Raw genomic sequence first — 115,343 nt, 5'->3', positions numbered from 1 at the left:
GGCATGGATGCCGGATTTGTCACTGCCCAGCGTGAGACCTTATCCACCACTTACGCGGTACCGCGCATCGGTGTGCGCTATCAATTGACCGATGACACGCAGACTTACGCGAGCGTTAGCCGGGGCTTCAAGTCCGGCGGGTTCAACATCGGGTTCGTGCAAAAAGGCGATGAGCGCCCGTACAAAAACGAGAGCCTGGTGAGCTATCAAATCGGCCTCAAAAGCGAGCTGATCAAAAATGTCCTGAGCCTGGACACCGCGCTGTTCTACATCGACCGCAAAAACCAGCAGGTGCAAACCTACAACGCCCTGACCCAGACCACCCCGGTGGCCAACGCCCCGAAAAGCCGTTCTTTGGGCGGGGAAGTGACCCTCAAGGCGCAGCTCGACGAACACTGTAGCGGCTACGCAGGCCTGGGCTACACCGACGCGACCTACGTCAAATTCGAAAACGCTCCGGCCACCGGCACCACAGGCGTGGTAGATGCCAGCGGCAAGCAGCAGCAATTTGTGTCCAGGTACACCGGCAAACTGGGGGCTGCATACGCCTGGGACATAGGCGCGTACAACCTCAAGGGCCGCGGCGACTTGGGTTACCAATACCGTTCGAGCTTCTACTTCGACCAGTCCAATACCCAGAAACAGGGTGGTTATGGCTTGGTCAACGCGCGTTTAAGCGTGGGCAACAACGAGTATGAAGGCTACGTGTGGGGTGAAAACCTTAGCAACGAACGGTATCGCACCTCGGCCGCTGACTTTGGCTACGGGCGACTGGTAACTGTGGGCAACCCACGTACGTTCGGGGTGGGCGTCAGTAAAACGTTCTGAGTTGAACCGGTAAACGCCCTGCCCGCGCCGCTTAAGGCTTTGATGCCATGACATCGCATGTGGGGCGTTGCTCGTTCAGGGCCGGTGTTCCGGTTCCTTGCACTAAGAGAAGCCGGCCCAACGATAGCTCGCCATGCAATCAGAGGGCCCGGTTACCCCGCACCGACTTCGGCGTGTGCCCGAAGTACCGGGTATACGCCGCCGTCAGGTTGTTCGGGTGCTGGTAACCGATCTTGTATGCCACCTCGGAAACCCTGTAACCGGCGGCCAGCATCTCCCGTGCACGGGTCATCCGCAGCTCCAGCAGATAACGCCCCGGACTGACACCGTGGACCTGGCGGAAGTACTCCTTGAGCCGGTACTCACTGACGCCCATCGCCGTACACAGGAAGCCGTTGTTCAACGGCTGGTCGAGATTGGACTTCATGAACAGGTCTATTCGGTCCAGGGTGTCCAGGTCCCGGGCCGTCAACCTGGCCTGGCGCGCCGGTGCGACTTCGAGGGCCTGGAGTTGTTCAGAGAGCAGGCTCAACACGTGAATGCGCTGGGTCAGGCCGTCCTGCCGTTGGATGCCCGGGCTTTTCAGACGACGCAGGTGCTCGCTGGGGTTGATGTCATAACACGCAAGTCGGCGAAAACTTTCATGCTGGCCCAAGGCACTGCCGAGCAACCCCTGGCAGCGCTCAGGGCCAATGAAACGCGCCAGGGCCGACTCCGTGACCACCAGGCGTAATTGCTGGATCGGCGCGTCGGCGGCATACACCCGCTGGCCCTTGCCCTCGCGAAAAACAGAAACCGTCGCCTGGTTCGGCTGGAACTTCAATTCCCGGCCCTTAGGGCAATGAAACGCCGACTGACCGGACAAGGCGAAGGCAATCACCAGCATGCGCTCTGTCCCCTCGTGCTGGCACAGTTCGGCGCAAACTTTATGGGCGGTCATCTGCGACTTGATCACCGCGACCCCCGCTTCACAGTCCAGCCGCTCGACCTGATGGTTGCCCGCCCCGGCAACCCCCTCGAGCCGGGTCCAGGCAGAAGACACCGACAAATCCTGGCTTACCCGGCCCGGGCTCAATAACTCTCGCATATCCATCCCCCTCAAAGCGTGTCTTGTGGTGCCGTGGCAAAGCCGGCACCGCTCTCGTTGCAGCGGATCAGACTACGGCGCCAGGCAGACGGCCAGTCGTATACCGTATCCCATAGATTATTCACCGCCACTCATATTCAATGCTAATCATTCTCATCCGCGATTGCACTAACATCCATTGCTGGCCGGTCATACCCGCCGGCACCACTGCGCCCTGGGTGACCAGGGCGCCCCCCCTGTCAACGCCTGTCGCCCGCTCCGGGAGGCGGGCCTGCGCCTGATCGGGCGCCATAAGGAACTTCTCATGCTGACCCCTGCTCCACGCACCGCATGGTGGCCCCAACAGCTGCTGCTGGGCTGGCTCAACCTGGCGCTCACCGCGCCGCTGATTTATCTGTATATCGGCCTGCCTCTGGTCATGCGCCAGAACGGCTGGAGTGGCACCCAGATCGGCCTGATGCAACTGGCCGGCTTGCCCGCCATGCTCAAGTTCCTTCTGGCTACCCCCGTGGAGCGCTATCGGCTGGGACAGGCCAGCTACCGCAACTGGACACTGCTGCTGATACTTTGCTACGCCGGCACCCTGGGCCTGCTCGCGGCTCATGACCTGAGCACCACAGAGCCAAGCCTGATGTTTCTCCTGGCGATGCTGGTCAGCGTGCTCGGCACATGGGCCGATGTACCGCTGAACGCCTTGGCGATCCAGATCCTCCCGGAGTCGGAACGGGTACGCGCCGGTGCCATCCGCTCGGCAGCCATGTCCCTGGGCGCAATTGTCGGCGGTGGCGTGATGTTGCTGCTGTACACCCGCGCTGGCTGGGCCTGGCCCTTCTACGTACTGGGTCTGGGCTTGCTGTCGGGGGCATTGCTGCTGCCCTGGCTCAAGCCCAAGGCCGGGCAATCGCAGACGCCCTCCCTGAACCGCTCCGCGCCGCTTCCCGTACAGGCTGGCTGGCGTCAATGGCCGGGGTACTTTGCCATTGCCGAACAGCGCATCTGGGCCCTGCTGGTGCTGCTGTATTACCCGTTCCTCGGCGCGGTGTGGCTTTACCTCAAGCCACTGATGCTCGACCAAGGCTTTGCGGCGGATCGTATTGCCCTTATCGTCGGGATAGCCGGCGGCCTGACCGGCGCCATCGCCAGCATGCTGGCCGGGCGCCTGACCCGCCTGATCGGTAGCAGCATCTGCCTGCCGCTATTGGCCCTGGGCAATCTGTTGGCCATTGGTTGCCTGACGCTGGTGGTGACGGTCGGCCTGGGCGACAACGCCATGATCGCAGCCGCCATGCTTGTGGCCCTGGCGATGGGCGCCTCGGCCGGCCTGATGTTTGGCTTGATGATGTACCACACCCGCCCCGGGCTCACGGCCATGGACTATGGCCTGCAATCGAGTCTGTTTGTCGCATCGCGCACCCTGGTACCGATACTCGCCGGAGTACTGCTCGATCGCCTCGGCTACAGCGGCATGCTCGCCTGCCTGCTGGCGGGCCAGATGCTGGTGCTCCTGCTTGCGTGGTATAGCCGCAAGCGGATCTTCAGCCTCAATCACTGCACTCGCCAGCCAGCGCCTGAGCCCGCGTGAACCCGGATGACTGCGCCGCGGCCTGATTGCGCCGCGGCTTGCTCCAGGCGTGTATTGATCCGCTGACTCACGGGCACTTCATAGGGTATGCCTGTTCCTTTGTGTTCAATCGGCCAGGGTGCCGGGTTTGCCGGCACGCAACGAAACACAAAGCTCGAACACCAGGATGGCGATCAAGGCTTGCACCGGCAGGTCCCAGCCGCCGAAGTACTGATGCAGCAGGCCCATGCCCAGCGGGCCGAGCACTGCAATCATGAAACCAAAGCCCTGGGCCATGCCCGACAACTGAGTGGTGACCTGTTGGTCGGGGCTGCGCAGCACAAACAGCAAGGCACTCAGGGCCGGGCCCGCGCCCTGGCCGACTCCCAGTATGAGCATCGCCACCCAGGCCATGGGCAAAGGGGCATACAAAAGGCCCAGGCAACCTGCCAGGCAACAGCCCACAGTGGCTGCAATGTAGCCCCTCTGGTCCTTGACCCGGGCCGCCAGCACCGGCGCGAAGTAGCCGCCCAGTATCAGACCCGCCTGGGACACCGCAAGGTACAGTGCCGCCTGGCCGACGGTGGCACCCCGCTCGATGTAAATGCCCGGCAACCACACCAGCAAGCCGTAGAGGTTCAAGGCCTGCAAGCCGAAGAACAGGGTAATCGACCAGGCCGTACGGTTTTTCAGCACCCGGGGCCGGACTGCGCTCAACGTTGGGGCCGTAGCGGCAACCGGCTGGCCATGGATCAGTTGGGGTGCCCAGAACACCAGAGCGATCAACGCCGGAATCGCCCAGGCACCCAAGGTCAGGTAGGCGGCGTCGACATTGCCCCCCAGGCCCTGATAAATCGGCACGGTCAAGCCGGCGGTCAAGACTGCGCCACCCCCGAGCATCAATGAAAACAGGCCCATGATGTGGCCGATCCGGGTCGGCTGGAACCGCTTGCGCACCAGGGCCGGCACCACCACATTCATTACCGCAATACCGACGCCGGCGAGCAGGGTTCCGGCAAACAGACCACTCACACCAAGGGCTCGCATCCCACAGCCCACGGCCAGCACTGACAAAGCCGCAAATAAGGTGCGCTCTTCACCAAAACGCTGGCGCAGGCGAACCCCCACCAGGGCGAACAGGCTCAGGCAAATGGGCGGCAGAGAAGCGATCAGGGTCGCTTGGGTCGTGCTCAGGCGCAGCTCGCCGAGGATCGGCCCGAGCCCGGCAAAAGCGATCCGCAAGTTCAGTGTCACCACAATAAAGCCTGCCAACAGCCACAGTTCGCCGCGCGCCAAAGCGCCCTGCCCGGGCCCGGTGGCGGCGGATTGTTCAATGCTCATAAGAAACTCCAGACAATAGAAAACCCGGCGCATGGCAGAGCCATACGCGGGTGGACAGCAAGAAATGAAGATCAGGCCACAGGACTGGCCATCGGACACAAGAGCGGCAGGCCGGGGATCATTGCTCGCCTTTGCGTGCCAGCCACACGGTCAACGGGGCCATGGGGAAATCGCATTCACCGCCAAGCTCTACGCTGGCGAACCCCGCCTGCACCAGCAGCCCGGCCAATTCCCCGGCACGCGGGACAAAACGTCCGGCCATCAGCATTGACAGGTAATACGGCATGACCCGCACATTCATTCCAGGTTGCCCGGAGCGTTCGGCGTGGGCGCTGATAAACAGCCCGCCCGGGCGCAATGCGTCATGCACGCGGCGCAGCAGGTCGAGGCAATCAGGCACGAAATGCAACACCGAGGAACACCAGATCACGTCATAGCCTTCGCCAAATGTGTCCTGGCTCAGGTCGCCGCCAAGAATCGCGATGCGCTCCTGCAAGCCGGCATCGGCCGCCAGTTGCCCGGCCACCGCAGCAGTGGGTGGCCAGTCGAAGACTGTCGCGTGCAGGCCGGGGTATTGCCGCACGAGGGCCTGGGCCACCAGACCCGGCCCGCCACCGAGGTCGAGCACCCGCTCGGCGCGCTGCACCCCGGGCAGTATCTGCAGCAATGCAAGCACGGCCGGCACACTGATGGCCCGTTGCTCCTGAGCAATGTGGCTGGCCGCTGCCGCGGCCCAGTCCTGCCCACTGCCCGCAGGTTTTGCTGGCGCCATAGCAGGTTCGCCAACCACCCGCTGACGCAGGCTGGCACCTGACTGACGCAAGGCCTTGACCCGGAAATGCCAGGCGTCGACACAACCGTTTGGCCCGGGCAACCAGTAGCGCCGTGAGATTTCGCTCAAGCCATAGCGGCTGCCGTGCGGCCCGTCTATGCGCTGCAACAGCGCCATGCTCCAGAGTAATTCGAGCCAGTGGCCTGTGTTGTCCGGCGCCAGTTGCAGGCGTGCGGCCAGGGTTGGCACGTCGAGCGGCTGCTTCAGGGCACTGAACAGATCCAGTTCCAGCGCCAGGGTCAGGGCTTCGGCCTGAACCGCTGCGCCGGCCAGTTGCCAATAGGCTTGCAGCGGGTGGCTGTGATTGAAATCAATGATATTCACGCTCTGTACTCCCTTATTTACAAGTCGAACGTCAGACGCAATCCCAACTCCCGAGGGGGGCTGTAGACGTCCACGAAACCATTCTGGTAGCCCACTGCGTCGTAGCGTTTGTTGGCCAGGTTGTTGACGTAAGCACTGATTTCGAAGCGCTCGAAACTGCGCCCGACATCCAGGTCCACCAGGCCGTAACCAGCCCGGCTGTTGCTGTTGGCCGCGTCCAGGTAGGTGCGGCTGACGGCGCTCAGATTGAGCTGGGTGTACCAGCGGTTTTCGGCGTCGTAGCGCAGCCCCAGGTTGCCGGTCAGGTCCGGGGCGAACGGGTTGTGATTGCCGGAGTAGTCATTGGCACCGTCGGCGAAACTGTCGAAACGGGTACGGTTGGCCGCCAGTGCGCCCTGGATCTTCCAGCCGTCACCCAGCAGGTAGTCCGTCTGCAATTCCAGGCCACTGGAACGCGCAGACGCAGCATTGGCGATGTACACCACTCCCGGGGTGAGCATCTGCTGCACCTGCATGTCGTCGATACTCATGGTGTACAGGGCCACCGAGTACAGCAGGCGGCGGTCGAGGGCGCCGCCCTTGAGCCCGATCTCCCAGGAGCGGACTTTTTCCGGGGCATAGGCCGGATAGTTGGCGGCCGGGCTGAAGGTATTGAAGCTGCCGGCGCGGAAGCCGTCAGCGACGCTGGCATAGAGGAAGGCGTCATCCATCCATTCGTATTGCAGCGCAACCTTGGGCGAGAAACGCTTCCATGAGGCATCGCGCGAATCGCCGCCTTGCGGGGTGAAGCGTACAAAGTCGCGTTCGGCGCGTCCGCCCAGGGTCAGGGTCCAGCGTTCGGCCAGCGGGATCATCCAGTGGCTGAACAGTGCCGCGCTGTGCCCTTGCAGTTTGGCGCTGTAGGGCAACAGGTGCATCGGGGTCTTTTGCTCGCCGCCCAGGTCGTGGCGGTCGCGGTCAAAATACATCCCGGTGACCCATTGACTGTCGCCCAGCGTGCCCTCCAGGGTGAACTGTTGGGACAGGGTATTGAAGTGGTTGTCGCGGCCGATATGCAGCGCGTCGGCAGGCCGGAAATCAGTGTCCTGCAAGACCCGGTCATAAAAGTCGCTGTTGCCGGTTACCGAGCGAAACTTTAAACCCGAAGCCAGTTCGGTGCTCAGGTCCAGGGACACGCTGCGTGCACTCGAATGATCCCAGCCCCGCACGCCGGAACTGACCCGCGTGCGACGGGTGCCGGATGCGCCCCACTGGGCTGCACCATCGTCATAGTCCTGACGCGAGTAGCGCAGGATGGCCTCGCTCGTGTCGTCCGGCGTCCAGCGCAATGCCATGCGCTCGCCGTGTTTTTTGCGGTCGTCGGCCTGGCCGCCATGGTAGAGGTCGTCAATGAAGCCATCCTGTTCGCTCCAGTTGCCGGTGACCCCGAGGAACAACCGGTCCTCTACCAGCGGCCCGCTGAGGTCGGCGCGGGCCACGCGCCTGTCACGGCTGCCCAGTTCGGTGGACAGGCGCGCGCGCGGGGTATTGTCCGGGGCGCGGGTATAGATATTCACTACCCCGGCTTCAGCGTTGCGCCCATACAGGGCCGACTGCGGCCCGCGCAGCACCTCGACCCGCTCGATGCCCAGCATATCGTGATCAAAACCCTGGGCCATAAAGGTCGGGACCCCGTCGACCATCATCAGTGCCGAGGAGGAATAAGAGGCAAAGTTGGAACTGATACCGCGCACCACCGGCGGCTGGATCGCCGACTGGCCGAAGGGCTGGAAGCCGAAGCCCGGAACCCGCCGCAACAAGGCCGGCAGGTCCTGTACATGCTCGCGCTCCAGGGTCTGGCCGTCGAACACACTCATCGCCGCCGGTACCGATTCTGCACTCTGGGACAAGGTATTGGCGGTCACCGTGATCGCTGGCAGCTCTTCCAGCGCTTCGGCCGGCGAAGCAGCGGCAACCAGCAAGGCGGCCCATAGCGATGTGCTTTTTCCCCAGGCGCAACGACTGGCCCCAGGCAGATTGACATTCATTTGATGCGCTCCCAGACATGCTCATTGGTTCAATGGCAGAAAGGTTATCAGCGACAAAGAATGATAATCATTGTTGTTTGTATGCCATCCAACGAATTACATCTGGATTCCGGCGCGCACTATTTTGTATGACGCAATCACCTGGGGGTGCACCCGTAATACTTTTCAAAAGCGCTACTGCAGCTCGAAAAGTGTTGAAACCGCCACCGTAGACACATAGATGCCTGACTCCAGAAGCTCACGGGCCTTTGCCATGCAGATATCCGTATTGCTTGATTGTCCCGACAGCGCAATTGCTACCGTCAGGGCACGCCCGTGCGGGCTACCTCAAGAGCCTGGTGCTGGTGGAACTGCAAGCGTGATGGACATCTCGCCCGGGCGTAACCTCAAGGTGTGAACCTGCAGCGCCGCATCTGGCACAGATCTCGCTCCGACCGGGTGTTACTGGACATCATCCGTTCCCCAGAAGCCCTCTGCACTTTCAGCAAACATACATTGCGGCTGACACGCTTCAGATGCTCCCCAATGTTATAAAACTTCAACTATAAATATTGACTGACCGCCGGTCAGTGAAATTATAGTACCCGTTCTTTCTTCATCAGGACTGTCCAATGTCATCTTCCAAACGCTATGCCCTGCTGCTCGCTGCAAGCCTGGGTACCTTTCTGGCATCGCTGGATATCAGCATCGTCAACGTGGCATTACCTTCTATTCAACAGGCTCTGGGTACCGACATGGCAGGCTTGCAGTGGGTGGTCAGTGCCTACGCCATCTGCCTGTCGGCGTTTATATTATGTGCCGGCCCTCTTGGCGACCGATTCGGACACAAACGCACCTGGTTGAGCAGTATCGTGCTGTTCAGCGCCGCCTCGCTGATATGCGCCCTGGCCACCAGCCTGACATTTTTACTGATCGGCAGAGCCATTCAGGGTATTGCCGGCGCGGTGCTGATCCCGGGCGCTTTACCACTCATAACCCATGCATTCAGTGTCCCTAAAGAGCGTGCGCACGCCATCGGCTGCTGGTCAGCTTGCAGTGCGCTGGCACTGGTACTCGGCCCCCTGCTGGGTGGACTGATGATTCATGCATTCGGCTGGCCAAGTATTTTCTTGATCAACCTGCCCATCGGGCTGCTGGCACTGGCACTCGGTAGCTGGGGGATCAGTGAGCGCAAACATCCCGAACAGGCCGCTTTGGACCCGTGGGGCCAACTGCTCAGTGTTTGCGGACTTGGCAGCCTGGGTTACGGCCTGATACGAGCGGGCGAGCACGGTTTTAGCGAACTCGCGGTGCAGTTTGCTTGTGCCATCGGCCTGGGATTACTGGCGGTTTTCATCTGGGTTGAGCATCGAACCGCCCGACCATTACTGCCACTGGGACTGTTTAAAAACCGACACTTTGCAGCGGCCAACCTGGCTTCGTTCGTGCTCGGATTTTCGTGTTACAGCAGCCTGTTTTTCTTCTCGCTCTATTTGCAACAAGTACAAGGCTGGTCGGCATCGCAGACCGGATTACGCATGATGCCAACCTTCGTCTGCATGGCCCTTGTATCTCTGGTCTGCGCAAGGATGCAACGCTTGCTGGGGCCTTCACGCATGCTGCTCGGCAGTTACGTGCTGATCGCGATAGCCATGGCCAGCATGGCGTTATTCACCCAAAACACGCCCTACCCGATCATCTTTCTGCTGTTTTCCCTGCTCGGTATTGGCATGGGCGCAGCAATACCCGCGACCGGGCTGGCGGTAATGACCAGCGTAACCACGCCTCAGGCAGCCGTAGCCTCAGCGACGATGAACGCCCTGCGCCAAACCGGCATGAGCCTGGGCATTGCACTACTGGGTTCGTTGATGAGCTTGCAGGCAACCCGGCACTTACACAGCGCCTTGCTTGCGCAAGGCATACCGGATGCAGCCAGGTTGGCGCATGCCGCGATTCAACAACACAGCCTGCCCGCGCAGGCGACTTGGACCTTGGACTATGCCCGCGCTCTGGCTTCAGGTTTCAACCTGGCCATGCTCAGTGCCGGGTGTTGCAGCCTGTTGGCTGCGCTGGTGCTGGCCATGCAGAAAAGTCGAAACCAGCTCGCTCCAACGCATGCAGTGTGATGTGTAGCGAACCTCACAGGCCAATCGATAATTATTCTCATATCGATTGACCGACGGTCAGTCGAATATTACTATGCGCTCACTTTCAGTCTCCCTCCTACCGCTACAAGGGCATACGTCATGGAAAACGTTGTGAGCTTCCGCGCCACCCCAAGCCCCGCTGCTGCACCGTTGAATGTCCGGCTAAATACGGGTGTGCTGGTACTTGCACTGTGCACTCACGGCTTCAATAGCAGCGCAAATGCTCAAGAGCCGCTGCAACTGGACGCCGTGAATGTCACCGGCGAGGCGCTTGAAGAGACCGATGGCCCGGTCACCGGCTACATCGCCACTCACAGCACTGCGGGAACCAAAACCCTGAGTGCGATACACGAAACGCCTCAGTCGATTTCTGTGGTGACCCGCGACCTGATAGATGCCCAGCAACCCGCCAGCGTTAGCCAGGCATTGCGCTACACAGCCGGGGCCAATAGCGAAAAATACGGAGGCTTCGGTGATCAACTCGACCTCACCCGTATCCGTGGCGTGGATGCCGACTATTACCTCGATGGCTTGCGCATGATCAGCAACGTCTCTACCTGGAGCCCGCAGATCGACCCTTATGCGCTGGAGCGCATTGAAGTGCTGCGCGGGCCAGCCGCTGCCGTTTACGGCCAAGGCACGGGGGGTGGCGTGATCAACCAGGTTAGTCGGCGCCCACAGCCGCAGGAAGCGCACGAGATCAACCTGCAATATGGCTCGTTTGCCCACAAGGAAGTCAGCTTCGACAGCACCGGGCCGTTGAATGACAGTGGCACCCTGCTCTATCGGCTCACCGGTGTAGGCCTGGCCAGCCACGGGCAGGTCGAGGACGTGCGCCATGAACGCTACATGATCGCGCCTGCCATCACCTGGCAGCCCACCGGGCAAACGCGCTGGACGGTACTCGCACAACATCAGCAAGAGCCTGAAATACCCGATTACAACAGCCTGCCAGCCGTGGCGCTGGGTTTAAACCACAGCCCGTTCGCCCGGCTCAATGTGCGGCGCAATTACACCGACATGCACTTTCAGGATTCAAGCCGCAAGCAGGACTCGGTCAGTTCCCTGTTTGAACACAGCCTTGACGCAAACTGGAGCCTGCACAGCAATGCGCGTTATCAGTATGTGAATTCGGATATCACCCGGACCTCGATCTACGGCTACAAAACCATCGATGGCCGGCTCTGGCTGGAGGGCACTTACGGTCTCGCCCCGTCCAGTTCCAATACCTTTTCCATGGACAATTACTTCACCGGCACCCAGGAAATCGGCAATACCCGGCACCTGCTGCTGGCCGGTGTTGACTATCAGAGCGGTACCTTGCGCAGCCAGTCTTACCGCATGACACCGGTGCTGTTCGATCCCAATGCAGCCACTCATTATCGTCCCAGTGCCCGTCCGGATTTTACCGACAGCAAGACACACAACCCGTATTCGGTGGATCAGCAATTCGACCGCTTGGGCTATTACCTGCAAGACCAGATAAGTTATGAACAATGGCGCCTGATGGTGAGCCTGCGCCACGACAAATCCCAGCTCCATGACCGCTCGCAGGCCTATACACCGGCCATGACCAAAAGCAGCCAGACCGATCAAAAGTGGAGCTACCGCATCGGCTTCAGTTACCTGTTTGATAACGGTCTGGCGCCTTACATCAGCTACGCCACTTCGTTCGATCCGGTCCTGGGTGCAGATTACGCGGGGGCAGCCTTTGTCCCGGTCACGGCCAAACAGTACGAGGCGGGGCTCAAATTCCAGTCTGAGGATGCACGCACAACGCTGACCGCCTCGGTCTATGAACTGACCCAGGACAACGTCAAAACAGCTGACAGCGAACACCTGGGGTTCTACACCCAGGCCGGGAGCGTGCGCTCACGAGGCTTTGAAATAGAAGCCAATAGCGCATTCACCGAACGTCTCAATGGCCTGTTCAGCTACGCCTACCTTGACAATCGGATCACTCAAGACACCCGCTACGAAGGTCGCTCGCTGACCCAAACACCCCGGCACACGGCGGCCACATGGCTGGACTATGACTTGCCGCTACCAGCACTCGCCGGGCTGAACCTGGGCGGCGGCCTGCGGTACGTTGGCTCGACCTACGGCAACCCCACCAACAGTTTCAAGGTTCCGGCTGTGACTCTCGTTGACCTCGCGCTGCGTTATGACCTGGGGCAGATGCAGAGCACGTTCAAAGGGGCGCAATTAGCCTTGAATGTATCGAATCTGGCCAACAAGCATTACGTGGCCAGCTGCTCATCCGAGCTGTATTGCTTTATCGGTCTGGATCGAACCATCACCAGCACTTTGTCATACCGGTGGTAAGTCGATGCCTCCTTTAATGTCTTTAACTCGTCGGACTCTGCTGCGCTCGCTCGCAGCAGGGGCCGTGGCCGCCAGTCTCAGCCCCCTGATCAGCGCAGGGGCAATGCGCTCGCGACTCAGAGATATTGCCGGGCGCACTCTGCACATGACACTACCGGCAAAACGCATTGTGCTCGGCGACGGGCCGCTGGCGTATGTCATGGCCTTGCTTGAACCCGATGATCCATTCGCGAATGTGGTGGGCTGGGCCGACAACTTTCGTGCGGCAGACCTGGAGGGTTATCGCGCCTACCAGCGACGCTTTGCCTATATCGATGCAATCCCGACCTTTAAGGGCTCAAGTGTCGGCGCGCTGGACGCCGAACTGGCCATTTCACTGCGCCCGGATGTGATAGTGCTCAACCTCAGCTCGCGCTCCGGCGCCGAGTCTTCAGGCTTCGCCAGGCATATGGAGCAAGCTGGCATTGCGATTATGTATGTTGATTTTCGCAGTCACATCCTGGAAAACACCGAGCCTTCACTGAGGCTGATGGGTCAACTGTTAGGCCAGCAGCAGCGCGCCGCCGACTTCATCGATTTTCGTCGCGAGCACCTGCAGCACATCGCCAACCATCTCACTCCGGCGCCTGAGCGCCCCAGTGTGATGATCGAGCGCGCTGCCGGGCTCTACGATGATTGCTGCCTGTCGTATGGCGACGGCAACTTTGGTGAGTTGATAACGGCCGCAGCCGGCGACAACCTTGGGCAGCACTGGTTGCACGGCCCCTTCGGCACCTTGCACCCGGAGCAGGTGATTGCCGCCCAGCCCGATGTAATCCTGGTCACGGGAGCCAACTGGACGCTGTATTCACCCGCCGGCAGCTGGGTCAACCTGGGGCCCGGGGCCGACCTTGAACACGGTCGTGAACAACTCAGACACCTGATGCAACGCCCGGCCTATCGAACACTCAATGCCGTTCACGCCGGGCGCGTCCACGCCATTTGGCATCCGTTCTACGACAACCCTTGCCACTTTATTGCCGTGCTGCAAATCGCCAAATGGCTGCACCCGCAGCATTTCACGGACCTTGACCCCGACGCCGTGTTTGCCGAGCTGCACCGACGCTTTCTGCCCGTGCCTTATCAGCAAGGGTACTGGCTCAGCCTTGAGGAACATTCATGACCTGCGATTCCCGCTTGCCTTCACCACTGCAAAACGGTCGGCAGTTGTACGCCTCGCTTAGTCGCCGCCGGTTGCTCTGGATCAGTGCCATGGCCTTGTTGTTATTGTTCTCGCTGCTGATGGACCTGGCCACAGGGCAATCGCTGTACCCGCCGCTGGCGGTTCTCACGGCGCTCTGGGATTGGCAAGCGCCGTTGGCCGTCCAAGTGATCTTCTGGGAGATCCGCCTGCCGGTTGCCCTCACCGCGCTCGTTGTCGGCGCCAGCCTGTCGATGGCCGGTGCACAGATGCAAACGGTGCTGAATAACCCGCTGGCCAGCCCGTTCACGCTGGGCCTGTCGGCAGCCGCCAGCTTTGGTGCGGCACTTGGCATGATTCTCGGCGTAAACGTGCTCCCCGCTGCCGCCGTTGCCTTTGCGATCCCGATAAATGCCTTTGCCATGGCCATGGCTGCGGCCTGGTTTATTTACTACCTGAGCAAGCAGCGCGGTATCACCACGCAGATGATTGTGCTGCTCGGCACCACGCTGGTTTTCACCTTTAACGCCTTGCTTGAGGCGCTGCAGTACATCGCCCCGGACCAGGCCCTGTCGGCCGTGGTGTTCTGGACGATGGGCAGCCTGGCCCGCGCCGACTGGATGAAGCTGGGCATCATGAGCACGGTCCTGCTGGCGGTCTGGCCGATCTTCGCGCGTCATGCATGGGCACTGACCGCACTGCGCCTGGGTGAGTCCCGGGCTACCAGCCTTGGGGTGAATGTGGGCCGCCTGCGCTTGCACAGCATTTTACTCAGCAGCCTGCTTGCTGCGGTGTGCGTTTCATTTGTGGGCACCATCGGTTTTGTCGGCCTTGTCGGACCGCACATCGCGCGCATGCTGGTGGGCGATGACCAACGTTTCCTGCTCCCCGCCTCGGCACTCTGCGGGGCGTTAATGCTGTCGCTGGCCTCAGTGCTCAGCAAATCGGTGTTGCCGGGGCAAACCCTGCCCATAGGGATCGTTACTTCACTGGTGGGCGTGCCACTGTTTTTCACCCTGATCCTGAAGCGGAGGTCACGATGACCGAGCGTCTCAACGTGCAACGCCTGTCGGTGGCGTTCAGCCGTCGGCCGGTACTGCGCGCGCTCAGCTTCGGGCCTTTGCAGGCTGGCACCCTGACCGCGTTGCTGGGCTCCAATGCCGCGGGCAAATCGACCCTCTTGCGCAGCCTCAGTGGCGAAATCCCTAGCCGTAGTGCTGTATTTTGCAATCGACAGCCGCTGGAGCATTGGCCCGCGCACCACCCCGCGCGCCCGGTGTATGTACCGCAGGACCTGGGTATGCAGACCTCGCTGCGGGTGTTCGAAGCCGTGTTACTGGCGTGCAAGCAAGGGGGTGGCTGGAGTGTCAGTCAGGTACAACTGGATGCTGTCAGTCGTACCTTGCACCTGCTGGAAATCGCCCACCTGGCCGCCTGTATGCTCGATGAACTGAGTGGCGGCCAGCGCCAGCTGGTCGGCATCGCCCAGGCGATGGTCCGCCAACCGCAAACCTTGTTGCTCGACGAACCCACCAGCGCGCTGGACCTGCGCCGCCAGTACCAGGTACTCAACCTGTTGCAACGGCTGGTACGCGAACAGGGGCTGTGCGTGGTAATGGCGATCCACGACATCAATCAGGCCCTGCGGTATGCCGATGCGGTGCTGGTGCTGCACGACGGACAAATCATTGCCCATGGCCCGCCTCTGCACGTACTGACCCCTGCCCTGCTGGCCAGGGTCTATGGCGTACAGGCCCGTCTCGAGCATTGCACGACCGGCCACTGGATGGTCATGGTCGAGCAGCCCCTTGCCTCATCCCTGCAAAGGACCATCGAAAAATGCTGAACTTACTGATCAAAGATCCACTGCGCGCCGCTGTTGAAAAAGCCTCGGGCGGCCGGCAAACCGTGCGCTACACCGCCAGGGGCCAACCCAGCCATTTGTATGTGGTACCCCGCTTCACGGTCGATAGCAACGGTGCGATCGACACCCCCGGCGGGCAATTGCACCCGGCGTTTATCGTCAATGACCGACCACTCAGCGAAATCTTCTACGGGGTATACCAAGGGGTACTGCGCGACAACGAACTGCTAAGCCTGCCCGGGCAGTTGCCCAGCCGCAACCTGGACTTCAACCGTAGTAACCGGGCAGCCAGAACCTGTGGCCAGGGCTGGCATTTGAGCACCCATGCCGAACGCTCGGCATTGGCGTTGTGGTGTATTGCCAGCGGCTACTCGCCACAAGGCAATACCGGCCACGAGGACGCCCCTTACGGTACCGAAAATGACCCGGTCATGGTCTCGGGTTCAGGCCCCGCTACCTGGCGCCATGACCTCAGTCCGTTCGGCATTGCTGACCTGTGCGGCAACGTCTGGGAGTGGCAGTCAGGCTTGCGACTGCTCGATGGCGAAATACAGTTAATCGCCAACAATGATGCTGCCCACGCCGACCTGTCACGGGATTCAGGTGCCTGGCAGGCGATCCGCCTTGGCGATGGCGTACTGGTGCCTTGCCGATCGCCCGGTAGTGCCAAATTTGATGCCCTGCGCCCCGGCCGTGAAGGTAATGCAGGGCTGGCGGTACTTGCCGAGCAGGTCCAGCACCACAACGGTGAGCCCGGTAGCGATGCCAACTCCCCAGGCCTACTGGATTGCGCCTTCAACCAGCTACGCAGCACGTTGGCATGCGAGTCCCCGTTCCTGTTCAAACTGCTGGGGCTGTACCCCCTTCATGACCTTGTCGACGGCGACCAACTGTATTTGCGCAACTACGGCGAACGCCTGCTTTTGCGCGGTGGGGCCTGGTATTCCGGCAGCAATGCCGGGTTACGCACGCTGTGCCTCAGCCACCCGCGCACCCACGCCAGCCTGACCGTTGGCGCACGCCCAGCCTTTTTCGAATGAGACGGAGCCTTGTGAAATGACCTTTTCAGACCCTATCGATACCCTGCTGGATGTCGCCCATGCATTGCCTGCCAACGCTGTACCCGCCTCGGCTCTGGCCTTCCAGCGCAAACGCCTGCTCGACAACCTTGGCTGCATCGCCGCGGGCTACCAACAAGCGGGTACTGACGCTGCGTTACACCTGGCCCGCCAATGGAGCGGTGTTGCACAGGCCACCGTACTTGGCAGTCGCGAACGCCTGAGCGTCCCGCAAGCTGCATTCGTCAACGCCGTACGGGCCCGCGCCCTGGACTATTGCGATGTCATCTCGCCCGGCTGGCACCCCAGTTCCAGTGACATTCCGGTGGCCTTGGCCATGGCCGAACACTGCGCCAGCAGCGGCCGGGACCTCCTTGCCGCTCTGGCGATCGCACAAGACATCGCTCAACGCATCAATCTGGCATCGCAAGCCAACGGATTTTTCTATCGCGGTTTTGATTCAAACATTCTCGGTCTGATATCCGCAGCCATCATTGCGGCACGCCTGCTCAAGCTCGATCGCCAGGCCTTCGCTGACGCAGTAGGGCTGGCCTTTGATTTTGGCATCGGAACCTTTCAGCACTATCAGGACAAGGCCCTCGCGGTACGGATCGGCCAGGGGATGGTTTCACGACACGGAATTGAGGCGGCGTTGCTCGCTCAAGCCGGCATCAGCGGCCCACGCAGGGTGTTGGGCGGCGAAAATGGTTTTTTCCGGTTGTATGCACCTGCGCCCCCCAACCTTGAGCAGCTTTACAGCGGGCTGGGCAAACAGTTCCTCGGCGAGGAGGCCACCTGCTTCAAGCTCTATCCGCACTGCAGTATCCTGCTGGCCCTGAGTGAGGCACTGCTGGCACAACCCGCACTGAGCCGCGAGCAATTGCAACACTGCCAACTGCAATTGCGGGTCTCGCCGACGATGCGAATGGTCTGCGGCGGCCCGTTCGAACCCGGAAATACAGCGCAGGTCGACGCTCAGTTCAGTGCCCGGTATGTCACTGCCAACGCCTTGTTAAGGCGCCGGGCAAGCCCTGCCGAATTCGATGTGCAAGCCGTGATGGACCCCGAAGTGCGCCGTCTGGCCAGTCTCATAGAGTTGACGGAAGAACCTGCCTTCGAACGCTTTGACCAGTGCCACCTGACCTTGACCGCGCCCGGTATGACGCCGCGCCTGCTGTCGATTGCCTACGGTCGCGGCTGGCCGGAAAACCCGCTAAGCCTCGATGAAATCAAGCAAAAGTTCATGACCTGTTGCGCCTTGTCGGGATCCAAGGGTTTTGTGCAACATGCCTCGACCATCACTCAAAAGGTGGAAGAGCTGGAGGCTGCCGTCAGCGTCTCTCATTGGGTAAGCACGCTGCTCGAAGACTAGTGCCCAAGCATGGCCAGGCAACTGGCGGAAACCTTTTCAGCAAAGGCGGTGCAGTCCTCAAGGCGGTCGACGATGGCATCGTCGGCTACTCCATGAACACCGGAATAAATCATCAACGCATTGACCCTTGGATCAGGAAATTTCCAGACACCCGCCGCCTTGCCGCCTTCGAGAATGCCCATCAACTGGTCAAGAATGGCATTTTTTGCCTTGTTGTTACGGTCGTGGTGGTGATGGTTGGTGTAAACAATGTCATGAATCGAGTACGTCGCAAGATAGGTGACGATATTGGCATGTACCCAGACCCGTAGACGCGATACCCAATCATCCTTGGCACATTGCTCGATGGCCTGTTCCAGCTCCGCGAGAAAATGCTGCGTGTAGCGCTCGCCGAGGGCCACCAGCACGTCGTTCTTGGAGGCAAAATAGGTATAGAACGTACCCTTGGCTACCTGCGCCTCTTCGACAATATCGCTGACGGTGGTGGACTCGACGCCCTTCTCGAGAAACAGGCGCTGTGCCGCATTCATCAGTTCGTCCAGGCGAACTTCGGCAGGCTTGGTTCGAGGGGCACCAGCAGGTTTCTGGCGCGGCTTTGGCCGAGGGCGTGTTTCAATCATGCTGTGGCTCGATACGGTAAAAAATATCCATGCAGTGTATGTGAATATAAATGCCCAGGCCAAGCCGAGGAGGCAGCCCGGCCGTTTGGCGGCCGGGCGTAACCTCAAGGTGTGAGCCTGCAGTCTGCAACGGCGTCAGGGCTAACCGCTAATACCCGAACAGCGACTTGCTCTCCAGGTATTCGTCAAACCCCGACTCACCCCACTCACGCCCGTTACCCGACTGTTTGTAGCCGCCAAACGGCGCGGCCTGGTCGGCCCGTGCACCGTTGAGGTGGACCATGCCGGTGCGCAGTTGGCGGGCAACCTTGCGACTGCGCTCCAGGCTTGCCGAGGTGACGTACCCCGACAAGCCGTAAGGGCTGTCGTTGGCAATAGCGATGGCCTCGGCTTCGCTGTCGTACGGCATGATCGCCAGCACCGGGCCGAAGATTTCTTCACGGGCCACCAGCATATCCGGGGTGACGTCGGCAAATACCGTCGGTTGCACATAGTAGCCGCGCTCCATCCCTGGCGGTCGCCCCGGCCCCCCGGCAATTAACCGCGACCCCTCGGCAATGGCCTGCGCAATCATGGCCTGTACCCGCTCAAACTGCATGGCATTAGCCACCGGGCCTATGGCCGTGGCCGGGTTACTGTCGTCAAAGCACACCTGCGCCAGCACTTGCCGGGCGATCTCAATCACCGCCTGTTGTTGAACCCGAGGCACCAGCAAGCGCGTCGGCGCATTGCACGACTGGCCACTGTTGCGCATACAGCCCAACACCGCATGGCGCACGGCGCCTGGCAGGTCGGCATCGTCGAGCAGGATATTCGCGGATTTGCCGCCCAGCTCCTGGGACACACGTTTGACCGTATCGGCGGCCATTTTGGCCACAGCGATACCGGCGCGGGTCGAGCCGGTAAAGGACACCATATCCACGTCAACATGGCGGGCCAGTGCGGCTCCCACCCCAGGGCCGTCGCCGTGGACCAGGTTGAATACGCCTTTGGGCACGCCAGCCTCATGCAGTACCTGAGCGAGGATATGCGCCGACAACGGCGCGCGCTCACTCGGTTTGAGTACCAGGGTGCAGCCCACCGCCAGAGCGGGCGCGAGCTTGCAGGTGAGCTGGTTGAGCGGCCAGTTCCAGGGCGTGATCAGTGCACACACGCCGATTGGCTCTCGCACCACCAGCGAACTGCCCAGGCGACGTTCGAAACGGTACTCGCGCAACACCTCCAGCGCCTGCACCAGATGGCCCAGGCCCGCCGGCACATGGGCATTGCGCGCCAGGGACAGCGGCGCGCCCATCTCCAGGTGCACCGCTTCGATTAAAGCCTCGCTGTGGCCCTTGTAGGCTTCGATGATGCTGTGCAGCAGTTCCATGCGCGCTTCAAGGGAACTGCCGGCGAATCCAGGAAACGCCTGGCGGGCCGCGCTGACTGCACGGTCCGCATCCTGCGCGTCACCCAGGATGATGCGCGCGACCACCTGTTCGGTGGACGGGTTCACCACCGTTTCGACGGTTTCGCCGTGGGGTTTGACCCAGGCGCCGTCAATATAGAACTCAAACAAATCGGACATGTTGTCGACGCCCCTCAGGCCACCTGATTCAAAGCACCCGCCAAGGTGTCAAACACCTGGGCAATCTCCTGCGGGCTGATCACCAGCGGCGGCGAGATCACGATGGTGTCGCCCGAGCCGCGTACCAGCACGCCCTGTTCAAAGCACCAATGCGCAACCTCGCTGCCGCGTGCGCCGGCGGCACCGGGGCGTGGCTCAAGTTCGACGGCGCAGAGCAAGCCGATGGCGCGTACATCCACTACCGGGCCAACGCCCTGCAGCGCCAGCGCGGCAGACTGCCAGAGGCCGCTGACCGCGTTAACGTGCTCGTTGATGCCCAATTCGCGGTGCACCTCGATGGTCGCCAGCCCGGCCGCACACGCCAGCGGATGCGCCGAATAGGTGTAGCCGTGCATCAGCTCGATGACGTTCGCCGGCCCGGCCATGAATGCTTCGTACACCGCACCGCTGACCAGCACGCCCCCCATAGGTACGGCGCCGTTGGTCAGACCTTTGGCCGTGGTGATCAGGTCCGGCGTCACGCCGAAAGCCTGGGCGGCGAAACTGGCGCCAACGCGGCCAAAGCCGGTAATTACTTCATCGAATATCAGCAGCACGCCGTGGCGGGTGCAGATCTCGCGCAAGCGTTGCAAATACCCCAGAGGCGGCGGATACACCCCACCCGAGCCCGTCACCGGCTCGACGATGACGGCGGCCACGGTGCCGGGGTCCTGGATGTCCAGCAGTTGCGTCAACGCATCGGCATAACTCTCGCCCTGCTGCGGCTGCCCCGCGCTGAAACGCATGCCCGCGTCGTACGGCAGCGGCAGGTGTGAGACCTCCCCCAGCAGCGGACCAAAGTCACGCTTCTGGCGGCCGATACCCGACACCGACAGGCCACCGAAACCCATGCCGTGGTAGCCCTTGGCACGCCCGATAAACTTGGTGCGGCGGCTGTCGCCCCGGGCCTGGTGATACGCCCGGGAGATCTTCAGGGCGGTGTCCACCGCTTCGGAACCCGAGTTGGTGAAGAACACGTGCTCCATGCCTGCCGGGCTGATTTCGATCAGGCGCTCGGCCATCTCCAGGGCGTGGGGGTGACTCATCTTGAATGACGAGACAAAGTCCAGGCGCCCCGCGGCCTCGCGAATGGCTTCGACAATTTTTGCCTGGCCATGCCCGGCATTCACACACCACAGCCCGGCCATTGCATCCAGCACACGGCGGCCATCGCTGGTGGTGTAGTACATACCCTCGGCGCTGGTGAACATCATCGGTTGTTGCTGGAACTGGCGCATCGGGGTAAACGGCGCCCAGAACGCGCCGCTGGCAGTCTCTGGCTGTTTGCAAAAATCGTTCATGGTGACTCCTGAAATACTGTTGCGGGATGGCCAGTCAGCGTCGGGCGCTGTAACGGACCTGCGTTAACATTGACGCTGCGGTCCACAGACAAGGTGCCGTGCTCAAGCCGGCAGGTGACGCGGTCACAAAATGCCGTTTCGACAAATTGCCAGCTCATGCTCAGCGCCCCGTCTGCGGTCCAGACCGCTTGCGCCACCACCGGGGTCATGTCCGGCTGGTATTGGTGATGCAGATAGTGGCCGGTCATGCTGGTCCGGCTTTCGATGGCGTCGGTAAACCCGGCGCGGATGCAGTGGCTGCCGCGGGGGTCGGTGAGGTAGAAGTCGCAGTAGCCGTCACCGAACACCAGGCGCACCTGGCTGACCTGATCTTCATTGGCCTGCATCTCGAATGTGCCGCTGAACCCGGCCTGTCGCGACGAAGTCGATGCACCGGACAGAGACGGCCGCTGCTGGCGGGCCAAGAGTGCCGCCAGCTGCGGGTCAGCCGCGCTGTCGGCCGGCCCGTCCAGCGCAGGCAACAGATGCTCCCAGAGCAGGCTGTGCAAACGCCGTTCGCCCAATGGCAGCCCGGCAGTAAATGCAATCACCGCGTTCTGCTGTGGCAACACAATGCACTGCTGGCCAAATACCCCGGAGGCGTAATAGCCACCATGCAGGGTCATCCACCACTGATAGCCGTACCCCTCGCGGCGAGTGATACCGGCGGCGCCGGACTCGTCGCGGCCCAGGTAGCGCTTGCCATCGAAGGCGCCCATCCACACATCCTCGACATGCCCGCGCGTGGCCTCGGCCACCCACTCGCGGGACAGCAGTTGCTGCCCTTCCCAGCTTCCTTGCTGCAAGTGCAGTACACCGAACTTGAGCAAATCTTCGGTACTGCAACTCAAGCCGTTACCGCCGGTGTTGTAACCGCCAGGCGCCAGATCCCACTCGATACGGCCCATGCCCATGGGCTCGAAGATACGTGCGTTGCACAGTTCAAAGGCGGTCTGGCCGCTGACGACACTGACAATGGCCGAGAGCATGAAACTCGACGCGCTGCTGTAGATGAAGCGCTGTCCTGGCGGGTCTTCGACCGGCTCATTGAGGAACAATCTGACCCAGCTTTCACTGCGCCCGCGCCAGGCCCCGCCGGAAATCCCCTGACGATGGCCAGTGCGCATGGTCAGCAAATCGCGCACGGTCATGGCCGCCAGGTGTTGGCTGATGGGGGTCGGGCATTGGCCGGGAAAAAAATCCACTACTTTGGCGTCCAGCGACAGCACGCCGTCATCCACCAACAGCCCGATGGCCATGGACACCCAGCTCTTGGTTGCCGAATGTTGAACGTGCAGCCGGTCTGCACGGTAAGGCGCCCAAAACGCTTCGGCCACCACCGCGCCGTCGCGATACAGCATGAAACTGTGCAACTCCAGGCCCGCAGCGTTCACCGCATCGATGAAATCACTCACGCCACGCGCCGACACGCGTTGTTGGCCGGGCAATGCCCGCCGCAACGGCAAACTCGTCATCTGATCTATCCCCTCATTCCACTGCTTGGGCGTGCGCCAGGCTCACCCTGGCGCACGCCGATACCGCTACCAGAGCGCCAGGCTGTAACCCAGGATCACTCGATTCTCATTGGTGTCGCGGGCAAAGTTGCTGGTGGCGCTGGCGTTCTGCCAACGCAGCGACACGTTCTTGAAGGTGCCGCTCTGCACCACATAGCCCAGGCTTAAATCACGCTCCCATTCGCGCCCTTCGCCGTTGAAGCCGATGACCTTGGCGTCAAAGCCCTTGGCATAACGTGTGGAGAACAACAGGCCCGGTACGCCCAGTACGGCAAAGTCATAGTCATAGCGGGCATGCCACACCCGTTCGTTGGTCTGGGAGAAGTTGGCCAGTTGGTACTCGGTGAACAGGTAGGTGTTGCTGCCGTCAACATAGGTGAAGGGTGTCGCACCGTACTGCTGCTGGTAGCCGCCGCTGAGGTTGTGGCCATTGAGGCCGTAGCCCACCCGGGTACTCAACGCACGGTTATCCACTTTGCCGGCAAGCGCCGAGCCGTCTTCGCTGGCACTGAAGTAACGGATGTCGGTCTTGAAGGTACCGGGGCCCCACTTGAAGCTGTTTTTCAAACCCAGGTAATGCTGTCGGTACAGGCTCTCCAGTTGCGCAAACTGGTAGGTGACCAGGGTGCTCGGCGTCAGCTTGTAGTCGCCGCCGGCGTAGCGGAACTCGTCGCTCCTGGCGCTGCTTTTGTAGGCGCCGTACTGGCTGGTAAGCCCCATGTCTTCGTAGTGAGTCGAGTCCCGTTGCTTGACCTGGTCCAGCTGGCCCACGCTCAACGTCAGGTTGTCGATGTCTTTGGAGGTCAGCGCCGTACCACTGAAACTCTGCGGGAACAGACGGCTGAGGTTCGGCTGCAGGGTCGGCAGGTCGGGCACCATGTAGCCCACCCGCAGCTCGCTTTGGGCCAGGCGCGCCTTGCCGGTGATACCGAGCTTGGAGTAGTTGTCATGGGCGCGGCGGGCATAGCTGGGGGAGCCCGGCTCGGCCACGCTCGAGCGCGCCAGCAGCCCTGTGCCTGAATTGTCCGGGCTGGAATCGAGCTTTACACCCAGCATGCCGACTGCATCCAGACCAAAACCGACGGTGCCCTCGGTGAAGCCCGATTCAAGGTTCAGGATAAATCCCTGTGCCCACTCCTCGCGCTTGTTCTGCCCGCTGGATTCGCGGTAGTCGCGGTTGAAGTAATAGTTCTTCAGTTCAAGTGCAGCTTTGCTGTCGGAGACGAAGTCGGCCTGGGCAAACACGGGCATGAAACTGGCGCCCACGACCCCGGCACTGGTAACGACTTGGTTGATGCGGTTCTTCATGTGTAGGTTCCTGGCAGACAGGTTGAGTAAGGTTATTTTTGTTTTCTTCGGCCATGGCTTCGCCCGCTTCGCAAATCATCGATTTGCGAAGGGTTGGGGTTCTACGCCATGGCCTGGGGTGCTGCAGTCGCTAAATCACACTGGCGCGAAGGCGATAACTGCCATCCGCACGTTTCTCCAGGGGGCTGGCCGCCGCGAGGAGCCGACGGGTATAGGGGTGTTGCGGGGTGTCGAAAATACTGTCCCGCGAGCCAATTTCAACCACCTCGCCCTGGTTCATCACCGCCACGCGATGGGCGATGCGCTCCACCGCCGAGAGGTCGTGGGAGATAAACAGGCAGGCAAATCCATATTGGCGCTGCAAGCGCTCGAACAGTTCGAGGATCTGCTTCTGGATGGTCATGTCCAGCGCCGAAATCGGCTCATCGGCAATGACCAGTTTTGGCCGCCTGACCAGCGCCCGGCCAATCGCCACGCGCTGACGTTGCCCACCGGAGAGTTGATGGGCAAAGCGCTCACGAAACTGCTCGGGCAAGCCCACGTCCACCAGGGTATCGGTGACCCGCTGACGCTTTTGCGCAGGGTTCAGCCCCGGCTCATGGCGCAGCGGCTCGGCGATGATCTGGCCGACGGTCATGCGCGGGTCAAGGGATGAATACGGGTCCTGGAAAATCATCTGGCATTGCAGACGATGCGCGCGGTTGGCGGCCTTGAGGATATCCACGCCTTGAAACATGATCGCCCCGGCGCAGGGCGTCACCAGCCCGACCACCGCACGTCCCAGGGTGGTCTTGCCCGAACCGCTGCCACCGACCAGCGCCAGGGTCTCCCCCGGGGCGATGCTCAGGTTCACCGAATGCACCACGCGCTTTGGCACGCTACGGCCCCAGAAACTGCGGGGGCCGGGATGTTCGATACACACATCGCGAACCTGCAACAGCGCGCGGTCTGAGGCCGGTAGTGGTACCAGCTTGCCACGGCGCGGCAACGCCTCCAGTAACTGGCGGGTGTAGTCGGCCCGGGGCGCAAACAGGATGTCTTCGATACGGCCCTGCTCCACGGCCTTGCCCGAGCGCATCACCACGACCTTGTGGGCATAACGCGCCACCAGAGACAGGTCGTGGCTGATAAACAGGATCGCGGTGCCCTGCTCGCGGGTCAGTTCCAGCATCAACTCGATCACGTCCAGCTGTGCCAGGCAATCCAGCGCTGTGGTCGGCTCGTCGGCGATCAGCAGTGCCGGGCGCAGCAACATCACCGAGGCGAGCATGATGCGTTGGCGCATGCCGCCGGAGAACTGGTGCGGGTAGGACGCCAGGCATTTCTCGGCGTCCTTGATGCCAATGCGCTGCAGCATTGCGATACAACGCTCGCGGATCGTTGCGGCGTCCAGAGTGGTGTGCAGCTTGAGCGCCTCACTCATCTGCCGACCAATCGTCAGGGCCGGGTTGAGCGACACCATCGGCTCCTGGAATACCATGCCGATCCGCGCCCCCCGCACCTCGCGCATGCCCTTGGTATCAGCGGTATTGAGCGGTTCGCCCTGAAAGATGATGCGACCGCCGCACACCTGCATCGGCGTGGGCAGCAAGCCAATGACAGCGCGGGCGGCCATGGTCTTGCCGCTGCCCGACTCGCCCACCAGCGCAACGATCTCGCCGGGGGCCATGTTGAAGCTGAAGTCATCGACAGCCAGCGGACCGTCTGCACCGACCCGAATCTGTAGATTTTCAACAGCCAGTAACGTAACTGGAGCGCTCATGCTCATGTCCTCATGCGCGGGTCGAGACGATCACGCAAGGCATCGCCGAACAGATTGATAGCCAACAACGTCAGGCTGATAAAGATGCCCGGGAAGATCCCCAGCCACGGCGCATTGGATATATAGGTGCGGCTTGCCGACAGCATGCTGCCCCAGGTGGCCGCGGGGGGTGGCACCCCGAGGCCCAGGAAGCTCAGCGCACTCTCCGAGAGCAAGGCCCAGCCGAACATGCTGGTGGCCAGCACACACAACGGCGCCAGACAGTTGGGGGTGATGTGCCGGAACATGGTGTACAGCTCCGAGTTGCCAATCACCCGCGACGCCTCGATAAACTCCAGTTCGCGCAACGACAGCACGCTGCCACGCACCACCCGCACCACGGAGGGGGTGTAGGCGATGCCCAGCGCAAGCACGATGCCGTACTGGCTGGCACCGATGATCGCCATGATGCCCAGGGCCATGAGAATCCCGGGGAACGCCAGCAACGCATCGTTGAGCATCATCAGTACCCGGTCGGTCCAACCCCGCAGGTAACCGGCGAGCATGCCGATCAGCGTGCCGCAGATCACCGCTACAGCGACCGACAGCAAGCTGATCCACAGGCTGGTACGCGCACCAATGATCAAGCGGCTGAACACATCACGGCCGAATTCGTCGGTGCCCAGCCAATGCGCTGCGCTCGGCGGCTGCAGGCGCGACAACAGATCCAGCTTCAGCGGGTCGTACGGGGTCCACACCACGCCCAGCAGCGCCAGAGAAACCAGTGCCGCGAGCAAGGTGCCGCCAATCAATGCATTGAGTGGCGGGTAACGCCAGGGCCGCCGGGGCTGACAAGCCGGCCCGGCCGGCAAGGAAAGAGTCTTGAGGTTCATAGCTTCACCCTTGGATCAAACAACGGATACAGCAGATCCACCAACAGGTTGACCAACACGTAGATGCAGGTGATCAGCAGCAGGCAGCCCTGCAGCACCGGATAGTCGCGGGAGAAGATCGCATCCACCATCAGCCGGCCGATCCCCGGCAAGGTGAACACCGTCTCCAGTACCGCAATGCCGCCCAGCAGATTGCCAAGAATCAGACCGATCAGCGTCCAGGTCGGCGCAAAGGCATTACGCAAGGCGTGCCTCCACAACACCGCACTCTCGGACAAGCCCTTGGCCCGGGCATGGGCGATGTACTCCAGGCGCAGCACTTCAATGGTGCTGGCCCGGGCCATCCGCGCAATGGCGCCGAACTCCACCAGGGTCAGGGTGATGATCGGCAGCACCACATAGGTCACGGCCTTCAGCGGGTCGCTGGCGAAGCCGACGTAGCCAATCACCGGCAACCAGCCCAACTGAATGCCGAAGACATACAGCAGCAACAATCCCAGCCAGAAACTGGGCACCGACAACAGCAAGGTCGCCGTTGCCACCAGGCCCAGGTCCATCGCGCTGTTTTGCTTCCAGGCCGCGAGCAGGCCCACCGGCACTGCGAGCAGGGTCGCCAGCAACACTGAAACCAGCACCACCGTGGCGCTGACACTGAAGCGTTCGACCAGCAACTCCAGTACTGGCTGGCGACTGCTGATGGACACCCCCAGGTCGCCACTGAGCACCGACTTGATCCAGATCAGGTACTGGCTCACCACCGAGTGATCCAGCCCCAGGCTGCTGCGCATGTCGGCCAGGCTTTGCGGGTCGGCCATGTCACCGAGCATCAGCAACGCCGGGTCGCCAGGTATCAGGCGGATCAAGGCAAATACAATCACCGAGATCAGCAGCAGGGTCGGCACCGCCATGCCGAGCCTGTGCAATATGAATCGAAACATAGCTGTACGCCTTACTTGGAAGTGTCGGCCAGCTTCACGCCCCACAGGCGCGGCTTGGCAACGGGCCAGGAGCGGTAACCTTCAACGCGCTGGCCCATGGCGCCGATGGCTGTACCGTTGTAGATGACCACCATCGGCACATCCGTGAGCATCAGGGTGTGCAGCTTGTCGAACAGTGGCTGGCGTTTGGCGGGGTCGACCTCACGCTGGGCGTCGCGCAATATCGCCAGGGCCTGGGGGTTGTCCCACACTTTGCGCGGCTCCTTTTGCTTGTCGCCGATGACAGACTCATAGCTTTGCGCCGCATCAAAGCGCCCCGAATATGAAAACGACATCATCTGGTAACTGCCGGTCTGGTAGCGCTCCAGTTGCGTGCCCCACTCCAGCGTCTCCATCTCGATATTCAGCCCCGCCGCCTGGGCCATGGCCTGGCTGAGCAAGCCCATATCGAACATCTGCGGGTAGCGTTTATTGACCAGCATGCGGATTTTTTCACCGCCATAACCCGCCTCTTTCAACAGGCGCCGGGCCTCGTCGAGGTTGTAGGTGTAACCCTGGTGGGCGGTGGCGTCGTAATAGGGACTGGCGGTGGGGATTACCGAGTTGTTGACCACCGACAAACCATCGGACAACGCCGCAACCATCTGCGCGTAATCCAGGGACAGCGCCACCGCTCGACGAATACGCACGTCCTTGAGCAGCGGGTCATTGGTCTGGAACAGCAGGCCGCTGATGGTCATGATCGGACTGACCTGTATTTGCAGGTTCTTGACCTGCTTGAGCTGTGCTGCGTCCATTGCCGTTACATCCGGCAGCAGGTCCACGCCACCCGACAGTAACGCGGCCTTGGCCGACGCCGAATCGGGGATCACCTCGAAACGCACCTTGTCGACAAACGCCTGCTTGTTGCCGGTGTAACCGTCCGCCTCGGACTCGGCACGGGGGCTGTAGTCCTTGAAGCGATCCAGCTCGACGTACTGGCCTTTCTGCCATTTGCCCAGACTGAACGGCCCGGTGCCAATCGGTGCGCGCCAACTGCCATCGGCGGCCAGGGAGTCCGGGTGCACAATGCCGCTGCCGGCGCAATCCGGGCGGGCCATTGCCGCCAGGAACAAGCCGTTGGCCTGGTCCAGCTGGAACACCACGGTTTTCGGGTCGGGAGTGGCCACATCGACAATTTTCGCCGCCCCGCGGCCATCGAACTCCGCCAGGCAGCGCCACTGGGTCTTGGGGTCCAGATAGCGTTGCCAGGTCCATTGCACATCCCGGGCCGTCAACAACTGGCCATTTTGAAAGTGCACCCCGTCACGCAGGGTAAAGGTGTAGCGCAGGCCGTCCGGCGATATGTCCACCGCACTGGCAAGCAGTGGCGCGATGCTGGTGTCTTCGCGATACGCCACCAGCCCTTCGACGATATGCATCATCACCGCGTCGGTATTGTCGTCGCGGTTGACGCCCGGGTCGGTGCTGCGGATATCACCATTGAGGCCAACACTGATGACCTTGTCTTGCGCGACGGCCATGGACACTGTGCACGCCGACATTGCGACGGCCAGCGCCGTCTTTACGTAACTGTTCACGGGAGAAAGACTCCTTGAAGAAATATTCCGGTCGGTGGCGAGGGCCAAGGCAGGACCGGCATCAGAATGAGTGAATCCTTGATTATTGTTATACGGTCTGTTCTGAGTGCAGCTACCAGCGTTGTATCAGCCAAGGCTGCGCTTGTGGCGCAAGACCCTGGCGAAAAAATCCTGGGCAGCCGGCATGGCCTTGATGCCCTGGTGGGCCACATTGGGTAGCAGGTCGAAATGCACCTGCACCCCGGCGGCTTCAAAACTTTGCTTCAAGGCCGCCAGGCGTTCCGGACGAGTACGTCCGGCGGAGTTGGCGCCGGCCATGTAGTGTTTGCCGCCTTCGCGGTGGGTGATCTCCCAGGTTTCAAGGTCGGAATCGCCCACCACCATGTGCACCGGCAGTTGCTGCAAGGCTTGCAGGTTCAGCGGTTTACCGAAGCGCGCGGCGAAGTCCCGCACCCCGACCCACCAGTCCTGGTCGGCATCCAGCAAGGTGACAGAACCCGGCGCGCCAATAGATGCCGCCCAGAGTTTTTCGGGGTGCAGATAGCAGAAGCGATGGCTGAATTGCCCGCCGCCGGAATAACCGAACAGGGCGAAGGTCTCAAAGCGGCGACCGTAAAGTTTGCCGACGCTGGCGATCATGTCGAGCAAGACCTTGTCGTAGCGAATATCGCCTTCGACCATCTGCTTGTAACCGTCCCCATTGTCGTCACCCAGCACGCCGACCGGGAACAGCGGCGACAGAATCACGCAATCGTTCCAGCGACCAAATTCCGCGAAGCCATTGCGGTAGATTTCCATCGCCCGGGTAGAACCGTGCAGCGAGACCACCAGGTCAACCGGCCGGGTGCTGTCTTCGATGGCCTCGGGCACATACAGGGTGTAGGCAAAACGGCTGTCCTGCTGGTGCGAGTAAACCGTGGTTGCACCGAGGTGATAGACGTTTTTGGCAGCGCGCAAGGCCGCGTCGAGGGTGTTGTTATCAGGATTGCTCATGGGGAAAGTTCGCCGAATCAGTTCGGACTTGAGTATTGTTCGACGGCTATAAAAAGAAAAACTAATTTAACTTTATCAATAGTAAACATTATCTTTACTATTAATCCCCTGCCCTCGCTACAGGTCTGCCCATGAGCAACATGCGTTTTTTCAAGACGTTTATCGCCGTCGCCGAGTACGGCAGCTTCGCTGCCGCCGCCGACCGCGTGGCCCTTACCAACGCCGCCGTTGGCCAGCAAATGCGTGCCCTCGAAGAGGAGATGCGCAGGCCGTTGTTCGACCGCAGCCAGCGACAGATCAAGTTGAGCCGCGATGGCGTGTTGCTGCTGCCCAAAGCCAAGCGCTTGCTGGAGGACTACGAGCAGATGATCGCCGAAGCCCCTGACGGTCTGGCCATGGAGGGCGAAGTGTCCATTGGCGGCATTACCTCCGGTATGGGCCTGCTCGCCAATTGCCTGGTGCAACTGAAAAAGCTGCACCCGCGGATATCGGTCAACCTGATGACCGCCCGCTCCGATGAAGTGGTCAACCTGGTGCATGCCGCCAAGCTCGACGCCGCCTTGCTGATCGAAACCGCGCGGCAGAATTTCGATGGCTTGAGCTGGACCCTGCTCTACAACGAACCCATCGTCATGCTTGCCAACGCTACACAAACCGCCGGCATCAACGACGCCGTGGAACTGCTCAGAACCCAGCCGTTTATTCGCTACGACAGGTCCACGGCAGTGGGCCGCAAAGTGCAGTCGATCATCAAGAGCGAATCCATCGAGCCGTTGGAGATTCTGGAACTCAACTCGATCATTGGCATCGCTGACCTGGTTCGCCAGCAAGTCGGTGTGGCAATCGTGCCGTTGCTGAAGAACTTTGACTGGGACAAAGACCCTTGCCTGCGGGTGCTGCCGTTGCCGGGCGACCTGGCGGTACGCCGGGTGGGGATATTGGAGCAAGGCACCAAAAGTGCGATTACCGGGGAGATTCGCAAGTTGCTGATGCAGGCGGTGGCGAAGTGAGCTTTTTGCAGCTTTGCCGGTAGCGTCAGGCGTATCGGCTCGAGTCCGATCGCTGTTGAAGCGGACTCTGGCGGCGGATGCCGCCAGAGGTTTTGCTCCGCCTGTCAGTTAGAAGTCCACCGACGCGGAGAGCTCAAAGGTACGTGGCGCCCCCAGGCCCAGGCTGGACAACAACGGCGTGCCCCAGTAGGCCTTGTCGGTCAGGTTGGTCACACTGGCGCGCAACGTCACCGGGCGACTGGCTACGCGGGTGGCATAGCGTGTGCCCAGGTCAAAGATCGTATAGCCAGGTATCGATTGCGTGTTGTCGTCGCTGATGTACTGCTTTGACACTGATGTCGCATTGGCGGTCAGGGTTAAACCGTCGAGTACCGGTGTGTCCCATTCCACGCCCAGCTTTCCTTGCAGCTTGGGCAAGCCGGTGGCCGTCTTGCCCTGGTTGACGCCGCCCTCGGTCTTGGTGATTTTCGGGTCCACATGAGCCACGCCCCCCATCAGGCGCACATTGTCCAGCGGTGAGCCGAAGAATCCCCACTCGACACCCCGGTTACGCTGTTCGCCACCAAACGAAAAGATATTGCTGTTCGGGTCCAGATAGCTGCCGGGACGCTTGATTTCATACAGGCTGAGGGTGTGGGTGAAGTCACCGAGATCGACCTTGAGCCCGACCTCTTTTTGCTTGGACTTGTAGGGCGCGAATACATCTCCCGCATTCGCGGCCGTCATCGGTGCGGTCGCCCCCTGGCTCAGGCCTTCGATGTAGTTGGCATACAAAGACACATGCTCGCTGAGTTTGACCAGCAACGCCGCCGCAGGCGTGGTGGCCTCTTCGTCATAACGGTCTGTGCGCGCCCCGGTAGTCACACTGAAACTGTCGGTGAGCACTTGCTGACGGCGCACGCCAAGGGTCAGTTGCACCTGTTCCTCCAGAACCGACAGCGTATCTGCCACGCCGTAGCTGGTCAGACGGCTTTCGTTATGGGCAATGTAGGGGTAATCGGTGGGCGCAGCCGGGCCCCAGACCGGGTTGTAGATATTGGTCACCCAGTCTGCACCCGGCACCGTGCGGCGCCCGAAGTCCTTTTGGGTATCGCCGTAATGCGTGGCATTCAAGGACCATTGATGCTTGATGGCCGCCGTCTGGAAGTGGCCCTTCAAGCCAACCTCCCCCGAGGTCTTCTCGAGTTCCATTTTCAACTGGCCCATGCTGGTCCTGAAGTCGCCCGCATCGTTAAACACAGTGGCCAGCATCGTGCCGCTGTAGGTGTAGCGGGTCCTGCTGGCGCCGTAGGCCGCATAAGCCATCAGGCTGTCAGTCAGGTCGTACTCACCGCGCACTATCGCCCCCCGGTCTTTAGTCTGCACATACGCCCAGTCGGGGTTCAGCAGAGTGTCGGCCTTGGGCGGTTTGGGTACTGCCACGCCGGAGGCCAGGTTGATCCCCCGGTTCTGCCCGCGAATACGGTCTTCACTTTCATACAGGTCGGCGGAGAGGCGAGCACGCTCGCCGCGCCAGTCCAGGCCCAGCGACGTCAGTTCGGCCTTCTGCTCCTGGTGATTGATCGCTCCGTCGCCATCACGGTAAACACCGTTGAAACGGATGCCGAACTGCTGGTCCTCGCCAAACCGCCGGCCCACATCCAGATGCCCGCCAAACTGGGCATCCGACATGTAGGTGCCGGTCAGCCGCGTCAACGGTTCATCGCCAGCACGCTTGGGTACCAGGTTGACGCTGCCGCCTACCGAGCCGCCGGGCGGCATGCCATTAAGCAGTGCAGACGGGCCTTTGAGCACCTCGATGCGCTCGTACATTTCCGGCGAAATCCGGTAGTACGGCGCGACGCCATACAAACCACCGATGGTCACGTCGCTGATGTCACTGGCGAAGCCACGGATGGAGTAGTTCTCACTGAAGGTGCCGGTCAGGCCGTTGCTGAACACTGAAGGATCAGTGGCAGCAATCACCTGAGTGATGTTTTGCGCCTGACGGTCGGCGATGTACTTCTCCGTGTAGCTGACGGTGCTGAACGGCGTTTCCATGAAGTCCTTGTTACCCAGCAGGCCGACACGGCTGCCGTACGCCACCTGCCCGCCGGCATAGGTGGGCAGCAGCCCGGAAGGCAATAGCATTTCGCCCTCCACCAGGGTGGCGGGCAGCGTGGAGACACCCTCTTCTTCACTGGTCGTGCTCTGGGCATAAGCCGGCAAGCCGGTTGCGGCCAGGGTCAGGCCCAGTAGTACACCCTGTACGGCGGCGGCAGTGCGATTCAAGGCAAAGGCTGCGCGTGGTGGCGCAATGCGGGTTTGAAAGTGGCGTTTACGCACGCTATGACTCCGTTCAATTGAGAAGGTATTTGTTGTGTTGAATCTGAATCTAAAGAATGGTTTTAATGAGAATCGATAACTATCAAAGGCGTAAGCGGCTACGGCCTGGCACCCTTTAGCGCTGATAGCCCTTTTCGACGTCGTCGATAATCAATTTCAGTGAGGTCGGACTGGCCCCGGTCACGTACCAGGCCTGGGCATCGACAAAGATCACCCGCCCGTTTTTCCAGGCCTTGGTCTGGCGCAGCAGCGGGTTATCCATGCTTCGGGCATCCATCACTGGTCGACGCTCCATCACTGCCGTGCGGTCGACGACGAAGATGATGTCGGGGTTGGCCTGCAGGATGAATTCGCTGGAAATCGGCTGGCCATGCAGGCCGGTTTCGGCATTCGGGCCGGCCGGCTTCACCCCCAGGGCACTGAAGATGAAGCCGTAGCGCGACTGCACGCCGAAGGAGTTGAAGGCGCCATTGTTGTGCAAAACCACCAATGCTTTGTCGGGGCGCCCCGCAGTGATACGCCTGACCTCCTCGACCCGGGTGTCCAGTTCGTTGACCTTCTGCCGGGCGAGCGCCTGCCGGGCGAAGACGTCTCCCAACGTCATCAGGTGCTCCCTGATGACGTCGATGTGGCGCGCCTGGCTATCGCGATAGTCGACATCAAAATGAAGGGTCGGGGCCATCTCGCTCAATTCCTCAAAGCGATTGGCCTGCAGCGATGTAATCAGTATCAGATCAGGCCGGGCGCGATGAACGCGTTCAAGATTGGGCTGCACGATCGAGCCCACGTCCTCGACGTTCGCTGCATCCTTGTAGCGGGCAAGAAAATGCGGGACGAAATCCTTCGGCATCGCCGCCACAGGTACCCCCAACTGGTCGAGAAAATCGACCTCGTTCATGTCCAGGGCGACCACCCGTTGTGGCGCATGGTCGATCCGGGTCGTGCCCAGTTGGTGTTGCACTGTGACAGGGGTGTAAGCCGCCGCTGATGATTGTGGGGATGGCGCTTGGGCGGACTTTTCATTACATGCACAGAGTGCGGCAGTCACGGCGATCAGCAAGGCCGACGCCCACCTGCGGTGTGTGTGATGGCTGGACATGGGGGATCTCTTTATGGGTTGAAGTAGTTGCACAGGCGCCCGCGCTGACCCTGTGTGATATCGAAAGCCAGACCGTAGAGTTCACCCAGGCGCGCCTCGGTAATCACCTCGGCAACGCTGCCGGCGCAATACACCGCACCCTCCTTCATCGCAACGATGTGGTCGGAATAGCTGGCGGCAAAATTGATGTCATGCACCACCAGGATGACGGTGCGCCCTTGCTCATCGCACAGGCGGCGCAGCGCACGCATGATCTGCACGGCGTGCTTGATATCGAGGTTGTTCAGCGGCTCATCCAGCAACAGATAGTCCGTCTGCTGGGCGATGGTCATCGCCAGAAAGGCCATTTGCCGTTGCCCGCCGCTGAGTTCGTCGAGGTAGGCATGGCGCAGGGGGTCCAGGGACAGGAACGCAATGGCCTCGTCGATCACCCGCTGGTCTTCGCGGGTCAACGCACCACGGCTGTAGGGAAAGCGCCCGAACGCGACCAACTCCTCCACCGTCAGGCGCAGATTGAAGTCCGGCGCCTGACGCAGGGTCGCAACCCGCCTGGCGTATTCACCTATATCAATGCCTGCAACCGGGCGGCCCTCGATGCGCACTTCACCACGGCCAGGCGCCGTCAGCCGCGCGATCATCAGCAGCAGCGTGGTCTTGCCCGCGCCATTCGGGCCAATAAGCGAAGTCAGGCTCCGGGCCGGAAAACAGGCATCTACGCCCTTCAGTACGGCCTTGGCGCCATAGGCCTTGTGGATGTCGTGGACAGTGATCATGGGGCTCCTCGGGTACGAACCATCAGCACCAGGAAATAGCCGCCGCAGACCAGATTGACCAGAATGCCGACGGTGGTTTTGTAGTTGAAAACATGCTCGACCAGCAGTTGCGCGGTGATGAACATGCCGGTGGCTATCGCGCCCCCCAGTGGCAGCGTGACGCGGTGCCTGAAGGTGCGTGCCAGGGCGTAGGTGATGTTTGCCACGAACACCCCCATAAAAGCCGTGGGCCCGAGCAGGCTGGTGGACACAGCGACCAGGATCGCGATCAGCGCGAGATGCAGGCGTACATTGCGCCGATAGTCGACCCCCAGAGAAACGGCCTGGTCGCGTCCCAGAGAAAGCACATCGAGGGTCGGCAAGGTCTTGCGTCCCAGCAGGCAAACCGCCCCCACCAGCAGTCCCGAAAAGAGCAACTGCAAGGGTTGGGCCCGGTTGAAAGAGGCTTGGCTGAAGCCCTGCAGGATCGAGAACTCGCCAGGGCTGACCTTGAGCTGGACAAACTGGGTAAAGGTGCTGATCAACAGGGTCAGTACAAACCCCACCAGCAGCAGGAAATACACGTTGCTCTTGCCATCGCGGAACAACCAGCGATGGATGCCCCACGAATAGCCGAGCATCAGCAGCACCGAGAGCATAAAGTTGCCGTTGACCCCGAGCAGCACCAGGCTGGCGCTGCCCATAAATAGAATCAGCAAGGCCTGCCACAGTAAGTAGACAGCCTCATAGCCCATGATCGCCGGCGTCAGTATCCGGTTGCCGGTAAGGGTCTGGAATGTGATCGACGACCAGGCAATAGCTGCTCCGCCGATCAGCATGGCCGTCAGCCGCGCGATCCGCTTGGGGATCACATAGTCAAAGTCCAGGCCCGAGTGCAGGAACACGAAGATGAGTGCCAGCGTCACCACCACAATCCATACCGCGTGCCGGGGTTGCAGGCGCATCATCTGTACCTCCGGATGATCAACGCGAGGAACAGCACCCCGCCCACGCTGCCCGCGGTCAGGCCGATAGGCACCTCGAACGGGTAGATCAGCAGCCGCCCGAGGATGTCGCAGACCAGCAGCAGGCACGCGCCGCCCAGCGCAACGATGGGCAGCGTGCGCCTGAGGTTGTCGCCATAACGCAGCGCCACCAGATTGGGAATGACCAGTCCGACAAAGGGGATCGAACCGACAGTGATGACAGTGGCCGATACGGTGACGGCCACCAGCAGCAAGCCCAGCGCCACCCAGGCCAGATAGTTGAGACCCAGACTCGTGGCCATGCCCTCCCCCATGCCCAACAGGGTGAAACGCCGGGCATACAGGTAGGTCAACCCGACAATCGGCAAGATCAGGTAGATGATTTCGTAACTGCCCTGCACGACCCGGGAAAAGTCCCCCAGCAGCCAGCCCTGCATGCTTTGCATGATGTTGTTGCGATAGGCGTAGAACTCGGCAATGGCGCTCAGCACGCCGCCATACATCAGGCCGATGACCGGAACCAGTACCGAGCCCTTGAACTGGATGCGCCGTATGATCAGGACAAAAATCAGACCCGCGGCGAAGCTCAACAGCAACGCGAACAGCATTCGGGCCGGGGCACCCGCGCCCGGGGCGAGCACCAGCGACACCAGGATGCCGAGCCTGGCCGCGTCCAGCCCGCCCGTGGTACCGGGTTCGACGAACTTGTTACGCACAATGTGCTGCAGGATCACCCCGCACACAGCCAGGCCAACCCCCGTCAGCACCAGCGCCGCCAGGCGTGGCAGGCGGCTGGCCGTCAGTGTCAGCCAGGCATCGCCCGACAACGACAACAACTGCCCCCACTCCAGCTGTCGAGCCCCGACCAGCAGGGACGCCCCGCACAAGATGGCAAACCACCATAGCCAGCGTGCGGTCATCAGGCTTGCTCGCTGTTGGACGGCACGGCGATCCGCCAGCCTCTGGCAGCCCGACGCTGTTCCAGAAAATGCGCATAACGCCCGCCACTGGCGCGCAATGCCGCAGGCGTGCCCTGCTCGACCAGTTGGCCTTTGTCGAGCACCACAATCTGGTCTGCCATCGACACCGTAGATAGCTGGTGGGCAATCACCACCACCGTGTGTCGACAGCGCAGACTGGAGAGCGTCCGGGCAATTACTGACTGATTCTGCGCATCCAGGGCGGCGGTGGCCTCGTCCACCAGCAGAATGGGCGCATTCTTGATCAGCGCACGGGCAATGGTGATGCGCTGGCGTTCGCCACCCGACAGCCTTGCACCGCCCTCGCCGACCGGTGTGTCGATGCCCAGGGGCAAACGTTCGATAAGGTCACCCAGACCGGCCTGCTGTGCAGCGTCGAGGATTTCACCAAAACTGGCAGCCGGACTGCCGATGCGGATGTTGTCGGCAATGCTGCCCTGAAACAGATAGGTGTCCTGGAAAATCTGACTGATCCGGGCGGACAGTTGTGAACTGGACATCTGTCGCACGTCCACGCCGCCGATCAGTACGCTGCCCTGGGTTGCATCGAAGAACCGCGCGATCAAACGCACCAGGGTGGTCTTGCCAGAGCCCGAAGCGCCCACCAATGCGGTCATGCTGCCGGGCTCGATGCGCAGGCTGATGCCACTCAGCACATCCGGCTGATCATGGGCATAACGCAGGCTCACCTGGCGAAACTCGACAGAATTGTCCGCCGGGGCCAATGGCTGATCCGGCTCCGGCAAGGGCTCGACCGCGAAAATGCTCTGCACCTCTGCAAGCTGGCCGTACGCCCCCCGCAGGATCTCGGCATAGCTGGCCACCTCCAGCAGCGGATCGATGAAGCGGCTGGTCAATAACAACGCGACAACCACCGCAATCACCGTACCGCTTTGCTGTGCGATGTCCTGATTCGCGTTGAGCCACAGGGCTGCGGCGATCAGCAGGGCCGCGAAAACGGCCTGCACCACCCAGGCGTTGAGCACCACCGAAAGAGTGGACTGATAGATCAGGCGCATGCCGGAGCGGCGCTGCTGGTCAAGGGCCTGTTCCAGAAGTTGCGTACTGGCGCCCTCGCCATTGAAGGCGCGCAGTACCGACTGGGCCTGGGCAAACTCGACCATGCGCTGGCTGGCGTCGGCAAAATGGTGCTGGTACGTACGGTCGGCGCGTTGTCCCAGGCGAGCGGTCAACCACAATGCCACGCACAGAACGGGCAGGCCGAGCAACGCAATCAGGCCCAGCGACCAGTGCAGTAAAAATAGTGCGACCACAACCACCAGCGGCGTCACGGCGCCGCTGATCACTGGGGTTAATACATGCGCCGGCAACTGAGCTACCGCCATCATGCCCTGGGTAATCACATGCCCGAGGCGACTGGTGTTTTGCGCGGTAAACCAGCCCACGGGCAGACGCGCGACATGCTCGCCGATGCGCTGCCGCGCCCCCTGCAGTATGGCCACGCCGACTGCCACCCCCGCCCTGTCCAGCTGAAGCCGCCACGCCCAGCAAATGGCCACGCCGGCCAGCATCAGGCCGAGCCACAGCGCAGCCCCTCGCACATCCCCGGCCAGCAAGTGATCCAGCACCGGCACCAGAGTGGTGAGGGTCAAGCCGCTTAGCAGGCCATATAACACTGCCATCCAGACGTAGCGGTGCAAGACCGGCGCATCTTTATCCAGTAGTTGAACAAGGGGATTCAGCATGACGACACCGCCAGATCTGCAGATTGTGAATAGCCACCCTGCGCCCACAAGTGGGCATAGAGCCCCTTGCCTGCGAGCAGTTCTTCATGGCGGCCCTGTTCATGAACAATGCCGTTGTCGAGCACGATGATCTGGTCGGCAAGCATGATGCTGTCGAGCCGGTGGGCAATGACCAGCAGGGTTCGGCCGCGGGCAAAGCGCGACAACGCTTCCTGGATTGCGACTTCGCTTTCAGCGTCGGCTGCTGCCGTGGGTTCGTCGAGCACCAGAACGGGGGGATCGAGCAGCACGGCGCGGGCGATGCTCACACGCTGCTGCTCGCCGCCGGAAAACTGCGCATCTTCACCGATCACCGAGTCATAGCCGCGGGGTAAATCCAGAATGCGCTGGTGGATGTTGGCGATGCGCGCGGCGTCCTCGATCTGTTGCTGGCTGGCCGATGGTCTGCCCAGCGCAATGTTGTCGCGCACGCTGGCATGGATCAGGCGCACCTCCTGCAAGACAAAACCGATATGCCGGTAGAGGTTGCAGGTTTCAATCTCGCGCAGATCCACGCCGCCCAGAGTGATGCGCCCTTGCGTGGGGTCGAAGAAGCGCAGCAGCAGCCGCGCCAGGGTCGACTTGCCGGAGCCCGAGCGCCCGACGATGGCTGTGGTGGTGCCGGGCTTGAGCGTGAAGCTGACATCGGCCAGGACCTGGCGTGCGCTGTCATAGCCGTAGCTGACACCTTCGAAGCGGATCTCGTTTCCCTTTGGCGACTGCTGCAGGCCGGGGGCCGGTTGCTCCAGCACGGGTGTATCCAGCAGGGCCTGAACACGCCGGGCAGCACCGGCTGCGTGGTTAAGGTCATGGGTGATGTAGTGCAGCAACAGCAGCGGCCCGCACAGCCCCGGCGTCACCAGGGCAAACGGCAGCACATCCGGCGCCGCGATCCAGCCCAGGCCCACGAACACCGTACCGGACACCAGCACTACGCCGAGAACCGTAACCGGGGCAATCATTGCGTTGGCATTGGCCATCGGAGCCACCAGAGGCCGGGTGAATCCGATAAAGGCCAGGGCGAAGGCATCAATTGCTTCGCGGTAGCTGCTGTGTGCCCTGGTACCGGTACTGAATGACTTGACCACCGCGATGCCGTTGACGAACTCGACCACCGAGTTATCGATGCGCCCCATACCGGCGGTGAACGCCTGCATGTTGGTCTGGCTGGCCTTCATCGCCCGGGCAAAAAACAGGAAGAATCCGGGGAACGGCAGGATCGAGACAATGGCCATGCGCCAGTCCATGGTGAACAGGTAGATCAGCGAGATCAGAACCGCGCCGGCCGCACGCCCCGATGTCGTGAAGAAATGCGCGGTAAGGCTGTGCAATGTGTTGATGTCGTCCTGCATCGCCTGCTTGACCTCGCCCGACGCCCGACTGGTGAACCAGCCCAGGGGCACGCTGCTGAGTCGCTGCACAAGCGCCCGGCGCAGGTGATGGGTAATGCGGTTGTCCGCCAGGTGGGCGAGCAGTTCTGCGCCGGATATCAGCAACATCCCGGCGCACAGGCTGGCCACTCCTGCGATCAGCGCCCTCCACACCTGTGCCGGGTCAAGCCCGTTATCAGCCAACGCCATTTTGCCGATATGGGCGATACCGGCCAGCGGCACCAGCGTGAGCATCGCGCCCGCTGCCGCGAGCAGGCCGGCAACGATCAGGCGTCCACGCACAGGATGCAGTATCTGGCTGATCGGGCCGCGCACCCTGGTTTTGGCCGGGGCCGTGTCATGAGTGTCCATAGAGTTCAAATGTCCGGAAATTCAGAAGAGAGGGATGGTTCACGCCTGCCTTGGGGGGAATGTAAGGAGCGCTTGATCACATGAAACGGCCTCCTGAATCAGAAACTTAATTAGTTGCATGACTATAAACTAATTTGCGAAATGCTGGCAAGACAGCTACAAGACTGTCACCACCGTTCAAGGATCCGTCATGACAGCGCCACAACCACCTGCGACCCGCGGGCGTCCCCGCACCATTACCCGGGAACGTATTGTCGAAGCAGGCATTGAGATCGGCTTGCCGAGCATTACCTTTGTCGGCGTTGCTGCCGCATTGGGGATCAGCCATATGGCGCTCTACAAGCACGTTGCCAACCTGGATGCACTCAAAAGCATGGTCGCCGAGGAGATCTTCACCCGCTGGCAGATCCCCCGGGCCGACGCTGAGCGGCGTAGCGGCTTGAAGGAATACATGATTGTGTTTGCCACCTCGGTGCGGGTGTTCGTCAAGGCCCACCCCGGGCTGACGCCTTACGTCATCCGCAGGCTGGCCGCGACACAACCGATGCTCGCCAAGATCGAAGAGCATCAGAGCCATATCGCTCAGGTCTATGGCATTTCAAAGCAACACGCGCGCTGGTTGCTGGCGACTGTGGCCTTCCACGGTATTGCCGTGGCCGACACCGTGTACTCGGTTACCGGCCGGGGGGCCGAAGAGGCTGAACGTGCAGCGGAAGAAGCCGAGATGGAGGCCGAGCTGGCCCAGGGCATGCACGCACTCATCGTCGGAGCGCTGGTTTTGCTTGAACAAGACGCTCACGGTGATTGCCTGATCGTCCAGCCCCGGTCATAGGCCGGGTTCCAGGGCTTGCACGGTTTCCTGACCTGCTAGCCTGATGCGCAACACTACACAGCGCCCCGCCACTTCAACCCACAGGGATATCGGTATGAGCGGACATGACACCGGTGTAAGCAGAGCCGACATCGCCGATATGCACGGCATTCTCGAACTTCAGGCTGCCAATCAGACAGCACGGGGCGGAGCACTGGCGGCAAGTCTGTCAGCGGAGCGCCTGGCAAAAATGATGCAGGACATGCCACTGATCGTTGCCCGCCGTGACGGGCGCGTCACCGGCTTCCTGTTAACCTCCTCCCGGGAGGTGAACGCGGACATCCCCGTTGTAAAGGCTATGTTCAGCGCCTATCACGGCACGCCCGATGCCTATGTATATGGTCCGGTCTGTGTCGGGGAAGAGGAACGCGGCAAGGGCCTGGCGCAAATAATGTTCGCTGAACTGCGGCGTCTTGAACCCGGGCGCGAGGGGATACTTTTCATCCGCAATGACAACCAGCCGTCGCTGCGGGCGCATTTGAAAATGGGCATGAAAAAAGTCGCCTCGTTCGAGTTCAACGGTTTTGAGTACGCGGTTTTTTCTTATATCGGCTAGGCGCGGTGCAGGTCACCCGCCAGCCGCCATGACTCACACAACTTTATTGACCCGGGCTTGTTCAGGCGCGATCGCCCGTCCATCGGCTGCTACGGGCTGCATCAAAGGCAAGGGCTGCCCGGTGGCCGTGTCCACCAGTTGCGAGTGCGCTTCGTGCGGCCCGAACAGGTAGCGCTCGCCCCATTGTCTTAACGCCACCACCACCGGGAACAGGCTTTGACCTTGCGGGGTAAGCACGTATTCCTGATACGAGGTGCCGTCAGAAGCCGGTTGCACTTGAAAAATACCGGCCTCGACCAGGCTCTTGAGGCGGTTGGCCAAGACGCTGCGGGCCACCCCCAGACCCTGCTGGAAATCGCCAAAGCGCCTTACGCCGTCAAAGGCGTCACGCACAATCAACAACGCCCAGCGATCTGCGATTACCTCCACAGAGCGGGCAACCGGGCACGTGGTGGTCTGGCTCATTTGATGCTTGGTCATACAGGCTGCTCCGTACAGTTTCGGGTTTTCTCCGTGCAACAAGTTTCATTTTAAGACTCGTTACCCTAGAATCAAACCAGTCTTGATTTGAAACTACATTCAGCGGAGATCCGTCCATGGCCATTGATCAAGTTTCCCGGCCCGATCCAGCAGTGCCAGCGACCACCGGCAGGCGCATGCCGCGGGCGCTGGTCGGGTTATTCGCCTGTGCCAGCGGGCTGAGCGTGGCCAATGTTTATTATGCCCAACCGCTGCTGGATCAACTGGCCACCGACTTTGCAATCAGTCATGCCAGGGTCGGTGCCGTGATCACTGCGACGCAGATCGGCAGCGTGCTGGCATTGCTGCTGATCGTGCCACTGGGCGATCAGCTGGATCGCCGCCGCTTGATGCTCGCCCAACTGGCGGTACTGATCGCCGGTCTGGTCTGCGTCGGCCTCACCCGCTCCCCGGCAATGATGCTCTCCGGCATGCTGGCCATCGGTCTGCTGGGTACCGCCATGACCCAGGGCCTGATCGCCTATGCAGCCACCGCCTGTTTGCCGCAAGAGCGTGGCCGGGTGGTGGGTACCGTGCAGGGCGGGGTTGTCATCGGCCTGTTGCTGTCACGTCTGGCCGCCGGACTGATCTCGGACCTGGGTGGCTGGCGCTGGGTGTACCTGGGCTCGTCGCTGGTGATGCTGGCCCTGGGGTTGATTCTGTGGCGCGTCCTTCCACCACAGCAACCGGCTACGGCGCCCATACCCTATCCAAGGCTGGTGCTGTCGATGTTTACCCTGCTCAGGCAGGACCGGGTGCTGCAAGTGCGCGGCATGCTCGCCTTGCTGATGTTTGCCGTGCTGAGCATTTTCTGGAGTGCGCTGGTGTTTCTCCTGATCAGCCCGCCTTATTCCTTTTCGCACACCACTATCGGCACCTTCGGCCTGGTCGGCGTGGTGGGCGCACTCGCTGCCGCGAGGGCCGGGGCCTGGGCCGATAAAGGGCTGGGCCAGTGGACCACCGGCCTGGCTCTGGGGCTGTTAATCATGGCCTGGCTGGCACTGTGGTTCACCAGCAGTTCGATGCTGTGGCTGATAGTCGGCGTCGTGCTTCTGGATCTTGGCGCCCAGGCCATTCATGTCACCAATCAAAGCATGATCTTCAGTGCGCACCCCGACTCCCATAGCCGGGTGGTGGGCTGCTACATGCTGTTTTACGCAACAGGCAGCGGCCTGGGAGCGCTCGCATCAACCTGGGTTTATGCCACGTCCGGCTGGTCGGGCGTGTGCCTGCTGGGCGCCGCCGTCAGTGTGCTGGCCCTGGGGTTCTGGGCCGGCACACTGCGACAAATGCCTGGTTCGCGGGCATGTGTTGAGGGTACATCGGCCGCGCCCTCCAACTGATCGCAGCGATCAGGCGCTGCTGACAGACTCAGAATATCCATGGCTAAAAGGCGCCTGTGCTGGTCCAGGGGTTACCAGCGGTTAAACATGCCACTGTTGTTTCTTGAAATATTCTTGCCGGATTGCGGTCGACCAATCCGCGTATCTTCGGTTCGCTGCCTGTCACTTACCAACCAGTGAGCCCTGGGTATATGGATAATCAACAAACCGTGCAATACCTCAATACCGATCTGGAACTCATTGCCCCGATCGACCTGACTTTACTCGCACAAGCCCTGGCTCCTGCGCACATTACGACTGCGCCAATCTGCTGTTTACATGTGGGCTACATGGATCCGCTTGGCTATCACGCCAGGTTTGAAGCCTTTGCCCCTGAGGGGAGCTACGGAACTCCGGAACAAAGTATCGATGCCTTGCTCAGCGCCATCGAGCAGCTTGACCCGCAATGCCACGCCCTGTGGCAGGCATGTTCCAGAAAGACCCTGGATATCGGTTATCGCAGCGCGATTGCACCCGGCAGTCTTTCTCATCAGCTATCCCTGCAGACCCTGGCCCGAATGCAGGTTTGGGGGATTGACCTGTCCATCACCCTGTACCCGGTGGACGAATGAAAGGCAGTAAAGTTACGCCATCGGGCGCCCTGCCCGGCTGGCACCCGTGCCGCAGAGCTCCCTGCAATCGGCTAAAAGCTCCTGAGCCGACCATCGGCACAGCGAGTGCTCAGGCAAATTCGTATACCATATCTGCTTCTCCAGAAAACGATGACCACCGTGGCCCACCCTAAACTCAATGTCCCCGACCTGGGCAATTCGCCTTCCACTTCGGAAATCATCACCCTGCATCTGCGTGACGCTATTGTCGCCGGGCATTTCGCTGAAGATGAACCGATTCGCCAGGACGATATTGCCCGCCAGTTCAACGTCAGCAAAATCCCGGTACGCGAAGCCCTCAAGCGTCTCGAAGCCGAAGGCCTGGTGATGTTCCAGCGCAATCGCGGGGCCATGGTCACGCGTATTTCCGATGCAGAACTGGCACAGATGTTCGAGGTGCGCATGCTTCTGGAAGACAAGTTGCTGCGCCTGGCCATCCCCAACATGACCGAAGCCACCTTCGCCCGCGCCGAGCTGATTTGTCAGGAGTTTGTTGGCGAGGACGATGTTGGCCGCTGGGCCGAGCTCAACTGGGAGTTGCATGCCTGCCTCTACGAACCGGCGCAACGGCCCTTCCTGATCAGCATGGTGCGCTCGGTCAACGACAAGCTGGAGCGTTACCTGCGCATGCAGATGAGCCTGTCGGCGGGCAAGGACCGCGCCGATCATGAGCACCGGGAAATCATCGAGGCCTGCCGCGGCGGCGACGTGGAACTGGCGGTCAAACTGCTGGACGAGCACATTGCCGGGGTCTGCAAGACCTTGTTCGAGCACCTGCCGCAAAGCCACTGACCGGCAACAGCCCTGTACCGATCTGGTCATTGGCGCAGGGTGCCCCGCTTAAGACCTCCCCCGGATTCACCCGGCTGAACCGGCCTGGCCCCTCCATGACCGGCAATTGCGCGCCCTGCGCAATCTGCGCCCCGGCAAGCATCACGACTGCATGACCCAACGGCACGCCTGACTGGCGTAAAGCCGGGTGCAGCAACCTGTTTCATACAAGTCATCGTCGCTATCGGTGATTTCGGCAGTCTCTGCCCAACCGTCCACTTCAACTCTTGTTATCAAGAGCGCACGTACCGAGTGCGAACAAGGTGTGGGGGGGTACAGGCAACTCGCCATTCCAGTGACTTTATTGTAAAGCCCCGACTTACATCCCCCGCAGATTGTTCCATCGAACAATAGCGCTTATTTTTTAGACCGCATCTAACAGCAATAGATGACGAGGCTTACTGGTTTGTTTTAACGCCGTTTACCCCCCTTGCTTATCTCCAGTTAAAGAGGGGTTTTAATGGCTGGCACCGTCTGTCAAACGCCCGGACTACTCACTGTAAACACTGTCCGTACAGCGTTCTGACGGTTCTACCCATTCACAAACACACAGGCTTTAACCGCCATAACTTGGCCCCTGGAGCGCGCCCTCTTTCGAGGACGCTGCTTTATTCAATAGCGCCTGCGCGTCAGGTGCACTTATCAGGAATATAAAGCATGACTACTTATATGGACCCGTACTGGTATATCAATGATATGGAGGTGCACACCGACACCACGCCACATATCTACGCCAATGGCCTGCAACAGGTAAAGGTAACTTTGGGCGTCAAGGCACTGGATGGTCGTGGTGCTGAAGTTGGCCTGACCCAGAGTGAAAAAGACAATCTGCGGATTGTTATGTACCGCAATGCCAACCAGGTACTTCCCTTTGATGAATTCGATTCCCTGGGCTGGTCTGCCTCCTCTCGGTACAAGGGTTATGAGTACTTTCCCAACACCCAGATCAAGGCTTCGATCGGGCCAAAGGCCGGCTTTGAATACTTTGAGTTTTATGTGTCGTGTCAGTCTTTGGCCGCTGCCGGGCAGACCATCGGACTGGCCTTTATGGTGACGGGCGATAATGGTCGGCGTTTCTGCTCCAATGGCTCGAGCTGGTACGAGGACGGCACGCCGGATCGTGGGACCAGCCACGATAAACCGGATGCCAATATCACGGTTCATCGTCCGCCCCGCTATTCACAGGATAACTTCATCCTCTCCGAGTTTTTTGACCTGCCCTCCATGCATCTGAAAGCCGGGATTTTCAATCGCCGTTGCACATTGACCCTGCAAACGGCCCCGAGCCAGACCATTGCACTCAAGAGTATGAGCATGCTGCCCAAGGGCATGATCATGTGGGAGAGCAATCTGCCCGATGACCAGATGAGCAGCTTTGTCGGCTATGTCGAGCCAGGCAAGACCCAGATTCAGTGGAACTCCGCGCTCCCGCAAAGTGTGATCCCGTTGCCGACCCTACCGGCTGCCGTTCGGGACAAGGGCAGCCTGGTGCTCTGTGGCCGGGTCGACATCAAACAATCCCAGGGCGGCTTTCGCGGCCCGTGCGATATGAGTCTGGTGGATGTTTATGGCAATGAGCACCACTTGACCCTGCGTTTCGACCCCAAGGACCGTGAGCGTCTGGAATTGACGCTGGCCTGATAAGCACTGAAAAGGCCCCACCTTTCTGGATGGGGCTTTTTCAGCTCCTTCTTGTAAGTTGCCAATAACAAGAGATAGCCATAGTGATCGACCCTTCTAACAAATTTTCCACCCCCCAGATCAAATCCGCCGTCAGCCTGCTCAACGCCGGTGACCTGTATTCCGGTGCCTACAACTTTATGAGCAGCATCAGTGCCGGCGTCGATCCGCGCACCGGTGCGTTCTCTGCCTCGATAACCCTGCCCACCGGCGCCGCCAACGATTTGCGCGGGCCCATCAGCCAGTTGCGCCTGAGCCATAGTCCGCTGATGACTGCCGACCAAGGCTTTGGTCAGGGCTGGATGCTCGGCACCACTTCCTGGGATGGAGCCAGCCAGCAGTTGCAACTCAATTCCGGCGAGCGCTTTCGCGGTGAAATTGTCGGCCAGAGCATGCGCTTTCCCGATGTGCGTTTGCCGGTAATCGCCGTGACCGTTCAGCGTCAGGAAATGTGGGTCCGGCATAACGATGGCAGCTGTGAACGCCTGATCCCGCTGGCCGGACACTCCAGCCTGTGGGTGGTCAGCACCCTGGTGGGGGCCGATGGCAGCGCCCTGAATTTTGACTGGCGTTCAGTCGGCAACGCGGCTTACCTGCAAAAGGTCAGCGATGCTCGTGGCCGAACTGTGCTGGCTCTGGCCTACGAGGGCGTGACAACCCGTCTGACGTTGCAGCCGGATACCCCCGCACAGGTGGTGATGTCTTTTCACCGGGTCTCCGGGCAGTTGCGCCGGGTAACGGTGGACGGCCTGCCCAACAGTGGCTGGCAGTTTGAGTACACCCGCAGTGATTCAGGCCTGTTGCTGCTGAGCAAATGCACCCAGCCCACCGGCAGCACCGAGGAAGTGACCTATAGCGAGGCAAACGGCCTCAACCTGCCTGCAGGGGCGCCGTTTGCGCGGATGCCGGTGGTCAGTCAGACCCGCAAAGACCCGGGGGACGGCCAGCCGGTGCAACTGGTTCGCTATGACTATGGCCTGTATGGCAGCAACAACTATTTTGGCTGGCCGGCAGTGCGCCAGTGGCGCAACCGCGAAGACAACCTCTATCACCTGACCGGTGCCGGGGATTTCCTTTATGGCTCCACCGAAACCCTGATGGATGCTAGGGGCACACTCCTGCAAACCATCAGCCGCACCTTTAACCGCTTCCACCTGCTGACCCGTGAACGCACCTTGCAGGGCCAGACCCTGCAGGAAACCGAGACCACCTATTACGACGAGCCGTGGTTGCCCATTGCCCGGCAGGTGCCTTACTTCCAGTTCCCGCATAAAGTCATTACCCGCAAGGCGCAGCTGGATGGCCAACGGGTGCTGCGAGAGCTTGTTACCGAGGAAGAAACCCGCTACGACGAGCTGGGCAACCCGGTGTGGCACCGCAATGCCCTGGGTGGAATAGAAGAGTCCGAGTACTACCCGGTGAGCGGCGAGACCGACAACTGCCCGGCCGACCCTCTGGGCCGCATCACCCGTCTGAAAAGTCGTACGGTCAGCCCGCCACCCGGCACCGAAGGCCCGGTCAAACAGACCCGATACCGTTATCAGGCGCTACCGGTGCGTCAGGATGCTCCGGCGTTTGCCTTGCCTACCTTTGTTCAAAGCAGCGAGGAACAGCTACTGCTGGTCGAAGGTGAAAAATTTAGTGAACTGGGCCGCTCGACGCAAAATTTCATTAACGATCCGGCCTCGCCCCATCACGCTCGCATGCTCAGCGAAACCCAGACGGTAGAGGGTAAAAGCACTACCCGGGTTTACAGCTACAGCCTGACCCAAGCCCCAAACGCCCGCGCACTTGAGCGCGCAGTCCTGCAGGAAAAGGTCACCATTACAGGTCACGATGGCCAGTCAACTGTTGCGCAATCATCGCAGGATCTGTACTCCGGCCTGATGGTCACCGAGCAGACCGATGAGCAGACGCGCCTGGCCTTTGCCCACGATCCCCTGGGCCGTGTGACTCAGGAAGTCGCGGCTCCGGATTCAGCCTTCGAGGCCAAGGTCAACTGGGTCTATTCGTTGTCAGCGAACGAGCGCTGCCAGACCCGAATCGGCGCTTCCGGACGTAAGGAAACTGTCTGGCTCGATGGCATGGCCCGGGAAATCCGTCGGGAAAAACAGACCGACAGCGGTGAGACCTATACCGCCTGGACCGCCGAATATGACCTGCTGGGTCGAGTATTCCGTGAAACGGCTTACGATCCCGGTAACGAAGACGTTCCTGCCCTGAGCCTGACCACTGAACGCACCTTTGATGACTGGGGCAATGTGCTGACTGAAACCGGCGCAGACGGTATCACCCAACACACCCTAGCCGACCCGGTAGCCCTGACCGGAACCCGCTGGCAGACCGACGCCGATGGCGTGGCCGGGGCCAAAACCGTGACCAGCCATAGCCTCGATGGACGCCCCCTTAAAGAACAACTCTATTGCGCCGATGGCGTACTTCAGCACGAACTGAGCTGGACCTATGACGGCCTTGGCCGCTGCATCAGCCAGTCCGATGCCATGGGCCTGGAGACCCGCCAAAAATGGGATGTGCGGGACCGGCTAGTATCCACCACCCTGCCCGACGGCAGTGTCATCAAGCGCACCTATGCTGAAGGGCACGATGGTGAATTACCGGCCACGGTCTCGATCACTCATCCGTCTTTGGGCACTAATGAAGTCCTGCTGGGCGAGCGGAAATACGATGGCCTGGGCCGACTGGTGTGGGAAAAGGTCGGGCAGAGTGTCTCTGAATGGGAATATGCCGAAGGAGAAATCCACGCCCATACCCAGGTTCTGCCCGACGGTACCCGGGTGCAGAGTGAACACCAACCGGAACTGGGCGGCGCGTTGCTGTCGCTGCAAGCGCCCGGGATCAGCGTATTCAATAAATACGATCCGTTAAGTGGCCGTTTGCTGGAAGCCCAAGGCAATCTGGGTCTGCAAAAAGATCACTGGTCACCGTCCGGCCAACTGAACAAAGCCGACTACGCCTGGCAAGGCGATCAGCCGCGCTCGCAACAACAAAGCACCACACCGGCGGGCAAAGTCACGCGCCTGACCGATGCCGACGGTGCCGAGCAGCGCTGCCAGTACGACGAATTGGGTCGCTTGATTCAACAGCAAGGCCCTGACGTCACGGTCAGCGTGACCTACGATGCGGCCTCGCGGATTCACCAGCAGCGAACCCAATCAAACGATGGCTCGCGGGACATGACCGTAACCCTGGGCTACGACAGCCTGGGCCGTCCGGCCCGTCGAGAAACCTCTACCCGAACGCCGAATGCACAGCATGTAGAAGTGCAAACCCAGCAATGGCGCAAAGACGGCAAGCTGACCCGGCGCGAACTGACCCGTGACGGCACACTGGTGCGCGGTGAAAACTTCGACTACGACAACCGCGCACGGATGATTACCCATCGTCTGAGCGGTCATGACTTACCGAAGGATGCCCACGGCCACCCTTACCGCGAGCAGCATTTTCAGTACGACGCCCTCGACAACGTCCTGCGTCTGGAAACGGTGTTTGCCGACGCCAGCGCCAGCAATATCAGTACATTTACCTATAACCCCGCCGACCTTACCCAGTTACTCAGCGTCAGCCACAGTCGCGCCGATTATCCGGCACCGGTAACCCTGGAGTACGACGCCCTCGGCAATCTCAAACGCGACGAGAAAGGCAATCCACTGCACTACGATGCCCTGGGCCGACTGATCGGGGTAACTCTGCCTACCGGCGAACGCCGCTGGCACTACGGCCCGGCGGGCAACATCATCAAGACCGAGGATCTGCGCGGCCCGCGCTGGCGTTACCACACCGGCGGCCAGCTCAGCTGCGAGCTGGGTGAAGACACTCAAACCCGCTGGGTACGGGCCGGCGCTGTTCCCGTGGCAGAAAGTCGACTGGCATCGGCAGTGCGCGAAGTCATGCTGCTGGGCACCGACGCCCAAGGTTCAGTGACCACAGAAGCCCAGGACGCTATCCACACCCCCGTCTACAGTGCCTACGGCGCGAGCGCACCGGGCATTGGCAGCCTCGGCTACGCCGGTGCCTTGCGCGAACAGGACAGCGGCTGGTATTTCCTGGGTGATTACCGCATCTATAACCCCGCACTGATGCGCTTCCACAGCCGTGACAGCCTCAGCCCCTTCGGCGAAGGCGGGCTCAATGGCTATGCCTATTGCGCCGGGGATCCGGTCAACCGCATCGACCCGTCGGGCCATTCGTGGCTGGACTGGCTGTTGCCGGCGGCCGGTCTCGCGCTGGCACTGGTCGGCACCGTGGCCTCCCTGGGTGCGTTGGCGGCGCCTACAGCGGCACTGACCGCCAGCTATGTAACGGCCGTCACCACCGCGACCCTGAGCGTGGTGTCGCTGGCAGCGGACGTGGCCTCGATAGCCTTGCTGGCCACCGGCAATGAAAACGCCGGGCGGATTCTGGGCTGGGTGGGCATGGCAACCGGGCTGGCTTCGGCGGCCCCGTCCATGGCCGGGGCTGCGGCCAAGGGGGTTAAAAGTGCCGGCAAGTTCGTGGGCAGCTGGCAGCATAAATTGCAGCATGCAGGGGGCGTTCCCGGGGGGAACCGAGCACTTCAAGGAGGAGCCAGTGCAAGTCCACGACTGGGTCAAGAGGCTCGTCATGCGTTAACTGCGGATGACTTGCGATATGTCCGACAGCACTTTGATATGCCCCAGGAGTTGACAGGCGTACGTCTGAACGAAATGCCGGACCTGGTGATGCAAAATATTATCGGCCGCTTGCCTGGCTCGGACCTGGTCTCGTTGTCACAGACATCCAGCACTATGCGTGCATCGGTGCAAAGAAATACGCACGCCATCCAGGGGCAGCTACCCACTCTCCACAGTGCCCCCCAGGAAGCCAATCGAGCCTACGTCAACTACGTACAAGAGACATGGCTGGGCAGGACTAATGGTGTGTTGCCGGAGCAAATCCCCCAGGCAGGTATTTCACCCTTCGCAACCACTCATATCAGTCGTATCTCAAATAATGGATACGCCGCAATTCCTGACATCCAGAGCAGCATTCAATACAAGAATCTGCTGCGGGTCAGAAATGCCCAGGCACAACAGCGGGAATGGGAGGCGGCGCTGCGCTCGATCCGACTGGAATAACCCCATGTGCAGTGCACATTGAACAGGTCAGACACAAGCAATCGCTGGCTAGCCAGCTCCCACAGAGAAAGCACGAGCGAAATCTTGCCGGCTAACCAGGCTCCCACAGATGGTTTGCAGCACTTCGTCTGAAGGACATCCACGGGCTTTTGCCGGATACAAGGCAAAAGCCCGTGCCATCAGGCGGCAGGTGTTCCTTTATGGGGCAATCCCCCCACTGTTGCTCCCTTCTGTAACACCCCTCCCACCCCACACGCCCTGCACCACTGCCCAGTGCAATCACGCACACCATCAAAACCGGACGCGGCACTTAATTGTGGCACCCAGGAAAAATCGGCACACGAATTGCTAAATAAATATCGTATACGAAATCCATAATCCATTATTCAACAGCATTCCTACACTTGCGAGGCGTCCATGAAAAACCCCGTATTTGCCGTAGCTCTCAGCGCTGTTATCAGTAGTTCCTTCATCGCCACCGCCCAGGCCGACAAACTCGACGACATTATTGGCTCGGGCAAACTGCGCTGCGCCGTAACCCTGGACTTCCCGCCCATGGGCTCCCGGGATGAAGCCAACAAGCCGGTGGGCTTTGACGTGGACTACTGCAACGATCTGGCGAAAGTGCTGGGCGTGGATGCCGAAATTGTCGAAACCCCGTTTCCGGACCGGATTCCGGCGCTGGTCTCCGGGCGCGCCGACATCATCGTGGCCTCCACCTCCGACACCCTGGAGCGGGCTAAAACCGTCGGCCTGAGCATTCCTTACTTTGCCTTCCAGATGGTGGTGCTGACCCGCGACGACACCGGGATCAACAGTTTCGCCGACCTCAAGGGCAAGGCCCTGGGCAATACCAGTGGCACCTATGAAGCCATTGCCCTGGAAAAAGACGTGAAAAGCTGGGGCAGCGGCTCGTTCCGGGCCTACCAGTCGCAGAACGACACCCTGCTGGCCGTTGCCCAGGGCCATATCGAAGCCACTGTGGTCACTAATACTGTGGCCGCCGCCACCCTCAAGTCAGGCAAATACAAAAATCTGAAAGTCGCGGGTAACGCGCCCTACGTGGTCGATTACGTGTCCCTGGGGGCCAAGCGCAACGAGTACGGCCTGCTCAACTACCTCAACCTGTTCGTCAACCAGCAAGTGCGCACCGGGCGTTACAAGGAGCTGTGGGTGAAATGGGTCGGCACCGAGATCCCGCCGGCGAACCTGACCGTACCTGACGTGTACTACTGAGGTCGGCCAGCATGTCGAGGATCACTTCTCTCAACGGCCGCAGTCTGATCAGCGGCGCGGCCCAGGGCCCATTGTTGTTCGCTGATGTGGGGCTGAGCTTCTGGGGCGGGGTCGAGCCGTTCACCGGGGAGGTGATTGACCGTCACCACCCCCTCAGCGGCGAGCACCTGGGCGGGCAGATACTGGCGATTCCCAGTGGTCGCGGCTCCTGTACCGGCAGCAGTGTGCTGATGGAGCTGATCAGCAATGGCCACGCCCCCGCGGCTCTGGTGCTGGCCGAGGCCGATGAGATTCTGACCCTTGGCGTGCTGGTGGCGCAGACCCTGTTCGAACGCTCCCTGCCGGTGCTGTGCATCGGCAACGAGGCCTTCGCCCGCTTGCGCGCAGGGGCATTTGCCCGGGTCGAGGGAGACCGGGTCAGCCTGTTCGATGCTCCGCCGGACGATGGCTGGTCGCCAGCGCTCAACGAGGCACAACACCAGGAGCCGGTCTGCTCGATCGAGCTGACCCGACACGACCGCGCCCTGCTCGACGGTGAGCATGGCAAGGCCGCTCAGGTGGCCATGCAGATTGTGCTGCGCATGGCACAGCTACAGGGCGCTGAACAGCTGCTGGACATTAGCCAGGCGCATATCGACGGCTGCATTTATACCGGGCCTGCCAGTCTGCGCTTTGCCCGACAACTGGTGGAATGGGGCGCCAAAGTACGGGTGCCCACTACCCTCAACTCAATCTCTGTCGACCAGCGCCGCTGGCGCGAACTGGGGGTCGACCCGGCTCTGGGTGTGCCCGCCAGTGCCCTGGGCGATGCCTATATGGCCATGGGCGCACAATTGAGTTTTACCTGCGCCCCCTATCTGCTGGACAGCGCACCCAAGGTCGGCGAACAGATCGTCTGGGCCGAATCCAACGCAGTGGTCTACGCCAACAGCGTGCTAGGCGCGCGCACCCTTAAATACCCCGATTATCTGGACATTTGCATCGCCCTCACCGGCCGCGCGCCCTTGATTGGCTGCCACCTGGAGGATCAGCGCAAAGCCCGGCTGCAAGTCGAGCTGCCCGCCCTGGGCGAGCTGGACGATGCCTTCTACCCGCTGCTGGGCTACCACATCGGCGCCCTGGCCGGCAGCCGTATTCCCTTGATCCTCGGGCTGCAAGACAGGCAGCCGGATCTGGACGATCTCAAGGCGTTCGGTGCGGCCTTTGCCACCACCAGCGCCGCCCCGCTGTTCCATATCGCCGGGGTCACACCCGAGGCCCTCGACCCGGCACAGGTACTGGATGGCCCGGTGCCGGTGGTCACCATCAGCCTGACGGACCTGTTGCACAGCTGGCACGAACTCAACAGTGCCAGTGACCCCGGGGTGGACGTGGTGTCCCTGGGCAATCCGCACTTCTCCCTCAGCGAGTTCGCGCGTCTGGCCGGCCTGTGCCAGGGGCGGCACAAACACCCCGAGGTAGCCGTGGTCATCACCTGTGGCCGCGCGGTGCTGGAGCAGGCCCGCGCAGCCGGGCATATCGCGGTGATCGAAGGCTTCGGCGCGACCCTGATCAGCGATACCTGCTGGTGCATGCTGGGTGAACCGGTGATTCCCTGCGCGGCCACCACCCTGATGACCAATTCAGCCAAGTACGCCCACTACGCACCGGGACTGGTGGGGCGCAAGGTGCACTTCGCCAGCCTCGCCGAATGCGTGAATGCCGCCTGCAGCGCCAGGGCCGACGGCGGTCTGCCGCAATGGCTGCCAGCGGCGGCCTCACAGGAGATACCCGCCCATGTTTGATTACACCTTTCAATGGCGCTCAGCCCTGCGCGCCTTGCCGGACATGCTGGCCGGGGCCCTGGTGACCTTTGAGACCGCAGCACTGTCGATGATCTTCGGGGTGTTGATCGCCCTCGCGCTGACGGTCATGCGCGAAACCAAAAACCCGCTGTTGCGCGGCATCGGCAACGGCTGGGTCTCCATCGCCCGCAACACTCCGTCGCTGTTCCAGATCTATGTCCTGTACTTCGGGCTCGGCTCCCTCGGCCTGCATGTCAGCTCATGGATCGCGCTGCTGGCCGGGATCACTTTCAACAATGCCGGTTACCTGGCCGAAAACTTTCGCGGCGGTCTCAAGGCCGTGCCCGAAACCCAGGTGCGGGCTGCGCGCTCGCTGGGCATGAGTGCCTTCCAGACCTACCGCATGATCGTGGTCCCGCAGCTGTTGCGCATCGTGTTCTACCCGCTGACCAACCAGATGGTGTGGGCGGTGCTGATGACCTCGCTGGGGGTCATCGTCGGATTGAACAACGACCTCACCGGCGTCACCCAGGACTACAACGTCAAAACCTTTCGCACCTTCGAATACTTCGCCATTGCTGCGGTGCTGTATTACCTGATTGCCAAGGCGATCGTTGCGGTAGCCCGGCTGATGGCCTGGCGTCTGTTCCGTTACTGAGGACGTGAGCATGTTTTCCACCAGCTTTACCTGGAATGACTTTTTATTTTTGCTGGAGGGCGCCTGGGTCACCTTGCAACTGACCGCCTGGGCGATCCTGCTGGGCACCCTCGCCGGGCTGCTCTTCGGCCTGTTGCGGGCCCTGTTGCCAAGGGCCAGCCTGCCGCTGGCCTGGGTCCTGGACGTGTTTCGCAGCGTGCCATTGCTGATCCAGTTCGTATTGTTCAACTCGCTCAAGAGCATCATCGGCCTGAACATCAGTGCCTTCAGCGTCGGCTGCATTGTGCTGGGGGTATACGCCGCCGCGTACTTCACCGAGATCGTGCGCAGCGGCGTCCTGGCGGTGCCCTTCACCACGCGCCGGGCCAGCCGCTCGCTGGGGCTGAGTTACCTGCAGGACCTGCGCTACATCGTGCTGCCGATCGCCATGCGGGTAGCGTTTCCCGGCTGGCTCAATCTGGTACTCAGCGTGATGAAAGACACCGCGCTGGTGATGTGGATCGGCATCGTTGAACTGCTGCGCGCCTCGCAAACCATCGTTACCCGTATCCAGGAACCGATGCTGGTGTTGTGCATCGCGGGGCTTATCTATTACGTCATGAGCCTGGTGGTCGCCCGCCTTGGCGCTCGTGTGGAAAGAAGGTGGCAAGAAAATGATTGAAATCGACAACGTCTACAAATCCTTCGGCGATCTGGAAGTGGTCAAGGGCGTCAGCCTGACGGTCAACAAGGGCGAAGTGGTTTCGATAATCGGCGGCTCCGGCTCCGGCAAGTCGACCCTGTTGATGTGCATCAACGGCCTGGAGCCGATCCAGAAAGGCCATATTCGCGTAGACGGGATCGAGGTGCACGACAAGGCCACCGACCTCAACCGGCTGCGGCAAAAAATCGGCATCGTGTTCCAGCAATGGAACGCCTTCCCGCATCTGACCGTGCTGGAGAATGTGATGCTGGCCCCGCGCAAGGTACTGGGTAAAAGCAAGGCTGAAGCCGAAGCCCTGGCGGTGCAACAACTGACCCATGTCGGCCTTGGCGACAAGCTCAAGACCTTCCCCGGCAAACTGTCCGGCGGCCAGCAGCAGCGCATGGCCATCGCCCGCGCCCTGGCCATGTCTCCGGACTATATGTTGTTCGACGAAGCGACCTCGGCCCTCGATCCGCAACTGGTGGGCGAGGTGCTGGACACCATGCGCATGCTGGCCGAAGACGGCATGACCATGGTCCTGGTGACTCACGAAATCCGCTTTGCCCGTGATGTCTCCGACCGGGTGGCGTTCTTTCGCAATGGCCTGGTGCACGAGATCGGCTCCCCCGATCAAGTCATCGGCAACCCCCTGCATCCTGAAACTGCAGCATTCCTCAAATCTGTGAAATAGGAGAAAACCATGCGCTCATCCAAAGTCATTCATGTGGTCAGCTGTCACGCCGAGGGCGAGGTCGGGGACGTGATTGTCGGCGGCGTCGCGCCGCCACCCGGTGCCACGGTGTGGGAACAGTCACGCTGGATCGCCCAGGATCAGACACTGCGCAATTTTGTCCTCAATGAGCCCCGCGGCGGGGTGTTCCGCCACGTCAATCTGCTGGTCCCGGCCAAGGACCCGCGGGCGCAAATGGCCTGGATTATCATGGAGCCTGCCGACACCCCGCCGATGTCGGGCTCCAACTCGATCTGCGTGTCCACGGTGTTGCTCGACAGCGGCATTTTGCCCATGACCGAACCCCAGACCAGGCTGATACTCGAAGCCCCGGGCGGGCTGATCGAAGCCGTGGCCGATTGCCGCGACGGCAAGGTTGAGCGGGTCGAAATCAAAAACGTGCCCTCCTTCGCCGACCGGCTGGATGCCTGGATCGAAGTTCCGGGGCTGGGCTCGATCAAGGTCGACACCGCCTATGGTGGCGACAGTTTTGTCATCGCCGATGCCCGGGAGCTGGGTTTCTCCATCACCCCGGACGAAGCGGCAGAGCTGGTGGCGGTGGGGCTGAAAATCACCCATGCGGCCAATGAGCAATTGGGCTTCGTGCACCCGCTGAACCCTGACTGGTCGCATATTTCTTTTTGCCAGATCGCCGCACCTGTGGTGTACGAGCAAGGCATCGCCACTGGCGCCAACGCCGTGGTCATCCGTCCCGGCAAGATCGACCGTTCGCCCTGCGGCACCGGGTGCTCGGCACGCATGGCGGTATTGCAGGCCAAAGGGCTGTTGCAGGTCGGGGAGCGTTTTATCGGTCGCTCGCTCATAGGTTCCGAATTTCATTGCCGTATCGACTCCATGACCGAAGTCGCCGGGCGTGCAGCGATCTATCCGTGCATTTCCGGGCGGGCCTGGATTACCGGCACCCACCAGCATCTGCTGGACCCGAGCGACCCTTGGCCACAGGGCTATCGTCTGTCCGATACCTGGCCAGGCGCCTGACCCTCCCCCGGTAACCCTTCTGTAGGCGCAAGCTTTTCACAGCACAGCTCCCGAGCGAGCGCCTGCAGAGAGCAAAAAGTACCGACGCTTTAAATCGTATACGAAATACAATTACAACAGCAGAGGCAACAGACAATGAGCAAACCCATAAACTGGAGTGGTGTCTTTCCAGCGGTAACCACTCAATTCAACGATGACTTCACAATCAACCTGGACAAGACCCACCAGGTGATTTCCAACGTCATCCGTGACGGCGTATCTGGTCTGGTGGTGTGCGGCTCGGTGGGGGAAAACACCTCGCTGAGCGCCGAAGAAAAAATCGCCGTGACCGAGGTTGCAGTGGCCGCCTCCGGCGGTCGGGTGCCGGTTATCTGTGGCGTTGCCGAGTTCACAAGCGTGCAAGCCGCCAAAGTGGCCAACGCGGTGCGCAAGGTCGGCGTTGACGGTGTGATGTTGATGCCGGCCCTGGTCTACGGTTCCAAGCCGTTCGAAACCGCCGAGCATTATCGCTACGTGGCCAAAAACGCCGACATTCCGCTGATGGTGTACAACAACCCGCCCATCTACAAAAACGACGTGACCCCGGAAATTCTTATCTCCCTGTCCGACTGCGACAACGTGGTGTGCTTCAAGGACTCGTCCGGCGACACCCGTCGTTTTATCGACATCCGCAATCAGGTGGGCGACCGCTTTGTGTTGTTCGCCGGTCTTGATGACGTGGTACTGGAAAGCCTTGCCGTGGGGGCTGAAGGCTGGGTCTCGGGGATGTCCAACGTGTTCCCCAAGGAAGGCGAGACGATTTTCCGCCTGGCCAAGGCCGGACGCTTTGCCGAAGCCATGCCGATCTATGAGTGGCTGATGCCGATTCTGCACCTGGATGCCCGTGCCGATCTGGTGCAGTGCATCAAGCTGTGCGAAGCGATTGCCGGGCGCGGCAGTGCGCTGACCCGCCCGCCGCGTCTGGCCCTGCCACAGGCTGATCGCGAGTATGTGGAACAGATCATGGCCAAGGCCCTGGCCAACCGTCCGCATCTGCCGGACGTCGGTCTTTAAGTGATTGCCGGGGGGCACTGACTGCCCGCCCGGCTGCCCGTTTTAGCGCACCTACAGGAAGTGCCAGCATGTCCACTCAATCCTCTCACGCAACCACCAGCCCTGCGGGACTCAAACGTGTCGTGGCCGCAGCCATGGCCGGTACCGTCGCCGAATGGTATGAATTTTTTCTGTATGGCACCGCCTCGGCACTGGTCTTCGGCCAGTTGTTTTTCCGCCAGACCGACAGCCCGATCGACGGCATCATCGCGGCCTTTGCCCTGTATGCAGTGGGCTTTCTCGCCCGGCCGATCGGCGGCCTGGTGTTCGGTCACTATGGTGACAAGTTCGGCCGCAAACGCCTGTTGCAACTGAGCCTGGTGGTGGTCGGCATCACCACCTTCCTGATGGGCTGCCTGCCCGGCTTCGATACCATTGGCTACGCCGCACCGGTGCTGCTGGTGTTGCTGCGGCTGATCCAGGGCTTCGCCTTTGGCGGGGAATGGGGCGGCGCCATTCTGCTGGTTTCAGAGCACTGCCCGGATAACCGCCGGGGCTTTTGGGCCAGTTGGCCGCAAGCCGGAGTTCCCGCCGGCAACCTGGTGGCTACCGTGGCGTTGCTGCTGTTGTCGACCACGCTTTCGGAGGAGCAATTCCTCTCCTGGGGCTGGCGTGTAGCCTTCTGGTTCTCGGCGGTGGTGGTGCTGATCGGCTACTGGATTCGTACCAGCGTCGACGATGCGCCCATCTTCAAGGAAGCCCAGGCCCGTCAGGCCCAAAACAAACAGCAGGAACTCGGGGTGATTGAAGTGCTGCGTCACCACTGGCGCTCCGTGCTGGTGGGTATCGGTGCACGGTTTGCAGAAAACATTCTGTACTACACCGTCGTGACCTTCTCGATCACCTACCTCAAGCTGGTGGTGCACAAGGACACCTCCGAGATTCTGTTTTTGATGTTCGGCGCGCACCTGCTGCACTTTTTCATGATCCCGCTGATGGGTTACCTGTCTGACCTGGTGGGACGTAAACCGGTGTATCTGGTCGGAGCGGTGCTCACCGGGTTCTGGGGCTTTGTCGGATTTCCGATGATGGACACCGGCAATAACTGGCTGATCATGGCGGCCATCACATTGGGCCTGGCGATAGAGTCGATGACCTATGCCCCCTATTCGGCGTTGATGGCCGAGATGTTCCCGACCCATGTGCGCTACACCGCGCTTTCGCTGTGCTATCAGGTGGCGCCGATTTTCGCCGGTTCACTGGCACCGCTGATCGCGATCACCCTGCTCAACAAGTACCACAGCTCGACGCCGATCGCCTGGTACCTGGTGGGAGCGGCGCTGATCTCGATTGTGGCTGTGGGCCTGACCCGTGAAACCCGGGGCAAGTCGCTGCATCAAGTGGATGCGGAATCGGCGGCGCGCATATCCGCGCTGGATGGCAATGCACAGACCGCAGCCCGTCGTGGAGACTCACTGGCCTGAAGTACGGCGGTGAAACCTTTGAAATCCTGAAACATTTGAAACCCTGAACTGTAGGAGCGAGCTTGTCTCGCGAGCTTTTCATCGCAATGACAAAAAGCTCGCGAGGCAAGCTCGCTCCTACAGACAAGCTCGCTCCTGCAGAAGACGAGCTCGTTTGGGTTGATGGGGCAAGTCGCTGCATCAAGTGGATGCGGAATCGGCGGCGCGCATATCCGCGCTGGATGGCAATGCACAGACCGCAGCCCGTCGTGGAGACTCACTGGCCTGAAGTACGGCGGTGAAACCTTTGAAATCCTGAAACATTTGAAACCCTGAACTGTAGGAGCGAGCTTGTCTCGCGAGCTTTTCATCGCAATGACAAAAAGCTCGCGAGGCAAGCTCGCTCCTACAGACAAGCTCGCTCCTGCAGAATACGAGCTCGTTTGGGTTGATGGGGCAAGTCGCTGCATCAGGTGGATGCGGAATCGGCGGCGCGCATATCCGCGCTGGATGGCAATGCACAGACCACAGCCCGTCGTGGAGACTCACTGGCCTGAAGTACTGCGGTGAAACCTTTGAAATCCTGAAACATTTGAAACCTTGAACTGTAGGAGCGAGCTTGTCTCGCGAGCTTTTCATCGAAATGACAAAAAGCTCGCGAGACAAGCTCGCTCCTACAGACAAGCTCGCTCCTGCAGAAGACGAGCTCGTTTGGGTTGATTGGGCAAGTCGCTGCATCAGGTAGATGCGGAATCGGCTGCACGCATATCCGCGCTGGATGGCAATGCACAGACCGCAGCCCGTCGTGGAGACTCACTGGCCTGAAGTACAGCGTTGAAACCGTTGAACCGTTGAACTGTAGGAGCGAGCTTGTCTCGCGAGCTTTTCATCGCAATGACAAAAAGCTCGCGAGGCAAGCTCGCTCCTGCAGACAAGCTCGTTCCTGCAGAAGACGAGCTCGTTAGGAGTGATGGCTCAGGATTTCAGCGCCAGCAGGTCGTGGTACAGGGCTTCGGGAATCTGTACCCCTTCCACCAGGCTGCGCGCCCGGGCTTCATAACGGCGCTGCGACGGCAATCGTGCTCCCTGCCCTTCGATACTTTCGAACAACACCTCGGCCCGGGCCAGATGCTGCTCGGTGGCGGCCCCCAGAAAACGCTGCGGATCCAATGCGATGATCAATTCACCATGGTACGGCGACGACTTGCTCCCCGCGTCCCAGGCCAGTGACTCGGCACTGGTCAGGTCACCGATCAAGGGCCCGGCGATCAGTTCCACCATCGCCGCCAGCGCCGAGCCCTTGTGCCCGCCAAACGTGAGCATCGCTCCCGTGTCCAGTACCACATTGGCATCAGTGCTGGACTGGCCATGGGCATCAACCCCCCAGCCCTCGGGAATCGCCTTGCCCGCCCGTCGGTGCAGCTCGATATCGCCACGGGCGATGGCGCTGGTGGCGAAGTCGAATACAAACGGATCCTTGCCCGCACGTGGCCAGCCGAAGGCAATCGGGTTGGTGCCGAATACCGGCTGGCTCCCGCCCGCCGGCGCAACCCAGGCATGGCTCGGGTTACAGGCCAGCGCCACCAGACCGGCAGCGGTCAATTGTTCGATCTCCACCCACAATGCGGAAAAATGCACACAACGATTGATCGCCAGTGCGGCAATCCCGTTGGCCCGGGTCTTCTCTTGCAGTAACGGCAAACCCGCCTGAAACGCCAGCTGGGAAAAACCGCCCGCTGCATCCACCCGAACAATGGAAGGTGCCTGGTCGATCACCCGGGGTTCGGCATCGGCCGAGACCTTGCCCGCACGCAGTGAATTGACACAGCCCAGCACCCGATACAGGCCGTGGGAAGCGCAACCATCGCGCTCCCCGGCAAGTACCGTGTCACTCACTGCGCGGGCATGGGCCGGATTGAAACCGTTATGCAACAGGATGGATTCGGCCAGCTCTTTGGCTTGGACCAGGGACAGTCGGATCATGATCATCTCCTTGAACAGACCCACCAGACTGGCCCATTCAAGGCGTTGCGCGCTTGATTGCTTTAGGCCTGGGCCATGACGAATTCAGCACAGTCCGGTTCCATGGCCGCCAGGCTCCGGAAATGCCCGGAGATGGCCTCGATCAGTTCAGCGTCCTTGACCGGATCCAGCCCCGGATACGGTCGGCCGTTGTAATTTGCACTGTAGGTCAGCACCGTCTCGACACTGCCGCTGTCTTGATACAGGGTGCGCATCAACTGGCTTTCCTGATCCTTGCTGTCTGTGGAACGCAGCGCGTAATGAAGCGCCAGGGCGCTGCCAAACTCCAGGGCGCTGCAGTCGATGCCATGTTTCTTGGCCAGATCGATGCTGCGGAAAATCCGCTCGTTGCGCTGCAGTTTACGCAGCGGATCACGGCCGACGCGGGTACAGGGGTCCTTGAACGAGGTGTTGCAGCGCGCGAGAAATGTGTTCGAGAAACTCTCGACAGCTTGCGCCATGTGCGGGTATTCGGCCACCAGGGCCGGGCCCACTTCCTGACGAATCAAGCGCTCGGCCAGAGCACTGACCCGCGGGTCGCCCATGGCCTGCCCCAACCACGAATAGCCCAGGCGGCTGGCGTACCAGGCAATGATGGCGTGGGGGCCGTTCCACAACAGGTTTTTCATCACCTGGGTCTGGGTGATGTCGTCGACTGTCCTGACCTGGCGCAGACGCTCCAGCAGGTTACTGCAGCGTTCGGCATACAACGGCATGTCCGACTCGCTGTTGAACAGGATCAAATGCAACTGGCTCAGTGCATTGCTGGACTGGGCAAATGGCCGAAAGCGGCTGATCAGGCGTTCGTATTCCGGCACCGGGGTTTTCGGGCTTGCCGTGGGTACGACGGTGTCGTCAGTCAGGCTGTTCTGGAAGATTTTCGACTTGATACGCAACTGGCGCACCAGCGACTCGTTGGACAGCTTGGAGACAATGCGACTGACCACGGTTTCTGCAAAGTGGGTGTTATCCAGAATTTTCTGGCACAGGTGCGGTGCAACCAGCAGTTCGAGCTGGGCTCGCACATGGCGGCGGACAAAGTCCGCGCCGCCGACCTTGTTCAACACAATCAGAATCGTCAACTCACGCCCGCGTCGCTCAAAGCGCCGGATCAAACCCCTGGCAATGACGTCCGCCTGTTTGCGGATCGCGGTTTCGGGCAGGCTCAGCCCGACTATTTCAGCTTCGTCGTACATGCGGATCACCTCTTGGGCGTCATCCATGTCGATCATTCTGAGGTTTTCAATGGTCTGGTCGAACGAGGTCGCACCATAGCGCACGCTGAAGCGGCCAAAGGCCTGGATGGTGTCGCGCAGCATCCGCGAACGGGTGGCCGCGATAATCTCGCAAGGCCGGGTGTAGCCATCCCAGTGGGAGAAAATCTGCGTCAGGTAGCCACCGCCCATGGCCCCGAAACCGTGGATGCCGACACTGAATTGATTGAGGGCCTGGGGGAAACTCTCGTTCAGTTCGGGGGTGCCCAGATCCGGCATGCATTGGTTGAGGTCGCCCAGAAACCCGTGCATGTTCTGGTACGCCTTCAGCGCACCGGCCTTCACTTCGGCTGCCGGAGGCTTGATGTCTTCGATCAGGATCGGCTGCCCTTCGGCACGAATCGCCGACAACAGGCCGTTCTCGGAGTCTTCGAGCATCAGGCAGTGGCCCGGCAGGCAATTGAGCGCACTGGCGGCCTTGAGGAAAATCTCGGGGTGGGGCTTGCCCTGCTCCACTTCATCGCCGCAAACGGTGACGTCGAAGTACTTCAGTACGTTGGCATTGATCAGGTATTCCTCGGCGATGGCGCGGCGGCTCGAGGTGGCCACGGCCATGGTCAGGCCATACTTGCGCAAGCGCTCGAGCACTTCGAGCAAACCGTCCTTGATCGGCACGCCATGGTTACGCACATGGGCCAGTTCAAGTTCATCGGCGCGCTGGCGGACCGCAGCGTAAGGGAAATCTTCACCATGATTGGCCTTGGCCAGCGCTTCGGCCTTGCGGGCACTCAGGCCCAGAGAACCGATCAGGGTTTCTTCGCTCAATGGCGTGCCGTAAATCTCGAGCGCGGCCTGTTTGAGGGTCTTGAAGCGCAGGCGTTCGGTGTCAAACATGGTGCCGTCCATATCGAAGATGGCACTGAAAATTCTTTTACCCTGGAAATAAATCATGGCTCGTGAGTCCTTGTAGCGCGGCGCCTGGTCATGGGTAACCAAACGCTGTCGTGACCTGCAGCTGGCTGGTGCCAGGGATGTCGGGTCAGAAAGTGAGGGGATCAGATAAAAATGCCGGGCAACAGCGCATCCCGTTAAAAACGGATGCAAACACGCCGGGTCGGCTGGCGATCAGAAAAAATCTGGAGGGGGGACGTAGCAGTGGCGCCAGTCAGCACAGCTGGCGGGCAAACAACGGGGTGGAATCAAGAGTGCATAGAGGCGGGAGACAAACCCTGTCGCTGCAAGAATGCAGCCTTTGACGTGAGGCCCACACTGCGCAATCAGGGATGCGTAATGTGAGCCGGACTGGCGATTGATACGTGTGATTCCATCCATAGGGAGCTGTAATTTCCTGTAATACGATTGGATACCCTTTTAGCTATAACGCACTTGGAGGCTCTAAATCAAGGAGTGATCCTGGATTGATCACTCGCTTGATCCTGATTTGATCCTCGTTTGATCATGGGCAGTCGCTAACCAGGCACTAAGGCTGCGAGCCTTTGGCACAGCTCCGGGTTTGGGGTCAACCCTGGAGGTTCAACTGCTCCACCAGCACCTTGTTGAAGGCCGCCGGGTCTTCCATTTGCGGGGCGTGGCCCATGCCCGGGAATTCAATCAGCCTGGCCCCGGGAATCAGTTTGGCCGCCTGTTTGCCCAGCACTTTGTAGTCACCGATTCTGGCCTTCACTTGCGCTGAGGCAATATCACTGCCGATGGCGGTGGTGTCAGCATCGCCGATCAATAACAGGGTTGGCACCTTGAGTTCCGGCAGTTCGTAAAACACCGGCTGGGTGAAAATCATGTCGTAGATCAACGCCGAGTTCCACGCCACCCGTTTGTGCCCCGGCCCCTTGTTCAGACCCGCCAGCATGTCCACCCAACGATCGTACTCGGGCTTCCAGTGCCCGGCGTAATAGGTACTTTGCTCGTACTGGCGAATACCTTCGGCACTGAGTTTCAGTTCCCGTGCGTACCACTGGTCAACACTGCGCCATGGCACGCCGAGGGCTTTCCAGTCCTCCAGACCGATTGGATTGACCAGCACCAGCTGCTCGGTTTGCGGGGCGTACTGCAGTGCATAGCGGGTACCCAGCATGCCGCCGGTGGAGTGGCCAATGATGCTGGCCTTGTCCACCCCGAGGCTGTCGAGCAAGGCATGGGTATTAGCCGACAATTGCTGAAAGCTGTATTGATAACTGGCCGGTTTGCTCGAGGTGCAAAAACCGATCTGGTCCGGCGCCACGACCCGGTAACCCGCCGCGCTCAGGGCCTTGATGCTGTCGCCCCAGGTGGCTGCGCAGAAGTTTTTGCCGTGCAGCAGCACCGCCGTATGGCCATTGGCAGGCCCCGTGGGGGCAACGTCCATGTAGCCCATCTGCAGGGTCTGGCCCTGGGAATCAAAGTTGAAGTGATGCAGCGGGTACGGGTACTCGAAGCCTTGCAGTTGCTCGCCATAAACCGGGGCGGAAGCGGAAGGCGCCGCCAGCGCCTGCAAGGGCAAGCTGCAGGCCAGTACCAGGCATGAGCGTAGAAAAAATGGCATGCGCAATTCCTCAAAAAGACCGGAGCGTCACATTGCACCATTAACCCAAGGTTAAGTAGCGTCTGTATGATGGAGCGCCTGTGAACAGGCCCTGCACCCAAGGCCGCCCATCATTCAGGAGTTTTGCATGAACAGGCTTCACCGGACTTTCAACCAGGGAGAGTCCGCCCCGCGGTTCACGCTCAACCTGCTGACCCTTGGCCTGTTACTGTCCAGCGCAGTGCCGGTGGCCCACGGCGCCAATACCGAGTTGCCGGCGACCGCCGTGACCGCTGAAGACAACGCCGGCTATCAGGCCGACAGCGCCTGGGTCGACGGTTTCGAAGCGGCACCCCTGCTGGATACCCCGGCGGCGATTTCAGTCTTTACCGACGCGCTGATCAAGGATCAACAAGCCCGCCTGCTCAGCGATGTATTGAGCAACGACGCTTCGGTGGGTGAAAGCTATGCGCCCATTGGTTATTACCAGAATTTCGTGGTCCGCGGCTTCTCGTTGAATTCGGCCAGCAGCTACAAGATCAATGGCCGCACCATCACCGGCGAGCAAAACGTCGGCCTGGAAAACAAGCAGCAGGTGGAGTTGCTCAAGGGGCTGTCCGGCCTGCAAAGCGGCGTGTCCGAGCCAGGTGGCGTAGTCAATTACGTGACCAAGCGTGCCGCTGATGTACGCTCCGTCACGGTCTCCACCGATGATCGCGGCAGTGGTTATCTGGCCACCGATGTGGGGGGCTGGTTCGGCAGCGAGCAGCAGTTCGGACTGCGTGCCAATTTCGCCCATGAGGACATCCACTCCTACGTCGAACATGCCAATGGCCAGCGTGATTTCGCCGCTGTGGCTTTCGACTGGAACATCAGCCCCGACGCCCTGCTGCAACTGGATGTGGAGTACCAAAACAAGGAGCAGCGTTCGGTGCCGGGCTATCAATTGCTCGGCGGCACCGAACTGCCGCACCACGCTTCACCGAAAAAGCTGCTGGCTCACCAGAGCGGCTCCAAACCTGTAACCATTGATTCGCTGAACATCAACGGCAACTTTGAGTACCGCTTCACCGATAACTGGAAAGGCAGCCTGAGCGCCTCACGCAGCAAAGTGGTGATCGATGATTACAGTTCATTTGCCTGGGGTTGTTATGGCGCCGCCAGTTGTGCCGGCAGCGCAGTACCCAACTACTTCAGCCCCGAAGGCAATTACGATATCTATGACTTCCGCAGCCCCGACGACACCCGGCGCAATGATGAAGTGCAGGCAGCACTCAGTGGTGTGTTTGATACCGGCGGCATCGGCCATGAACTGACAGTGGGCAGCAGCGCGTTCCGCCGTGTGGTGGATCAGCGCGAGCTGATCAACGAGATGATCGGCAGCGGCAATATCGACAGTGAACCCGAGAACTTTGCGCGCTATGACGGGCCGGTCGAGGACAGCTATCGACGTCTGGACAGCCGCCAGTACGGGCTGTTCTTCAACGACCGGATCAGTTTTAACCAACAATGGCAGACCGTGCTCGGTGGCCGTGAAGTGCTGCTGGACGAACGCACCTTCGACGACCAGGGCGACACCAGCCGCCATACCCGGCGCTATGAATTCCTGCCCCAGGCCGCACTGATCTACAAACCCGTGCCGAACCTGTCGCTGTATACCCGTTACAGCAAGGGCCTGGCCCTGGGTGGCACGGCGCCCTGGTTTGCCAGCAATGCTTTTGAAACCCTCGCCCCCACCCTGTCACGGCAAATTGAAGCAGGGGTCAAGTACAACTGGCGGCGTATCAGCCTGAGCGCGACGCTGTTCCAGATCCGTCAGGACTACCAATATGCCCGCCCCGACGCCACTGCGGGTGCATTCACCTATGTGCAGCAGGGCGAACAGAAAAATACCGGCCTGGAGCTGGCGGCCAACGGTTGGGCCAGTGAGCGCTTGCAGGTATCGGCCAGTGTGACGGCGATCCGCGCCCGGGTGACAGGCAGCGGTACGCCCGAGTATGAAGGCCATCAAACCATCAACGTGCCGACCCTGCGCGCCAGTCTTTATGGTGATTACGCCCTGCCCTGGGTCGATGGCCTGGCCCTGCTCGGCGGGATGCAATACAGCGGCAAAAAATACGCCAGCCAACAGGGCGGTGTGCAGGCTGGCAGTTACGCCATCTTCAATATCGGCAGCCGCTACAGCACCCGTATCGAGGGTTATGACACCGTGTTCCGGCTCACCGTCGACAACCTGTTCGACAAGCGCTACTGGCGCGATGTGGGTGAGTACATGGGCGACAACTATGTATTCCAGGGCGCGCCGCTGACCGCCCGCCTGAGTGCTTCGATCAACTTCTGAAGCATTGACCGCACCTGTAGGAGCGAGCCTGCTCGCGAGCTCTTCGCTGGCATTTTGGAGAGCTCGCGAGCAAGCTCGCTCCTACAGGTGGTTCAGGCCCATGACGAAGAATTTAATTGATAGCTCCCTAACAAAAGGCGCAAGCTAGAGGGCTTGGCCGGGCTTTGTATCATTCTGAATGATATTGATCTTCGCTGGGTTCGATTCGTTCCCCGGCCCTCGCGCCAGCATTATCCGCCCATCTCAATAGATTGGCGGACTCCCCCCATGGAACAGTCACTTAAACATTTGCGCTTCCCACTCGCGGCCCTGGCCATCGTGGTGATGAGCGCATGCGGCAAAACTCCACAAGCGACTGCTCCTGCTCCCGCTGCCAAAGTCAGTGTGGCCAAAGTGCTGGAACAGCCGGTCAATGAATGGGACGAGTTCACCGGGCGCCTTGAAGCTCCGGAGACCGTTGAAATTCGTCCACGGGTGTCGGGCCAGATTGATCAGGTCGCCTTCACTGAGGGCGCCCTGGTGAAAAAGGGCGACCTGTTGTTCCAGATCGATCCGCGTCCGTTCCAGGCCGAAGTGCGTCGTCTTGAAGCCGAGGTGCAACAGGCCCGCGCCAACGCCACCCGTACCGACAACGAAGCCCAGCGCGGCGAACGCCTGCGCCAGAGCAATGCGATTTCCGCAGAACTGGCCGACTCGCGCACCACCGCCTCCCAGGCCGCCCGCGCCGGAGTCTCGGCCATTCAGGCGCAACTGGACCTGGCCAAACTCAACCTCAGCTTCACCCGTGTGACTTCGCCAATCAGTGGCCGGGTCAGCCGTGCCGAAATCACTGCGGGCAACATCGTCACCGCTGATGTCACGCCGCTGACCAGTGTGGTCTCCACCGACAAGGTGTATGCCTACTTCGACGCTGACGAACGGGTATTCCTCAAATACGCGCAACTTGCCCGCCAGGGCCAGCGCGGTCAGAGCACCCCGGTTTACCTGGGCCTGTCCAACGAAGACGGCAACCCGCACCTGGGCCAGATGAACTTCGTCGACAACCAGGTCAACCCGAAGACCGGCACCATCCGCGGCCGTGCCGTGTTCGATAACGCCGACGGCAGCTTCACCCCGGGCCTGTATGCGCGCCTCAAACTGGTGGGCAGCGGCACCTACGAAGCGGTGTTGATCAATGACGAAGCCGTCGGTACCGACCTGGGCAAGAAATTCGTGCTGGTCATGGACGGCGCCAATAACACTACCTACCGCTCCGTTGACCTGGGACCGAAAATCGAAGGCCTGCGCATTGTTCGCAGCGGCCTGAACAAGGGCGACACCATCATCGTCAAGGGCCTGCAACGGGTGCGCCCGGGTTCACCGGTCACCCCTGAAGTGATTCCGATGGCCAGCGAACAGACCCTCGCCGCACTGGCACAACAACGACAAGCCCTGGAAGCCAGCAACCTGTCCCCAGCCAAGCCCGCCAATGGCGCGCCGAAGCTGGCCAGCGTCGCGACTCCTCGCGGTTAAGGGACGATAACTCCGATGAATTTTTCCCAGTTCTTCATACAACGGCCGATTTTCGCCGCCGTGCTTTCCTTGCTGATCCTGATTGCGGGCAGCATTTCGCTGTTCCAGTTGCCCATCAGTGAATACCCCGAAGTGGTGCCGCCGACCGTTGTGGTACGGGCCAACTTCCCCGGGGCCAACCCCAAAGTGATAGGTGAAACCGTCGCCGCGCCGCTGGAACAGGCGATTACCGGTGTCGAGAACATGCTCTACATGTCGTCTCAGTCCACCGCTGACGGCAAGATCACCCTGACCATCACCTTTGCCCTGGGTACCGACCTGGACAACGCTCAGGTGCAGGTGCAGAACCGTGTGACCCGTACCGAGCCCAAGCTTCCCGAAGAAGTGACACGCATCGGGATCACGGTGGACAAGGCTTCGCCCGACCTGACCATGGTTGTGCACTTGACCTCGCCGGACCAGCGCTACGACATGCTGTACCTGTCCAACTACGCCATCCTCAACATCAAGGATGAACTGGCCCGCCTCGGCGGGGTTGGCGACGTGCAGTTGTTCGGCATGGGCGATTACTCGTTGCGGGTGTGGCTCGATCCGAACAAGACCGCTTCGCGCAATCTGACGGCCACCGATGTGGTCAACGCGATCCGCGAGCAAAACCGTCAGGTGGCTGCCGGCGCCCTGGGTGCACCCCCTGCCCCGAATGCCACCAGCTTCCAGCTGTCGGTCAATACCCAGGGCCGTCTGGTGTCCGAAGAAGAGTTCGAGAACATCATCATTCGCGCTGGCGATGACGGTGAAATCACTCGTCTCAAGGACATTGCCCGGGTTGAACTGGGCTCAAGCCAATACGCCCTGCGCTCCCTGCTGAACAATCAACCGGCGGTGGCGATCCCGATTTTCCAGCGTCCGGGTTCCAACGCCATCGATATTTCCAATGAAGTTCGGGCCAAGATGGCCGAGCTGAAGAAGAACTTCCCGCAAGGCATGGACTTCAGCATCGTTTATGACCCGACGATCTTTGTTCGCGGCTCCATCGAGGCGGTGGTTCACACCCTGTTCGAAGCGCTGATTCTGGTGGTGCTGGTGGTGATCCTGTTCCTGCAGACCTGGCGGGCGTCGATCATTCCGCTGGTGGCGGTGCCGGTATCGCTGATCGGTACCTTTGCCGTGATGCACATGTTCGGCTTCTCACTCAACGCCCTGTCGCTGTTCGGACTGGTGCTGGCGATCGGGATCGTGGTCGACGATGCGATTGTGGTGGTGGAGAACGTCGAGCGAAATATCGGCCTGGGGCTGACCCCGGTGGAAGCCACCAAGCGCGCCATGCGTGAAGTGACCGGGCCCATCATCGCCACTGCGCTGGTGCTGTGTGCGGTGTTTATCCCGGCCGCCTTTATCTCCGGGCTGACCGGGCAGTTCTACAAGCAGTTCGCCCTGACCATCGCGATTTCGACGGTGATCTCGGCCTTCAACTCGCTGACCCTGTCGCCAGCCCTTGCCGCGGTATTGCTCAAGAGCCACGACGCGCCGAAAGACCGCTTCTCCAGAGTGCTCGACACGCTGTTCGGCGGCTGGCTGTTCCGCCCGTTCAACCGCTTCTTTGACCGTGCCAGCCATACCTATGTCGGTACCGTGGCACGGGTGATCCGCAGCAGTGGCATTGCCCTGATCCTGTACGCCGGTTTGATGGTGCTGACCTTCTTCGGTTTCTCCAACACCCCGACCGGGTTCGTCCCCGGCCAGGACAAGCAATACCTGGTGGCCTTCGCCCAACTGCCGGATGCGGCGAGCCTGGACCGCACCGAAGACGTGATCAAACGCATGTCCGACCTGGCCCTGAAACAGCCCGGGGTAGAAAGTGCAGTGGCGTTCCCGGGGCTGTCGATCAACGGTTTCACCAACAGCCCCAACGCCGGCATCGTCTTCGTAACCCTTAAACCGTTCAACGAACGCAAAGACCCGAGCATGTCTGCCGGTGCCATTGCCGGTGCACTGAACGGCAAGTTCAGCGGCATTGAAGAAGCCTATATGGCGATCTTCCCGCCGCCGCCGGTACAGGGCCTGGGCACCATCGGTGGTTTCCGTCTGCAAATCGAAGACCGGGGCAACCTGGGCTATGACGAGCTGTACAAAGAAACCATGAACATCATCAACAAAAGCCACAACGTGCCGGAACTGGCCGGGCTGTTCACCAGCTACACGGTGAACGTGCCACAGGTCGATGCCGCCATCGACCGGGAAAAAGCCAAGACCCACGGCGTGGCCGTCAGCGACATCTTCGATACCCTGCAGATCTACCTGGGCTCGCTGTATGCCAACGACTTCAACCGTTTCGGCCGTACTTATCAGGTCAACGTTCAGGCCGAGCAGCAGTTCCGCCTGGAGCCGGATCAGATCGGTCAGTTGAAAGTGCGTAACAACAAGGGCGAGATGATCCCGCTGGCCACCTTTATCAAGGTCAGCGACACCTCGGGCCCGGATCGGGTGATGCACTACAACGGCTTTATCACCGCTGAAATCAACGGTGCCGCGGCACCCGGCTACAGCTCCGGCCAGGCCGAAAAAGCCATCGAGAAACTGCTCAAGGAAGAACTGCCCAACGGCATGACCTACGAATGGACCGACCTGACCTACCAGCAGATTCTGTCCGGTAACACAGCGCTGTTCGTGTTCCCGCTCTGCGTATTGCTGGCGTTCCTGGTACTCGCGGCCCAGTACGAAAGCTGGAGCCTGCCGCTGGCGGTGATCCTGATCGTGCCCATGACCCTGTTGTCGGCCATTACCGGGGTGATTGCTTCGGGGGGTGACAACAACATCTTCACCCAGATCGGATTGATCGTACTGGTGGGTCTGGCGTGCAAAAACGCGATTCTGATTGTCGAGTTTGCCAAGGACAAGCAGGAAGAAGGCATGAGCCCGCTGGATGCGGTACTGGAAGCCTGCCGTCTGCGGTTGCGGCCGATCCTGATGACCTCCTTCGCCTTCATCATGGGTGTGGTGCCACTGGTGTTCTCCAGCGGTGCCGGTGCTGAAATGCGCCACGCCATGGGTGTCGCGGTGTTCTCCGGGATGCTGGGTGTGACCTTCTTCGGCCTGCTGCTGACGCCGGTGTTTTATGTATTGATCCGCCGCTATGTGGAGCGCAGTGAAGCGCGCAAGGCGGCCAGGCACCTCAAGCTGGAGTCGCAACAATGAGCCTGAAAGTCTTTATACCAAGTCTGCTGGTGCTGGCCTTGAGTGCCTGCGCCGTAGGCCCGGACTACAAAACCCCGGTCACTGAGCCGGCACAGATCAGTGCCGACAACCTCAAGGGGTTTGACCGGGCCCATTATGAAGGCATCTGGTGGCAGCAATTCGACGATCCGACCCTCAACCAGTTGGTGACGCAGTCGCTCAACGGTAACCGCGAGCTGCGCGTGGCTTTTGCCCGCCTGCGCGCGGCCCGGGCCATTCGCGATGACGTCAGCAATGACGCCATGCCGACCATTACCAGCCGCGCCAGCAGCGATGTGGGCAAAGGCCAGATACCTGGCCAGACCGAAAAACGGGTCAACAGTGAGCGGTATGACCTGGGGCTGGACATGGCCTGGGAGATCGACCTGTTTGGCCGTATCCAGCGCGAACTGGAAGCCAGTGACGCCGACGAACAGGCCGCAGCGGCGGACTTGTATCAACTGCAAGTGACCATGATTGCCGAGCTGGTGGATGCCTACGGTGAACTGCGCGGCGCGCAACTGCGTGAGCGGATCGCCCTGGACAACCTGAAAAACCAGCAAGACTCCAAAGCCATCACCCAAAGCCTGCGTGATGCCGGGGTCGGTGATGAACTGGACGTGATGCGGGCTGATGCGCGTCTGGCCGCAGTTGAGGCCAGCGTGCCGCAACTGCAGGCCGAGCAGGTGCGCGAGCGCAACCGTATCGCCACCTTGCTGGGCCAACGGCCCGAGCAACTGAGCGTGGACCTGGGGCCCAAGCAGCTGCCGGCCATTGCCAAGGCGCTGAATATCGGCAACCCCGGCGACCTGCTGCAGCGTCGGCCCGACATCATGAGTGCCGAGCGCAAGCTGGCGGCGGCCACTGCCCGGATCGGCGTGGCCAAGGCTGATTTGTTCCCTCGGGTCAGCCTCAGCGGTTTCCTCGGTTTCACCGCCGGGCGTGGTTCGCAGATCGGTTCGGCGGCGGCCAATGCCTGGGCACTGGGCCCGCGCATCACCTGGCCGGCGTTTGATCTGGGCAGCGTGCGGGCTCGTCTGCGAGGGGCCGATGCTGAGGCCGATGGCGCACTGGCCAGTTACGAGCAGCAAGTGCTGCTGGCGCTGGAAGAGTCAGAGAATGCCTTCAGCGACTATGGCAAACGTCAGCAGCGCCTGGTTTCGCTGATTCGCCAAAGCGAGTCCAGCCGCGCGGCGGCCGACCTGGCGGCGATACGTTATCGCGAAGGGACGGTGGACTTTCTGGTGTTGCTCGATGCCCAGCGCGAGCGTCTGGCGGCCGAAGACAGCCAGGCCCAGGCCGAGGTTGAGTTGTATCGCGGTGTAGTGGCCATTTACAAAGCCCTGGGCGGCGGCTGGCAAGCAGAGACCGTCGCCAGCGCCCATTGATTTAACAGCAGTTTCAAGAGCTCCTTTGGTTGGTCGCATCCAGCCATTTTTAGCCCCGTGGTCATTCGGTCACGGGGCTTTTTTTGGTTCTGGTTTTTACTGTTCGCGACTTCGTAGTCGCTGCCCGGGGCTGCGATCTGCAGCGTAGCGCCAGGGCGGCTTGCCGGATCAGGGTTTGACTCCAACCGGCTACTGTCCCAATCTTGTCCCTCAACCGCACGCCTGTTTCTGGATATTGCATGACCCAGCCTCGCCGTTACCTCGCTATCAGTCTTCTGTCAGCGCTTATCGCAGCCGGTCTCTGGTATTGGATGCGCCCCGCGCCAGCCACAAAAGCGCCTTCTACAAGCAGCAGTTATTCGGTTGCCCTTGCCCAGGCGCACAACGGTCAACCCGGTGCGGCCCGGGTGCTCTATCAGCAATTGGCCCGCACCGACCTGTCGGACATCCGCCGTGCCAGCCTGCATGCAGAATTACCCAACTACCCCAGCCCCCAGGCACTGAAACTGGCGGACGCCGACTTGCTGCACCCTTCACCGCTGGTCCGTCAGGCGGCGATCCAGAGCATTGCCGGGCTGGTGCCCAACGCCCAGCGCACGCTATTGCTGGGGCCGTTGCTGGATGATCCCGAACAAAGCGTACGCTTTACCGCCGCCAGTGCACTGCTGGGCTTGTCTCCTGATGAGCAAGGCCTGTATTTCGCCCCCTTGCAGCAGGTAATCGACGAATACGAACGCGATCTCAAAACCCGCCCCGACGATCCCCAGGCCCAGGGCCAGCTCGCCCGTCTGTATCTGCATGAAGGTCAGCTGGATGAAGCCCAGGCCGCTCTGGAAAAAGTCACCGCCCTGGACCCGGAAAATCTCAAGGCCGTGGTTGCTCAGGTGGAGTTGCTGGATAAGCGCGGGCAAACCGACCGGGCGCGTGAATTGCTGGCCAGGCAGCTGGAGGAGCATCCCGAGTCTGCTTATTTGCAGCATGCGCTGGGTATCTGGCTGCTTAACCACGGGCAGACTGAATACGCCCTGCTGGGTCTGGCCAAAGCCGTAGAGCTGGAGCCTGATAACAGTGATTACCGTTACAAACTGGCGATTGCCCTGCACGATCTTGATCAACTGGAAGCCGCGCAACGCCAGCTTGAGGAGCTGTTGCAACGCCAGCCGGCCAATCGCAAGGCGCGCGTGCTGTTGATTCGCTACTGGAAAGAGTCCGGGCAAATACAGAACGTTCAGGTACTGCTGGCGCAGATGGAACAGCTGAACCCGGATGACCCGGCGCTGCAGCAGGGGCTATGACCCCTTTTGCCTGTCTGTACCTGTAGGAACGAGCTAGCTCGCGAGCTTTTAACCGCTCGCGAGGCAAGCTCGCTCCTACAGTCAGGCCAGCAGTTTCTGGATCTGTTCCTGCAGGGTGTCGAGGTCGAACGGCTTGGCCAGGATCGGCGCCGTCAGGGTGATCGGGCTACCGGTGTCGCGGATTTCTGCCGGGTAACCACTGATAAAAATGACCTTGAGGTCCGGCCGCAGCTTGAGAGCTGGCTCGGCAATCTGAACCCCCGATATGCCACCGGGCAGACGAAAATCAGTCACCATCAGGTCCAGATGCGGTTTGCTCGCCAGAATCTCGAACGCCTGCTCGCCGTTTTCAGCCTGCAGCACTCTATAACCTTCACCGGACAGGTAGGCGCTGAGAACCATCAGGATCGAGGGATCGTCTTCGACAATCAGAACTACATCTTGCGCATCTTCACTCATGGGAAACCTTATTCCGGGCAATTGCTGCAATTTCGACCGCAGGCCACGCCATAGGTTGCGGCTAATTCAAGTCTTTTGTTACAGAGGCAGACAAACCCTGAACGTGGCACCTTCACCCAATGCACTGTGAACCGAGATTTGCCCGTCGTGGGCGGCAACGATCTGCTCCGAGATGTACAGCCCCAAGCCAAGGCCGGTAACCACGTGACTGCCGGCTATGCGCTCAAACTGGTGGAAAATCCGCTGCTGGTTTTCTTCGCTGATGCCAATGCCCTGGTCACTGACTTCGATCACGGCCCAGGCACTGCGGGTATACACAGATACATCAATCGGTTTTTTGGCCCCATAACGCAGGGCATTGGTCAGTAAATTGGAGACCACCTGTTCAATTCTGAATTCGTCCCACTGCCCGACCACCGGCTGCTCTGACCTGTAGTTGACGCTCGAGCCCGCCGCGCTGATTTGCGCAGCAAAGCTCTCCAGCAAATTGCCCACCGCGGCTGACAAATCAAATTCTGACGGCCGGATCGACAGTTTTCCGGTGCGGATGCGCGACACATCAAGCATGTCCTCGATGAGACGGATCAGGCTCTGGATCTGACGCTCATCGCGCTCGACCATGGCCTTCATCTTGTCCAGCGTAAAGGCTGACGCGTTGTCGCGGGCCAGGTGCATCTTGCGCAGCTGGGTTTCCAGGATCAGCCCGTTAAGCGGCGTGCGTACCTCATGGGAGACAATCGACATGAAGTCGTCGCGCATGCGCACTGCATGTTCGAGCTCGACCTGGGTCAGTTGCAACTGTGCCAGCAATACTTCCTGCTCGCGGCGGCTTTGCTCAAGGGCTTCGACCTGCTGCTTGACCGCCTTGCGCTGGCGATAAAGATCGACAAACACATTGACCTTGCTCTTCACCGCATGGATATCCAGCGGTTTGTGCAAAAAGTCCACGGCCCCGCTTTCATAGCCCTTGAAGGCGTAGTTCATCTCGCGCCCGGCGGCACTGACAAAGACGATCGGGATACTTTTGGTTTTCTCCGTACCGCGCATCAACTCGGCCAGTTCAAAACCGTTCATGCCGGGCATTTGCACATCCAGAATGGCGATGGCGAATTCATGCTGCAGCAACAATGACAATGCTTCGTCCGCAGACAACGCTTTGTAGACGGTGCGATCCTCGCCTTTGATCAACGCTTCCAGCGCCAGCAAATTTTCCGGCAGATCATCAACGATCAGCAACTTGGCTTGAATATCACTTTTCAGCATTCGATTCGTTCCAGCTCGCATAGCAAACGGCCGATGCCGCGCAAAGGGAGGATGTAGTCAGGTTTTATCCGGTCCAGTGCCGCTTGGGGCATGGTCGCAACCAGGGCCTCTTGCGGGTCCTGGACAATGGTCACGCCGCCGCGCTGTTTGACGGTGTACAGCCCCTGAGCGCCGTCCTGATTGGCACCCGTCAGTAATATGGCGGCCAGCCGGTGTTGATACGCATCGGCCGCCGACTCAAACAGGTAATCGATCGCCGGCCGCGAGTAATGCACCCGCGCCTCCTGGCTGAACGAGAAGCTATAGTCGCCCTCCACCGACAGGTGATAGCCGGGAGCCGCGAAATACACGGTTCCCGGGCTGATCGGTTCCTTGTCGGTCGCTTCCTTGACCCTGAGCGCCAGACGCCGGGCAAACACCTCGGCCAGCTGGCTACGGTGGGCATCGGGCAAGTGCAGGACCACAATGATGGGCAGGCCGAAGTCGGGGCCCAGGCCTTCAAAAATAGCCAACAAGGCTTCAACACCCCCGGCCGATGCCCCGACTACCACGGCATCCACAGGTCTCAAGGGCGAAGACGCTACGGTTATGTCATTCATAGCTTGCGGTAGATCCGTTCTTGTTTGAGCAGGGGCGCAAACTGTTTGTTGTAGTCCGAAAAATCCAGGGTTTCCTTGCTGCCCAACATCAGGAAACCACGGTGGCACAGCGACTCATGAAACAATCCGAATGCTCTGTTTTGAAGATTCTTATTAAAGTAGATCAGTACGTTGCGACACGAAATCAAATGGGTTTCGGAAAATACGCTGTCGGTCGCCAGGCTGTGATCGGCAAATGTCACGTTTTCACGCAGTGTCTTGTCAAAAATCGCATAGTCGTAGGCGGCAGTGTAGTACTCGGCAAACGAACGCTGCCCCCCGGATTTTTGGTAATTCTGGGTATAGGCGCGAACGTTCTCCAACGAGAAAATCCCTTGTCGGGCCTTTTCCAGGGAGCGCGGATTGATATCGGTGGCGTAGATGATGGTGCGATCCAGCAGGCCCTCTTCACGCAGCAAGATGGCCATCGAGTAAACCTCTTCTCCGGTACTGCAACCTGCAATCCAGATTTTCAGTGAGGGATAGGTCTTGAGCACCGGCACCACTTCCTGGCGAATGGCCAGAAAGTGCTCCGGGTCGCGAAACATCTCGCTCACCGGAATGGTCAGGAACTGCAGCAACTGCATAAAGGCCGTCGGGTCATGCAGTACCCGTTCTTGCAGGGCCGATATGGTCTTGCATTCGAACTGACGCAACGCATGATGTACCCGGCGCTTGATGGACGCGCCGGAGTAGTCGCGGAAGTCATAGCTGTATTTGAGATAGATCGCTTCGATCAGAAGGCGTAACTCTATGTCGTCGTTTCGTTGCGTTTGTGGCACTTAGAGTCGTTCCATTTTCGGTAGCCAGACACGGATCAACGAAAAGAGTCGGTCCAGATCAATAGGTTTGGCCAGGTAATCATTGGAGCCTGCCTGCAGGCACCGATCCTGATCGTCTTTCATTGCCTTGGCCGTCACTGCAATGATCGGCAGCTTGCGCCAGCGCGGGTCCTTGCGAATTTCTACGGTGGCTTCGTAGCCGTCCATCTCCGGCATCATCACGTCCATCAATACCAGATCGATATCATCGGTCTCGTTAAGACGCTCGATGGCTTCACGGCCATTACGGCCAATGACCACGATAGCGCCCTTATGCTCAAGGGCACTGGTCAGGGCGAAGATGTTGCGCACATCGTCATCCACCAGCAAAATCTTGCGCCCTTCGAACACCCTGTCGCGGCTACGGGCGGTCTTGAGCATGCTTTGCCGCTCATGGGACAACTGCGATTCAACTTTGTGCAAAAACAATGTCACTTCATCGAGCAAACGCTCCGGCGAACGCGCGCCCTTGATGATGATCGAGCGGGAATACTTGCGCAGCTCTGCCTCTTCATCCCGGGTCAGGTTGCGCCCGGTATAGACGATGACCGGCGGGAACGAGCAGATGTCCTCGGTAGACATGCGCTTGAGCAGGTCGTTGCCCAGCATGTCCGGTAATTTGAGGTCGATGATCATGCAGTCATAGATGTTGCTGCGCAGCAGTTCAAGCGCCTCATGGGCGAAGCCTACGGCGGTGATTTCGATGTCATCGTCGCCGATCAGGCGGGCAATGCTGTGGCGCTGCAAATCATCATCTTCCACCAGCAGAACCTTTTTCACCTTCTGCGTAAGCTTGGCTTCCAGGCGCGCGAATACGTTTTTGAGCTCTTCGCGGCTGGTCGGCTTGACCGCATAGCCCACGGCGCCCATGTGCATCGCAGCTTCGACCCGATCTTCCACGGATATGACGTGAACCGGGATATGCCGGGTCGGCGCCAGCGCCTTCAGGCGCTGCAGCACCGTCAGCCCGGAATGATCAGGCAGGCGCATATCCAGCAGAATCGCATCAGGAATAAATTGTGTCGCCAGGCTGAAGCCTTCATCTGCGCCGTGGGCCACCAGGCAGTGATACCCCAATTCATGCGCCAGATCGAAGAGGATACCGGCAAAGTTAGGCTCATCTTCGATCACCAGGATACAACGTCCGGTAAAGGGACCTTTTTCCCGGTCATCCATGAACCGCGGGATGTGCAGGGGCGCAACAATAGCCGCGGGCGCTGCTGGCTTGGGTACGACAGCAACCACTGGCACCACAGCGCTGACAGGCACCCGGGCTGGTGGCTCGGCGTTTTCCACAAACTGTTCGGGCATGACCAGGGTAAATACGCTGCCCTGCCCCGGCACGCTACTGACACTGATGGAGCCACCGAGCAATGTCGCCAGATCCCGGGAAATCGACAGGCCCAGCCCCGTCCCGCCATAACTGCGGTTGGTGGTGCCATCGGCCTGGCGGAAGGCTTCGAAAATGCTTTCCAGCTCTTCGGCGGCGATCCCGATCCCGGAATCCGCGACGCTGAACGCTATGGCGGCATCCGGCAGAGCCGACACGGTCAGGCTGACCTGGCCCTTGGCGGTGAACTTGATCGCGTTGGACAACAGGTTTTTGAGCACTTGCTCCAGACGCTGGCTGTCGGTGTAGATCATGGCCGGCGTGCCGGGCTGTACCTCAACCCGGAACTGCAGGGACTTATCCCCCGCCAGCGGCTCGAACATACCGCGCAAACCTTCGACTACACGGCTGACACTGGTGTTTTCGGGACGCACTTCGAGCTTGCCGGCCTCAACTTTGGAGATATCCAGAATGTCGTTGATCAGGTTGAGCAAGTCATTGCCCGCCGAGTAGATAGACTCGGCGAACTTGACCTGTTCGGCGCTCAGGTTCTCCTGGGGGTTTTCCGCGAGCAGCTTGGCCAGAATCAACGAGCTGTTGAGCGGGGTCCGCAGTTCATGGGACATGTTGGCGAGGAACTCGGACTTGTACTTGCTGGAGCGCTGCAGCTCCAGAGCGCGCTCTTCAAGCTGCACCTGGGCCTGATTCAGTTCGGTATTCTTGAGGTCCATCGCGTCGCGCTGACCGGCCAGGGCCAGTGCCTGTTCCGCCAGCTGTTCGTTGGTTTGCTCAAGCTCCGCCTGCTGGGTTTCAAGATGCGTCTGGGATTCCTTGAGAATCTGCGATTGCTCTTCGAGCTCTTCGTTCGCGGTCTTCAGCTCTTCCTGCTGCACTTGCAGCTCTTCGTTGAGCTGCTGGGTTTCGGCCAGCACTTCCTGCAGGCGCTGACGGTAACGGGCGGCTTCAATCGACATGCCGATATTGTCGGCAATCAACTCAAACAGTTCGACATCACGCTCCGTCAGTGGCCGCAGGAAGCCCAGTTCAATGACGCCATTGACCCGGTCATCGTCGCTGGTAGGCACCACCAGCACGCTGCGCGGGGTGCCTTGCCCAAGACCTGAGCTGACTTTCAGGAAGTAGTCCTCGGGCACATCGTCCAGGCGTATCAGCTGGTCTTGCCGGGCCGCCTGCCCGACCAGGCCTTCGTCATTGTGTATCAACTGATCCCGGGCTTCTTCCTCTCGGGAAAAACCATAACTGGCCACCCGTTTGAGGCCGCCGTGGTCTTCCCGCACATACACGGCGGCAACCACTGTGCCGAGGTACTGGGCGCAAAATTGCAGAATGTTGCGCCCCAGCATATTCAGGGTCAGCCGGCCCAATACCTGCTCCGCCAGTTCGGTTTGACCGTTACGCAACCAGGCCTGCTGTTCCAGGCGCTGCGCAGTCTTAATTTGTAGCTCGAGGTTGTCGCTGTAACTCTTTGAAAGATCGAGCAAATCGCGACGACCTCTGTAGGCCAGAAAACCACTCAAGCCGAGTACAAACACCAGGTAAAGGCCAATACTGACGAGGGTGGTTTTACTCACATCTTCATTGCGGGCAACTCGCAGTTGCTGCTCCATGGCAACGAAGTCTTCGAATTCCTTGCGGATTTCATCGCTCAGGCGCTTGCCACGTCCGGCCTGCACTGCCGCCCTGTAGTCGCCGCTCTGGCGGCGCATATCGATCATCGACTGGGCGTAGTTACTCCAGTCGGATTGCAGGGCTTCGAGACGCTTGAGGCGATCAATTTGCTGCGGGTTGTCGCCGACCAGCTCTTTCAGCCCGTTGAGTTGGGCCATGATTTGAGGCTTTGCCACTTCATAGGGGTCAAGAAAATGCTCATCACCGGTAATCAGGAAGCCGCGCATGCCGGTTTCAAGATCCACTGACAGCTTTACCGCCTCGTTGGCGTTGTTAATCACCCGGTCGGTGTGCTCGACCCACTGAATGACCGACAGCAGGTAGCTGATCATGGCTACAAACAACACGGCGCTGAGCACACCCACACCCAAGGGCAAACCGACGTTGCGGCTCAGGAGCTTGCGAAAGCTCTGCTCATCTACCGAAGCTGGTGCATTCATATTTCAGTCCCGTGTACGGTGGTCAAAATTGAGAGTTTGACGGATTCTCGAGTAAAAATTCTATTTTTCTTATGAAGTGGTAGCCAATTCCTACAGTGAAAAAGGATTTAGCTGCTTGCAACAGCTATCCTAACAAAACTTGTACAGGCATTTTTTTTGTACAACGGCGGAACTAGGTTGGGGTTCCAGCTTACTGATAGAGCAAGCAAATTCAGGTTTGCCCCCACCCGCGCTCAATTTCATTCGGGATAACCATTATGTCTGCAACACCCTCTACCATTCTGGTGGTCGAAGACGACGCCATTGTTCGTATGTTGATCGTTGACGTACTGGAAGAGTTGAAATTCAACGTGCTCGAAGCCGAGGATGGCGAGAGCGCCATGGAACTGCTCGAAGACCGGGGCAACAGGATCGATTTGCTGATGAGCGATGTGGGGATGCCGGGGATGGATGGCAAGACCCTTGCCAATAAAGCCCGCGAGCTGCGACCACAGTTACCTGTGCTGTTTGCCAGCGGCTATGCCGAGAACATCGATGTACCAGCCGGCATGTTTGTGATCGGCAAACCCTTTTCCATCGACCAACTGCGCAACAAGGTCAAAAGCATCCTCGCCGTCTGAAGTTGACTCTGCAGGCAATCCATTGCATGGGCAGCTGATTTGACGGCTCCCGCGTAGCTGTGCTCTCCTACACATCTTGTATCAGGTGCCCTTCACAGGGTGAAACGGGAAACCGGTGCGTCAGGCGTTAATTGTCCGACCAGTCCGGTGCTGCCCCCGCAACGGTAAGCGAGAGAAACATCACAACCACTGTGCACCCTGCATGGGAAGGAGATGTTTGCAGGCCCACACCACGTGAGCCCCTCGCAAGCCCGGAGACCGGCCTGGTCATTACCAATAACAAACCCGCGGTGGGCGGGCGCTGTTAAACCCTGCGAGCTTCGTTCGCGGGGTTTTCTTGCGCTCTTGTGCCCGCTGTCTGACCAGAGGGAAGCGCCATGTCCATCAGCACCAGCCGTACTCACTCCGCTGCCACCAGCGCCACACGAAGCCAACGTATCGTTGCTGCCGTCGGCGCTGCGGTGCTGGGGGCTTTGCTCGTCTACTTCGCCGGTTTCTCGCATATTGCAGCCGTACACAATGCAGCCCATGACACCCGTCATAGCTCAGCCTTTCCGTGCCATTGAGGTTGCCTGCCATGATTAAGCGTATAGCTCAGACCGCAGGCTTCACCGGCTTGCTGGGCGCTTTGCTGCTCACCCTGCTGCAAAGCTTTTGGGTCGCCCCGCTGATTCTGCAGGCGGAAACCTACGAAAAACCCGCCGCCAGTGAAGTGCACGAGCACGACGCAGGCAGCATGGCCGGCCATAGCCACGACGACGAAGCCTGGGAGCCTGAAGACGGTTGGCAGCGGGTGCTGTCGACCACCGGCGGTAATCTTGTGGTGGCGGTCGGTTTTGCCCTGATGCTGGCGGGCCTGTATACCCTGCGCGCACCGACCCGCACCTCCCAGGGCCTGCTGTGGGGGCTGGCCGGCTATGCGGTGTTCTGCCTGGCGCCAACCCTTGGCCTGCCGCCCGAGTTGCCGGGCACTGCCGCCGCCGATTTGCTGCAACGCCAGCTCTGGTGGGTCACCACTGCCGCATCCACTGCAGTGGCCATCGCGCTGTTAGTGTTTGGCAAGCACTGGGCCCTGAAAGTGCTGGGGGTTGCGATTGTGCTGGTACCGCATATTTTTGGTGCGCCCCAGCCCCTGGTGCATTCCAGCCTGGCTCCGCAAGAGCTGGAAGCGCAGTTCAAGATCGCTTCGCAACTGACCAACTTCGCCTTCTGGCTGGCATTGGGCGTGATCAGCGCCTGGTTGTTCCGCCGCAAGCCTGAAGCTCAGTACTCGGCATGATTGCTGCCGGCACCGCGCCAATCCTGGTGATTGGCCTGGGCTGCCGTCAGGGTTGCAGTGTCGATGACCTGCTGGCCCTGATTGAACAATCCCTGAGCCAGGCGGGAATCGCTCTGCAGGCGGTTCACGCCCTGGCCAGTATTGATCTCAAGCGTGATGAGGCGGGACTCATCCGGTTGGCGGCGCAGTTGAATCTTGCGTATGAGGTTCTAAGCGCGCAGCAACTGGCCCCGTTTGCGCCGCAATTGAGTCAGCGGTCAGCCCGGGCGTTTGCCCTTACCGGCTGCTTTGGCGTGGCCGAAAGTGCTGCACTGGCCCTGGCCGAACAGCTGGGTGGCGCGCCGGCCAGACTGCTGATTACCCGCCAGAACTCGTCTGTGGCCACCTTTGCATTGGCCTGTGCCGGGTAAAACCCGCGATAATCCCCTGCTTCACTATGAGCGTTGTTCACGAACAGCTCTATCCAGCCCCTTTCAAGAGACTGCCATGACTGTTTATTTCATCGGTGCCGGGCCCGGCGATCCAGAGTTGATTACCGTCAAGGGCCAGCGCTTGATCCGCAGCTGCCCGGTGATTATTTACGCCGGTTCACTGGTGCCGGAGGCAGTCCTTGAAGGCCATCAGGCTGAGCAAGTGATCAACAGTGCAGAGCTGCACCTTGAGCAAATTATCAGCCTGATCAAGACCGCCGATGCCAAAGGCCAGGATGTGGCCCGCGTGCACTCGGGTGATCCGAGCCTGTATGGCGCCATTGGCGAGCAAATCCGCTGTTTGCGCGAGCTGGGCATTGCATTTGAAATCATTCCGGGGGTGACCGCCACAGCCGCCTGCGCTGCCATTTTAGGCGCAGAACTGACCCTGCCGGACATCTCGCAAACCGTGATCCTGACCCGTTACGCGGACAAGACCCGGATGCCTGCAGGCGAAGAGCTGGAGAGCCTGGCGCAACACAAGGCGACCATGGCGATTCATCTGGGGGTCAAGAACCTTGAGCGAATCATCGAGGAGCTACGCCCCCATTACGGCAGTGACTGCCCTGTTGCAGTCATTCACCGGGCCAGCTGGCCGGACCAGGACTGGGTGCAAGGCACCCTGGATGACATTCTGGACAAGGTCCGGGCCAAGGGCTTCAAGCGTACGGCACTGATTCTGGTGGGCCGGGTACTGGCCAGTGACAGTTTTTCCGATTCATCGCTGTACCGTGCCGGGCATGCGCATCTGTATCGTCCATAAGTATCTGGCTGCCACAGATTCCGGACATAAAAAAACGGTGCTCACGGGGCACCGTTTTTTCATCAGCTACGCAGCGTACACCCTGTTACCGATGACTCAGTAGTAGGCGTTTTCTTTCTGCGAGTGGTCGGTCACATCACGTACGCCTTTGAGCTCGGGCACTCGCTCCAGCAGCGTGCGCTCGATGCCTTCACGCAGGGTGACGTCAGCCTGGCCGCAGCCCTGGCAACCGCCACCGAACTTGAGGACCGCAATACCGTCTTCAACCACTTCAATCAGGCTGACCTGACCGCCGTGGCTGGCCAGACCGGGATTGATCTCGGTCTGCAGGTAGTAGTTGATACGCTCGTTGATCGGGCTATCGGCGTTAACTGTTGGCACCTTGGCGTTTGGCGCCTTGATGGTCAGCTGGCCGCCCATGCGATCGGTGGCGTAGTCCACCACGGCATCGTCAAGAAACGGTTCGCTGACCGAGTCAATCCAGGCCGTGAAGGTTTTCAGGCCCAGTGCGGTATCTTCGGGTTTCACTTCATTGGGCTTGCAGTAGGCAATGCAGGTTTCAGCGTACTGGGTGCCGGGCTGGGTGATGAAGACGCGGATGCCGATACCCGGGGTGTTCTGCTTGGATAGCAGATCAGCCAGGTAATCGTGGGCGGCGTCGGTAATCGTTATGGCGCTCATGGAATCTCCTCGCAGACATGTGGGGCAGTTTACGCCAATCGGCGCGCCTGACAAAGTCCTAGTATTTTTGTCAGGAAAGCAGCCCCGTCCAGTTCAAAATAATCGGTACGACTACAGGTTCTCGTAACGGTTCATATCCAGCACGCCCGCCTCTACCGGGTCGGTTTCATTGATGTACTGGCCAATATCGTGGAAGTAATGCCAGAACTGCGGATTGCTGCGACGTATCCCCCAGCGCTCGACAATGGTGTCGAAGGTCGACTGATCCTTGCATTGCTCCATCGCCTTGACAAAGGCTGGCACCTCATCCGCCGGGATGTTGAACATAAAGTTCGGATAGCTGCTGAGTACCCCGGGGTAAATGGTCAGGGTGTCCAGGCCCGGTTGCAGCCGGTATTCCTCACCGAGCATGAACGCCACGTTGGTGTGCGCGCGGTTGCGCAGCATGCTGTACATTTCGCGCTTGCCGTCGGCGCCCTCGATACGCAGCATGGTGGCTTCGGGCAACTGGTTGATCACCGCCAGCCCCGCTGCAGGACGTGAGGTCAAACTGCTCAGGGATTGCTCTGCGTACTGGAACTCCCGGGCGATGCCGGGCCGTGAGCAGTACGCCCCGGTGCAGCGGTTGATCGGGTCTGGCCGCGCATTGAGGGTGCCTGTGCGCTCGATCAATTTGAGCGCGAAATCGCGCTTGGGGTCGACCGGGTCCAGCTTGATGCCCGTCGGGGTGTCGGCATCGATTTTTTGATAGTCGAGCCACATCTTCAGCTTGCCGCTGTTCTGGTACCAGTCACTCAAGATGCCCGCCCGGGAATCGGCCGGCATCAGACGCAGGAAGTTGACCTCGGCACCATTGCGGATGAGGTCGAAGTACAAACGCGTCTGCGCCTGATGGGAGACATTGCCGAACACATCGAAGTTGACTGCCAGCTGGTAGTAGGTGCGCTCCAGCAACGGGTAGTCGAACAACCACAGGGTTTGCGGCACGTCACCGATCAGGCCCTTGCTCACGCTGGCGCTGTCAAAGTGCCGAAAAATGGTCAGCAACGCGTTGTCGTTGCCCGCCCACAGGGTCGACCAGCTGGGCGGCGTCATTTCGGCATAGGCTTGTTGGCGCAACTTCTCATAGTCGTTGCGCTTGTCGCGATAGTTGTGCCACAGCGAAATCACACTGCCCACATCATCGATTTGCCCCGGCATCGCCAGCAACGGCGTGGCCTTGCCCCGATAAGCGGCATCGGTGACATAGCGATCGTGGGCAGGCTCCTGGAACACGGTCCAGAAGTTGTCGCGAATCACGTCCGTGGCAATTTGCCCACGGCACACCGGGCCGCGGATAAAGGTGCGCACGAAATATTCCGAGTTATCGAGCATGAACTGGTAACGCGCAACTGCCGGTATGGCCTCGAAGGTTTCAAACGGATTGGCCCGGCCGCGCGGCCCGTAACCCGGCAATGATGTGGCGTGCCAGTCACCGCTGTAGAACAGCTGTTTGACCCGTGCCAGCTTGTGCGCGCCCATCGGGTAGGTGATGTGGGTCTTGTGCACGATCACGCCCTGGACCGGCATCAAGCGATAGAAAAACTCGGTGCCCGGATCGTCATTCGGCCGGCGTGTGGCAATCAGGTCAACCGGCACGCCGCTGGGCGTACGCGAGCGCACCCATTGAAAGTAATGCCCCGGCACACCGTTATCGAAATAGGCGTGGGCCAAAAACAAATGCTCATACAACCAGCGCGCGACCAGGGCTTCGGTTGAACCCGGGCGATTGAGCAACTCTTCCCATTCGGCGATCTGTTGCGCTTCCTCGACGCTCGGCCGGATTGCGTTTTGATCCACCGGCGCGCCCTGGGCCAGCCAGGTTTGCACGGTTTGATATTGCTGATCGGTAAGCCCGGTCACGGCCAACGGCATCCCTTCCTTGGGGTGCTTTTGCGCATAGGCATTGAACTCCCCCGGGGCCGGGCAGGCGTTTTGACGGTTCAGGCCCAGCACAATCTCTTCAGGCAACTTGGCATTGGGGGTCAGCGGTGCGCTGTGGCCCAGTTCCAGCATCCGCGCCATTAATGCTGCTTGCGCGCCCTGGGCATCGAGAACCGAGTAAAAGCCCTTGTTGCGCCATTCAATAGGGCCACTGGCATCGTAGAAGATCCGGGTCGGGGCTACGGCGGTGGTTCTGTCGCCCTGGTACACCGGGACTTTGCTTGCTCCGCGGGTCGAGCCTTCGGCGCTGCCAAGGTTCAGCTGGCAGGCGGCATCGTTGCAGGCGTGACAGGCAACGCATTTCTCAGTGAGGATCGGCTGTATGTCCCGGGTATAGGAAATAGCCGGACTTACCAGCGGGGTTTGTCCCAGCGCTGTACTGCAGACCACCAGCGTCACGGCGCCGGCGAGTAGGCGAAAAAACATGTGCCATTGTCCTGATATCAATAGATGTCGCAATTCTACCCATGGAACACCCGCACCAACATGAATCAAATTCATGTAAATTAGCGAACGCTCAAATCCCACGCAGGTTTGTTATGATTTCGCATCTTTTGCATGGCTCTTACAGGTAGTCCTATGTCTGACCGCAGCGCTCGTCTCCAAGCACTTCAGCAAGCCCTCAAAGAGCGCATTCTGATTCTCGATGGCGGCATGGGCACTATGATCCAAAGCTACCGCCTAGAGGAACACGACTATCGTGGCACACGCTTCGCCGACTGGCCGAGTGATGTCAAAGGCAACAACGACCTTTTGATCCTCAGCCGCCCCGATGTGATCGGGGCCATTGAGAAGGCGTATCTGGATGCCGGTGCCGATATTCTCGAAACCAACACCTTCAACGCCACCCAGGTATCCCAGGCCGACTACGGCATGCAGGCCCTGGCCTACGAGCTGAACGTAGAAGGCGCACGCCTGGCGCGCAAAGTGGCCGACGCCAAAACCCTGGAAACCCCGGACAAACCACGTTTTGTCGCGGGCGTGCTCGGCCCTACCAGCCGTACCTGCTCCCTGTCGCCAGACGTGAACAACCCCGGCTATCGCAACGTGACCTTCGATGAACTGGTGGAAAACTACACCGAGGCCACCAAAGGCCTGATCGAAGGCGGTGCCGACCTGATCCTGATCGAGACCATTTTCGACACCCTCAACGCCAAAGCCGCGATCTTTGCCGTACAGGGCGTGTTTGAAGAGCTGGGTGTCGAACTGCCGATCATGATTTCCGGCACCATCACCGATGCTTCCGGGCGTACCCTGTCCGGCCAGACCACCGAGGCATTCTGGAACTCCATCAGCCATGCCAAGCCGATTTCGGTCGGTTTGAACTGCGCCCTGGGTGCCCGCGAGTTGCGCCCGTATCTCGAAGAGCTGTCGAACAAGGCCGACACCTATGTTTCCGCTCACCCCAACGCAGGCCTGCCCAACGAGTTCGGTGAATACGACGAACTGCCGGCCGAAACCGCCAAGGTCATTGAAGAGTTTGCCCAGAGCGGCTTCCTGAACATTGTCGGTGGCTGCTGCGGCACCACCCCGGGCCATATCGAAGCCATCGCCAAAGCCGTGGCCGGTTACGCCCCGCGCCAGATTCCGGACATTCCCAAAGCCTGCCGCCTCTCGGGTCTTGAGCCCTTCACCATCGATCGCAGCTCGCTGTTCGTCAACGTCGGCGAACGTACCAACATCACCGGCTCTGCGCGCTTCGCCCGACTGATCCGTGAAGACAATTACACCGAAGCCCTGGAAGTGGCGCTGCAGCAGGTTGAAGCCGGTGCGCAAATCATCGACATCAACATGGACGAGGGGATGCTGGACTCGAAGAAGGCGATGGTGACCTTCCTCAACCTGATTGCCGGTGAACCGGACATCTCCCGGGTGCCGATCATGATCGACTCCTCCAAGTGGGAAGTCATCGAAGCGGGCCTCAAGTGCATTCAGGGCAAGGGCATCGTCAACTCCATCAGCATGAAAGAAGGCGTGGAGCAGTTCATCCATCACGCCAAACTGTGCAAACGCTACGGCGCCGCCGTGGTGGTGATGGCGTTTGACGAAGCCGGCCAGGCCGACACCGAAGCGCGCAAAAAAGAAATCTGCAAACGCTCCTACGACATCCTGGTCAATGAAGTCGGCTTCCCGCCACAAGACATCATTTTCGACCCGAACATCTTTGCCGTGGCCACCGGTATCGAAGAACACAACAACTACGCTGTGGACTTTATCAACGCCTGTGCCTACATCCGCGACGAGCTGCCGTATGCACTGACTTCCGGCGGTGTGTCCAACGTGTCCTTCTCGTTCCGCGGCAACAACCCGGTGCGTGAAGCCATCCACTCGGTGTTTTTGCTGTATGCGATCCGCAACGGCCTGACCATGGGTATCGTCAACGCCGGACAGCTGGAGATCTACGACCAGATCCCGGCTGAATTGCGCGACGCCGTGGAAGACGTGGTGCTCAACCGCACCCCGGACGGCACCGACAACCTGCTGGCCATTGCCGACAAGTACAAGGGCGACGGCAGCGTCAAAGAGGCCGAAACCGAAGAGTGGCGTGGCTGGGAAGTCAACAAGCGTCTTGAGCACGCGCTGGTCAAGGGCATCACCACCCATATCGTCGAAGACACCGAGGAATCGCGCCAGTCGTTCAAGCGTCCGATCGAAGTCATCGAAGGGCCGCTGATGTCCGGCATGAATATCGTTGGTGATCTGTTTGGCGCCGGCAAAATGTTCCTGCCCCAGGTGGTGAAATCCGCCCGCGTGATGAAACAGGCGGTGGCGCACCTGATTCCCTTTATTGAACTGGAAAAGGGCGACAAACCGGAAGCCAAGGGCAAGATCCTGATGGCCACGGTTAAAGGCGACGTGCACGACATCGGCAAGAATATCGTCGGCGTGGTCCTGGGCTGTAATGGCTACGACATCGTTGACCTCGGGGTGATGGTGCCGGCAGAGAAAATCCTGCAGGTAGCCAAGGAGCAGAAATGCGACATCATCGGCCTGTCGGGCCTGATTACACCGTCGCTGGATGAAATGGTCCACGTGGCCCGTGAGATGCAGCGCCAGGACTTCCATCTGCCGCTGATGATTGGCGGCGCGACCACCTCCAAGGCTCACACGGCGGTCAAGATCGAGCCCAAGTATCAGAATGATGCGGTGATTTACGTCACCGACGCCTCCCGCGCCGTAGGTGTCGCGACACAGTTGCTGTCCAAGGAACTGAAGCCCGGTTTCGTTGAGAAAACCCGCCTCGAATACATTGAAGTGCGTGAACGCACCGCGAACCGCAGCGCCCGTACCGAGCGCCTGAGCTACCCCGCTGCAATTGCCAAGAAGCCACAGTTCGACTGGAGCGACTACCAGCCGGTCAAGCCGACGTTTACCGGGGCCAAGGTGCTGGACAACATCGACCTCAAAGTGCTGGCCGAATACATCGACTGGACGCCGTTCTTTATTTCCTGGGATCTGGCAGGCAAGTTCCCGCGCATCCTGACCGATGAAGTGGTCGGCGAAGCGGCCACCGCGCTGTATGCCGACGCTCAGGAAATGCTGGCCAAGCTGATCGATGAAAAGCTGATCAGCGCCCGTGCGGTGTTTGGTTTCTGGCCGGCCAACCAGGTCAACGATGATGATCTGGAGCTCTACGGCGACGATGGCCAGCCATTGGCAAAACTGCATCACCTGCGCCAGCAAATCATCAAGACCGACGGCAAGCCGAACTTCTCGCTGGCCGACTTTGTCGCGCCCAAAGACAGCGGCGTCACCGATTACGTGGGGGGCTTCATCACCACCGCCGGTATTGGTGCCGAAGAAGTGGCCAAGGCCTATCAGGATGCGGGCGACGATTACAACTCGATCATGGTCAAGGCCCTGGCTGACCGTCTGGCCGAAGCCTGCGCCGAATGGCTGCACCAGCAGGTACGGACCAAATACTGGGGGTATGCCAAGGACGAACAACTGGCCAATGACGAACTGATCAAGGAGCAGTACAGCGGTATCCGCCCTGCCCCGGGCTATCCGGCCTGCCCTGATCACACAGAAAAAGGCACCCTGTTTGCCCTGCTGGACCCTGAAGCACAAGAGATGCGCGCAGGCCAGAGCGGTGTATTCCTGACCGAGCACTACGCCATGTTCCCGGCGGCGGCGGTCAGCGGCTGGTACTTTGCTCACCCGCAGGCGCAGTACTTTGCCGTGGGCAAGGTCGACAAGGACCAGATTGAAAGCTACACGGCGCGTAAAGGTCAGGACCTGAGCGTGACGGAGCGCTGGCTGGCGCCGAACCTGGGCTACGACAACTAAACAACCTCTGCCTCTACAGGAGCGAGCCGTTAAAGCTCGCTCCTGCAGTCAAGTGGTATGCATCCCTTGAACTATGCTGTGTTCACAGCAACTCAATAGTGGGGGATATATGGACGATCCAGCCAACAACAAGCCGCCTACCTTATGGCAAGTGTTGCACAGCGTATTGGCTGCAGCCTTTGGCGTGCAAAGCGCAAAAAACCGCTCTCGCGATTTCACCCACGGCAAACCCGCTCAGTTTCTGATCCTGGGCCTGTTGTTTACCCTGTGTTTTGCGCTCACCCTGTTCGGCATCGTCAATCTGGTGCTGTATCTGGCCGGGGTTTGATTACTGGTGACTCACCCAGAAGACGGCCGTTGAGACCACCAGGATGACAAGAAAGAAAATGGCCCATGCATCGACCTTGCTGTCGCTTTTACGCACTTTGACTGGAGTACTCATCGCATCGCCTTTTTTCGGTTTTATGGGTGAATGCTTGAAGACTTGGGCTCAGTTAAGTTCAGTAATGCCCTTCCCACAAGTAAGGCATTGAGAATCAGACTCTTATAGTCGTTTTGGTTCTTTGCATATGCTTAAACATCACTTTTGCGCATAACTACAAGCTGGTATCGTGCCTTGCTCCTTGGGGAGTGCGCGGCCGTGCGCGCAGATAAGCTGTTAGCAGCCTGAGAACAGGACCTATATGTACGTATATGACGAGTACGATCAGCGGATCATCGAGGACCGCGTCAAGCAGTTCCGGGATCAGACCCGACGCTATCTGGCAGGTGAGCTGAGCGAAGAAGAGTTCCGCCCCCTGCGCCTGCAAAATGGCCTTTATGTCCAGCGTTTTGCCCCGATGTTGCGGGTCGCCGTGCCCTATGGCCAGCTGACTTCGCGTCAAGCCCGAATGATGGCCAAGATTGCCCGCGACTATGACAAGGGCTATGCCCACATCAGTACCCGCCAGAACGTGCAATTCAACTGGCCGGCGCTGGAAGACGTGCCGGACATTCTGCAAGAACTGGCGACAGTGCAAATGCACGCCATTCAAACCAGCGGCAACTGCCTGCGCAACGTCACCACCGACCAGTTTGCCGGTGTGGCTGCCGATGAACTGATCGATTCGCGCCCTTGGTGCGAGATCGTTCGTCAATGGACCACGTTCCACCCGGAATTCGCTTACCTGCCGCGCAAATTCAAAATCGCCATCAATGGTTCGGCCTCTGACCGTGCCGCCATTGAAGTCCACGATATCGGCCTCGAGCCGGTGTTCAACGACGCCGGTGAACTGGGCTTCCGCGTGCTGGTGGGCGGCGGTCTGGGCCGTACTCCGGTGATCGGCGCCTTCATCAATGAATTCCTGCCGTGGCAAGACTTGCTGAGCTACCTCGAAGCCATCCTGCGGGTTTACAACCGCTACGGCCGTCGTGACAACAAGTACAAGGCCCGGATCAAGATCCTGGTCAAAGCCCTGACCCCGGAAGTGTTCGCCGAACGCGTTGAAGCCGAGATGGTTCACCTGCGCGGTGGTTCCAATACCCTGACCGAGGCTGAAGTCCAGCGCATCGCCAGGCACTTCGTCGACCCTGACTACAAAGTACTGCCCGACTTCAGCGCCGAACTGGCTGAACTCGACCAGCAGCACCCGGGTTTCGCCCGCTGGCGTACCCGCAACACCCTGGCCCACAAGAAGCCGGGCTATGTCGCCGTTACCCTGTCGCTCAAGCCTACAGGCGTAGCGCCGGGCGACGTGACGGACAAGCAGTGGGATGGCATCGCCGACATGGCTGATCGCTACAGCTTCGGTCAACTGCGTACTTCCCACGAACAGAACATCATCCTGGCCGACGTCGAAGAAAACCAGTTGTTCGCCATGTGGGGCGAGCTGCGTGAACAAGGCTTCGCCACCCCTAACATTGGCTTGCTGACCGACATGATCTGCTGCCCGGGCGGCGACTTCTGCTCCCTGGCCAACGCCAAGTCGATCCCGATTGCCGAATCGATCCAGCGTCGCTTTGACAACCTGGATTACCTGTTCGACATCGGCGAGCTTGACCTCAACATCTCCGGTTGCATGAACGCCTGTGGTCACCACCACGTCGGTCACATCGGGATTCTGGGCGTCGACAAAAAAGGCGCCGAGTTCTACCAGGTATCCCTGGGTGGCAGCGCCAGCCGCGATGCCAGCCTGGGCAAGATTCTCGGCCCCTCGTTCGCCCAGGACGCCATGCCGGACGTGATCGAAAAGCTGATCGATGTGTACGTTGAAAGACGTACCGAAGATGAGCGCTTCATCGACACCTACCAACGTATCGGCATCGACCCTTTCAAGGAGCGCGTCTATGCAGCGAATAATTAAAAACAACGAAGTGATCGACGAAACCTGGCACTTGCTGCCAAAGGACGTCAGCTTTGATGACATCTCCAACTGCGACGACCTGATCGTGCCGCTGGCGCTGTGGCGCGAACATGGCCCGGCACTCAAGGCCCGTGATGGCGGCCTGGGTGTGTGGCTGGACAGCGATGAGGAAGCCGAGGAACTGGGCGATGACGCGGCGAATTTCCAGGTCATTGCCCTGAACTTCCCCGCTTTCACCGATGGTCGCAGCTATTCCAACGCCCGCTTGCTGCGTGACCGTTATGGTTACAAAGGCGAATTGCGCGCGATTGGCGATGTTCTGCGCGACCAGCTGTTTTACCTGCACCGCTGTGGCTTCGATGCATTTGCCATCCGTGCCGACAAAGACCCCTATGAAGCACTGCAGGGCCTGAAAGATTTTTCAGTCACCTATCAGTCTTCTACAGATGAACCGATGCCGCTGTTCCGACGTCGTTAATCATCTGAGGAACCCGTGTCACATGGCATGCCTGTGACACGGGCCACTCCTGAGCCCTTGCGTGGCTCAAAGAGTGCCCAAAGACAGCAGCTTTACCAGAAACGCTGCTGCGTCAAACGGCTCCACAGAGAGTCAACCACCCGCTCTGCCGAACTGCTGGCCGCCAGGCCAACGCGCTCCTGCAAGCTTTTACGCTGTGCATAGTGCAAGTGGTAAAGATGAGCGTCCCTGGCACGCTCCGACAAATACTCGTCGCTGGTTTTAAGTTCATCCACCAGCAGCTTGTCGACTGCAGCAACCCCCAGCCAGACTTCACCGGTGGCCACTTCATCGATCGCCAGCTGCGGGCGGTACTTGGCGACAAAGTTCTTGAACAGCTGATGGGTGATGTCCAGATCCTGCTGGAACTTCTCCCGGCCCTTTTCAGTGTTTTCGCCAAACACGGTCAGAGTGCGTTTGTACTCGCCGGCGGTCAGCACTTCGTAATCGATGTCGTGCTTTTTCAGCAGGCGATTGACGTTGGGCAACTGCGCCACAACCCCGATCGAACCCAAAATCGCAAAGGGCGCGCTGATAATTTTCTGACCGATACACGCCATCATATAGCCGCCGCTTGCCGCGACCTTGTCGATACAGATGGTCAGCGGAATCCCCGCCTGACGAATACGCGCCAGTTGCGACGACGCCAGGCCGTAGCTGTGAACCATGCCGCCACCACTTTCCAGACGCAGTACCACCTCATCGGCAGGGGTAGCCAGGGCCAGCAGAGCAGTGATTTCGTGACGCAGGCTTTCAGTGGCCGATGCCTTGATATCGCCGTCGAAATCCAGCACGAACACCCGAGGTTTTTCTTCAGGCTGCTTTTTCAACTTCTTGTCGATTTTGGCCTGCTGTTTACGCAGCGACTTGAGCTGATCCTTGGGCAACAACGACTGCTCCAGCGTGTCCCGCAGTCCTTTATAAAACTCGTTCATCTTGTTGACCTGCAACTGCCCTGCAGAGCGGCGGCGACCTTTGCCGCGCAATGCCGCAATCACCACCAGCACTACCACAATGGCAATCACCAGGGTCACGGTCTTGGCCAGAAAACTGGCGTAATCGGCAAAAAATTCCACAGACTCTCCTTAATTAGCATGCGACCCTCGGGTCAGGGCCGCGTAATGCCCCCAGCATACCGGCGTGACCCTCGCCCTGCCAGCCGCGATACAGCCTTGTCGGCAGGCCCATACAGGCGATTCAAACGAGCGTATGTTTTTTCATTGACAGGTTCCTGCCTTCCTCCTAACCTCGCCAGACTTTCAACCGAGCGGGATGACGCGAAAGTGGGCAGCATCTACTTGATAAGACATGGCCAGGCCTCGTTTGGCGCCGACGACTACGACATGCTGTCGTCCTTGGGTGTGCGCCAGGCAGAGATCGTGGGCCAGCATCTGGTTGATCTGGATCTGCGCTTTGATCGCTGCATCTCCGGCGACCTGCTGCGCCAGCAAGACACCGCTCGCCATGCACTGGCACAGTTCACGGCTGCCGGGTTGCCCGTTCCCGCCCATGACATTGACTCTGCCTTCAACGAATTTGATGCTTTCGCCGTGCTCGGTGCCCTGCTTCCTGGCCTGTTGCCAGACGAACCTGACGCCATAACAGCCATGAACAATGCCGCCCACAACCCGGCAGAGTTCCAGCGTATCTTTGAACTGATCATCGCGCGCTGGCTCAGCGGTACCTACGACACTCCCGGGCTGGAAACCTGGCTGGGCTTCGTTGAACGGGTTCAGGCAGGCCTGAACCGGATTCTCGACCTGGCCCGCAACGACCAGACCATCGCCGTGTTCACCTCCGGCGGCACCATCACTGCCTTGCTGCACATACTGACCCAGATTCCGGCCAGCGACGCCTTCAAGCTGACCTGGCAAATTGCTAACACCTCGCTCAGCCAGCTCAAGTTCCATGGCCGCGAGGTCATTCTGGCTTCCTTCAACAGCCAGGTGCATCTGCAACTGTTGAAGACGCCGTCACTCATCACCTATCGTTGAGCGTCGGCAACCGCGACCTGAGGGTCGCAGTAACCCAACCTAAAAGGATCGAACCATGACTTCTGTAGCTGATGCCGTTCAAGCAATGAAAGCCAAATTCAACCCAGCCGCTGCTGCCGGTCTGGACCTGGTATTCGGTTTTCGCATTGATGACACCAAAAACTTCTCGCTGATCATTAAAGACAGCACTTGCGAACTCCAGGAAGGCGAGAACCCGGATGCACAGGTAACGCTGGTCATGGACGGCGAAACCCTGGAAGGCATCGTCAGCGGCGAAACCGATGGCATGCAGGCGTTCATGGGCGGCAAACTGCGCGCTGAAGGCGACATGATGCTGGCCATGAAGCTGAGCGAACTGTTCCCTTCGTAAGCCACACGCAACACCGAAAAACCGAAGACCACGCGCTTCGGTTTTTTTTCGCCTGTGCTTCACTCAACGCTTATCCATCACGCTGATCGCTCACTAACACCCGCACCTATTAAGGCCATCCCCGCCTTGTCCCGGGCCCGGGCGCCCATTAGATTAGCGAATGTTGCCCAGCCACAAATATAAGCAGAAGAGATAAACATGGCGCTTACCGACTCGTCGACCCGCATCCGCGCGGGTGAAGAACTCGACATCAGCCGCATCGATCCTTACCTCAAGGCTCATGTCCCCGGGCTTGCGGGGCACCCTGTGGTCAGCCAGTTCCCGGGCGGCGCGTCCAACCTCACCTATTTGATTGAATACCCCGACCGGGAGCTGGTACTGCGCCGCCCGCCCTTTGGCCACAAAGCCAAATCAGCCCACGACATGGGCCGCGAGTTCCGCATTCTCAATCAGCTCAAGGACGCCTTTGCTTACTGCCCCAAAGCCTATGCCCACTGCACCGACCAAAGCCTGATCGGCTCGGAGTTCTACGTGATGGAGCGGGTCAAGGGCATCATCCTGCGCTCGGACATACCCGATGAACTGGGGCTGACTGCCGCCACCACACAAACCCTGTGCCACAGCTTTATCGACAAGCTGGTGCAATTGCATCAGGTCGACTACAACGCCTGCGGGCTGGGCGACCTGGGCAAGCCCCAAGGCTATGTGCAACGCCAGATCAGCGGCTGGAGTGAACGTTACGAAAAGGCCCTGACCCCGGATGCCCCGCGCTGGGAAGCAGTAAAACTGTGGCTGCAGAACAAAATGCCGGCTGACCACCCGACCCCGGCCATCGTGCATAACGACTACCGCTTCGACAATGTGATCCTCGCCCCCTCCAACCCGATGCAAATCATCGGCGTCCTGGACTGGGAACTGACCACCCTAGGTGACCCCCTGATGGATCTGGGCAACACCCTGGCCTACTGGATTGAAGCCAACGACCCGGCACCGGTACAACTGATGCGGCGCCAGCCCAGCAACGCCCCGGGCATGTTGACCCGCCGCCAATTCGTCGATTACTACGCCGAGCGTTCGGGCATTCAGATAGACAATTACGATTTTTACTACGCCTACGGACTGTTCCGTCTGGCGGGTATTGTCCAGCAGATCTATTACCGCTATTACCACGGCCAGACGCAGGACAAGCGCTTCGCATCCTTTGTGCAGATGAATGCGCTGCTCGAGCAGATGAGCCTCAAGCTCATTCGCACATCCAGCCTCTAAACCCGCGACAACCAGGGAATCAACATGTCCAGGACTCAACTGTTCAACCTTGATGGAAAAATTGCCTTTGTTTCCGGTGCCAGTCGCGGCATTGGTGAAGCCATCGCCAGGCTGCTGGCCCAACAGGGCGCCCATGTAATTGTGTCCAGCCGCAGGCTTGAAGGCTGCCAGCCGGTGGTTGACGGGATCATCGCCGAAGGCGGCAAGGCCACTGCCATCGCCTGTCATATCGGCGAAATGGAGCAGATCACCCGGACTTTTGCCCGCATTCGCGAAGAATTTGGCCACATCGATATCCTGGTCAACAACGCGGCGACCAACCCGCAGTTCTGCAACGTCCTGGACACGGACCTGAGTGCGTTCCAGAAAACCGTGGACGTGAACATTCGCGGTTACTTCTTCATGTCGGTAGAAGCCGGCAAACTGATGCGCGACCACGGCGGCGGCAGCATCATCAACGTGGCTTCGATCAACGGCGTATCGCCCGGCGTGTTCCAGGGGGTCTACTCGATGACCAAGGCCGCGGTGATCAACATGACCAAGGTATTTGCCAAGGAGTGTGCCGAGTACGGGATACGCTGCAACGCCCTGCTCCCGGGCCTGACCGACACCAAATTTGCATCGGCGCTGGTCAGCAACGACGCCATCCTCAAGACCGCACTGCAACAGATCCCGTTGAAACGCGTGGCCCGGCCCGAAGAAATGGCCGGTGCAGTGCTGTATTTGGCCAGCGACGCCTCGACCTACACCACTGGCGTTTCGTTAAACGTCGACGGCGGATACCTCTCATAACCCGCCCAAGCCCCCCCTGTAGGAGCGAGCTTGTCTCGCGAGCTGTTGGCGGTTTTAAAAGCTCGCGAGACAAGCTCGCTCCTACAGAACCTGGCTCACATGCCAATAAGTTAATTCCAATAGTTGATATTTCGGAATATTTATTCCATTAATAGCCCTCCCTGAAAATAACAATTCAAAGGATCCAGGCTATGCGTGCACTTGGTATTGGTTTGATCGGCACCGGATTCATGGGCCGGGCCCATGCGCTGGCGTTTCGTAATGTCAGTTCTGCGTTTGAACTGCCGGTGCACTTGCACCTTGCAGCACTGGCTGATGCCGACGCCGAGCGCGCGCAGCACTGTGCAAACGCCTGGGGCTTTGCCCGCGCCCATGGCGACTGGCAACAGCTGATCAGCGACCCGGCAGTGGATGTGGTCGCTATTACCACCCCCAACCACTTGCACTTCCCCATGGCCATGGCCGCCATCGCAGCGGGTAAAGCGGTGTATTGCGAAAAACCCCTGGCCGTCAGCCTGCAACAGGCCGAGCAAATGCATCTCGCCGCCAGGGTCGCCGGCGTGGTCACGCGGGTGGGTTACAACTATCAACACAACCCGATGCTGGTGTTGGCCAAACAGATGATTGAGCGTGGTGACCTGGGACGCATCATCAGTTTCCAGGGCGAGTTCAGCGAAGACTTCATGGCCGATCCGGCGCTGCCCTGGTCATGGCGCTGCGAACCCGGGCATGCCGGCGGTGCCCTGGCCGATCTGGGCAGCCATCTGCTGGCCATGGCGCGCTATCTGGTGGGGGATGTCCAAGCCGTGTGCGCCGACAGCCAGACCGTTCACCCGCAACGCCCGGCCAGCCGCAACAGCAGCGAGCTGCGCGACATCCTGATCGACGACCAGACCCACGCCCTCGTGCGTTTCAGCAATGGCGCCCGGGGCACCCTGAGCAGCAGCTGGCTCAAGCACGGTTATAAAAACCACCTCAGCTTCGAGATCAGCGGTACCGGCGGCACCCTTAAATTCGATCAGGAGCGGCTGAATGAACTGCACCTGTGCAAAGCCGGCCAGGCCGGCTTCGAACGCCTGCTGGCGGGCCCGGAACTACCCGGCTACGCCGCGTTCAGCCCTGCGGGCGGGCATCAGCTGGGGTACAACGAACTGAAAACCCTGGAGGTACACGGGCTGATCCAGGCCTGCGCCGGCAACCCTGCGCCGGGCCCCGACTTCGAAGAAGCCTGGCAGGTAGAACGTCTGGCTGCGGCCATTCGCGAAGCCGCCGAACAACAGCGCTGGATAACCCTCTGACCCCCCTATACCTGTAGGAGCGAGCTTGCTCGCGAGCTCTTTCAACCGCCAACAGCTCGCGAGACAAGCTCCCTCCTACACAGTTCTATGCAATCGGCCCAAACACCGCTCTGCCTCGAGCACCATCTCCTGAATCAGCTCCTCGCAACTTTTCAGCTCGCTGATCGCTGCTGCAACTTGCCCGCTGGGCAAAATCCCTTCATCCGGAATGCCGTCAACCATGGAGCGCTGCAGCAGCACCGGCTGGTTGGCCGCCATTACGGTTTGCGACAAGGCACCCGGGTCTTCCTTCACCGACTGGGCGAACACACTGAACATATGCCCCAGGCTCATGCCGGTCTGTTGCTTCCACTGCCAGGCACTGCCCAGGGCAATGCGCAAGCGGCCAAAGGCACCGGCCTTTTCCAGACGATTGATAAAGGCATTTTCGATCATCCGGTGGCGCATCCCGTCCACCGCCAGGGTCACGCGAATCTGCTGCGGATCTTTGACTTTCACATAGCGTTCCAGGGTCGCCAAAGGGGTGGGCGATTCCCGGGTCATCAAAAACCGCGTGCCCATGGCAATCCCGGCCGCCCCGCTGGCCAATGCCCCGGCCAGACCGCGACCGGTGGAATAGCCACCGGCGGCAATCACCGGGACCTGTACCGCATCCAGCACCTGGGGCAGCAAAATGGTGCTCGGCACCCCGCCGGTATGCCCGCCGCCTTCACCACCCTGTACCGTGACCATGTCAGCGCCCAGCTCCACCGCCTTGAGCGCATGCTTGAGTGCGCCCACCGTGGGTATACACAGCACCCCGGCCCGCTTGAAGCGCTCGATGGTCTGGCGATCCGGCCCGCGACCATAACTGACGGCACGCAAGCGGTACTCGATCGCCAGGTCCACGCACTGCGCAGCGTTCTCCTGGAACATATGAAAGTTGAGGCCGAAATTACTGCCGCCGGTGGCCTCGATCACCCGCTGGATTTCAGCTTCAAGCTGGTCCGCGGCGATGGTCGCCCCGGCGAGAAATCCGAACGCCCCGGCCCGGGTGCTGGCAATCACCAGATTGGCATCCGCCACCCAGCCCATCGCGGTCTGCACTATGGGGTAACGACAGCCCAATGCATCGGTCAGCGCCGTTTGCAGATAGCCACTCATCCACGCTCTCCCGCAGCCGTCTTGTTTGCCTGAATCATGGCCTTGGCGTCATAACCACCGAGCTTGTCGCCCGACAGCAGTTCGTTATGACTATGGGCGAAGTGATGCCAGGCAAACACCGCGTCCATGGCTGTGCGCTTACCCTGCAAATCTTCAACGTGATTGATCGCCTGCTTGGTCAGCGCCAGCCCCATGCGCGGCTGTTTGGCAATGGCCGCTGCCAGCGCATAAGTGCCTGCCTCCAGTTCTTCGCGACTGAACAGGCGATTGACCATGCCCATCTGATAGGCGCGCTCGGCACTCATACGGTCGCCGGTAAACAGAAATTCCTTGGCAATGCGCGGGTTCAATTCGTAAGGGTGGGCAAAGTACTCCACCCCCGGAATGCCCATGCGCACCACCGGGTCCTGGAAAAACGCATCATCACTGGCCACGATCAAGTCACACACCCAGGCCAGCATCAGCCCGCCGGCAATGCACGCGCCCTGCACCATCGCGATGGTCGGCTTGGGCAGCTCGCGCCAGCGCCGGCACATGCCCAGATACACCTCCTGCTCCCGGGCGTACAGATATTCGCCGCCAGGCTTGTTGGTGTGATCCCACCACAGGTGCGCACGCTCAAACGACTTGTTGATGTCGCGCCCGGGGGTGCCAATGTCATGCCCGGCCGAGAAATGCTTGCCATTAGCGCGCAACACTATGACTTTCACCAGGTCATCATTCACCGCCCGACGAAACGCATCGTCCAGGGCATAGGTCATCTGCGAGTTTTGCGCGTTGTTGACTGTCGGCCGATTCAGGGTCAGGGTGGCAATCCCGTCCGCCACCCCGTACAGCACCGATTCTTCGGTTTCATACACAGCGGTATCAGCCCGCTGCACAAATTCGCTGTCGCTGTTCATCTGGATTCCTTGCCTTCAGGCCTGGCGAATGCCGGGTGGATTGCCCTTCAGCGCGGCTGCGCGATAGTCATGCGGGTCCAGACGACGGATCAGCTCCAATTGCTGCGCAGTAGGCGCCACGGTCTGCTTGATATCGGCTGCCTTGAGCAGCGGGAAGCCGGTATTGTCCTGCACCTGTTCAAAGCTCACACCCGGGTGCAGCGAGCGCACCTGAACCGCGCGGTCCGGGCCGCCGAAGTCCATCACACACAGATCGGTGACGATCAGGCGGATGTCCATCAGGTCGCGGCGCATGCCTTCTTCCCAACGCTCTGACTTGAACCCGACACCTGAAACCATGTCCACTTCACCGGACACAAATGCCCGGGTGTTATGGCTCGGCACAAAGAACGAGTTGATATGGTTGATGCTGTTGCCCGGCAAACCGCGCACCCCCAGCATTGCCACCTTGGGCTTGTGATAGTCGCCAATGCACGACAGATTGGTCTGGCCCCAGCGGTCGATCTGGGTCGGGCCGATCATCGCGTGACGACGGCCGCCCCACACGCACTCAAACACCCGTTCAAACGACAGGTAACCCGAGTAACGCGGCTCATAGTCACCGCGCGGCCCCAAAGGGATCGGCTCTTCCACCAGAAAGGCCTCGCTGTCGGTCATCAACAGTTCCGGGCTGTGGCTCAGTTTGGCCAGGCTCGCGCCCAGGCGCGGGATCACCCCCAGGCCGGAAGCAATCACTTCGCCGTTATCGCGCCAGGCTTCGCAAGCAGCCACGATCAACAGTTCGGCCAGGGTAAATTCGCAAGTCGCAGTCATGTCCATACTCCTCAAAACACTGGCAGCGGCAAAGCGCCCAGCCGGTCGGCACCGCCATTGCTGGCCTGGTAGGCTGATTCGCCCGGTGTCACAAACTCTGCTACATAGCCTTGCCAGCCGTCGGCTTCGCCGGCACTGGCGCTATAACGCTTGAGATGGCTCATGTCCCAGCCGTAATCGGACGGGCACGAGGTCGGGTGTGCACCAAAGGGGGCGTGCACCACGCCACTGACCAGATAGCGCTCAAAGGTATTGAAGCGGGCCTGGGCGGCATCCAGGCTCAGGCGCTCTTCGATCCGTTCGCAGGACACAAAGCACTGCTTGGCGGCACGGGCGAACAGATGATCAAAATACGGATCGGGACCGGTGATCAGGGTGTTACCCAGGCGGTCAGCGACGTTGACATGCAAAAAGGCCATATCCAGGTTCAGCGCAGGCATCGCCAGCAACACTTCACCGTCGTCATAGGGCGACTGCACCTGCTTGATGTCCGGGTTCAGACGGCTGACATCGGTTGCCAGGCCGCAGCGGGTCGGCAAAAAAGGCAACCGCATACCGGCGGCGCGCAGGCCCCATTGCAACATGCCCTCATCCAGCTCCATCAATTCCAGCTCACCGGCCTCCCGCGCCTTGCGAAAGTAGGCTTCCAGCGGGATCGCATCGAGGGTGGCAAAACCGAACACCAGTTTCTTGACCTTGCCGGCCGCGCAAAGCATGCCGACTTCAGGGCCGCCATACGCCACCACGGTCAGGTCCTTGACCTCCGAGCGCAGGATCTCGCGCACGATCGCCATCGGCTTGCGCCGTGGCCCCCAGCCGCCAAAACCTATGGTCATGCCGTCACGCAATTGGCCGACCACGTCTGCCGCTGTCATTTGCTTGTTCATGGGTTACTCCTTTACCGGTCTGTTACTGCTGGCCGACTGAAAAATCGTGGCCCCACAGGCTGACCCGGGTGAATTCAAAAGCGCTGTGGTCTTGCCAATCCACCAGCAAGCCGCCATAGCCGTACTCCAGGTCAAAGCCCGAAGGGGTTTTCATATAGAAAGAGGTCATCTGGTCGTTCAGGTGCTGGCCCAAAGTGGCCGACAACGGCACGTTATGCGCCAGGCGCCGGTCATGGGCGCGGCCCACTTCGGTCATCGTTTCGACCTCGACCATCACATGCACGCAGCCGGACGGCACCGGGTACTCGGCCAGGGCCAGGCTGTGGTGACGGCTGTTTTTGCAATGCAGGAAGTGAATGCGGATCGGTGCGGCCGACGGGTCGGGCCGGAAATTGAATATGTCCGACAACTCGAAGCCCAGTACATCCTTGGCAAAGGCCAGGGTGGCATCGAAGTTGGGAGCGGGCAGAACGGTGTGCCCCAGGCCCATCTCACCGGTGACGAACCCCGGAACACCTTGCGGCGAAACAAAGGGCTGGCAATCGGAGCGATGGCCCCAGCTCAGTTCATGGCGGTTGCCCGAAGGATCGGTGACGTGCAGCAACGCCTGTACACCGCGCTGATCGCACTGCTCGGGAGTACCCGGGCGCCAGCTGACATCGGCCTGATCCAGGGTTTCGATGGCGGCATTGAACGCCTTCTCACTGGCCAGCTCCCAGCCCGATGCCAGATAGCGTGACTCACCGCCAGGCACGATCAACATCCGGAACGGGCGTTGGTCCATCTTCACATACAACCCGCCGGCGGGTGCCGCAGTGACCATCATCCCGAGTACATCTTCGGCATAACGCTGCCACTGCACCGGGTCGGTGGACTCTGCAACGAAGTAGCTCAAACCACGAATGTCGATCATGTGCCTGCTCCTCAATGCCTGTATTTATTGGCTTGGGGCAGTATGGGAAGGAAGGTTGCCGGGCTCATCGTCCGTTGAGACTAAAGCCATTGAGGACACTGAATAACCTCAACGCTTCATACCTCATAACTGTAGGAGCGAGCTTCTGTAGGAGCGAGCTTCTGTAGGAGCGAGCTTGCCTCGCGAGCTTTTAGCGATAGAAAAGCTCGCGAGGCAAGCTCGCTCCTACAGATGACAGGTCACAGGTCACAGGTAACGCGAGGATTACATATAGAGAATCACCAGCTCATTGATCACTGAAGGCCGCTCGCTGCCCAGCACGTGGATGTTGAGCTCCAGGGTCAGCTGGGTACCGCTTTTAACCCGTTCCACACGCTTTACCCGGGCCCGCGAATGGATGGTCGAACCGGCCGGTACCGGCGCCGGAAAGCGCAAACGGTCCGAACCGTAATTGACCATATTGCTGAAACCGGTGATCTCGTAATCCAGGTTCAACTGCATGCGCGACTGCAGGATCTGCACCAGCGCACCATGGGCAATGGTGCCGCCAAAGGGGCTTTGTTTACGGGCCCGTTCCGGATCGGTGTGAATCCAGTAATCATCCCCCGACAACGCGGCAAAAGCGTCGATCAGGCCCTGATCAACCACAATCCGGTTGCTCCAGGGGCTGAACGTGTCGCTGACCAGCGACTGCAACGCGGCCTCGTCATCCAGTGCAATCTGGCGTACCCGGGGCGCTGTAACCGCCGGCTGCTGCACTGCTGCCGGCAAGCTCTTCAAAGCCTGCGGGTCCTTGTCCATCCCGGTAAAACGCAACAGCCGCGTACCCTTTGCGTCCACCTCGGCAAACACCGGCTGCAGGCGCATCCCGACCTTGACCTCGGACTCGTCCAGGCCCACCAGATTGCTGTTGATCCGTACCCCTTGATCCAGCTCGATCACCGCCAGCATCTGCGGCATTTCATCGGCAAAATCCGGCATGGTGGCAATCCGGGTCACAGTGAAGCTGTACAAGCTCGCCCCGCCGCTGACTTCACGCCAGGCAAGCTCGTGGGCCAGGCAGCCGGGGCAATGCCGACGCGGGTAAAACACCCAGTGACTGCATTGATTGCACTGCTGGATCAGCAGGCGCTCGGCCTTCAGGCCTTCCCAGAACGGTGCAGAAATCTCGGTCGGGACCGGCATTGGTTTGTTGTTCGACATCGGATTCATGCTCCCTGAAGTATCAATGCGCCCTGCTCACTCATCACCCCACCGGTGCCTGACACATACACCGTGTCGCACTGCGCAAGCTGACGCTCGCCCGCCTCGCCGGCGATCTGGGTTACTGCCTCGATCACCTGCGACATGCCGCCGGCGGAACCGGCCTGGCCAAAGCTGAGCTGGCCGCCATGGGTGTTCATCGGGAAATCGCCACGCCAGGTCAGGTCGTGTTCACGGACAAAACTCATGCCTTCACCCTTGGCGCAGAAGCCTGCGTCTTCCAGGGTCAGCAAGGCAGTAATGGTGTAGCAATCGTAGATTTGTGCAGCATCCACATCCCCGGGCTTGAGCCCGGCCATGTCGAACGCCCGGCGCGAAGCAGGACCAATCGGGGTTTGCACCATGTCGGCGGCATAGGACGGCGACTTGAACGCCAGATGCTCACCGAAACCGGTGATATACGACGGCCGCTTGCGGGCACGGGCAGCCACTTCCTTCGAAGCAATAATCAGCGCTGCACCGCCGGCCACCGGCATCACGATCTCCAGTACATGCAACGGATCGGCAACTTTTTTGCTCGCCAGCACTTGCTCGATGGTCAACGGCTGGCCGTAAAACATCGCTTGGGGGTTGTACTGCGCGTTAGTGCGCTGATCCACAGCGATTTTCGCCAGTGCCCGCGGGTCATAGCCGTATTGCGCAGCGTAACGCTGGGCAATCATGGCGTAGCCGGTGTTCTGGCCCATGTGGCCGTAGGGCAAATCGAATTCGGCTTCGGGTGCCCCGAAGGCGGTGCTGTGGCCGCCGAAGCGCATGGCCCGGGCCATCCAGCTCGGGTCTTCGTCCGGCCCCAGCGGCGCCATGCGTGCAGGCAATACGCAGAGCACCGCCTGGCACAGACCCAGCTCGATGGCTGCCGCCGCGCGCCAGACCATGCCCACCGAGGTACAGCCGCCAAGGTCGACCACTTCGGCAAAGTTCAGGCGCAAGCCCAGGTATTCGGCGGCCATGGCAGGCACGAACACCGAAGCTTCATGAAATTGCGGGCCGTTGATTACCAGCCCGTCCAGGTCCGAGGCTTGCAAACCGGCATCGCGCAAAGCTTGCGCGGCCAGATCTGCAACCTGCTCCAGATGGAACATGCGCGGCGCCGTTGCGTATTTTTCCGGTTTGTACTGAGCGCTGCCGACAATGGCCGCGTGACCTTTAAGACCCATAGGTTTCTCTCTTTTATCGGTTCACATTTGCCCCGTTGGGGGAGCCGGCTTGCCAGCGATGCAGACCCTGCGCCCTGCCATACATGCTGCAGCGATCCAATCGCGGGCAAGCCCGCTCCCACAGGGGCATACCTTGATTAGAACGTGTACTTCATCGAGAACGTGGCGTAGTCACGGTCTGCCAGCGGACGGTAGATCGGGTCCGGCGAGCCCAGGTACGCGATGTACTTGAACGACATTTCCAGGTTGCTCAGGTACTTGAACGTAGTGCCCGCACTCAGACGGCGGTCACCGGCCACCCCGGCGATGGTCCCGGACATCGGTGCAGCACCGCTGAACACGTTGGAGAAGGTAAACGGCACCTCAAGGTCCCAGCCCTGAAACACACCCGGGTAACTGAACGATGCACCCACGGTATAAGCGCTTGAAGAACGGGTTCTCCAGGCCGAGGAGGTTTTGTAGGTGTAATCATTGGACGGCTGAATCGCCCCGGCATACGGAGGAGCAACAGGCAGGCCCAACAGATTCGGCGCACCTGACACATCGTCCACATCATCCACGCGTACGGTGACGATCTCACCGGTCAGCGTGGTCTGGCTGGCCCATGGCCTGTCACCCAGGATTCGCATGGCCGAGAGCTGCAACTGCTGGCCTTTGCCGCGGGTCGGCACCGGACCCAGACCGGTATTGACCATCACCGGGGCTCCGTCGCGGTAAGACCATTCAGCCCCCAGCTGGTATTCACCCAACTTGGTGGCGGCACTGATACCGGTCAGCTTGATGTCTTCGAAATACTCAACCTTGTAGCCGTTGGTGGTGTAGGCATACTGCCCATTGCCCAGGGCCAGGGGTTGATAGCCAACCAGCGCTGTGGCCGGGTTTTTATCGTGGTACACCACATGGAACAGCGACAGTTCCAGGTCGGTAGTCGGGCGGTAGCGGATTTGCGCACCCCACTGGCCGCTGTCACGGGGTTCGTCGGTGCCCATGTAATTGATCCGCGAGCCGTTGGCCCCGAGAATGAATTCGCGTCCAGGGCCGATCACGTCAGAGGTCGACAGATAGCTGCCCACTGGCGGCAGCTCGGTGCCCTTCCACTCGTACTGCACGTAGCCGCCCAGGGTAATTTCCGGGTTGATGCGGTAAGACGCCGAGAACTGGCCCACCGGCAACAGCACTTCCTTGACCTCAACCCCGGGCTGCGCAGCCTTGACCGCATCGGACGGGTTCTGTACCCCGTTCACGCCCGGGTAGTAAAGGCTTTCGCCCCAGGACTCGATATGCCGACCGGCCTTGACGTCGAGCATGGTGTCATTGTCAAAGCGCCAGCCGCCAAACACATAGGCGTCGAGCAAGCGGGTGCGGCCACCGCTGTAATACTTGGTGTCGCTGGTGAACTCATCGTTGCTCCCGGTCTTGTTGACCGTCGACGGCGAGTTGTTGTCGTTTGAGCGGTGGTAAACATCGTCATAGAAGGTACTGGCACGGACCACAGCGCCGTAGTTGTCCTTGCGCAAAATCATTTCGCCCAGGGCACCCACGCGGTTGGTGGTGAGACTGTGCTGATCGAAGTTGCGGTTCGGATCATCGACGTTGATGCCCATCAACCTGTTACTGGGGTCACCCAGGCGCATACCGATGCCGTAACTGGTGGTCACCGACCAATCGATGGTGGTGCCGTCATCAAACTCAATAGTGTCCCCCGCCCACACCGGGCTGGTTACCAGCGCAACGGCGACTGCCAGGCCCGTGACCTGAAAGTTGTGCCCAAGACATTTATTGTTGTTTTTATTGATCACTCTGCCTCTCCTGATTAGCGACCCTCTGGCCGCCTCGATGGGTTCAAGCGTCATTGCGTTCTGCAGCGCATATACCCTGCTCATGACAACTGAAGCGGGTCGAACTTCACGACTCCTGTCCCGGCCTGCGAATAGCGATGCAGCCCTCCCTGAACCTCACGAACGAGCGCCCCCTCGGCCATGAGGTAATTGGCGTGAGCCAACGTCTCCCCAACCGCCATCAGCTCGTCAAAACGACCTGACAGTTTTTTAAACAACACCGCCATCATCTCCAGCGCCGTGAGCGGTTGCGCACAGGCCTGGTGCAGTTGCTGCAAATGGTTCAGATGGTGGTCACGCAACTGGTCCAGGCGCAGATGCAAATTGCAGAACGGCCGTTCATGGGCCGGCAGCACCAACACGCTGTCGGGAATGACCCGCAGCCGCTCGATGGATGCCAGCCAGTCGCGCAATGGATTGGCCTCGGGCTCAGTGACGTAGACGGCGATGGTTGAAGTGATGCGCGGCAACACTTGATCGCCAGAAATCAGCAAGCCGTCATCAGCGGCATACAGACATGCATGCTCCGGTGAATGACCATTGCCCATCACCACCTGCCAGCGCCTGCCGCCAATGGTCAGCTCGCTGCCATGCTGCAACCGGATAAACCCGGCCACCAACTGCGGCCGAAAATGCTCACCCTGGATCAGCGGCAACAAGGCTGCCGTGCGCTCGGGACTGAAACCGGCTTTCTGATAAAAATCGACAAAGGCCCAATCAGGTGTCTTCGCCATCGGCGGGCCATGGTGCAGAGCTTCAAACTCACCATGGGTCATCAGCACCGGACACCGAAAACGCTCGGCCAGCCACCCCACCACACCGGTGTGATCGCTGTGGAAATGGGTACAGATCACCGCTTTGAGCGCCAGGCCCTGGAACACGTCGACAAATACCTGCTCCCATACCTCACGACACTGGTCACTGTTGAGGCCCGTATCCACCGCCACCCAGCCGTCGCCATGGCGCAGCAGGTACAGGTTGATATGGTCCAGGCCAAAGGGCAGCGGCATGCGCAGCCACAACACACCCTCGGCCACCTCTTGCACCTGCCCGCTGGCCGGCGCCTGAGGCCACGGGTAGCGCAGGCCGTCACGCCATTCATGGCCCCGGGCGTCGATTTCACTCATGACTGCTGCCCACAAAAGGTGCCAGCCCGGCCCGGGCCAGTACTTGCAGCGAGTACGGCTGATAGGTACGGGTGCTTTCGTCACGCACGAACAGCGGATCGGCAAACAGGCCCGGGGCGTAGCCCTGACGCTGCAAATCGACCTTGCGCAACTTGAAGGTGCTGGTCATGTCAGCCGTCGCCGACACCCGCACAAACATCGGCGCCGCATAACGTGGCAAGCGCGCTTCGGTCAGGTCATAGAACGCCTGGGGATCAAAGGTGTGGCCGGCCTGCATCAGGATCGCCGCCATGCCCGCCCGGCCTTCGTGTTCCGGCACTTGCACGCCATACACATTGATCAGTTCCAGTCCCGGCAAGTCACTGAGGGTATCGGCGACTTCCAGGGTGGAAACGTTTTCGCTTTTCCAGCGAAAGGTATCGCCGATACGGTCGACGAAATAGAAATAACCGTCGTCGTCATAGCGCAACAGATCGCCGGAACTCCAGTACGCATCTCCGGCCTGGAACACGTTGCGGCGGATCTTGCTTTCGCTGGCAGCGGCGCTGGTATAGCCCTCGAAACGCCCCCCGCCGATCTGCGGATGATTGACGATGAAACCCATCGCTTCACCCACTTCACCCGGCTGACAGAGCTGATAGAAACCCTGTTCGTCCCGTGGATGGGTGTCACTTTCAACGTCGTAGCGCACCAGCCGCAGATTGGTCCGGCTCCAGTCCGGTACCCGGCCGCACGAGCCCACATAGTTGTCGACGTTGATCAGATTCGCGTTGGCCTCGGTGGCGCCCCAGCCTTCGAACACCTGGATCGGGCCGAAGCGCTCAAGCCAGCGCTGCCACGACTCGGACGTCAGGCCGGCGCCGAGCATGTAACGCAAACTGTGCTCCCGCTCCCCGGCCACTACGGGCTGGTTGAGCAAGTAGCGGCATATTTCACCGATGTACTGGAACACCGTGATGTTATTGCGGCGTACGTCCTGCCAGAACTCACGCACACTGAACTTGCGCCGCACCACAATGCTGGCACCGACACGCAATGCGGTAGAGGTCACCGAAGTCGCGGCAGCTCCGTGGTACAGCGGCAGGCAGCAATAAAAAACGTCCTGGGCAGTGGCCCCCATGGTGACTTCCATCACGTCACCCGAAGACATCCAGCGCATATGGCTGTAGCGCGCAGCCTTGGGCAAACCGGTGGTGCCCGAGGTGAAAATCAGCAAAGTGGTGCTTTCAGCCGTAATGGCAGCGCGCACTTCACGGGCAAAAGCTGTGTCCGCAGCGCGGGCAATCTGCTCGCTAAAGCTCTGGTCGACACAGGCCGGCAACACGCGGTCGTGGGGGTTTTCCGGATCTTCAATCAACCACCACGGCACATCCGGCAAGCCTTCGGTGGACAACAGGTTGTCCAGGCATTCCTCACCGACCACCACGGCCTTGGCCTCAGTGGTCTGCAGTGCGTGCACCAGCGGCTTGCCATTGACCTGGGTATTGATAAACGCCACCACGGCGCCAAGCTTGACCAGGCCAAACCAGCAGAAAAAGAACTGCGGGCGGTTTTCCATGGCAATCGCGCACACATCACCGGGGCGCAGACCCTTGTCGTAAAACACCCGGGCCATGCGATTGGCCTGGGCGTCGACCTGGGCATAGCTATATACATCAGTGCCGTAGATCAAAAATGGTCGTTGGGGAAAGCTGCGGGCCTGCGCCTCAAGACGATCGGCCAGGGTGTACAGGTCCGCCGGCTTGATCTGCGCGCTGGCTGCCGAACGCAGGTCCAGCAGCTCCTGAGTCTGCTCGCGGGGCACTGGCTGTTGCCGGGGTGCCACGGGCGTGCTGAAACGCGACATATCGTTCATGGCGTCACCGTCTCGCTCTGCGGGTAATCGCTGTAGCCTTCAGGACCTGGCGAATACAGGGTTTTGCGATCGAAGCGGGCCAGAGGCAAGCCCCGGCGCAGGCGCTCCACCAGATCCGGGTTAGCAATAAAATGCCGGGCGAACGACACTGCCTCGCCCTGACCGGCCTGCAAGGCAACCTCGGCCGATGCGCCGTCAAAACCGTCGTTCAAAATAAGTCCGCTGCTGCAATGGCGCTGCGCCAGGGCGAAGGCATCCAGCTCGGCCAGGGGCGAGCGCATGATATGCACGTAGGCCAGACCCAACGGCTCGGCGGCCCGGCACAGGGCTTCGGCGGTGGCCAGCGGATCTTCGTCGCTGATGTCATTGAACGGGTTGCCCGGGCACAGGCGCAACGCCACACGCCCGGCACCGATGGCCGCAGCCATGGCGGCCAGTACTTCAGCAGGGAAACGCACGCGGTTTTCGACACTGCCGCCATAGCGGTCTTCACGCAGGTTGCTGCCCGAAGCCATGAACTGCATGGGCAGGTAACCGCTGGTGCAGTGCAACTCAACCCCGTCAAAACCCGCTTCACGGGCATTCAGGGCCGCCTGGCGATACTCTTCGATCACCCCGGCAATGTCTTGCAGCGACAAAGCCTGTGGCTCGTCGCTGTCCACCAGCCCGGCCTGATCGGTAAACAACTGGGTGCGCGCGCGCAACGCCGAAGGAGCAACGGTTGCAGCGCCTGCGGGTTTGTTCTGGGCGCAGGAAGCACGGCCTACGTGCATCAACTGCAGCACGATCAGGCCGCCTTCGGCGTGCACCGCATCGGTCACGGCCTTCCAGGCGCGAATCTGTTCGGCGTTGTAGATGGCCGGGGTCCGGCAATAGCCCAGACCATTGGCCGAAGGTGAAGTGCCTTCGGCCACAATCAGACCGGCCGAGGCCCGCTGACGGTAGTACTCGACCATTTCCGCGGTAGGTACCCCGTGCTGATCGGCACGGCTGCGGGTCATGGGCGCCATGACGATCCGGTTGGCCAGTTCAAGGTCACCCAGGCGTACGGGTTCAAACAAAATGCTCATAACGGGCTCCTTAGCGCACGCGTATTTTCGGTGCGCCAGCCCCACGGCGCAGGGTGGCAAGAAAGTGTTCCACCGGAGCGGCGCTGGCCACTTGCGGCAACTGATCCTTGTCCGGGCGTCTGGCCCAGAATTCGGTCCAGGACGGGAACAGATCGTGGAAGGTCCCGGCATAGGGTTCGCGCCCCGGCCAACGCATTTTTTGCGTGCCGATCGGCGGCTTGTTGAGGTCGCTGGCGTACCAGTAGCACGGCAAGCGACGACGGAAATACCAGCGCCCCTGCATGCGCTCGTAGTCATCCCAATAGAGCATTTGCATGGT

General features: G+C 60.2%; 89 protein-coding genes and 1 riboswitch (2 of these 90 cut by a window edge). Of the genes, 44 read left to right on the top strand and 45 right to left on the bottom strand.

Annotated features, from left to right (window positions below):
• Positions 1-828, top strand: partial view of a TonB-dependent receptor gene (locus tag FEZ21_RS14285; RefSeq protein WP_160627551.1) — the 3' portion only. It extends 471 nt beyond the left edge of the window; 828 of the gene's 1,299 nt are visible here — the last part of the coding sequence; its start codon lies beyond the left edge, outside the window; it ends in the stop codon at positions 826-828.
• Between the two features lie 139 nt (positions 829-967).
• On the opposite strand, the gene FEZ21_RS14280 is transcribed toward FEZ21_RS14285, so the two are convergent.
• Positions 968-1,915 carry an AraC family transcriptional regulator gene (locus FEZ21_RS14280; protein WP_037001761.1) on the bottom strand — a complete coding sequence of 316 codons (948 nt, stop codon included), beginning with the start codon at positions 1,913-1,915 and terminating at the stop codon, positions 968-970.
• A gap of 304 nt (positions 1,916-2,219) precedes the next feature.
• Here FEZ21_RS14280 and FEZ21_RS14275 point away from each other — a divergent pair, with 304 nt between their 5' ends.
• Positions 2,220-3,497: an MFS transporter gene (locus tag FEZ21_RS14275; RefSeq protein WP_003445295.1), complete on the top strand. Its 1,278-nt coding sequence runs from the start codon at positions 2,220-2,222 to the stop codon at positions 3,495-3,497.
• 105 nt (positions 3,498-3,602) lie between these two features.
• On the opposite strand, the gene FEZ21_RS14270 is transcribed toward FEZ21_RS14275, so the two are convergent.
• The 3 genes from FEZ21_RS14270 to FEZ21_RS14260 form a co-directional block, all read right to left on the bottom strand.
• Positions 3,603-4,817: an MFS transporter gene (locus tag FEZ21_RS14270; protein WP_010656579.1), complete on the bottom strand. Its 1,215-nt coding sequence runs from the start codon at positions 4,815-4,817 to the stop codon at positions 3,603-3,605.
• Between the two features lie 118 nt (positions 4,818-4,935).
• The gene (locus FEZ21_RS14265) at positions 4,936-5,973 is read right to left on the bottom strand and encodes a methyltransferase (RefSeq protein WP_003445288.1); all 1,038 of its coding nucleotides are present in this window, start codon (positions 5,971-5,973) and stop codon (positions 4,936-4,938) included.
• Positions 5,974-5,990: 17 nt separating this feature from the next.
• Positions 5,991-8,000 carry a TonB-dependent receptor gene (locus FEZ21_RS14260; RefSeq protein WP_160627549.1) on the bottom strand — a complete coding sequence of 670 codons (2,010 nt, stop codon included), beginning with the start codon at positions 7,998-8,000 and terminating at the stop codon, positions 5,991-5,993.
• A gap of 611 nt (positions 8,001-8,611) precedes the next feature.
• On the opposite strand from FEZ21_RS14260, the gene FEZ21_RS14255 reads away from it, so the two are divergent.
• From FEZ21_RS14255 to FEZ21_RS14225, 7 genes are all read left to right on the top strand, one after another.
• Positions 8,612-10,105 carry an MFS transporter gene (locus FEZ21_RS14255; RefSeq protein ID WP_003445284.1) on the top strand — a complete coding sequence of 498 codons (1,494 nt, stop codon included), beginning with the start codon at positions 8,612-8,614 and terminating at the stop codon, positions 10,103-10,105.
• A gap of 120 nt (positions 10,106-10,225) precedes the next feature.
• Entirely contained in the window at positions 10,226-12,451 is a 2,226-nt protein-coding gene (locus FEZ21_RS14250; RefSeq protein WP_010656581.1) for a TonB-dependent siderophore receptor, read from the top strand.
• Positions 12,452-12,515: 64 nt separating this feature from the next.
• Positions 12,516-13,613, top strand: coding sequence for an ABC transporter substrate-binding protein (locus FEZ21_RS14245; RefSeq protein WP_003445281.1), 1,098 nt, complete (start codon positions 12,516-12,518; stop codon positions 13,611-13,613).
• Positions 13,610-14,674 carry an iron ABC transporter permease gene (locus tag FEZ21_RS14240; RefSeq protein ID WP_010656582.1) on the top strand — a complete coding sequence of 355 codons (1,065 nt, stop codon included), beginning with the start codon at positions 13,610-13,612 and terminating at the stop codon, positions 14,672-14,674. Before FEZ21_RS14245 ends, FEZ21_RS14240 begins: the two co-directional genes overlap by 4 nt.
• Complete coding sequence (locus FEZ21_RS14235) at positions 14,671-15,477, top strand: ABC transporter ATP-binding protein (RefSeq protein ID WP_160627547.1); 807 nt, start codon at positions 14,671-14,673, stop codon at positions 15,475-15,477. The genes FEZ21_RS14240 and FEZ21_RS14235 overlap by 4 nt, the downstream gene beginning before the upstream one ends.
• On the top strand, positions 15,471-16,535 hold the full coding sequence (locus tag FEZ21_RS14230; RefSeq protein ID WP_003445274.1) for a hypothetical protein: 1,065 nt from the start codon (positions 15,471-15,473) through the stop codon (positions 16,533-16,535). Before FEZ21_RS14235 ends, FEZ21_RS14230 begins: the two co-directional genes overlap by 7 nt.
• A 16-nt stretch (positions 16,536-16,551) precedes the next feature.
• Positions 16,552-17,925 (top strand): MmgE/PrpD family protein, encoded by a 1,374-nt coding sequence (locus FEZ21_RS14225; protein WP_160627545.1) that lies wholly within the window; start codon positions 16,552-16,554, stop codon positions 17,923-17,925.
• Here FEZ21_RS14225 and FEZ21_RS14220 read toward each other — a convergent pair.
• The 10 genes from FEZ21_RS14220 to FEZ21_RS14175 all read right to left on the bottom strand — a co-directional run bounded on the left by FEZ21_RS14220 (position 17,922) and on the right by FEZ21_RS14175 (position 30,458).
• A complete protein-coding gene (locus FEZ21_RS14220; RefSeq protein WP_003445270.1) occupies positions 17,922-18,545 on the bottom strand; it encodes a TetR/AcrR family transcriptional regulator in 624 nt (207 codons plus the stop codon). The two genes, FEZ21_RS14225 and FEZ21_RS14220, sit on opposite strands and share 4 nt — an antisense overlap.
• Before the next feature lie 148 nt (positions 18,546-18,693).
• The gene (locus tag FEZ21_RS14215) at positions 18,694-20,112 is read right to left on the bottom strand and encodes an aldehyde dehydrogenase family protein (protein ID WP_160627543.1); all 1,419 of its coding nucleotides are present in this window, start codon (positions 20,110-20,112) and stop codon (positions 18,694-18,696) included.
• A 14-nt stretch (positions 20,113-20,126) separates the two neighbouring features.
• Entirely contained in the window at positions 20,127-21,452 is a 1,326-nt protein-coding gene (locus FEZ21_RS14210; protein WP_160627541.1) for an aminotransferase class III-fold pyridoxal phosphate-dependent enzyme, read from the bottom strand.
• On the bottom strand, positions 21,449-22,966 hold the full coding sequence (locus FEZ21_RS14205) for a serine hydrolase (protein ID WP_160627539.1): 1,518 nt from the start codon (positions 22,964-22,966) through the stop codon (positions 21,449-21,451). Before FEZ21_RS14205 ends, FEZ21_RS14210 begins: the two co-directional genes overlap by 4 nt.
• Positions 22,967-23,032: 66 nt before the next feature.
• Positions 23,033-24,313, bottom strand: coding sequence for an OprD family porin (locus tag FEZ21_RS14200; RefSeq protein ID WP_160627538.1), 1,281 nt, complete (start codon positions 24,311-24,313; stop codon positions 23,033-23,035).
• A 130-nt stretch (positions 24,314-24,443) separates the two neighbouring features.
• Entirely contained in the window at positions 24,444-26,075 is a 1,632-nt protein-coding gene (locus FEZ21_RS14195) for an ABC transporter ATP-binding protein (RefSeq protein ID WP_160627536.1), read from the bottom strand.
• Positions 26,076-26,077: 2 nt separating this feature from the next.
• On the bottom strand, positions 26,078-26,947 hold the full coding sequence (locus FEZ21_RS14190; RefSeq protein ID WP_160627534.1) for an ABC transporter permease: 870 nt from the start codon (positions 26,945-26,947) through the stop codon (positions 26,078-26,080).
• Positions 26,944-27,885: an ABC transporter permease gene (locus FEZ21_RS14185; RefSeq protein ID WP_060692326.1), complete on the bottom strand. Its 942-nt coding sequence runs from the start codon at positions 27,883-27,885 to the stop codon at positions 26,944-26,946. Before FEZ21_RS14185 ends, FEZ21_RS14190 begins: the two co-directional genes overlap by 4 nt.
• Before the next feature lie 11 nt (positions 27,886-27,896).
• Positions 27,897-29,465 carry an ABC transporter substrate-binding protein gene (locus FEZ21_RS14180; RefSeq protein WP_160627532.1) on the bottom strand — a complete coding sequence of 523 codons (1,569 nt, stop codon included), beginning with the start codon at positions 29,463-29,465 and terminating at the stop codon, positions 27,897-27,899.
• Between the two features lie 126 nt (positions 29,466-29,591).
• Positions 29,592-30,458 (bottom strand): alpha/beta hydrolase, encoded by an 867-nt coding sequence (locus FEZ21_RS14175; protein ID WP_160627530.1) that lies wholly within the window; start codon positions 30,456-30,458, stop codon positions 29,592-29,594.
• A gap of 131 nt (positions 30,459-30,589) precedes the next feature.
• Here FEZ21_RS14175 and FEZ21_RS14170 point away from each other — a divergent pair, with 131 nt between their 5' ends.
• A complete protein-coding gene (locus FEZ21_RS14170; RefSeq protein ID WP_003445252.1) occupies positions 30,590-31,468 on the top strand; it encodes a LysR family transcriptional regulator in 879 nt (292 codons plus the stop codon).
• A 108-nt stretch (positions 31,469-31,576) separates the two neighbouring features.
• Here the strand turns inward: FEZ21_RS14170 and FEZ21_RS14165 are convergent, their stop codons facing one another.
• The 7 genes from FEZ21_RS14165 to FEZ21_RS14135 form a co-directional block, all read right to left on the bottom strand.
• Positions 31,577-33,793: a TonB-dependent siderophore receptor gene (locus tag FEZ21_RS14165; protein WP_160627528.1), complete on the bottom strand. Its 2,217-nt coding sequence runs from the start codon at positions 33,791-33,793 to the stop codon at positions 31,577-31,579.
• 115 nt (positions 33,794-33,908) lie between these two features.
• Positions 33,909-34,892 carry a siderophore ABC transporter substrate-binding protein gene (locus FEZ21_RS14160; protein ID WP_160627526.1) on the bottom strand — a complete coding sequence of 328 codons (984 nt, stop codon included), beginning with the start codon at positions 34,890-34,892 and terminating at the stop codon, positions 33,909-33,911.
• Between the two features lie 11 nt (positions 34,893-34,903).
• Positions 34,904-35,665, bottom strand: coding sequence for an ABC transporter ATP-binding protein (locus FEZ21_RS14155; RefSeq protein WP_160627524.1), 762 nt, complete (start codon positions 35,663-35,665; stop codon positions 34,904-34,906).
• Positions 35,662-36,609 carry an iron chelate uptake ABC transporter family permease subunit gene (locus tag FEZ21_RS14150; RefSeq protein ID WP_160628141.1) on the bottom strand — a complete coding sequence of 316 codons (948 nt, stop codon included), beginning with the start codon at positions 36,607-36,609 and terminating at the stop codon, positions 35,662-35,664. The genes FEZ21_RS14155 and FEZ21_RS14150 overlap by 4 nt, the downstream gene beginning before the upstream one ends.
• Positions 36,609-37,550, bottom strand: coding sequence for an ABC transporter permease (locus tag FEZ21_RS14145; RefSeq protein WP_160627522.1), 942 nt, complete (start codon positions 37,548-37,550; stop codon positions 36,609-36,611). The genes FEZ21_RS14150 and FEZ21_RS14145 overlap by 1 nt, the downstream gene beginning before the upstream one ends.
• Positions 37,550-39,316: an ABC transporter ATP-binding protein gene (locus FEZ21_RS14140; RefSeq protein WP_160627521.1), complete on the bottom strand. Its 1,767-nt coding sequence runs from the start codon at positions 39,314-39,316 to the stop codon at positions 37,550-37,552. The genes FEZ21_RS14145 and FEZ21_RS14140 overlap by 1 nt, the downstream gene beginning before the upstream one ends.
• The gene (locus FEZ21_RS14135) at positions 39,310-41,097 is read right to left on the bottom strand and encodes an ABC transporter ATP-binding protein (RefSeq protein WP_160627519.1); all 1,788 of its coding nucleotides are present in this window, start codon (positions 41,095-41,097) and stop codon (positions 39,310-39,312) included. The genes FEZ21_RS14140 and FEZ21_RS14135 overlap by 7 nt, the downstream gene beginning before the upstream one ends.
• Positions 41,098-41,287: 190 nt before the next feature.
• Between FEZ21_RS14135 and FEZ21_RS14130 the strand changes: the two genes are divergently transcribed.
• Both FEZ21_RS14130 and FEZ21_RS14125 read left to right on the top strand, forming a co-directional pair.
• Positions 41,288-41,929, top strand: coding sequence for a TetR/AcrR family transcriptional regulator (locus FEZ21_RS14130; protein WP_003445237.1), 642 nt, complete (start codon positions 41,288-41,290; stop codon positions 41,927-41,929).
• Positions 41,930-42,023: 94 nt separating this feature from the next.
• Entirely contained in the window at positions 42,024-42,524 is a 501-nt protein-coding gene (locus FEZ21_RS14125; protein ID WP_160627517.1) for a GNAT family N-acetyltransferase, read from the top strand.
• Between the two features lie 33 nt (positions 42,525-42,557).
• Here the strand turns inward: FEZ21_RS14125 and FEZ21_RS14120 are convergent, their stop codons facing one another.
• Positions 42,558-43,004 (bottom strand): helix-turn-helix domain-containing protein, encoded by a 447-nt coding sequence (locus tag FEZ21_RS14120; protein ID WP_010656598.1) that lies wholly within the window; start codon positions 43,002-43,004, stop codon positions 42,558-42,560.
• A gap of 116 nt (positions 43,005-43,120) precedes the next feature.
• On the opposite strand from FEZ21_RS14120, the gene FEZ21_RS14115 reads away from it, so the two are divergent.
• The 13 genes from FEZ21_RS14115 (at position 43,121) to abaF (ending at position 61,269) form a co-directional block, all read left to right on the top strand.
• Positions 43,121-44,386 carry an MFS transporter gene (locus FEZ21_RS14115; RefSeq protein WP_160627515.1) on the top strand — a complete coding sequence of 422 codons (1,266 nt, stop codon included), beginning with the start codon at positions 43,121-43,123 and terminating at the stop codon, positions 44,384-44,386.
• A 191-nt stretch (positions 44,387-44,577) separates the two neighbouring features.
• Positions 44,578-44,997 (top strand): hypothetical protein, encoded by a 420-nt coding sequence (locus FEZ21_RS14110; protein ID WP_010656600.1) that lies wholly within the window; start codon positions 44,578-44,580, stop codon positions 44,995-44,997.
• Positions 44,998-45,156: 159 nt separating this feature from the next.
• A complete protein-coding gene (locus FEZ21_RS14105; RefSeq protein WP_235972458.1) occupies positions 45,157-45,828 on the top strand; it encodes a GntR family transcriptional regulator in 672 nt (223 codons plus the stop codon).
• 696 nt (positions 45,829-46,524) lie between these two features.
• Positions 46,525-47,508: a hypothetical protein gene (locus FEZ21_RS14100; RefSeq protein ID WP_060781782.1), complete on the top strand. Its 984-nt coding sequence runs from the start codon at positions 46,525-46,527 to the stop codon at positions 47,506-47,508.
• An 83-nt stretch (positions 47,509-47,591) separates the two neighbouring features.
• Entirely contained in the window at positions 47,592-52,661 is a 5,070-nt protein-coding gene (locus FEZ21_RS22805) for an RHS repeat-associated core domain-containing protein (protein WP_160627513.1), read from the top strand.
• Between the two features lie 417 nt (positions 52,662-53,078).
• Positions 53,079-53,897, top strand: coding sequence for a transporter substrate-binding domain-containing protein (locus FEZ21_RS14090; RefSeq protein WP_003445213.1), 819 nt, complete (start codon positions 53,079-53,081; stop codon positions 53,895-53,897).
• A gap of 11 nt (positions 53,898-53,908) precedes the next feature.
• Complete coding sequence (locus tag FEZ21_RS14085) at positions 53,909-55,681, top strand: aconitase X (RefSeq protein WP_160627511.1); 1,773 nt, start codon at positions 53,909-53,911, stop codon at positions 55,679-55,681.
• Entirely contained in the window at positions 55,674-56,339 is a 666-nt protein-coding gene (locus FEZ21_RS14080; protein ID WP_003445208.1) for an amino acid ABC transporter permease, read from the top strand. The genes FEZ21_RS14085 and FEZ21_RS14080 overlap by 8 nt, the downstream gene beginning before the upstream one ends.
• Positions 56,340-56,349: 10 nt before the next feature.
• Positions 56,350-57,000: an amino acid ABC transporter permease gene (locus FEZ21_RS14075; RefSeq protein WP_003445205.1), complete on the top strand. Its 651-nt coding sequence runs from the start codon at positions 56,350-56,352 to the stop codon at positions 56,998-57,000.
• On the top strand, positions 56,993-57,715 hold the full coding sequence (locus FEZ21_RS14070; protein WP_003445202.1) for an amino acid ABC transporter ATP-binding protein: 723 nt from the start codon (positions 56,993-56,995) through the stop codon (positions 57,713-57,715). Before FEZ21_RS14075 ends, FEZ21_RS14070 begins: the two co-directional genes overlap by 8 nt.
• 9 nt (positions 57,716-57,724) lie before the next feature.
• Entirely contained in the window at positions 57,725-58,753 is a 1,029-nt protein-coding gene (locus FEZ21_RS14065; protein ID WP_010656606.1) for a proline racemase family protein, read from the top strand.
• A gap of 135 nt (positions 58,754-58,888) precedes the next feature.
• A complete protein-coding gene (locus FEZ21_RS14060) occupies positions 58,889-59,806 on the top strand; it encodes a dihydrodipicolinate synthase family protein (RefSeq protein ID WP_003445196.1) in 918 nt (305 codons plus the stop codon).
• Between the two features lie 68 nt (positions 59,807-59,874).
• On the top strand, positions 59,875-61,269 hold the full coding sequence (gene abaF, locus FEZ21_RS14055) for a fosfomycin efflux MFS transporter AbaF (protein ID WP_010656607.1): 1,395 nt from the start codon (positions 59,875-59,877) through the stop codon (positions 61,267-61,269).
• Positions 61,270-62,223: 954 nt separating this feature from the next.
• On the opposite strand, the gene FEZ21_RS14050 is transcribed toward abaF, so the two are convergent.
• From FEZ21_RS14050 to FEZ21_RS14040, 3 genes are all read right to left on the bottom strand, one after another.
• A complete protein-coding gene (locus FEZ21_RS14050) occupies positions 62,224-63,231 on the bottom strand; it encodes an Ldh family oxidoreductase (protein WP_160627509.1) in 1,008 nt (335 codons plus the stop codon).
• Between the two features lie 62 nt (positions 63,232-63,293).
• Positions 63,294-65,435, bottom strand: a complete 2,142-nt coding sequence (gene mtlD, locus FEZ21_RS14045) for a bifunctional mannitol-1-phosphate dehydrogenase/phosphatase (protein WP_160627507.1) — start codon at positions 65,433-65,435, stop codon at positions 63,294-63,296.
• Between the two features lie 568 nt (positions 65,436-66,003).
• A complete protein-coding gene (locus FEZ21_RS14040) occupies positions 66,004-67,023 on the bottom strand; it encodes an alpha/beta fold hydrolase (protein ID WP_003445185.1) in 1,020 nt (339 codons plus the stop codon).
• A gap of 127 nt (positions 67,024-67,150) precedes the next feature.
• On the opposite strand from FEZ21_RS14040, the gene FEZ21_RS14035 reads away from it, so the two are divergent.
• The 5 genes from FEZ21_RS14035 (at position 67,151) to FEZ21_RS14015 (ending at position 76,751) form a co-directional block, all read left to right on the top strand.
• The gene (locus tag FEZ21_RS14035; RefSeq protein WP_160627504.1) at positions 67,151-69,343 is read left to right on the top strand and encodes a TonB-dependent siderophore receptor; all 2,193 of its coding nucleotides are present in this window, start codon (positions 67,151-67,153) and stop codon (positions 69,341-69,343) included.
• Between the two features lie 267 nt (positions 69,344-69,610).
• The gene (gene mexE / locus FEZ21_RS14030; protein ID WP_010656612.1) at positions 69,611-70,855 is read left to right on the top strand and encodes a multidrug efflux RND transporter periplasmic adaptor subunit MexE; all 1,245 of its coding nucleotides are present in this window, start codon (positions 69,611-69,613) and stop codon (positions 70,853-70,855) included.
• A gap of 15 nt (positions 70,856-70,870) precedes the next feature.
• Positions 70,871-74,050, top strand: coding sequence for an efflux RND transporter permease subunit (locus FEZ21_RS14025; protein ID WP_003445180.1), 3,180 nt, complete (start codon positions 70,871-70,873; stop codon positions 74,048-74,050).
• The gene (locus tag FEZ21_RS14020) at positions 74,047-75,456 is read left to right on the top strand and encodes an efflux transporter outer membrane subunit (protein WP_160627502.1); all 1,410 of its coding nucleotides are present in this window, start codon (positions 74,047-74,049) and stop codon (positions 75,454-75,456) included. Before FEZ21_RS14025 ends, FEZ21_RS14020 begins: the two co-directional genes overlap by 4 nt.
• 239 nt (positions 75,457-75,695) lie before the next feature.
• Positions 75,696-76,751: a tetratricopeptide repeat protein gene (locus FEZ21_RS14015; protein WP_010656613.1), complete on the top strand. Its 1,056-nt coding sequence runs from the start codon at positions 75,696-75,698 to the stop codon at positions 76,749-76,751.
• 81 nt (positions 76,752-76,832) lie between these two features.
• Here FEZ21_RS14015 and FEZ21_RS14010 read toward each other — a convergent pair whose 3' ends face one another.
• The 5 genes from FEZ21_RS14010 to FEZ21_RS13990 form a co-directional block, all read right to left on the bottom strand.
• A complete protein-coding gene (locus FEZ21_RS14010; RefSeq protein ID WP_003445176.1) occupies positions 76,833-77,210 on the bottom strand; it encodes a response regulator in 378 nt (125 codons plus the stop codon).
• A gap of 78 nt (positions 77,211-77,288) precedes the next feature.
• Complete coding sequence (locus FEZ21_RS14005; RefSeq protein WP_029612658.1) at positions 77,289-78,470, bottom strand: hybrid sensor histidine kinase/response regulator; 1,182 nt, start codon at positions 78,468-78,470, stop codon at positions 77,289-77,291.
• On the bottom strand, positions 78,467-79,072 hold the full coding sequence (locus tag FEZ21_RS14000) for a chemotaxis protein CheB (RefSeq protein WP_029612660.1): 606 nt from the start codon (positions 79,070-79,072) through the stop codon (positions 78,467-78,469). The genes FEZ21_RS14005 and FEZ21_RS14000 overlap by 4 nt, the downstream gene beginning before the upstream one ends.
• The gene (locus FEZ21_RS13995; protein ID WP_160627500.1) at positions 79,069-79,893 is read right to left on the bottom strand and encodes a protein-glutamate O-methyltransferase CheR; all 825 of its coding nucleotides are present in this window, start codon (positions 79,891-79,893) and stop codon (positions 79,069-79,071) included. Before FEZ21_RS13995 ends, FEZ21_RS14000 begins: the two co-directional genes overlap by 4 nt.
• A complete protein-coding gene (locus tag FEZ21_RS13990) occupies positions 79,894-83,391 on the bottom strand; it encodes a response regulator (RefSeq protein WP_160627498.1) in 3,498 nt (1,165 codons plus the stop codon).
• Positions 83,392-83,648: 257 nt separating this feature from the next.
• Here FEZ21_RS13990 and FEZ21_RS13985 point away from each other — a divergent pair, with 257 nt between their 5' ends.
• From FEZ21_RS13985 to cobM, 5 genes are all read left to right on the top strand, one after another.
• Positions 83,649-84,011: a response regulator gene (locus FEZ21_RS13985; RefSeq protein WP_003445165.1), complete on the top strand. Its 363-nt coding sequence runs from the start codon at positions 83,649-83,651 to the stop codon at positions 84,009-84,011.
• Positions 84,012-84,077: 66 nt separating this feature from the next.
• Positions 84,078-84,293, top strand: a riboswitch (cobalamin riboswitch).
• Positions 84,294-84,388: 95 nt separating this feature from the next.
• Complete coding sequence (locus FEZ21_RS13980) at positions 84,389-84,577, top strand: CbtB domain-containing protein (protein WP_003445163.1); 189 nt, start codon at positions 84,389-84,391, stop codon at positions 84,575-84,577.
• Positions 84,578-84,588: 11 nt separating this feature from the next.
• Positions 84,589-85,290, top strand: coding sequence for a CbtA family protein (locus FEZ21_RS13975; protein ID WP_003445160.1), 702 nt, complete (start codon positions 84,589-84,591; stop codon positions 85,288-85,290).
• Positions 85,287-85,700 (top strand): cobalamin biosynthesis protein, encoded by a 414-nt coding sequence (locus FEZ21_RS13970; protein WP_127195610.1) that lies wholly within the window; start codon positions 85,287-85,289, stop codon positions 85,698-85,700. The genes FEZ21_RS13975 and FEZ21_RS13970 overlap by 4 nt, the downstream gene beginning before the upstream one ends.
• A 76-nt stretch (positions 85,701-85,776) precedes the next feature.
• Positions 85,777-86,523 carry a precorrin-4 C(11)-methyltransferase gene (gene cobM / locus FEZ21_RS13965; protein WP_003445156.1) on the top strand — a complete coding sequence of 249 codons (747 nt, stop codon included), beginning with the start codon at positions 85,777-85,779 and terminating at the stop codon, positions 86,521-86,523.
• Positions 86,524-86,619: 96 nt separating this feature from the next.
• Here the strand turns inward: cobM and nfuA are convergent, their stop codons facing one another.
• A complete protein-coding gene (gene nfuA / locus FEZ21_RS13960; protein WP_003445154.1) occupies positions 86,620-87,204 on the bottom strand; it encodes a Fe-S biogenesis protein NfuA in 585 nt (194 codons plus the stop codon).
• Between the two features lie 111 nt (positions 87,205-87,315).
• Complete coding sequence (locus FEZ21_RS13955; RefSeq protein WP_003445152.1) at positions 87,316-89,613, bottom strand: fatty acid cis/trans isomerase; 2,298 nt, start codon at positions 89,611-89,613, stop codon at positions 87,316-87,318.
• 153 nt (positions 89,614-89,766) lie between these two features.
• On the opposite strand from FEZ21_RS13955, the gene metH reads away from it, so the two are divergent.
• The 4 genes from metH to FEZ21_RS13935 all read left to right on the top strand — a co-directional run bounded on the left by metH (position 89,767) and on the right by FEZ21_RS13935 (position 96,297).
• Entirely contained in the window at positions 89,767-93,477 is a 3,711-nt protein-coding gene (gene metH, locus FEZ21_RS13950) for a methionine synthase (RefSeq protein ID WP_060781776.1), read from the top strand.
• Between the two features lie 109 nt (positions 93,478-93,586).
• Positions 93,587-93,805: a DUF2970 domain-containing protein gene (locus tag FEZ21_RS13945; RefSeq protein ID WP_160627496.1), complete on the top strand. Its 219-nt coding sequence runs from the start codon at positions 93,587-93,589 to the stop codon at positions 93,803-93,805.
• Positions 93,806-94,160: 355 nt separating this feature from the next.
• Positions 94,161-95,819 (top strand): nitrite/sulfite reductase, encoded by a 1,659-nt coding sequence (locus FEZ21_RS13940; RefSeq protein ID WP_003445145.1) that lies wholly within the window; start codon positions 94,161-94,163, stop codon positions 95,817-95,819.
• The gene (locus FEZ21_RS13935) at positions 95,803-96,297 is read left to right on the top strand and encodes a DUF934 domain-containing protein (RefSeq protein WP_003445144.1); all 495 of its coding nucleotides are present in this window, start codon (positions 95,803-95,805) and stop codon (positions 96,295-96,297) included. Before FEZ21_RS13940 ends, FEZ21_RS13935 begins: the two co-directional genes overlap by 17 nt.
• 92 nt (positions 96,298-96,389) lie before the next feature.
• Here the strand turns inward: FEZ21_RS13935 and sohB are convergent, their stop codons facing one another.
• A complete protein-coding gene (gene sohB, locus FEZ21_RS13930; protein WP_160627494.1) occupies positions 96,390-97,412 on the bottom strand; it encodes a protease SohB in 1,023 nt (340 codons plus the stop codon).
• A 207-nt stretch (positions 97,413-97,619) separates the two neighbouring features.
• Between sohB and FEZ21_RS13925 the strand changes: the two genes are divergently transcribed.
• From FEZ21_RS13925 to FEZ21_RS13905, 5 genes are all read left to right on the top strand, one after another.
• Positions 97,620-98,330 (top strand): histidine phosphatase family protein, encoded by a 711-nt coding sequence (locus FEZ21_RS13925; RefSeq protein ID WP_160627492.1) that lies wholly within the window; start codon positions 97,620-97,622, stop codon positions 98,328-98,330.
• A 55-nt stretch (positions 98,331-98,385) separates the two neighbouring features.
• Positions 98,386-98,700: an SCP2 sterol-binding domain-containing protein gene (locus FEZ21_RS13920; protein WP_003445138.1), complete on the top strand. Its 315-nt coding sequence runs from the start codon at positions 98,386-98,388 to the stop codon at positions 98,698-98,700.
• Between the two features lie 198 nt (positions 98,701-98,898).
• Positions 98,899-99,966: a phosphotransferase family protein gene (locus FEZ21_RS13915; protein WP_160627490.1), complete on the top strand. Its 1,068-nt coding sequence runs from the start codon at positions 98,899-98,901 to the stop codon at positions 99,964-99,966.
• Positions 99,967-99,990: 24 nt separating this feature from the next.
• The gene (locus FEZ21_RS13910) at positions 99,991-100,758 is read left to right on the top strand and encodes an SDR family oxidoreductase (protein ID WP_010656621.1); all 768 of its coding nucleotides are present in this window, start codon (positions 99,991-99,993) and stop codon (positions 100,756-100,758) included.
• Between the two features lie 191 nt (positions 100,759-100,949).
• The gene (locus tag FEZ21_RS13905) at positions 100,950-102,056 is read left to right on the top strand and encodes a Gfo/Idh/MocA family protein (protein WP_003445135.1); all 1,107 of its coding nucleotides are present in this window, start codon (positions 100,950-100,952) and stop codon (positions 102,054-102,056) included.
• A 75-nt stretch (positions 102,057-102,131) separates the two neighbouring features.
• On the opposite strand, the gene FEZ21_RS13900 is transcribed toward FEZ21_RS13905, so the two are convergent.
• The 12 genes from FEZ21_RS13900 to FEZ21_RS13845 all read right to left on the bottom strand — a co-directional run.
• Positions 102,132-103,199, bottom strand: a complete 1,068-nt coding sequence (locus tag FEZ21_RS13900; protein WP_003445134.1) for a nitronate monooxygenase family protein — start codon at positions 103,197-103,199, stop codon at positions 102,132-102,134.
• Positions 103,196-104,101: an enoyl-CoA hydratase gene (locus FEZ21_RS13895; RefSeq protein WP_160627488.1), complete on the bottom strand. Its 906-nt coding sequence runs from the start codon at positions 104,099-104,101 to the stop codon at positions 103,196-103,198. Before FEZ21_RS13895 ends, FEZ21_RS13900 begins: the two co-directional genes overlap by 4 nt.
• A 15-nt stretch (positions 104,102-104,116) precedes the next feature.
• Positions 104,117-104,914, bottom strand: a complete 798-nt coding sequence (locus FEZ21_RS13890) for a CoA-transferase subunit beta (RefSeq protein ID WP_160627486.1) — start codon at positions 104,912-104,914, stop codon at positions 104,117-104,119.
• Positions 104,915-104,925: 11 nt separating this feature from the next.
• On the bottom strand, positions 104,926-105,801 hold the full coding sequence (locus FEZ21_RS13885) for a CoA transferase subunit A (RefSeq protein ID WP_003445131.1): 876 nt from the start codon (positions 105,799-105,801) through the stop codon (positions 104,926-104,928).
• Between the two features lie 22 nt (positions 105,802-105,823).
• A complete protein-coding gene (locus FEZ21_RS13880; RefSeq protein ID WP_010656623.1) occupies positions 105,824-106,714 on the bottom strand; it encodes a VOC family protein in 891 nt (296 codons plus the stop codon).
• A 264-nt stretch (positions 106,715-106,978) separates the two neighbouring features.
• Positions 106,979-107,917: an OB-fold domain-containing protein gene (locus tag FEZ21_RS13875; protein WP_160627484.1), complete on the bottom strand. Its 939-nt coding sequence runs from the start codon at positions 107,915-107,917 to the stop codon at positions 106,979-106,981.
• A 5-nt stretch (positions 107,918-107,922) separates the two neighbouring features.
• Complete coding sequence (locus FEZ21_RS13870; RefSeq protein ID WP_010656624.1) at positions 107,923-109,134, bottom strand: thiolase family protein; 1,212 nt, start codon at positions 109,132-109,134, stop codon at positions 107,923-107,925.
• A 137-nt stretch (positions 109,135-109,271) separates the two neighbouring features.
• A complete protein-coding gene (locus FEZ21_RS13865) occupies positions 109,272-110,933 on the bottom strand; it encodes a DUF1302 domain-containing protein (protein ID WP_010656625.1) in 1,662 nt (553 codons plus the stop codon).
• Positions 110,934-111,013: 80 nt separating this feature from the next.
• A complete protein-coding gene (locus FEZ21_RS13860) occupies positions 111,014-112,099 on the bottom strand; it encodes an MBL fold metallo-hydrolase (RefSeq protein WP_003445123.1) in 1,086 nt (361 codons plus the stop codon).
• Entirely contained in the window at positions 112,092-113,954 is a 1,863-nt protein-coding gene (locus FEZ21_RS13855; RefSeq protein WP_003445121.1) for a long-chain-acyl-CoA synthetase, read from the bottom strand. Before FEZ21_RS13855 ends, FEZ21_RS13860 begins: the two co-directional genes overlap by 8 nt.
• Positions 113,951-115,024, bottom strand: a complete 1,074-nt coding sequence (locus FEZ21_RS13850; protein WP_160627482.1) for an alkene reductase — start codon at positions 115,022-115,024, stop codon at positions 113,951-113,953. The genes FEZ21_RS13855 and FEZ21_RS13850 overlap by 4 nt, the downstream gene beginning before the upstream one ends.
• Positions 115,025-115,034: 10 nt before the next feature.
• A protein-coding gene (locus tag FEZ21_RS13845; RefSeq protein WP_003445116.1) for a nuclear transport factor 2 family protein crosses the window boundary here: on the bottom strand, positions 115,035-115,343 show its 3' portion. It continues 321 nt past the right edge of the window; the window shows 309 of its 630 coding nt (coding positions 322-630); the start codon falls outside the window, past its right edge; it ends in the stop codon at positions 115,035-115,037.

Origin of the sequence: Pseudomonas sp. 9.1(2019) (genome assembly GCF_009910445.1) — a bacterium.
GTDB classification, from domain to species: Bacteria; Pseudomonadota; Gammaproteobacteria; order Pseudomonadales; family Pseudomonadaceae; genus Aquipseudomonas; species Aquipseudomonas paraversuta.
Note: the sequence above shows the minus strand (reverse complement) of the source record. Positions and strands in the feature narration are given on the sequence as shown.

Coding starts and splice junctions, on each gene's coding strand:
- FEZ21_RS13975 (WP_003445160.1), top strand. CDS start 84,589: ATGATTAAGCGTATAGCTCAGACCGCAGGCTTCACCGGCTTGCTGGGC.
- FEZ21_RS14170 (WP_003445252.1), top strand. CDS start 30,590: ATGAGCAACATGCGTTTTTTCAAGACGTTTATCGCCGTCGCCGAGTAC.
- FEZ21_RS14215 (WP_160627543.1), bottom strand. CDS start 20,112: ATGTCCGATTTGTTTGAGTTCTATATTGACGGCGCCTGGGTCAAACCC.
- FEZ21_RS13885 (WP_003445131.1), bottom strand. CDS start 105,801: ATGAACAAGCAAATGACAGCGGCAGACGTGGTCGGCCAATTGCGTGAC.
- FEZ21_RS14260 (WP_160627549.1), bottom strand. CDS start 8,000: ATGAATGTCAATCTGCCTGGGGCCAGTCGTTGCGCCTGGGGAAAAAGC.
- FEZ21_RS13990 (WP_160627498.1), bottom strand. CDS start 83,391: ATGAATGCACCAGCTTCGGTAGATGAGCAGAGCTTTCGCAAGCTCCTG.
- FEZ21_RS14270 (WP_010656579.1), bottom strand. CDS start 4,817: ATGAGCATTGAACAATCCGCCGCCACCGGGCCCGGGCAGGGCGCTTTG.
- FEZ21_RS14110 (WP_010656600.1), top strand. CDS start 44,578: ATGGATAATCAACAAACCGTGCAATACCTCAATACCGATCTGGAACTC.
- FEZ21_RS14145 (WP_160627522.1), bottom strand. CDS start 37,550: ATGACCGCACGCTGGCTATGGTGGTTTGCCATCTTGTGCGGGGCGTCC.
- FEZ21_RS14065 (WP_010656606.1), top strand. CDS start 57,725: ATGCGCTCATCCAAAGTCATTCATGTGGTCAGCTGTCACGCCGAGGGC.
- FEZ21_RS13870 (WP_010656624.1), bottom strand. CDS start 109,134: ATGGGTCTTAAAGGTCACGCGGCCATTGTCGGCAGCGCTCAGTACAAA.
- FEZ21_RS13875 (WP_160627484.1), bottom strand. CDS start 107,917: ATGTCGAACAACAAACCAATGCCGGTCCCGACCGAGATTTCTGCACCG.
- FEZ21_RS14140 (WP_160627521.1), bottom strand. CDS start 39,316: ATGCTGAATCCCCTTGTTCAACTACTGGATAAAGATGCGCCGGTCTTG.
- FEZ21_RS14230 (WP_003445274.1), top strand. CDS start 15,471: ATGCTGAACTTACTGATCAAAGATCCACTGCGCGCCGCTGTTGAAAAA.
- FEZ21_RS14040 (WP_003445185.1), bottom strand. CDS start 67,023: ATGCCATTTTTTCTACGCTCATGCCTGGTACTGGCCTGCAGCTTGCCC.
- abaF (WP_010656607.1), top strand. CDS start 59,875: ATGTCCACTCAATCCTCTCACGCAACCACCAGCCCTGCGGGACTCAAA.
- FEZ21_RS14155 (WP_160627524.1), bottom strand. CDS start 35,665: ATGATCACTGTCCACGACATCCACAAGGCCTATGGCGCCAAGGCCGTA.
- FEZ21_RS14115 (WP_160627515.1), top strand. CDS start 43,121: ATGGCCATTGATCAAGTTTCCCGGCCCGATCCAGCAGTGCCAGCGACC.
- FEZ21_RS14185 (WP_060692326.1), bottom strand. CDS start 27,885: ATGTTTCGATTCATATTGCACAGGCTCGGCATGGCGGTGCCGACCCTG.
- FEZ21_RS14175 (WP_160627530.1), bottom strand. CDS start 30,458: ATGAGCAATCCTGATAACAACACCCTCGACGCGGCCTTGCGCGCTGCC.
- FEZ21_RS13940 (WP_003445145.1), top strand. CDS start 94,161: ATGTACGTATATGACGAGTACGATCAGCGGATCATCGAGGACCGCGTC.
- FEZ21_RS14205 (WP_160627539.1), bottom strand. CDS start 22,966: ATGACGAGTTTGCCGTTGCGGCGGGCATTGCCCGGCCAACAACGCGTG.
- FEZ21_RS14010 (WP_003445176.1), bottom strand. CDS start 77,210: ATGAGTGAAGATGCGCAAGATGTAGTTCTGATTGTCGAAGACGATCCC.
- FEZ21_RS13980 (WP_003445163.1), top strand. CDS start 84,389: ATGTCCATCAGCACCAGCCGTACTCACTCCGCTGCCACCAGCGCCACA.
- FEZ21_RS13985 (WP_003445165.1), top strand. CDS start 83,649: ATGTCTGCAACACCCTCTACCATTCTGGTGGTCGAAGACGACGCCATT.
- FEZ21_RS14080 (WP_003445208.1), top strand. CDS start 55,674: ATGTTTGATTACACCTTTCAATGGCGCTCAGCCCTGCGCGCCTTGCCG.
- FEZ21_RS14035 (WP_160627504.1), top strand. CDS start 67,151: ATGAACAGGCTTCACCGGACTTTCAACCAGGGAGAGTCCGCCCCGCGG.
- cobM (WP_003445156.1), top strand. CDS start 85,777: ATGACTGTTTATTTCATCGGTGCCGGGCCCGGCGATCCAGAGTTGATT.
- FEZ21_RS13905 (WP_003445135.1), top strand. CDS start 100,950: ATGCGTGCACTTGGTATTGGTTTGATCGGCACCGGATTCATGGGCCGG.
- FEZ21_RS13860 (WP_003445123.1), bottom strand. CDS start 112,099: ATGAGTGAAATCGACGCCCGGGGCCATGAATGGCGTGACGGCCTGCGC.
- FEZ21_RS14235 (WP_160627547.1), top strand. CDS start 14,671: ATGACCGAGCGTCTCAACGTGCAACGCCTGTCGGTGGCGTTCAGCCGT.
- FEZ21_RS13970 (WP_127195610.1), top strand. CDS start 85,287: ATGATTGCTGCCGGCACCGCGCCAATCCTGGTGATTGGCCTGGGCTGC.
- FEZ21_RS14255 (WP_003445284.1), top strand. CDS start 8,612: ATGTCATCTTCCAAACGCTATGCCCTGCTGCTCGCTGCAAGCCTGGGT.
- FEZ21_RS13880 (WP_010656623.1), bottom strand. CDS start 106,714: ATGATCGACATTCGTGGTTTGAGCTACTTCGTTGCAGAGTCCACCGAC.
- FEZ21_RS14120 (WP_010656598.1), bottom strand. CDS start 43,004: ATGACCAAGCATCAAATGAGCCAGACCACCACGTGCCCGGTTGCCCGC.
- FEZ21_RS13855 (WP_003445121.1), bottom strand. CDS start 113,954: ATGAACGATATGTCGCGTTTCAGCACGCCCGTGGCACCCCGGCAACAG.
- FEZ21_RS14015 (WP_010656613.1), top strand. CDS start 75,696: ATGACCCAGCCTCGCCGTTACCTCGCTATCAGTCTTCTGTCAGCGCTT.
- FEZ21_RS14000 (WP_029612660.1), bottom strand. CDS start 79,072: ATGAATGACATAACCGTAGCGTCTTCGCCCTTGAGACCTGTGGATGCC.
- mexE (WP_010656612.1), top strand. CDS start 69,611: ATGGAACAGTCACTTAAACATTTGCGCTTCCCACTCGCGGCCCTGGCC.
- FEZ21_RS14090 (WP_003445213.1), top strand. CDS start 53,079: ATGAAAAACCCCGTATTTGCCGTAGCTCTCAGCGCTGTTATCAGTAGT.
- FEZ21_RS13900 (WP_003445134.1), bottom strand. CDS start 103,199: ATGAGTGGCTATCTGCAAACGGCGCTGACCGATGCATTGGGCTGTCGT.
- FEZ21_RS14275 (WP_003445295.1), top strand. CDS start 2,220: ATGCTGACCCCTGCTCCACGCACCGCATGGTGGCCCCAACAGCTGCTG.
- FEZ21_RS14190 (WP_160627534.1), bottom strand. CDS start 26,947: ATGAACCTCAAGACTCTTTCCTTGCCGGCCGGGCCGGCTTGTCAGCCC.
- FEZ21_RS14280 (WP_037001761.1), bottom strand. CDS start 1,915: ATGCGAGAGTTATTGAGCCCGGGCCGGGTAAGCCAGGATTTGTCGGTG.
- FEZ21_RS13890 (WP_160627486.1), bottom strand. CDS start 104,914: ATGACTGCGACTTGCGAATTTACCCTGGCCGAACTGTTGATCGTGGCT.
- FEZ21_RS14125 (WP_160627517.1), top strand. CDS start 42,024: ATGAGCGGACATGACACCGGTGTAAGCAGAGCCGACATCGCCGATATG.
- mtlD (WP_160627507.1), bottom strand. CDS start 65,435: ATGATTTATTTCCAGGGTAAAAGAATTTTCAGTGCCATCTTCGATATG.
- FEZ21_RS13945 (WP_160627496.1), top strand. CDS start 93,587: ATGGACGATCCAGCCAACAACAAGCCGCCTACCTTATGGCAAGTGTTG.
- FEZ21_RS13915 (WP_160627490.1), top strand. CDS start 98,899: ATGGCGCTTACCGACTCGTCGACCCGCATCCGCGCGGGTGAAGAACTC.
- FEZ21_RS13935 (WP_003445144.1), top strand. CDS start 95,803: ATGCAGCGAATAATTAAAAACAACGAAGTGATCGACGAAACCTGGCAC.
- FEZ21_RS14050 (WP_160627509.1), bottom strand. CDS start 63,231: ATGATCCGACTGTCCCTGGTCCAAGCCAAAGAGCTGGCCGAATCCATC.
- FEZ21_RS14075 (WP_003445205.1), top strand. CDS start 56,350: ATGTTTTCCACCAGCTTTACCTGGAATGACTTTTTATTTTTGCTGGAG.
- FEZ21_RS14135 (WP_160627519.1), bottom strand. CDS start 41,097: ATGGACACTCATGACACGGCCCCGGCCAAAACCAGGGTGCGCGGCCCG.
- FEZ21_RS14250 (WP_010656581.1), top strand. CDS start 10,226: ATGGAAAACGTTGTGAGCTTCCGCGCCACCCCAAGCCCCGCTGCTGCA.
- FEZ21_RS14150 (WP_160628141.1), bottom strand. CDS start 36,609: ATGCGCCTGCAACCCCGGCACGCGGTATGGATTGTGGTGGTGACGCTG.
- FEZ21_RS14025 (WP_003445180.1), top strand. CDS start 70,871: ATGAATTTTTCCCAGTTCTTCATACAACGGCCGATTTTCGCCGCCGTG.
- FEZ21_RS13955 (WP_003445152.1), bottom strand. CDS start 89,613: ATGTTTTTTCGCCTACTCGCCGGCGCCGTGACGCTGGTGGTCTGCAGT.
- FEZ21_RS14220 (WP_003445270.1), bottom strand. CDS start 18,545: ATGATTGAAACACGCCCTCGGCCAAAGCCGCGCCAGAAACCTGCTGGT.
- FEZ21_RS13910 (WP_010656621.1), top strand. CDS start 99,991: ATGTCCAGGACTCAACTGTTCAACCTTGATGGAAAAATTGCCTTTGTT.
- FEZ21_RS14225 (WP_160627545.1), top strand. CDS start 16,552: ATGACCTTTTCAGACCCTATCGATACCCTGCTGGATGTCGCCCATGCA.
- nfuA (WP_003445154.1), bottom strand. CDS start 87,204: ATGAGCGCCATAACGATTACCGACGCCGCCCACGATTACCTGGCTGAT.
- FEZ21_RS13895 (WP_160627488.1), bottom strand. CDS start 104,101: ATGAACAGCGACAGCGAATTTGTGCAGCGGGCTGATACCGCTGTGTAT.
- FEZ21_RS14020 (WP_160627502.1), top strand. CDS start 74,047: ATGAGCCTGAAAGTCTTTATACCAAGTCTGCTGGTGCTGGCCTTGAGT.
- FEZ21_RS14085 (WP_160627511.1), top strand. CDS start 53,909: ATGTCGAGGATCACTTCTCTCAACGGCCGCAGTCTGATCAGCGGCGCG.
- FEZ21_RS13920 (WP_003445138.1), top strand. CDS start 98,386: ATGACTTCTGTAGCTGATGCCGTTCAAGCAATGAAAGCCAAATTCAAC.
- FEZ21_RS14200 (WP_160627538.1), bottom strand. CDS start 24,313: ATGAAGAACCGCATCAACCAAGTCGTTACCAGTGCCGGGGTCGTGGGC.
- FEZ21_RS14100 (WP_060781782.1), top strand. CDS start 46,525: ATGACTACTTATATGGACCCGTACTGGTATATCAATGATATGGAGGTG.
- FEZ21_RS14070 (WP_003445202.1), top strand. CDS start 56,993: ATGATTGAAATCGACAACGTCTACAAATCCTTCGGCGATCTGGAAGTG.
- FEZ21_RS14160 (WP_160627526.1), bottom strand. CDS start 34,892: ATGTCCAGCCATCACACACACCGCAGGTGGGCGTCGGCCTTGCTGATC.
- FEZ21_RS14210 (WP_160627541.1), bottom strand. CDS start 21,452: ATGAACGATTTTTGCAAACAGCCAGAGACTGCCAGCGGCGCGTTCTGG.
- FEZ21_RS14060 (WP_003445196.1), top strand. CDS start 58,889: ATGAGCAAACCCATAAACTGGAGTGGTGTCTTTCCAGCGGTAACCACT.
- FEZ21_RS14240 (WP_010656582.1), top strand. CDS start 13,610: ATGACCTGCGATTCCCGCTTGCCTTCACCACTGCAAAACGGTCGGCAG.
- FEZ21_RS13850 (WP_160627482.1), bottom strand. CDS start 115,024: ATGAGCATTTTGTTTGAACCCGTACGCCTGGGTGACCTTGAACTGGCC.
- FEZ21_RS14195 (WP_160627536.1), bottom strand. CDS start 26,075: ATGAGCGCTCCAGTTACGTTACTGGCTGTTGAAAATCTACAGATTCGG.
- metH (WP_060781776.1), top strand. CDS start 89,767: ATGTCTGACCGCAGCGCTCGTCTCCAAGCACTTCAGCAAGCCCTCAAA.
- FEZ21_RS14130 (WP_003445237.1), top strand. CDS start 41,288: ATGACAGCGCCACAACCACCTGCGACCCGCGGGCGTCCCCGCACCATT.